We start from the raw sequence: 88,020 nt of genomic DNA, 5'->3' as shown, positions 1-88,020 counted from the left end.
TTTGTCATGCAGTCAAGGGTGGCGATTATAGCAACCTAATCTTATCTTTGAAAAAATAAGCAACCTCATGAGCTCTTACAAGCATATTTTTTGAGCGTTATTTTTTCATAGCAAACTTTACACTATCCTTTCAACTTTTATCTCTAATATATTTTTTGTATTTTCATTAACTTTAAAAAGTTCGCTTACTCTATATCCTACAACCCATCCAATTTCATTGTCAAAACATATAATAGGAATATGTTGTCTTTGATCTTTAGTTATCTTTTCATCCATAAAGAAATCTTTTAATTTCTTATTTCCTTTCATACCTAAAGGTACAAATTTATCTCCTTCTCTTCTATGTCTTATAATTATTTCATTGCCAACTTTATCATAGTCAAAGTACTTAGTTAATCTGCTACTTTTAAAATCTACATTTTCTTTAGAATCAACAATTCTAGTTATTACTCGTAATCTGTATTCTTTTATGTCATTAACTCCTTTATGTATAAAATATGATTTATTCTCCTCAACCTTACTTTTTTGTGATTTCTTCAATATGTGTATATCACCATATTTATTAGATACTATAATATTATTTGCAAGATCAATATCTTTTCCTGTTGATTTGGATTGAACATCAATTATGTCATAAATGTGAACTTTCTCAAAGTTATTTAATGTTCCAGTTATTGTGTATAGGGCTTTTCTTATTATTCTAGTAATTATGGCTTCATTTTCTAAAAATGCCTCCTTTGATATTATAACCTTTTCTGTCTGTATATCACAATATCTTTTAAACTTTTCTTTAGCAACTATTTCTAAATACTCATTATCTATTTTTATGGTATCAGACAATCTATTAAGAACCTTCACGATATCTTTGTTAAAATTTTCTTGAATATATGGTATTAACTGTAATCTTACCCTATTTCTAGAATATATAGTTTCTAAATTGGTTTTATCTATCCTAGGTTTAATATTTTGTATATCACAGTATTCCTCAATTTCCTGTCTTGTTGTATTTATTAAAGGTCTTACAAACACATCATCTCTAACTGCCTTTATTCCCATCAAACCTTCTAATCCTGTTCCCCTCATAATTCTCATTAGTATCGTTTCTGCTTGATCATTAGCATTATGAGCTATAGCTATTTTTTGTGCATTTAATTCCTTTTTTACGTTATTAAAAAAATCGTACCTGGCCTTTCTTCCTGCACTTTCACATGAAATATTTTCTTTTTCCATCATTTTATTTATATCTACTGACCTACTTCTAAATTCTATATTTAAATCTTCACAAAATTTCCTTACATACTCCTCATCTTTATCAGCCTCATCTCCCCTCAAACAATGATTTACATGAGCTGCACACAATTGTATATTAAGCTGATTTCTTAAGGAATATAATATATGCAGTAAACATATAGAATCTGGTCCACCAGATACTGCAACTATTACTTTATCACCTTCATTAAACATTCTATACTTATTTATAGTTTTTAAAACTGTATTTATCAAATTTATCACTTCCCCCCAAATTTTGTTTTTATAGATAATATAATACTTAACTTTTATCTTTAAATCAAATAATCAATTTAAATTTTCAATGGCTTAAGTTTAAAATATATTATTCTAAACTTAAGCCATCAAAAATTTAATTTATTTAATATAGACTATATACCTTTTCTACAATTACTGTCATATCATCTTTTATCTTTCCTTTGCTTAATTTTTTTGCATTATTTATAATTTCTTCGCACAACTGTTTAGGATCATTAGCTTTATTCTCCTTTAAAAAGTCTAATATCCACTCGTATTTACCCGCCTCTTGACTTTCATAATCCAGCACTCCATCACTTAACATAATAATGACATCTCCATTTTCAACTTTTTTTCTAGTTATATCTATATCAGGTTTATCTAGTACACCAATTGGTAAAGTTTTAGACTTAACAACATCAACATCTTCTCCTCTTTTTATAAAGCTAGCTACAGCTCCAACTTTCATAAAGTCAACTTCTCCCTTGTACAAATCTATGCTATTCAAATCTAAAGTTGAAAACTTTTCTTCCTCTGAAAATTTCATGGTCATTATAGAATTTATTGCATTTATAGCCGTTATCTTATTAAATCCTGCCTTGGAAAACCTTTCTATGAGCTCAACAGCAGCATTACTTTCCTTCCCAGCTTGTGGACCAAAACCCATTCCATCACTTATAACAGTTAAATAAGTTCCATCAGATAATTTTTGAAAACTACAACTATCTCCACTATATTTCTCTCCATCTTTACAGCACTTACTAGAATAAGCTGCTACATGGTACTTAGGAGTTTCCTCAAAAGTAACACTGCAAACTTTCAATTCAGTATTTAAGTTGCACCCATCATCGCTAACACACATACATTTTCCTGTCACTTCATTTATTAATGGCAATATATTTTTTATACAAATTTGTTTTCCTCCACAAGCATTCATAGACAATTTTGCTAATAACCTATTGTTTTTATTAGTATAACAAAATATATCTCTATAATGTATATTGTTTTTGTTTAAAACTCTTCTTATAGTATTTTCAGTTTCAGTATTAAACTTTATATTGTAATTAAATTCATGCACAATTTCTGACACTGAATCTCCTACACTTTCTATTTGACCTGATAACAATTCTCTACACTCACTTAATCTATTCTTCCACATTTCATTAATTATATAATTATTAACAATTTCTTCAGTGTTTTTTATAACAGCAGATCTTTTTATACACTTTCTTTCTATTTCATATGGAATTTGCTTCTTATTATCCTGATAACTTTGTATTAATTCGCTAAAAGCGTTATAGGTATAAAAATTTTCCCTCTTCCAGCACATTGACTGCATAGAACATGTACTACATACACGATCTGCAAGATTCTCTATTAATGCTGTACTTTTATTTTTCATTAATAATTTATCATTGTACACTAGCTTTTCTAAAATTTCTGACATACCAAACAATACTTCTGAAAAATTTTCTAATTTATTCACTAACAATGCTTTAATCTTTTCTGCATAATTTTCTTTAAAGTACTCCTGCTTTTTCTGCCAATCCAATTCTAATTCAATTTTTTTGAAAATTTTTCCAGGTATCATGAAAAAAAATATAGAACTTATAATTACCTCTATTAATTTAAATTGAACTCCTATATCAGAATACATTTTTAACACGGCAAAGGCTACAAGATACGCCAAACCGCTCATCCATTTGCCCGTTTCTCTAAATATGCCAGATATTAAACCACACACCCCGTATACTCCTACAAAAGCTATCATATTACTAGATGTTACGCCTATTATAGTTCCCATAGCCACTCCTGACGCTGCTCCTGCTGAGCTTCCTTTTGTATATCCTACTATAAGAATAAATGCTAAAGCAATAACATTTCTTATAGATATTTCTCTTATACTAGTACCCCAGGTACCTGCTACCACTAAAGATACAGTAACTGACATACTTATTATTTCTTCACTGCTATATAAATGTCTTGTTTTATATTGTTTAAAGCATATTATCGAATAATTAATAATAAAATATAATGGGAATATAGCACTCACTTCAAAAAATGAAATCATAAATGACATACCTGCTGTTATTTTAAGTATTAATAACTTATAGAAAGCAAACTCTACAAACAAAGTAAAGAACATCAATATTAATTTCTTTCTTTGATCTATCCTTCTTAATATGTAACTAATAGCTATAAGAGTTGCTGTAGTTATAATATATACAGGCAAACTCTTTATATTGTTATAAAGGGAAACATACCCTAGAACGGTTCCAATCCCTGATACTAATATAACCTTATCTTCTTCGCAAGTAATAACTGCAATGAGGAAAGCTATACCAAATGGAGCCATAAGATTTATCATAATTACCCTGCTTGTTAAAAATGCTGCTATAAAATAACTAATAAATTTAACTACCAAGGGCAAACTTTTAAACCTTCTCTTTTTTAATTCATCCTTTGAATCTTTAACTCTTTTATACGGAAAAAGTTCAACTCCGTACTGCATTTATACCACCCACCTTATAAATTACTGCTTTTATTATAGCAAAGTGCGCTGGAAATAAATGTCATAAACTGATATGCCCATTTATTTTTTTTAGGACATTTAATCCTAAGTTTTTTTAAAAAAATTTTCTTTAGACAGTTATAGATAAATTTTGAAGAAATAAGTTGAATTTTCTTTCAGATGCCTTATAATAAGTTTTTCAAAAAACTAAAAAGCCTGTGGTATAAACCACAGGTTCTGGTAGCGGAAATAGGACTTGAACCTACGACACTTCGGGTATGAACCGAATGCTCTAGCCAGCTGAGCTATTCCGCCTTATTATTTAATTTGGTTGCGGAGGTAGGACTTGAACCTACGACCTTCGGGTTATGAGCCCGACGAGCTACCAACTGCTCCACCCCGCGATGTTTGGTGCTGAAGACCGGAATCGAACCGGTACGGGTTTTAAAGCCCGCAGGATTTTAAGTCCTGTGCGTCTGCCAGTTCCGCCACTCCAGCATTTAAAAATTTATATGGTAGCGGAAATAGGACTTGAACCTACGACACTTCGGGTATGAACCGAATGCTCTAGCCAGCTGAGCTATTCCGCCTTATTATTTAATTTGGTTGCGGAGGTAGGACTTGAACCTACGACCTTCGGGTTATGAGCCCGACGAGCTACCAACTGCTCCACCCCGCGATGTTTTGGTGCTGAAGACCGGAATCGAACCGGTACGGGTTTTAAAGCCCGCAGGATTTTAAGTCCTGTGCGTCTGCCAGTTCCGCCACTCCAGCATTTTTATCAGTCATTTGACTGCCTTATAACCTGACAACATAACTTATTATATACGATATATTTATTGTTGTCAACTGTTTTATATATTTTTTTATTTTTAAATTATTTAACATAAAAGAGGCTAATTTCTAGCCTCTTTATATTCAAAATAAATTATTAATTGGATGGTTTTCTATATCCTCTACCTTTTGAATCTTGATGTTTCTTTAGATCTTGAAATCTTTCTTCACTATCCTTTAAAAACTTAGATAGCCTATCTTCAAAACCTCCTTGTGCATTTCTAGTTTTTTCTTTGTTCCAATCAATTTCTACCGGTTTTACACTTTTTTTCTCTGGTATAGCCTGCTTAATGGATAAACTTATCTTCCCATTTTCATCAACTGAAATTACTTTAACTTTTACTTTGTCTTTTTCCTTTAAGTAATCCCTTATATTTTTCACATAAGTATCTGATACCTCAGATATGTGAACTAAGCCGGTTTTCCCATCGATTTCTACAAAAGCTCCAAAACTAGTAATGTTAACTACTGTACCCTCTAGTATGCTTCCTGCCTTTAAGGTCATATTAAAAAGACTCCTCCTTAATAAAAATAATGTTATATAGTAAATTTTAAATTTGAAACTAAACTTTTAGTTCTTTGTGTTTATTACAGGGATTTCGCCTGGTTTAATAAGACCTAATCTTTCTCTTGCCAGCTTTTCTATATACATATCTGACTTAGACATCTTAACCTCATCCTGTAATTTCTTATTTTTATCTTTAACCTTTTGCTCTTCTAAATTTTTTTGTGATATTTGATCTTTTATTTTATGCATAGTTATTTGCTGATTTATAAAAATACAACATGCATAAAAAATTATAAACAATAAGACTACATTTTTAAATTTAAACTTTTTTTTCATAATTATCACCATTTCCACTTTAGAAATGTATTTCAAAAAAACATTATACTTATATTCTAATTTGATTTTGAACTTTCTTCAAGTTATTTTTTATAATTTCTTTTATTTTTTGTTCTAATAGTATAAATTATTAATACAAAAGGGTAAAATATTATATTTTTTAACACTCTAAATGCTTTTCTAATATTCTTGATTAACTTATATTGAAAACTTATAAACATATTACTAAATATTCTCATATATAAGTATGTACCTAAACTTATCCATGCATACACATATACACCTACATACAAACAATCTATAAAAAGCAAAAATATAAATACCACCATAGCGGCAAAAATCCAAAATAAAATATCTTCTACAAAAGTTAATATTTTATTGACATTATTAAATCCTCTTATTATTCTATATAAATCAAATAATATTCCTATTATAATTCCTGCAATAAAACTAAATATAATACATCTTAACTGTTCTGTTATTGATAAAATCATCTTTCCCTACTTAAACAATCTTGATATTAATCTTTCTTTTTGCTTTTTAACTTGATTATTTGTATATATGCATGAATTTATCATTCCAATTATAACAACATCCCCATTTTGAACGTCCAATTTATTCATTTTAAGACTTTGTCCTTTAATATTAAGTGTACCTAGATTAGTATTTAATACTATTTGTTCTTCATTAAAGCTTATAACTTCTACAACTCCACTTAACAAAAGTTTTTTTCTATTTTCAATATGCATTATACTTTTCTTATCTTCTAGCACCTTTACTTCCTTTTTCTCCATAACATCCCCTCCACTTATATTTAAATATATGCATATACTTAAGGGGATATTACTAAGTAAAATGGTATTTTATATGTCTCCTGTTTATTCTTTGTCCTCTTCTCCTGATATAATTTCATACATTTCCTGTGCATTTACTTTTGTAACATGCTCTGCAATATTTACGATTTTAGCTTTAAGAGACTTGTTAGCATACTGTATCTCTATAACATCTCCTTCTTTAACTTCTGTGCTAGGTTTTGCTACTTTATCATTTATGCTTACTCTTCCACCCTCACAAACTTCTTTTGCTATTGTTCTTCTTTTTATTATTCTTGAAACCTTAAGATATTTGTCTAATCTCATTTTTATTCTCCTTTTTAAAACAAAAAACCCAGATTTACACCCAGGTTTTTTTAATGCTACTTGTTTACTTTATCTTTAAATTCTTTACCAGCTTTAAATACTGGAACTGTTGATTCTGGTATTGTTATTTCTTCTTTAGTTCTTGGATTTCTTCCTATTCTTGCAGCTCTTTTTCTTGTTTCAAATGTTCCAAATCCAACAAGCTGAACTTTGTCACCATTTTCAAGTGTTTCTTCAACACTTTCTATGAACCCCTTTAATACTACTTCTACATCCTTCTTTGTTAGCTTTGACTTTTCTGCTATACTTGCAATTAATTCTGACTTATTCACCTTTTTTACCTCCTTAATATTGAGTATGCTTTAGTTGCATATTAGCATATTCTTCATTGATTTGAAAAATCCTCTTTTTTTGTCGTTTTTGCATAAAAAACTTTAATTGTTTACTTTTGATTGTTCCCAAAGTTCGTTCATTTGATCTAATGTCAAATTTATCATATCGACATTTTTTAACTTTGCTTTTTCTTCTATATATGCAAAACGCTTGATAAATTTCTCTATAGTATAATTTAATGCAAATTCGGGGTCAATGTCAAGGAATCTAGCAATATTTACAGAAGCAAATATTAAATCTCCTATTTCTTCTACTATTTTTACCCTTTCTTTACCTTTATATACATTCTTTACTTCGTAATATTCTTCTAAAACTTTATCCATTGCATCTTCTACCTTATCCCAATCAAATCCAACCTTAGCTGCCTTTTTTTGAACTTTTTCAGCTCTCATCAATGCTGGTAAATTTTTAGGAACATGTTTTAACTCTTCTGTATAACTATCAAACCCTTGCTCCTTTTTCTTTATTTTATCCCAATTTACTAAAACTCCCTCAGATGTATTTACTTCCACATCACCAAATACGTGTGGATGTCTATCAATCATTTTTTTGCAAATACCTTCTACAACATCATTTATATTAAAAAATCCTTCTTCTTTACCTATTTGTGAGTGAAAAACTATTTGAAGTAATACGTCTCCTAACTCTTCAACAAGTTTATCATCATCCTTTTCATCTATAGCCTCTAATACTTCATAGCACTCTTCTATAAGACACCTTTTTATACTTTCATGGCTTTGTTCTTGATCCCAAGGGCATCCATTCTCTGATCTTAATATGCTCATTATATCTAGTAAATCATTAAAATCCTTTTTTATCTCTAAATTCTTAGGAATGTATAGCGAAGTTAAATAATCTATATCTTCTTGCCTATCTATCTCATATAATGGCATCTTTCTAATACTCTCTAAATTTTTAATTCCTGCTGCTCTTACAAAATACACCTCAGTATCATCAGGATAGTACTGCATTAATGCCAACTTAACTTCAGAAACTATAAATTTATCATATACTTGAGTTATTATAGTTCCTACTCTTTTATCTAAAACTTGAGCTTTAATATCAAAAGCATCTATTACCTTCATTCCTTCTATAGGATCAATTTTTAAACTTTCCATAAGAACATCTATAAAACTTACAGCAGTAAAAATTTCTGTTTCTATCCCTTTTTCCTTACAAAGTTCTATTAATAAGTTCACAGATTTTTCGGCTACTAATGGATGACCTGGTACAGCATATACAATATCTCCGTATTCCTGTTCTTTACTAATTAAATCATCCGCTATAGACTTATATACCTGTTCAAAGTTTTGCCCTTGTTCATATTTATGATCATAAGTTTCAAATTTTATACTATTTTTCTTTAAAAATTCTACTGTAGGGTGTTTTTCTGTTCTTAAATAAATTTTATCAGAATTTTTTAACACATCTAAAGTCCCTATAGTAATGGCCTCTTTAGCCCCAGGTCCTAGACCAACTATTTTTATCATTTACACTATCCCACCTCTATCTTCTAAAGAATCTATTTTTAATATAGTCATATTTAAATACTTTAAATACAAATATAAGTATGCTATATATAATAATAGCTGAAAATATAGCTATTAGACACGCTATTCTACTGCTCATGCTATAATTATAGACATTCATATAAATAATTACAACAATTATTATCATTATAATAGAAGCAAATGCAGGTTTTATCATGGTATCAAACCACCTTATATTGACTCGTAGTTTTCTTTTAAGTAATACCATATTTAGTCCAGAAGCTATTACATATCCACATATGCTTCCAAGTACAGCTCCATAGATATTAATACCAGGTATAGAAACCATTTGCATAGTGATTACTGTTTTTATCACACATCCAATAGCTAAATTAACTATAGGCATAACATATTGGCCTACTCCTTGAAGGATAGCTGTTGAAGTTTGGGCAAGAATTATAAATGGAATGGATATAGCCGAATACTGTAGTATCTTAAAACCTGCAGATTGTCCAGGAAATATTAAATCTAAAATAGGATAAGCTAAATTGTACAATCCTAAAAAAGATGGTAATGCCATAACCATAGAAAGCTTAATCGCTAAATCTACCTTACTTACAACTTCATGCCTCCTATTTAACACATGTGCCTCTGCAATTATAGGCATTAAAGATGCACATAATGCTGCCGAAAGGGTTAATGGAACATTAATCATAATAAATGCTTTTCCTGTAAGTTGTCCATATAATATAGTTGCTTGCTTATAACTAAATCCTGCTTGTAACAATTTCTGAGGAACTACTGCAGAATCTATAAGACTCATTATACTACTAACTGCCGCTCCCAAAGAAACTGGTATAGCTATGTATAATAACTTATTCATAATATCTATATTATCTCGTACTACATTAACCTTAAATTCTTTTCTTACTTTTATATATTTTATTAATAAATATCCTCCACCAAATAATCCTCCTGCAGCTGCACCAAGTGCTGCACCTCCAGCTGAATATTCTATGCCTCTTGGTAAAAGCACATAAGCAAGTCCAACACCAACTATAACCCTTCCCACCTGTTCTATTATCTGCGAAATTGCAGTATAATTCATATTCTGCAATCCTTGAAAAAATCCTCTAAACGCACTCATTACTGATATAAATATAGGTGCAAACGCAATAGCTACCAATGAATAATATGATTTTTCATCCCACTTTAAAAATGCTATAATTGGTCTTGAAAAAATAAGCAATATTCCTGTAAAACCAGCACCTAAAATAAACATAAGCATCATTGCCTTTTTTAAAACTTGCATTACCCCTTCATGATCATTTACAGCATTTCTTTCTGATACCATTTTGGATACTGCCACTGGTATACCTGATGCTGCAGCAATAAAAAACATATATAATGGAAAAGACATTTGATAATATCCTACTCCTTCATCCCCTATAAGCATTTGTAATGGCCATCTGAAGAACAGCCCTAGAAACTTAGCCACAATCCCTGCAACTCCCAAGACAAATGTTCCTTTAATAAGTGATTGTTTTTTCATAAAAATACCCCCGATTGTTCTTTTTAACAGCAAATTTTTCTAAATAATAATACTTTACATGTTTATAATTATTTAAATTTTAAGGGTATTATTACTCTAATTAAATGAATATTTTTTATATTTGTGTCAATAATCATCTATGAAGCAAAAAACAAATAAATAATGGCAGCATAAGCTGCCATTATTTATTGTTCCATTTGCTTTCCTATAAAAGATGATGCAGTCTCAGCCAATTTAGTTTCAACGTCTGCGAATTTTTTTCCTTCATCTTTTGATACTATAATTACGGCACCAATTGCATCACCTTCTGCTATTATTGGCGAAATTACTTGTGCTGAGTACTTTCCTTCAACTTCCTCATCATCATATAAAGGTACTGGTTTTTCTTTATCACTTGCAAAATTTACACTTTTTCTATCTTCTATTATTTTTTCAAGCTCATCGCTTATTTTCTTTTCCAAATATTCCTTCTTTGTTGCGCCACTTATAGATATTATGCTATCCTTATCACATATAATGACTATATTTCCTATAGCCTGCTGCAATGATTCTGTATAACCCTTAGAGAAATCACTTAATTCTCCAATAGGGGAGTATTTCTTAAGTATAACTCCTCCTTCTCTATCTGTAAAAATTTCTAAAGGATCTCCTTCTCTTATTCTAAGAGTTCTTCTTATTTCCTTTGGTATAACTACTCTACCTAAATCGTCTATACGTCTAACAATACCTGTTGCTTTCATTGCTTGTTACCTCCTAAAATCTAATTTAAATATAACTTGTATTAATATTATTTTTCTAAATATGAAATTTTATACACAATTGTTATTTAAATTAGATTTTACTCATAAAAAAACCACAGCATTTAAAAAATACTGTGGTTTTTTATTATATAAGATTTTTTTCATTTTTAGTTGTTTTAGCGCTCTTTTTCCATTCATTAACTTTATCTTGGTATTTCTTTTGTTTTTGTTCAGTTTCAAGCTGTGTTTTTATTTGAGCCTTTACTGCATCAAGCTTTTTAACAGGATATTCTTCTTTATCTATACATTTTATTATATGGTATCCAAATTGACTCTTAACTGGAGCTGATATAGCTCCTTTTTTCAATGCTATAGCACCTGCCATAAATGCAGCATCAAATCCTGAATCCACATAATTTACATATCCTAAATCTCCACCTTTATCCTTTGTAGCTGTATCTGTTGAAACTTCCTTTGCAACCTTACCAAAATCTTCACCCTTATCTAATCTAGCTTTTACTTTTTTAGCTTCGTCCTCAGTTTTTACTAATATGTGAGCTGTATGTATTCTGTTAGCCTTTTCTGTATATTTATATGGGTTAGCCTTATAATATTCTTGAATGCTTTTATCATCAACTTTAACATCTTTTGTTACATTGTCACTAACATTTTTACTTATCGCTTGATTTCTCATTTGAGTATAATACATATCTTTTAAAGCTTTTTCAGTAATATTTTGTTGTTTTAAAGCTGCTTGAAATTTAGCTTCATCTCCTCCAAAACTTTGCTTCTTCATATTATTAAGCTGTGTATCAACTTCAGTTTTTAATTTTGAATCATCTGGAAGCACCTTTAATTCTTTAGCTTTTTGCTCAATAATCTTTTCTTCTATCATAGTATCAAGTACTTGTGCCTTTTGTTCTTTTAATACACTCTTTGCATCATCATTTTTTTCGTAGTCAGCACCATATTGTTGTTTAATCTGAGCCACAACTCCCATTAAATTAGGATTACTATCTAATTCACCTCTAGTGATTTTTTCTCCATTTACTGTTGCAACAACACTTTTTTGTATAGCTTCTGGTGTTTTAGCTATCATATTACAACCAACTGTTGAAAAAGCAAAAGCAGATATTAGAACTGCACTTACTAATTTTTTTACATTTTTCACAACCTATTCCTCCATTCATCTTAATGCTTTTTAGCAATACAAATTAATTTTAACACAAAAACTATTTTACTACAAAATTATTTTTTATGGGATATATTAAGCATATATTCCATGATTTCTTTTATATTATAAACTAAATTTTCCCTTTTTACATCCTTGATTTTATAACCAAATCCTGGTTTATCTGATAATTTTATACTCACACTTCTGTTATAATCCTTTAGAAGTCCTCTAAATACATTTTCATCAATTCTATCTTTACTTTCAAACTTAAATGCAACCTCATCCCTTCTTTCCTTTACTTCTTCAACACCTAATTTTTTTCCTATGCTTCTTATATAAGCTATATTCATAAGATTATATATAGACGGCGGAATACTTGAAAATCTATCCTGTAATTCCTGTTCAATATCCTGCATATCTTCATAGCAATCAATAGCTGCAATCTTTTTATATACTTCTATTTTCTGTACTTCATCTTTGATGTAGTTTGTTGGAATATATGCATCTATTCTTAATTCTACAGTTGTTTCTACCGGTTCTTTATCTATATCACCTCTTACAAGCTTTATAGTATCCTCTAACATCCTACAATATAAATCATATCCTATAGCAGCCATATGGCCATGTTGAGATGATCCCATCATGTTCCCTGCACCTCTTATTTCAAGGTCTTTTAAAGCTATTTTAAATCCTGAACCTAACTCTGTAAAATCTTTTATAGCTTTAAGTCTTTTTTCAGCTACTTCAGTTAAAACTTTATCTTTCCTATAAGTAAGATAGCAGTAAGCCATTCTATTCGTTCTTCCAACTCTTCCCCTTAACTGATACAACTGCGATAATCCCATTTTATCTGAATCATATATTATCATAGTATTTACATTTTGAATATCCATTCCAGTTTCTATTATTGTTGTAGCTACTAAAACATCATACTCATTTTTCATAAAATCTACTATAATATTTTCTAATTCTCTTTCCTGCATTTGTCCATGAGCAACAGCTATCCTTGCTTCTGGAACTAATTTAGCCACATAAGAAGCCATTTCTTTAATATTTTCAACTCTATTATATACAAAATAAACCTGACCACCTCTATTTAGCTCTCTCATTATAGCATCTCTTATTAACTGATCATTATATTCTATTACATAGGTCTGTACTGGATATCTTTCTTCTGGTGGCGTCTCAATTACACTTATATCCCTTACTCCTACTAATGACATATGCAACGTTCTAGGTATAGGTGTAGCACTTAAAGTCAATACATCTATATTTTTCTTCATTTTTTTTATCTTTTCCTTATGCGTAACTCCAAATCTCTGCTCTTCATCTATTATTAATAACCCTAAATCTTTAAACTGTATGTCTTTCTGAATAATTCTATGGGTTCCTATAAGTATATCTATTTCTCCAGATTTTAAAGCCTTCATAGTAACCTTTTGTTGTGCCGCAGTTCTAAACCTACTTACCATATCTATTTTTACAGGGAAATCAGAAAATCTTTGTACAAAGTTATTATAATGCTGCTGAGCAAGTATGGTAGTTGGCACTAAAAAGGCAACCTGTTTTCCATCCATTACAGCTTTAAAAGCTGCCCTTACAGCAACTTCTGTTTTTCCATAACCTACATCACCACACAATAGTCTGTCCATAGGCTTATCTGATTCCATATCTACTTTTATATCTTCTATTGATGTAATTTGATCTGGTGTTTCTTCATAAGGGAATTCTTCCTCAAACTGCTTCTGCCAGACGGTATCTTTTGAATACTTATATCCTTTTAATGTAGATCTCACTGCATAAAGTTTTACCAAATCTTCAGCTATTTCTTCTATAGATTTTTTAACTTTTCTTTTAGCTTTTGCCCACTCTGTACTTCCAAGTTTATTTATTTTAGGTGATTTTCCTTCTGTTCCTATATATTTTTGCACCATATCTAACTGTTCTACAGGTACATATAATTTATCATCTGAATCATAGCTTAACTCAAGGTAATCCTTTTTATGACCTTGAAGGTCTAGCTGCTTTATTCCCTTATATACTCCTATTCCATGATTCGCATGAACTACATAATCCCCAGGCTTAAGCTCTGCAAAACTTTTAATTTTATTTATTCCCTTTTTAGGCACTTTACTAGCAGATTTCCTCTTTGCTTCTCCAAAAACCTCTTTATCTGAAATAACGCATACCTTTAATTCTGGATATTCAAAACCATTCAGCTGACTTCCAAATGTTATAACCACTTCTCCTGGTTGAATATCACGTATTACATCTTTATAGGAACTTTCTATACCATTATCTCTTAAAGTATCTACCAGCCTTTCTCCCCTTGGTCTAGTTCCTGAAAGAATAACTATTTTAATACCTTTACTCTTTTTATCTTTTATATCCTGTATAAGCAGATCTATTTGTCCATGGTAATTATGTAATGTTATCTGCGAAAAATTGATTATAGACTTTGGAGCTAAAACTTTAGTTGATTTAGCTATAGCATCTATTGTCATAACACCTTGTTCTTCTAATTCCTCAATGACCTGTGCCTTATTTAACAAAAGTTCACTTTGCTTAGGCAAAATATTTCCCCTTTGTAAGAAACTTTTATAATTCTCCTCAAATTCAAAATAGACACTATCTAATTTTCCTATACATCTCTGCAAATCATCTAAAACTATAAAATATCCTTCTGAATAATCTAAAAACGAAGAAGTTTTATCATAAAAATATGGCAAAAAACTATCAATAGTTTCAAAATTCCATCTTTCCCTTAAGGATTCTAGATTTCTTCTAACCTCCTGTTGAACATTTTCCAAAGCTTCGCTGTCCTTCTTTTTCTCGAGTTTGTGACATACAGCCTTTAGATCATTTTCCATACCTTTAATTCCGTTTTTTATACTTTCATCATTCAAAATCATTTCCTTAGCTGGAAAAATTTCAATACTCGTTACTTTTTCAAGGCTCCTTTGAGATTCTAAATTAAAACTTCTAATAGAGTCTACTTCATCACCAAAAAGTTCTATTCTATAAGGTTCTCCGGATATAGGTGAGTATATATCTATTATTCCACCTCTTATAGAAAATTGACCTTTACTATCTATAATTTCTACTCTTTCATAGCCACACTGTATTAGCTTTTCATTTAAATTTTCTATATCTAAAATATCCTTTACAGAAACATTAAGTGTATAGTTTCTATAAAGGTTTACAGGGATATATCTGGACGCTAAAGCTTCTACACAAGTAACTATTATCTTTTTTCCTTCCCTAAGCATTTCCCTAATTACTTTCAGTCTTTCCCATCTAAGATCTCCTGATATGGCATAAATATTATAAAATACTACTTCTTTAGTGGGAAAATAATAAACATTAGGAATATATAAAGATAAATCTTCATACAGCCTTTTCGCCTCTACATCGCTATGTGTAAGTATTAAAAAAGGCTTGTCTAGCTCTTCATACACCCCATCTATTAAATACCCCCTCGCTGATTCAGAAAGCCCAAATGTACCTATTGGAAACTTACCTTTTTCTATACTACTAATTATACTTTTAAATTCCCTACTATTTTTAAGAGGTTTTAAAAGCCCATCTAATCTCATTTTAACAACCACCCTATAAAATCCAAAAATTTTAGTCAAATCTAGGCATAATTACTTACACCTTAAAACCATTAAATTTATTCATAGCCTCCACTATTCCATACCTTATCATATATTCTACCGCATCTGCACTTGCATCAAAAACCTTACTAATTTTTTCTCTATCTTCAAGATTAAATTTACCTAAAACATGAGATACTAATTCTGACTTAGGCTGTCCTACTCCCACTTTAATTCTTGGGAATACATCAGTGCCTAAATTAGCTATGATACTTTTTATGCCATTGTGCCCTCCAGCACTTCCCTTTTCTCTTATTCTAAGTCTGCCTACTTCCAAACTTATATCATCATATAAAATTATTATTTTTTCATTGCTTATTTTGTAAAAATTTACTATCTCTCTTATACTTTCACCACTTAAGTTCATATATGTGCTTGGTTTTAATAAAATAACTTTTTCCGAAGCTATATTTCCTTCTCCATATACTCCTTTAAATTTTTCCCTGTTTATAGATATATTATACTTACTGCTTACTAAATCTATAACATCAAACCCTACATTATGCCTAGTATGTTCGTATTGCTTTCCTATATTTCCTAAGCCAACTATTAAAAACATTATTTCACTCCTAACTATTTTGCCGTGTCAATGATTCACTAAAGTATATATTATACTAAAAGGCATAAATAATAAAGAGACTAAATGTCTCTTTATTTATTTTTTTCTTTCTCATCAGAAAGAACTATATTTACTTCTATAGTCTTGCCATTTCTCCAAACTTTACACACTATTGAATCTCCAATTTTATGTTTATCTAAAACATCAGATAAATCTTCAAATCGCAAGATCTTTTTATTATCTAGTTCTATTATAACATCTGTAGGTTTTATTCCTGCTGCTGCTGCACCACTCTCTGGCACAACTTCATTAATATATACGCCTTGAACTTTATTCTCTTGTAACACCACACTTTGACCATATATTCCTAAAAATGGTCTTGAAACTTTTCCATAGTTCATAAGCGATTTTATAATATCTTTTGCTTCATTTATAGATATTGCAAACCCCATACCCTCTGCATTTTGGTCTGCTCCTAGTTTTAAGCTATTTATACCTATAACTTCGCCTACATCATTACAAAGTGGGCCTCCACTATTTCCTGGACTTATAGCTGCATCAGTTTGCAAAACTTTATATACAGCCCCATTATATTGTATTTTCCTATTTAAAGCACTTACTATACCAGCTGTAACAGATCCTGAAAATTCTTCTCCTAAAGGATTCCCTATAGCAACAGCTGTATCTCCAACTTTTACTTTAGATGAATCACCAAACTTTGCCGTAGGTAAATTTTGAGCTTCCACCTTTATAATAGCTAAATCTGATCTGCTATCTGCTTTTACTAATTTTGCAGGTAAAACTTTTCCGCTTGAAAACTTAACAGTAATTTTAGCAGCGCTTTCCACCACATGATTATTCGTTACTATATACCCATTAGGATCAAATATAATTCCTGAGCCACTTCCTACATCATGCAATCCAAAATATCCTTCAGCTTTATTACTTATACCTACCACTGTAGGTCCTACTATTTCAGCTACCTTAGTTATAGAATTTTTAGATGTATCTGCAATTTTAGTTTGATTATTCTGATTTTTAGGTTCAATTAAAGATTGATTTAACTGGGTATAACCTTTATTAGAATACTTCTTATTTGATATATATGCTCCCGATATTCCTCCAGAAACTGCAGCTATTAATATAAAACTAACTCCTTTAACTAAGCTTTTTAGTCTAGTCTTTTTCCTATTATTACTAAACTTTATTCCACCTGTGTTAGCTTCTACACTTTCCCATTTCACATCTTTAATTTTGTTATCATCCATAAAATTGCACCTCGTAATAATATATATTTAATCCATTATGTATATGTTAGTAAATATTTTTTACATAACTATGAACAAAATGTTATTATTTTTTAAATCCTTTTTAATGTAAAGGTAAATGTAACTCCTTGAGATTCCTTACTTTCTGCCCATATATCTTCTCCTAATTGTGTAAGTATACATCTTACTATAGGAAGGCCTAGTCCTGTGCTTACTTTAGATGTTCTAGATTTATCTTCTTTATAAAATCTATCCCATATGCGTTTTAATCCTTCTTCAGATATTCCTGGTCCATCATTAAATATTGATACTATAACTTTTTCTCCTTTTGTCTTTGTGCTTATTTTTATATTTCCGCCTTCATTTACATACTTTATTGCATTATCTGTTAGATTGGTTACTACTTGAGTTATCCTATCTCTATCACCAACTACTAAAAGTTTATCATCCTGCATAAGTACATCTACTGTAACTTTCTTTTCTTTTACCTTTGTTTCAAATTTTATCACGCACAGCCTTATAATTTCATTTATGTCAATTTCCTCAATTCTGAGTTTAAATTGACCAGCTTCAATAGATGATAGGTCTAACAAATCATTTACAAGTCTTGTAAGCCTTTGAATTTCTTCATAAGTTATAGATAGATAATAATTTTCCTTTTCTTTTGGGATAACTCCATCTAAAATCCCTCCTATAAAACCCTTAATAGATGTTATTGGCGATCTTATTTCGTGCGATACATTTGAAATAAATTCTCTTCTGTTTTTCTCTACTTTTTCTAATGAATCTGCCATAGAGTTAAATGATTTTGCTAAAACGCCTATTTCGTCTTTAGAATTTATCTTAACTCTCCTATCAACCTCTCCCTTGGATATTTTATCTGCTACATAATTAATTTGTGCAAGAGGATTTATTATTATTTTTCGTGAAATATAATATATTACAACACAAGAAACTATTATAGCAAATATAGCTGAAATCCATATTATTTCGTAAACTCTTTTTAATGCTCCACTTATTTCGTTTATAGACGAATGCATTATTATTGCACCCTTAAACATTTCATTATGAAAAATAGGAATTTCTATAGTATGCACTGGGATATTAATTAACTTACCATACTTTCCTCTTTTCTCTACTACATTATTCTCTCTTAATTGTTCCAAATCGTTTGTTAAAACTTGTTTGCCAAGTATATCCTTATGTGCACTATCAGAAACAGCATAAACAATTCCATAATTATCTGTTAACCATATATTTGCAGATAAATACTTACCAACATAAGCTAAAGTCTCATTAAATTTGTCAGAAGTTATTCTTTCATCTAAATATTGTACAGCTGCAGTAGCTATAAGCTGAGAATCTGACATAAGCTGACTTTTTCTCTGATCAAAATAATATTCTTCAAACCAATATGATAAAAATGCAGCTGTCATAATGAAACTAAGTGAAATTATTACTATAAATGTAGCTACAAGCTTGGAAACTAAACCTTTCTTCACTTTACTTCACCTCAAACTTATAGCCTACACCCCACACTGTTTCTATCTGCCAGTTAGGTCCTCCCTGTAATTTTTCTCTAAGTCTCTTTACATGCACGTCTACCGTTCTCGAATCTCCCGGATAATCATATCCCCAAACTTCACATAAAAGTTGCTCTCTTGTAAATACCCTATTTTTATTATTTGCCAAATAATATACTAATTCAAATTCTTTAGGAGGCATTTTGATTTCCTGACCTTTATAAACTACGGTATAAGAATTTATATCTATTGTTAATTGTTCAAAATTCAACACTTCTTTATTTTCATTGTCTACATTATACCTTCTTAAAACAGCTTTAACTCTAGCTAACAATTCTTTAGGTTCAAAAGGTTTCACTATATAATCATCTGCTCCAAGTTCTAGTCCAAGTACTTTATCAAAAGTTTCTCCTTTAGCAGTTAACATGATAACAGGCGTCTCATATTCTTTCCTTATCCACTTTAAAACATCTATACCATCAATATGAGGCAACATTATATCTAATAAAACTAAATCTGGTTTATATTCTAAAAAAACTTCCTGTGCTTCTCTTCCATCATGACAAACTTCAGTATTATATCCTGAATTTTCAACATACATTTTTATTACTTCACATATATTTTCATCATCGTCTACAATTAATATCTTTCCTATAGAACCTTCCATTACACTATCTCCTTTATTTAATTAAACTTGATATTTTCAACTAGTCATAACTTTTTAATGCTTACATACTAAAACTTCTAAAATTCAGTACGCTTACTATTAAATTTACCATACATTTTATAAGTAGTACTAGTACATATATAAAAAGTTACAAATAATTTACTATATTAAAAAGCATGCAAAATTTAATTCTGCATGCTTTTGTAACTAACAATTAATCTTCAAATAGCTTACTTACTGATATATCCTCATATATTCTCTTTATAGCTTCTGCAAATACAGGTGCAACTGATAAAATCTTAAACTTATCTAGCATTTTATCCTTTGATAAGTCTATAGTATTTAACATTACTAACTCTTTTATAGCAGATTCTTTTATTCTATCTATAGCAGGACCTGATAAAACAGCATGTGTACAACAAGCATACACTTCTTTTGCTCCTAACTTAACTAAAGCATTTGCTCCGTTAGTTATAGTTCCTGCAGTATCTATCATATCATCTACTAATATTACTGTTTTATCCTTTATATCACCAATAACATTCATTATCTCTGATACATTAGCCTTTGGCCTTCTTTTATCTATTATAGCTATTGGTGCATGTAGCTTATCAGCAAATTTTCTAGCTCTTGTTACACTTCCAAGGTCTGGTGAAACTACAACTATATCATCTCTGTCTGCAAATCCTTTTTGTATAAAATATTTTGCAAGGATAGGTGCTCCCAATAAGTGATCTAATGGTATATTGAAATATCCTTGAATCTGAGATGCATGTAAATCCATAGTTAGCACTCTATCAGCCCCTGCAGCAGTTAAAATATCTGCCACTAATTTTGCTGTAATTGGATCTCTTGCTTTTGCTTTTCTATCCTGTCTTGCATAACCATAATAAGGCACTACTGCGGTTATTCTTCCTGCAGATGCTCTTTTAAATGCATCTATCATAATTAAAAGTTCCATTAAATTGCTATTCACTGGATTATTAGTTGATTGCACTACGAATACGTCGGTTCCTCTTACTGTCTCGTTAATATCTACTGATATTTCACCATCACTAAATGTTGAAACGTTTGATTTTCCAACAGATAATCCTAATATATTAGCAATATCTTCAGCTAATTCAGGATGAGAAGTACCTGTAAAAATTTTAATGTTCTTACCATGGGTTATCATTGTATAATCCTCCTAAAATTTTATTTCTTTAATCCTTTTTTCTCTACCCAACCTTCTATGTTCTTCTGTCTGGCTCTTGCAACCGCTAAAGCTCCTTCAGGAACTTCCTTTGTTATGGTAGATCCTGCTGCTATATATGAGTTATCTTTAACTGTAACTGGAGAAACCAAATTTGTATTACATCCTATAAATGCATTATCTCCAATTATAGTTTTATACTTAGCTGTTCCGTCATAGTTAACTACAACAGTTCCACATCCAAAATTACATCCACTGCCAACTTCCGCATCTCCAATATAAGTTAAGTGTGAAACCTTTGTATTATCACCTATAGTAGATTTTTTAATTTCAACAAAATCTCCTATTCTTGCTGACTTACCTATAACGGTTAAAGGTCTTATATAAGCAAATGGTCCGACTGTAGTATTCTCACCAATCTTACTATCTAATATTACAGAGCTTTGAATCGTAACCCCTTTTTCTATAGTACTATCTTCTATTCTTGAATTTGGATATAATGTACATTCTTCTTTTATAACTGTGTTGCCATGTAAAACATTACCAGGGTATATCACTGTATCATTTCCTATTTGTACATCCTTACCTATGTATGTATTATCTGGGTCAATTAAAGTAACTCCATTTTCCATATGTTTTTTATTTATTCTTCTTCTCATAACTTTTTCTGCATCTGCAAGCTGTATTCTAGAGTTAACTCCCATAGTTTCTTCAAATGGTACAGGAAGTGCGCCTATCTTTTCTCCCTGATTCTTTAAAATTCCAATAACATCCGTTAAATAATATTCTCCTTGAGCATTATTGCTATTTAACTTTTTGATGCTTTTAAGTAGTGCTTGTATATCAAAGCAATACATAGCTGAATTTATTTCATTGATTTTAAGTTCTTCTTCACTACAATCTTTATGTTCTACTATCTTAGAAACATCATTATTTTTTTCTCTTACTATTCTTCCATATCCAGTAGGAACATCTACTATAGATGTTAATATAGTAGCTTTATAGTTTCCACTTTCATGAAAATCAACTAACTTCTTAACAGTATCTTCTGTAATTAAAGGAGCGTCTCCAGTAAATATAGCTACTGTTCCGTTCTTTCCTTCCAAAAATTCCTTAGCACACATTACTGCATGACCAGTACCTAATTGTTTATCCTGAAAAGAATAAAGCACATTTCTTTCTGAAGTAGTTTCCTTTACTTTATCCGCACCTTTTCCAACTACTACGTTTACTTCATTTATGTCTGAATTTCTCATAACATCAATTACCATATTTACCATTTCAGTTCCACATATCTTGTGAATAACCTTCGGAAGGGAAGATTTCATTCTTTTTCCTTCTCCAGCCGCTAATATTATAGCACATTTATACATTTTAACACCTCTTTATGGTTATAAAATTACATTTTTCTACCTTATAGTTATAAAACACCCTCTAATATTATATTTTATATAAAATTTATTTTCAACCTTATACACAATTTTTATATAGAATTTGCAATAATAAAAAGGAGTATCTCTACTCCTTTTTACTATTCTTCTACTTTTTCCGCAGAAACAATCTCTTCATTTTTCACTTTTTCATACTCATCTAAAATTGATTTCTGTATTTTTTCTCTTGTTTGAGTGTTGATTGGATGAGCAATGTCTTTAAATTCTCCATCAGGAGTTTTTCTGCTTGGCATTGCTATGAAAAGCCCATTTTGACCTTCTATAACCTTTATATCATGAACAACAAATTCATTATCAAAGGTTACGGAAACAATAGCTTTCATTTTACCTTCAGCAGCAATTTTTCTTACTCTAACGTCTGTAATTTGCATATAAAATCCACCTCCAAGATGCTTATTTATATAGTATTCTCTATAACTTATAATTTTCCTTCTTATTTTTTGAAAAATCAATAAATTTTTTCAAATTTCTATTTAAACATTTTAGAAGGAAATAACAGCGATTCTCCCTTTTCATCACTTCCCTCAAAATCCACTATAGATACATAATCATGAATTAACTTTTTAGGAGTCTCTACATTGTCTATTAATACTCCAATTCCTAAAAGCTCACTATCAAATTCCTTAAGTAAGTCAATTATCCCCATGGCAGTACCTCCCGCCTTCATGAAATCATCTATAAATATACACCTACTTCCTTTTTTCATTGCTTTTTTGGACAGCGACATATTTTGTATTCTGCCACTTGAACCTGAAACATAGTTTATACTTAAGGTAGAACCTTCTGTAAGTTTTGTTTCCCTTCTAACTACAACCAACTGTACCCCCAGCATTTTTGCAACTTCATAAGCTAATGGTATACCTTTAGTTTCAACTGTAACAACATGGTCTATACACTTATCATTAAAGGCTGACGCAAGTATTATAGCTGCTGTGTGTATTATTTGTGGATTGAACATTATGTCTGTTACATATAAAAAATTCCCTGGTATTATTCTTTCTCTATTTTTCAAAATAATACATAGTTTTTCAGCAAATCCCTTACTTTTTTCATAGGATAAACCACATACGTATTTCACTCCTCCTGCTGCACCAGATATAGTCTCTATTCTTCCCATAGAAAGTTTGCTTAAAGTATCCTTAACAACAACTAAATCCTCACTTACTGTGGATTTAGCTGCATTGAACATTTCTGTAAAATGATTTAAATTTATTATTTTATTAGGATTTTCTATTAATACTTTAGTTATCGCTGCTACTCTTTGATTCCTACTGAACTTTTCCATTTTATCACCTATCTATATAAATTTTACGAATATTTTTTTCAAAACATATTCCAATATTCATATTTTATTCTAAAAGTTATACTTAATCAATAGTATTATTGCTATATTTAGTTACATATCACTTAAATTTTGGACCTATTTATATTCAAATATAAGCTGTTACTTATTATTCCATGTATTCAATAATCATGCAAGTATCTAATATTCTATTTATTATTACATTAAAATAAAATTTAGTAATTGTATTTTTTCTTCTCATTTTTGTATATAATTAATAAATGAAACTATTATTTAAGGAGTTGATTATATTGTCATTCGATTTTCTAAAAGACAAGAATAAAAAAATATATTTTATAGGTATAGGTGGAATAAGCATGAGCGGCTTAGCCGAAATACTTTTAGAAAGAAATTTCAAAGTATTTGGTTCCGATATAAAGCCATCATTGATAACAGATAAATTATCCTCAAATGGTGCTAAAATTAATATAGGACAGGTTAAAGAGAATATAACAAAAGATATAGACCTAATAGTGTATACCGCTGCTATATCTAAAGATAATCTTGAACTTGTACGTGCACACGAATTAAATATTCCATTAATGACTAGAGCTGAATTCTTAGGTCATATAATGAAAGGACATAAATATAATGTAGCTATCGCTGGAACTCATGGTAAAACTACTACTACTTCAATGGTATCTCATATATTCTTAAATGCTAATTTGGACCCTACTATTCTCGTTGGCGGAGAATTAGACGCTATAGGTGGAAATGTACGCCCTGGTAACAGTGAATACTTTTTAACTGAAGCTTGTGAATACAAAGGATCTTTTCTTAAGTTCTTTCCTTATATAGGTGTAATTTTAAATATAGATGCAGATCATTTAGATTTTTATAAAGACATAGATGACATACAAAATGCATTTGTAAACTTTGCAAAATTAATTCCTAAAAACGGTTATTTAATATGTTATAAAGAAGATCCAAGAATGGATAAAGTAATTTCTGAGTGTAATTGCAATGTATTAACTTATGGATTCAATGACGGAAATGTATTAGCTAAGAATATAAAATTTGATGAAAAAGGTTGTGCTTCTTTTGACGTTTATGCTGCTGGTGAAATACTAACCTCCATAAAGTTAAATGTTCCTGGTAAACATAATATTCTTAATGCTCTTGCAAGCATATGTGTATCATTAAGTCTTGATGTTTCAAAAGATTTTATATGTAATGGACTAGAAAGCTTTAAAGGAACTCATAGACGATTTGAAATTAAAGGAATTAAGAATGGAGTTACAGTTATAGATGATTATGCTCATCATCCAACAGAAATAAAAGCTACTTTAAGTGCTGCAAAGAATTATCCACACAAAAAAGTTTTTTGTGTATTTCAACCACATACTTATTCAAGAACATTAAACTTATTTAAAGAATTTACTCAGGCTTTCAATGATGCTGATGAATTAATTTTAGCAGATATCTATGCTGCTCGAGAAAAAGATGCAGGCGTAGTAAGTTCTTCTATGCTGGCAAATGAAATTAGCAAAACAAATTTAAAATGTTCTAACTTTCACAGTTTTGAAGAAATAGTTTCTTATTTAAATCAAAATGTGAAAAATGGTGATATTCTCTTAACTGTTGGTGCCGGCGATGTATTTAAAATAGGTGAAATGTATCTTAAATAACTTTTATTAAGGAACTCGTTTCCATTTTTCCTAGAGGAATAAACGATCATATCAAAATCATAGATTTTGTATGACTACTTATGTGTAAAAATCCTTCAACATGGTAATAATACACTTATAACCTGTTGGAGGTGTTTTTATATGAAAAATTTTTTAATATCAGCTTTAGTAGATATTATTTTTATTTTTGCTTCTTATTTTATATTTAGAAAAATAATAAGTGGACCTATAAGACATAGATTATATGAAAAACTTTTTAGTTCTTTTGCTAAATTTGTTATATATATCTTTGTCACAACAGTAATTTTAACTTCAATTGTTGCTTGGATATTCTACAGAACACGTTTTGTATCTTATTTAAATGTAATAGCACCTGCTTTAGTTTCAATATTAATAGGCTTCTTCATGTCCTTAGTCCCAACAAGAGGAAAAGGAGACGATAAACATAAAATTTAATAATTACTTCTCTGATTAAAATTATTATAATATTATCCAAAGAGTTATTTATTGAATCTGTAAGGAGCTGTTAGTATGAAAGCGAAATATAGTAATTTATTTAAAGACATAGTAAATTCTTATTATGATGGTACTTTTGAAAAAGAAATAGAAAAAGTGCTGTCAAAAGATAACTTAAGCAAAAATGATCTTTGTAAGGTAATTTCTTCCCTTTGCGGAACAAATATAACTTATAGTCCTAATTTTATTAATGAATTAAAAAAAGCTATTTCATCTTATGAAATAAATCATAAAGTAGTTAATAAAATTAGGCATTGTTCTATGGACTGTGTGAATTCATCTGGAGAAACAGTTTGTCAAGCCTCATGTCCTTTTAATGCTATTTTAATAGATAAAGAGAATAAAACCACTTATATAGATAATGATAGATGTACAGATTGTGGTTTTTGCGTAGAAGCTTGTCCAACTGGAAGTATACTAGATAAAGTAGAATTCATACCTTTAGTAGACTTATTGAAAAGTGAATTACCAGTCGTTGCAGCAGTAGCTCCTGCTATTTCTGGTCAATTTGGAGATACTGTTACCATAAATCAACTAAGATCTGCCTTCAAAAAAATAGGGTTTACAGACATGGTTGAAGTTGCATTTTTCGCTGATATGCTCACCTTAAAGGAATCTATAGAATTTGATCACTATGTTAAGAGTGAAACAGATTTGATGATAACTTCTTGCTGCTGTCCTATGTGGGTAGGTATGCTTAAAAAAATTTATGATAACTTGGTAAAATACGTTTCCCCTTCTATTTCACCTATGATAGCTGCTGGAAGAGTCATGAAAACATTAAATTCTAATTGTAAGGTTGTATTTATAGGTCCCTGCATAGCAAAAAAAGCTGAGGCAAAAGATAAAGATTTAATCGGTGATATAGATTTTGTACTTACATTTGCAGAAGTAAAAGACATTTTTGATTCATTAAATATAGATCCTTCAAAAATGAAAGAAGATTTATCATCTGAATATGCCTCAAAAGGTGGAAGGCTTTATGCACGCACAGGTGGAGTTTCCATAGCTGTAGCAGATGCCATTGAAAGATTATTTCCTGAAAAATATAAATTATTTAAAGCTGCTCAAGCTAATGGTATAAAAGAATGTAAAGATATACTTTCTAAAGCCCAATGTGGAGAAATCGATGCTAATTTTATAGAGGGTATGGGATGTATTGGTGGCTGCGTTGGTGGACCTAAAGCTATTATTTCTACAGAAAAAGGAAGGGAAAGTGTAAATTCCTTTGCTGAAAATTCTTCTATAAAAGTTGCTGTAGATAGTCCTTGTATGAAGGATATTCTAAAAAAAATAAAAATTGACTCTATTGAAGATTTTAAAGACGAAAATAGAATAAAAATATTTAGGAGAAATTTCTAGACTAACCTAGTATTTGGTAACATGGATTAATTTCATATTAAAATATGATTTTAATCTTTTTTTATGCCATAGCGCTTTTATTATGTTCTATGCTATACTAAAGTACGAGGTGATTTTATGCTAAAAAACATTAAAGGTGCAATTTTTGATATGGATGGTACTCTTATTGATTCCATGTGGGTTTGGAGTAAAATTGATGAAGAATACTTATCTAAAAGAAATTTACCTTTACCTGAAAATTTGAAAGAAGATATTGAGCATATGAGTTTTTCGGAAATTGCTTGTTATTTTAAAAATAAATTTAATCTTCCAGATTCTATAAAAGAAATACAAGATGAATGGAATAGTATGGCATTATCCCATTATGTTAATGATGTTACTTTAAAACCTGGAGCAAGGGAGTTTTTGTTGCTATTAAAGTCAAAAAATGTGAAAATTGCTCTAGCTACAAGCAATTGTACTCTTCTTATAGAAGCAGTTCTTAAAAAAAATAATATTTATAATTTATTTGATTCCATAAGTACTACTGATGAAGTTCAAAGAGGTAAAGACTTTCCTGATATATATCTATTAGCTGCGCAAAAACTTAATTTAAAACCTGAAAATTGCGTAGTATTCGAAGATATACTTCCTGCTGTGAAAGGTGCTAAAAGTGCTGGTATGACAGTAGTTGGTGTGCACGACCTTTATTCAGAATATCAAAGAAAAGACATAATTAACTTTTCAGACATTTTTATTTGTGGATATGATGAACTAACTGAAGTTGTCTAAGATTAAAGGTTAATACATAATTAACCTTTAATTTTATGTGTTTATTTATATTTATTTTATCTTTAGCATAAAGTTAAGGATAAACTTATTCTTTTCTTCTATTATATCGACTATACCATTATATTTTTTTACAGTAGCTTCTATATTAGAAATTCCTATACCATGATTAAATTTATCTGATTTTATAGTACTGATTTTATCTTGAACATATTGAATTCTATCCACAGTTGTATTTGAAATCTCAATTATTAAATATATATTCCTAGTATAAGATTTTATGCATATCTTTTTATCAATATCACTGTTTACAATTCTCTTACAAGCCTCAATTGAATTATCTAATGCATTACTTAAAACAACACATAAATCTACAGGTTCTATTAAAGTTTTTTTAGGCATCATAAAATCACAGATAAACTTTATTCCTTCAACTTTTGCTATATTATACTTTTGGTTTATGACCGCATCTGATATAGGATTTCCTGTTTTTATTTTAAAATCAAGTTTACTTATAGTTTGCCCAATATTGTCAATGTATCTTTTTATTTCTTCTATATTATTGTTAATAGCTAAAATTTTTAAGCAGCTAAGATGATTATTCATATCATGCATTACACTTCTTATTCCTTTGTAAAGTCCTTCAACATTTTTACTATGGTTACACTGTAAATTAAACTGCTGCTGCATAAGCATATTTTTTTGCATCTCTTCCTTTCCCTGAAGCATTTTTTGAAATATATACACTGTAATTAATATTGATATCATAAGTGCAAAACTTACAAAAGGTAAAATACAATAAATTCCAGGAAACAAATAAGCCAAATAATATTCTTTATTGTTAATTTTAACTACTTGAATAATATAAAAAATAGTTGCTAAACTATAAATGGATAAACTGGGAATTAATAAGCATAAACCTTCATATAAATTGATTTTTTTGCCATTTAAGTTTAATAAATTACAAATAATCTTTAAAAATATAAATAATAAAATAATTTTCGTAAAATCACTAAATATAATATTAAATGAACTAATAATCATATGTTCATTTAAAGACATGCTTTCACTATGTGTCATAGGAAGCACTTTAAAATCAACTATTAAAAAAGCTGTACTAATAAGCACTTGTATTGCATTCTCAACAATAACTGCATAAAGTTTAGTGGTAAAACTTCCTTTACATAAAAAACATATTATAGATAACCAAATTAAATTATTTACTATTTTGCTTAATGTTTCAGATTGAAATTTCGAAATATAAAAGCTAATGATTGTAAAAAACAATGCACATATAATAAATTTCTCAGCTCTTGTTTTAAATCCTAGAAACCTTTTATAAAAGTAATATTCTACTGCATACAGAAAGGGTAAACTTAACCATTGTGATAAAAATTCTATACTTTTAAATATTTGTTGTTTATCCATATTTATTGCCCTTCATTTTTTAAATAGTACATAAATGCTTTAGAAAAATCATTTAATTTGTATTTAGAAACATATATTTTATCTAAATTTTTTAAGGTTATAAAAGTATTATCATAACTATAAACATACATTAAATTAACAATGTAACTTTTATGACATCTAAAAAAGTTATCCTTGCAAAGTTCCTGCTCCATATCATAAAGCTTATAATAATATTCAATAACGTCATAAGTGGTATGTATTTTTAACTTTCTTTTTTCTGATTCTATATACATTATATCCTTTAAAAAAATCTTAGTTTTTTGACTAATAGTTTTAGCAATAATAAATTTATCTTTCTTGTCAATTTCCTCCAAAGCCGAATACAGAACTTTTCTTAATTTTTCTTCATTAACAGGTTTTAAAATATAATTAAAAGCTCTTACATCAAAAGCTTCAAAAACATAGTCCTTAATACCTGATATAAATACAATAATGGCTTTCTCATTTATGGATCTAATCTTCTTTGCAGCGTCTATACCTGTAATTTTATTCATAAGTATATCTAAAAAATATATATCAAAATCTAAAATTGATGACATTAATTGTTCACCATTTACAAACTGAACTATTTCATGCTGCTTTTTTGCTAAACTTAAATACTTTTCTATTATATTAACTATTCCTTGTCTTTGATTGCTTTCATCCTCACAAATAGCTATTTTCAACATTAAACCACCCCATATACAATTATAACATGCATTAAACCTGTGGATACACTTTCCACAGGTTTAAATAGACATATGCATACGGTGATTTTTAAGCTATATTATTAATCTTTTCACCATTACTTATAGACTTATCTTTAACATTATCCACATAACGTTTAATGTTTTCTTCAATTTTCTGTTGTTCTATAGATAACTTACTTTTATCTTCTGAACTTGAGTTGCTAGTTTTGTGGTTCGGTTCTCCATTTATATCAATAATAGTGTCAGAATTTTTAGCTTTTATATTTCTTTTAGTTTCATTATTTATGTCTTTAAGACTTTCACTTATCTTTTCATCTACATTATTAATACTTTCTTCCATCTTAGCTAAATTTTTTTTACTTGTAACAGGATCAATATGTCTAAACTTCACATCAAATTCTATGTCAGCTTTTAACTCTCTTATATTACCTTTAATATTATTTCTTATATGTGACAAGTTTTTAAAGTTATTGAATCCTACAGAAACATTTAAAAGGCCATCTAAGGATGCTGTCTTTTTTGAATTACTTTCAGAATTGTTGTTTGATACTTCCCCTTTAGACTTTTTATTTTTACTTTTATCTTCACCAAGGGCTTTACGTTTATCTTCTAATTGAAGTTTGCTAATTTGATTATCAAGTTCTTGAATTTGTTTATCAATATCTGCGGTTTTTTGTTTTATAGAAACCGCATCCTCCCCATTTTTTAATCCCTCTGCTACAATAGTATTTTTGTTATCCTCTAACTGTGATTTTTGTTCCATTAGGATTTCTAAAGGACTCTTTTTCTTTGTTTTCCCACTTTGAACTCCATTTTTCATGCTTTTGGAAACGTTTCTTCTTTCCCCATCATCTTTTACATTTTTATCCTTGCTATTAGATAAACTTCTTATTTGTGATGTATTTTGCTGTGATGAAAAACCTACTCTCATAATATCACTCCCTCACTATAATTTTATCCGCTGGCTACCATACGTAAATCATCCATCCTTCTTAGGTGAAAAATAACAATTGATACATCCCTGGATAAATTCTTCTAAAAATCATTTGATAAAAATATTATATTTTACTTCACTTGTTTATATCGTAATGTATTTTACTAATTTTATTAAATTGTATTAACAGGTAATCAAAATGTAATAAATAGATTTTTTTAATAAGGATTTGTATAAATTTATTAAAGTCATGAATATATTACTAGTATATAAATTTTAAAAGGAGTTTTTTCATGTTGTTTTTACTATTTGTACTTGCTGCAGGTGGAATTTTATTTATGCTGTATCACTTTACCAATGAAATATCTAATCAACGAAAGCAAATCCTATTACTAAAACAACAAAATAATAATTTAATAAAAAAAATAGAACTCAATAAAGTTTCAGGTACAGCTGTTGAATATATAAAACCTAATTTTACTGAAGCTTTTATTACAAACACTTGCAATTTGTATATTCATCCAATTGATAATTCGATAATACTTAACTCAATACCTAAAAACACTAATATAAAAATATTATGCAGTGCAAAAATTGAAGATAAACTATGGTACGAAATTTCTATTATAGATAATAGAAATGTTAATACTAAAGGATGGGTAAAAAGTGAGTTTATTAATCCCAATAATAAATAAAGTAGAGTAATGTATAAAATGAGAAAAGGATTAACCACAAGATTAATCCTTTTCTCATTTTATACAATTTATTCTATTTCCTATACAATTTTAGTTGTCCAACAAAACTACATATGATATGTATTTTTATTACTTATAGGATATGCTTATAATTTTTTGTGAAATTTTTCTTTAATTTCAAAAGAGCTTCCATATCATTTAAAAATTGAAAAAGCATTGCTCTGTTTTCAAATTCCTCTCTAGTTTTAGGAAGTTCTTGAACCTTAAAAATATTTATAACTTCATTTAATTCATTTAAAAGTTCTTCAGCTGTATTGTATTCTCCGAAGTCTAACGCAACTTTTTCTGTAAATGCTGCAACAATTTCAGTCTGTTCAAAAGTCATATAAAATTTAGTAAAATGGCTTCTCATATATTTTAATATTTCATATTGTAAAGTTCTCATTTCCATATATTGAACATAATATTTCACATCATTAATTATATAATTATTTAGATGTGTATATGCTCTATTTGTGCCACATTTTAGTATTTTTTCTAATTCATTAAATAGCTTTTCTTCTATATCAATTGATTGATTTCTCAAACTTTCTGCCATTTGAAATAAAATTTTACGCATACATTCTTCGATATTTTGTTGAGTTTCTTTGATTTCATTTTCTATTTTAGGCATATAAATATTAAGAATTATACCAATTCCTGCCCCAACGGCCATAAGTAAAAGTTCATTCTTTATCCAAAACATAGATATTGATTTCACAGCTAATAAGTGCGTAACTAAAACTGAACTCACAACAATTCCATCTGTAATTTTTAAAATAACTGTAAGTGGAATAAAAATAACTAAATATACTCCAAAAGTAAAAGGGTTAAATCCAAAAATCAAAAATAATATACTTGAAATTAGCAAAGCTAAAATGGTAGATTCAATCCTTTGGAAGGCTAACTTTATTGATGTTTTTTTAGTATTTTGAATACTTAAAATGGTTATAATTCCAGCAGCTGCAGCATATCTTAATCCTAAATACTCCGCAATAACAATAGCAAGTGATGCACCTATTGCTGTTTTTAATATTCTTAATCCAACAAATCTCTTCATATAATCATCCACCCTTCATAAATATCTATCTTATATAAGTGTTCAAAGTAATTATTTTCATTTGGGATAATGATTTTGAGAAAAATTGCTAATAATAAAATAAGTTGCATGAGTACTGACAAAGTTTATCAATAATCTTCATGCTATATTTAGCAATTTTCTCTTAAATTATATCATAAATATAACTTCAGCAAATTGAATACAAAAAAGCAATAATACTAATAACAATATTATTGCTTTCCACTCTTAATATTAAGTTCATTTGCAATGCTATAGTAAATATTGTTTGTTATTAAACAATTTTAGTTGTCCATTCTTCACAATTCCAAACATCAGTAACTACATCTTTATAAAAATCTGGTTCATGGCATACTAAGAGAATACTTCCTTTATATTCTTTCAGTGCTCTTTTTAATTCATCTTTTGCATCTACATCTAAGTGATTTGTGGGTTCGTCTAATATTAATATATTAGTTTCTCTATTTATCATTTTGCACAATCTTACTTTGGCTTGTTCTCCTCCACTTAAAACTAATATTTTACTCTCTATATGCTTAGTAGTAAGACCACATTTAGCTAAAGCTGCTCTTACTTCATATTGACTAAATGAAGGAAATTCCCTCCATAATTCTTCTATACAAGTATTATAATTTGCTTCTTTACTCTCCTGTTCAAAATATCCTATATATTGATAATCTCCTAATTGAGCTTTACCTGATAAAGGCTTTATTTGACCTAATAAACTTTTTAATAAAGTACTCTTTCCTAAACCATTAGCCCCCACTAAAGCAATTTTATCTCCTCTTTCCATCCTTAAATTTAAAGGCTTTGAAAGAGGCGTATCATATCCTATTACTAAATCCGTAGTTTCAAATATAACCTTTCCAGAAGCTCTAGCTACTTTAAAGTTAAACTCAGGTTTTACTTTTTCTTTAGCAATTTCTATTCTATCTATTTTATCTAACTGCTTCTGCCTTGCCCTAGCCATACCAGTAGTGGCTACCCTTGCCTTATTTCTAGCCACAAAATCCTCAAGTCTAGCTATCTCCTTTTGCTGTCTTTCATAGGCTGCTTCCAACTGTTTTTTATTAGCCTCATGAACTCTCATAAAATTGTCATAATCCCCTACATATCTTGTAAGCTGCCTATTTTCCATATGATATATTAAATTTATAACACTATTTAAAAAAGGAATATCATGTGATATAAGAATAAAAGCATTTTCATAATTTTTTAAATATATTTTTAACCATTCTATATGTTGTTCATCTAAATAGTTAGTAGGCTCATCTAAAAGTAATATATCTGGATTTTCAAGCAGTAACTTAGCAAGTAACACTTTTGTTCTTTGTCCTCCACTTAAATCTGATACATCCTTATCTAATCCTACATCCCTAAGTCCAAGTCCTCCTGCAACCTCTTCAACTTTTACATCTATAACATAAAAACCGTTATTATCAAGTAGGTCCTGGATAGTACCCATTTGATCTAAAAGTTTTTCCAATTCCTCTGGTGATGCTTCTGCCATTTTATCTGTTATTTCTATCATTTCCTTTTCAAGATCAAAAAGATAATCGAATGCTTGTTTCAGTACATCTCTTATAGTTTGTCCCTTTTGTAATTGCGCATGTTGATCCATATATCCAACTCTAACTCTATTAGACCACTCGATTTTACCGTCATCTGGCATGAGTTTTCCTGTTACTATATTCATAAACGTTGACTTACCTTCTCCATTAGCTCCTATAAGTCCTACATGCTCTCCCTTTAATAATCTAAATGAGACATCTTCAAATATGGCTCTGTCTCCAAAACCATGACTTAAATTTTTAACTGTTAATATACTCATTTTTCATCTCCTCAAATCTTTCGTATTTAAACATATAGAAATAGTTTAATTTATACATATACATTATGTCAAAAGATTTTTAGTTACATTTTTGTATATTATTAATTTTTCAGTTGTGGTATACTACATAATGAACAAAATCAGGGAGGTAAATATTAATGTCTTGTAAATTTTATTTATATAAAGGCATGGGTAGAAAAGCTGAAAATGGACACCCATGGATATATACTACAGAAATAGAAGGCTACGATGGTACTTATGAAAATGGTGATATTGTAGAAGTGTACAATTTTAAGGAACATTTTATAGGTAAAGGTTATATAAATGATGTATCAAAAATTACAATAAGAATTATGACTAGGGATATAAATGAAGAAATAGATAAGGAATTTTTCAGAAAAAGACTTCATAATGCTTGGGAGTATAGAAAAAAGGTTATAGATACTTCAAGCTGCAGATTTTTATTTGGTGAAGCTGATTTTATACCCGGCCTTATAATAGATAAATATGAAGATTATTATGTTATTCAATCATTAGCTCTTGGAATTGACAAATACAAATCTATTGTAGTTGAAATACTTAAAGAAGACTTTGGTGCAAAAGGTGTTTATGAAAGAAGTGATGCAAAGGTTCGCGGACTTGAAGGCATGGAACAAACAAAAGGCTTCCTAACAGAACCTTTTGATACTACATTTGAGATTGTTGAAAATGGTGTTAAATATCATGTTGATATCGAAAATGGACAAAAAACAGGTTTCTTTTTAGATCAAAAAGAAAACCGACATGCTATACATAAAATATGTAAAGATGCAGATGTTTTAGATTGTTTTACTCATACTGGATCATTTGCACTAAATGCAGGTATTGCTGGTGCTAAAAGTGTACTCGGAATTGACATATCACAACTTGCAATAGATGACGCTCGTAAGAATGCTGAACTTAATGGATTATCTGATACAGTTAAATTTGAATGTCACAATGCTTTTGATGTTCTCCACGAATGGGCAGCCGAAGGCAGAAAATATGATGTAGTAATTCTTGATCCTCCCGCTTTTACAAAATCTAGATCAACTATAAAAAGTGCTGTTAGAGGATATAAAGAAATTAACTTAAGAGGAATTAAAATGGTGAAATCAGGGGGATTCCTTATTACTTGTTCCTGCTCTCATTTTATGGATCCAGAGCTTTTTAAAAAGACAATTTCTGATGCTGCAAAAGATGCAAGAAGAATGTTAAGACAAGTTGAATTTAGAACTCAAGCCTCCGATCATCCTATTCTTTGGAATTCAGATGAATCTTATTATTTAAAATTTTATATATTCCAGGTTGTATAAAAATAATGCGGCACAAGTAACCGAAGAAACGTTAAGCTGTACAACTGGAGTTACTAGTTTTGATTTTAACTTTTATGTAGAGATATATAATAAGTGTTTCATCACATTAGCTAAATTGTTTTTTTATTATTCTTAGCAAGAAGTTCATTAAAGCCTTAGAACTTTAGCCTTGTTTGAGGAAACTGAGTTTGGCAAAATTCTTAGGTTTTCATAAACTTTGAGCTTAGAATAATTAAAAACATTTAGCAGTGATGAAACACTTATTATATATCACGTAGTAACAGTTAAAATCAAAACTACCACTGTACTTTAATATCTAGTTGCGTCGCAATATGCTCATCGTGTGAAACAGTAGCCTCTCTTAAACTATAGTTTTCTCTTTGTACAATTTATCATAAACCTTTATAATTCCATCTCTATATTCTGGTACAATATCTATTATATCTTTAGTACAACAATATTTTAAATCTTCTTCTAACTTCAATTCTTTAATTCTTTTATAATGACTAGCATAGTGTATGAAACTCATTATATCCTGGTTTTCAGTATAAATATAGTGAGAAGTTTTTGCTATATCTGTAAGTTCTACATTTGTTGCATTTTTTAATAAACAATCTATAATATATCCTGAACATATAAAATCATCTATGGAAAACTGTCCATAAGTTCCTGCATTTACTATCTGGACATCATTATCCAATTCTAAAAGCTTATTTGCTACTGCTTTAGCATTTATTAATGACCCTATCAAAATATTTTTAGCCCCTATACTTCCTTTAATAGCTCTTGTCCCATTACTCGTAGTCATAACTAAAGTTTTATTTTCAACTAAATCTTCTTTATATTCTAAAGGAGAATTAGCACAATCAAAACCTTTTATTTTAAGTGCTTTTCTTTCTCCACCAAGTATATATTTATCTCTATTTGTACTACTTATTTTTAAAGCTTCTTCTATAGTAAGAACAGGTACCACACTCAAACATCCATTATTCATTGCTGTTGTTATTACTGAAGTTGCCCTAAGCATGTCTATAACCACTACAGACTTTTCCTGCACTTTGTCCTTTTTTATATCATCTGCAGAAATTATTAAATCAATTTTCATTTAAATTCCCCCATTAACTTTTATTTTCTTTAATTAATAAAAAAATTACCCACACAATTTAAACTATATCATGTAGGTAAAAAAATCAATGATTTAAAAAGATAAATTTATCTTTTTTATTATATTTATAATCTTATTTACATATTATCTAATGGAACTATCTTATTAGTTTTCGCTTCTATTTTATACGCACTTTTTGTATTAGTATTTACTAGAAAATTATACTTTAATGATTGATTTTCCTTATCATATAACTCAATGCTATAGTAATATATTCCTTCATTTACTTCAATATATTTTATATTCGAGATTCCATAATCTCCATCATTCTTTACTTTTGACTTTATTATACTTAATGCCTTAGACTCACTTGATATATCCGTTAAATCATCATTTAATCCAATTATATTCACCTTTTTTACATTCTTAGAGCATATAAGATTAACACAATCAAAGTTATGCTCTGACTTTGGATATTCCAATACTACAGGATTACCATTCAAAGCTGCAAGAGCTGAACTTGATAGTATATCTAAAAAATTATGTTCATAAACATAAAAAATATTATCAAAATTAACTTTGTCTGAAAAAGCTTTTAATATATCCATCTGATGATTACCATTAATACTAGATAGCTCTATTCGTTTAACATTAGAAAATTTGCTAATTACAGCATCGCTAAACAAATCTTTTTCACCTACTACATATGCTACAGGAACATTTTTACCTGATATAAACTTTTCTACTTGAGATGATGCATAATCACTTCCCATAAGTAATACTGGCATTTGTAATTTTGCAGCTATAGGTGCTAATGTGCCTATATCATCTGTAGCTGCACAATTAACTAGTATTACTCCATTACTAGTTCCTATCTCATTTGCTATCTCTACAGAATTTTGAAACATATCCATTCCATTAATTCTCTTTGCTGTTATATTTATATTATGTAATTGACTCTCTATTGAAGAACTTACTGAACTTCCTATTATAAATACTTTTTTAACCTTTAACTTTTTAAGTTCACTTTCTACCCTTGAATCTATACCTGACTCACTTGATAAAAGAATTGGTGCATTATATTTTTTAGCTAAAACTGTGGCACATAAGTTATCATTACGTATTAATGCACCATTAACTATTACTGCATAATCTGAACTTTTCCACCCCTGATCTGCGATTTTACAACAAGTTTCATACCTGTCACTTCCATATAATCCTTCTACCTTCAGTTCATCTGCCTTAACAACTCCACTCATAAATATAAAAGTGCACATAACCACAAAAATGAAACTTAAAACTTTTTTGTTCATTAAATACAACTCCCTTATTATATAAATATTTACCATGTATTATATAATTTCTATATTAATACATATAATTCCTCTAAATTAAATAAGTCACTCATATTTGAACCAAAACAACGTTAAAATTTAAAACATAATTAAAGAGCATTAAATCTTATACATAAGAATTTAATGCTCTTTATTGCACTTCAATGGTTTATTGAACTTTATTATTTCTATTTTTAATTCAACATTGGCACCCTTGATATATTTCTCTTTCCTCTAACGTTTTATCTATAGCATTTAATACTTCCCATTTTTTTAAACTCCACATAGGGCCTATAATCAAATCTCTTGGTGCATCACCTGTAAGTCTATGAATAACTATATTAGGCCGTGTACTAGCTATAGCAGAACATATTATATCTATATATTCTTCATATTCTAAAAACCTAAGTTCACCCCTATCGTAAAAATCTACAAGAGGTGTATTTTTCATAAGATGCAAAAGGTGATATTTAACACCTTGTATATCTTTTGAACTCACATAATTCACTGTTTCTAACATATCTTTTTTGGTTTCTCCTGGCAAACCAAATATAATATGAGTTACCACATCAATATTTCTTTTTCGCAAATTTCTAACAGCATCCTCAAATACATTAAGTTTATATCCTCTATTTATTTTTGCCGCAGTATTTTCATTAGAAGTCTGAAGTCCCAATTCCACCCAGGTATAAATTTTTTTATTAAACTCTTCCAAAAGTTCTAAAACTTCCTCATTAAGACAATCAGGTCTTGTAGCTATAGCTAATCCTACTACATCTTCTTCATTTATTGCTTCATTATACTTTTCTCTTAATACTTCTATAGGTGCATATGTATTAGTATAAGCCTGAAAATAAGCTATATACTTTCCATTCTTCCATTTTTTGCTCATAACTTGCTTTATATCTTCAAATTGATGTTTTATAGAAAAACATCTATTTCCAGCAAAATCTCCAGAACCTCTTTCACTACAAAATACACATCCACCAGTACTTACTTTTCCATCTCTATTGGGACAGGAAAAACCTGCATCTATTGATATTTTAAACACCTTGCAATTAAATTTATTCCTTAAAAAATAATTTAAACTATTATATCTTTTATCTGCCCACTGCATATTTTTCTCCATAACTGTTTTTTATTTAATTATATCACATTTTCTTTGCTTTAAAATCTTTTAAACTCAATTGCCATTTACCTATTACATTTGAAGCTGATTTGTCTCCTTCTGTTTTAGGCATAACATCAAAATTTAAATTTTCCTTATCATATGAAGAAAAAATTACATTTACTTTATCTAATGGATACTTTTCTTCAAATTTAAAAGGTATTATATCTCCACCATCTACTTTATAAACTCTTATACACTTACCTGATGATGGTTTTACATATTGCACTGTTATAAACTTTTCTGATGGAGAAAAGTTTATAACTTCAACCTTACAATCTTTTAATATGTCAATTGATGTAATTTCCTTTCCTACAGGCTTTTCTCTTCCCTTAGTAGTGCCACCTCCTTCATTTGTTTTTCCAGCACCATCGCCTTTTTCACCTTGATCCTTATTCTCTCCACCCTGCACTTCCAAGCTCTCATCTATTTTTATAAGTCCAATAAAAACGTCTTTATCATAAGTTGATACAGCTAAACTTTCTCCACTATACCCCAAATTTACCATTCCAAACTTGCTTTTAGGTACTTTTATCTTATCTGTATTACTTTTATCATCTCTAGGAAATGCGTAAGTAGGAAGACCATCCATATCTACAACCAAACTTGTATTTACATTATTTTTATTTTTTGATCTTATTTGACCACCTTCCGCAAATACTTCTTTTTGCACTGTATTATTTGTTTCTTTGATTTTATAGTCATTATCTTCTTTTGATATCTTTATAGAGTATTCATCTAAAGAAGCAAAACTATTATTTAAATCCGATCTTGATACCCTAACTTTAAATAATCCAGATTTACCTACTTCATTAATTTCGGATATGTTGTACCCTAATATTTTCAAATTTTTATTTTCCTGTGGCAAAGAACTTTTTAAAAGATCTTTAGAATAAAGTTTTTTACTATTTTCCAAATCATCTTTTATTAAATATTTCATATAAGTGTCTGTAACATTGCCTGCTGCTTTTATATCAAAATTACTATTACTCTCTGTTTTTTCTGTTTTTTTATTCTTCATACAACCAATTGACGAACTTGAAATAACTACAAGCATAATTACTATTAAAACCTTACCAATATTCTTTATACATTTTTTTATCATTTTTTCTCCTCCTCGCCTCTTATAAGATATTGGTTCATTTTTAGTTTCTCCTTAAAATAAGAATTTAATTTATAAATCATTATTTTTAAAATTTACTTATATACTATTATAGTTAGATTTTTCATTTACATAAGATAATATTTCTTTAGTAACCCTTTAATAATTGGAAGGAGGATTTAAATAATTTATGAAAAATTTACTTTTAGTGTTACAAATAAGTGCTGTTTTTATAGGCACTATTGTTGGTGCAGGTCTAGCTTCTGGGCAAGAAATAAGCCAGTTCTTTACATCCTATGGTTATAAAAGCTTTATTGGTATTTTAATATGTTGTTTCATTTACATAATGATGAGCTGTATAGTTATAAATTTAAGTCTTAAATATAACCTAACTTCCTACGATGGACTTATATCCTTAGTTAGCCCAGGTCTTTTAGGACAAGTTACAAACTTACTTACAACCATATTTCTTATAAGTACTTCAGCTGTAATTTTAGCTGGCAGTGGTTCATTGCTGCATCAATATTTTTCTATATCTAAATGGGTAGGAATAATAATAATGATAGTAATATCAATTCTTGTTCTTTTTAGAGGTACTAAAGGACTAATTGAAATAAACTCATTTATAGTACCTTCTTTAATTATTGTCATAGTAACAATATTTATTTTATATGTATCTTTTTATAAGGACATCAATGCTTCTTATTTAAAAAATATTTCTGCTTATAAACATAGTTGGCTTTTATCTTCACTTATATATGGTGGCTTCAATATTTTATGCTGCTCTGGAGTATTAGTTCCACTAAGTACTGAAATAAAAAACAAAAAAGTTTTAATATGTGGTATTACTTTGGGTTCCATAGGTCTTACCGTATTATCATTTTTAATTAATGCTCTATTAATTTTAAATGTACCTTACATTTTTAAATATGAGATTCCATTGTTATATATAGCTAACAGGTTTGGAAATGTAATTCAGTTCATGCTGCTATGCATAATTTGGCTGGAAATGTTTTCTACAGAGGTCTCTAACATTTATAGCGTAAGTAGAAACCTTCAAGAGTTATTTAACATCTCTTACAAAAAAGCTATTATTTTAATAATCATTATATCAATACCTATATCACAAATTGGATTTTCAAAACTTATATCTATTTTATATCCCGCTTTTGCAGTGATAAGCTTTATATTTGCTCTTCAATGTTTATACTTTTATTTTGAAAATAAAGGTAGATCTCTGCATTAACTATACACATATTACAAATTATAAAGTATAATATTTTTCATAGTCATTATTTTTTACTTTAATATAGAGGTGTTAAAATGTTAGAAGTTCTTAAAAGTTGCAAATTATGTCCCAGAAATTGCAACATAAATAGATTAAAAGGGGAGTTAGGTTATTGCAAATCAGGGGAAAATGTAAAAATCGCAAGAGTATCCTTACATAATTGGGAAGAACCTTGCATATCAGGACAAAACGGATCTGGTACTATATTTTTTTCAAATTGTAATTTAAGATGTATATTTTGTCAAAATCATGAAATAAGCTCTGAAAGCATAGGTAAAGAAGTATCTATAAAAAGATTAAGTGAAATCTTTTTAGAACAGCAAGAAAGAGGAGCTCATAATATAAATTTAGTTACTCCAACTCATTATGTTCCCCAAATAATAGAAGCTTTAAAAATAGCTAAAAAAGCAGGGCTTAATATTCCTATCTTATTCAATACTAGTGGTTATGAAAACGTAGAAACAATAAAATCATTGAATGGATATATTGATGTATATCTTCCAGATATCAAATACTTCAACAATAAATATTCAGAAAAATATTCAAATGCTCCAAATTATTTCACCTATGCTTCCAAGGCTGTTGAAGAAATGTTTTCTCAAGTAGGTGAAGTAAAATTTAACAACCAGGGCTTAATAGAAAAAGGGGTTATTATACGACACCTGATGCTGCCTGGACTTTTATTTGATTCAAAAAAAATTATAGACTATATATATAGCACTTTTGGTGATTTGGTTTTCTTAAGCTTAATGAATCAATATGTTCCTATGCATAAGGTAGCTAAATTTCCAGAACTTAATAAGCCTTTAAGTCCTGAACATTATAACAGCATGATAGAGTACTGTTTAAGTTTAGGTATAAAAAATGCATTTATTCAAGAACAAGGTACCTCATCTAAAGATTTTGTTCCAAAATTTGATTTAAGAGGTGTGTAAGTGAGAAAACTGAACTGCACCTTTAATGCAGTTCAGTTTTTAAAGTTTTATTTCAACTCTATCTAATTTAGCTATTATGTTAATTTCTTTTATTTCTACAGTTTCAGTTCTAAAGCTTCCTTTATTACTAATAAGTAAAACTTTGCTGTTATCTAATTTCTTTATTTGTCTTATGACTCTTTCACTGCCATGTTCTACTAAACATATACTATTGTTTTCAATTTCATGTGTACTATGTGCAAAAGCTAAATCTCCTTTTGATATTCTGAAGCCTAGCATATCATCATCTTCTATTTGTAAATAAAATACCTTGTCTTGAGAATATCCATCTATCTTATTATTTATTAAAGGTAATTGTTTAAAAGCTATAGCCTTCTGTAAATTATATTCATATATAGGAACGTTTTTCAATACTGACCCAAATGCTTCATTCCATACATCTTTTACTTTTTCCTTCTTAGGTTCTATAGAATATTTTTTATTTTTTTCTTCTTCATATACCTGTTCTTCAAAAGACATAGTAATATCATTTATATCTTTTCCTAACACTTTAGAAATTTTATCTATTAAATTCTGATTAATTATCTTTCTTCCATTTTCAACTTCATTAACAAAGCTTTCACTTACCCCTAATTTTTTAGATAATTGCTTCTGACTCATTCCTATATCATTTCTTATGCTTTTTATTTTTTCTCCTACTCTACTCATACTATACCCCCGCTTTTATGTGCTATGTTTTTCATGATTTAAACACTCGTTGTATTAAACGCTATAATATTACTTAAAGTTTTTCTGGTTCTGAGTATTCTTCTCCATAAGTTTCTACAGTCATTTCTTCAATAACCTGATCCTCATAAGGTTTATCCCTAAAGTCCCTTTTTGTATTTACTATTTCCTGTGCTACATCCATTCCTTCAGTAACCTTTCCAAATGCAGCATATTGACCATCCAAATGTGGAGCATCACTTGTCATTAAGAAAAATTGGCTTCCTGCTGAATCAGGATGCATAGACCTAGCCATAGATAGTACTCCAACTGTGTGTTTCAAATCATTTTTAAAACCATTATTGGAAAATTCACCTTTTATAGAATATTCTGGGCCTCCAGTTCCATTTCCTAAAGGGCATCCTCCTTGTATCATAAATCCAGGAATAACCCTATGAAATATTAGTCCATTGTAAAAACCTTTCTTTATAAGACTTATAAAATTATTTACAGTATTGGGTGCAATTTCTGGATATAATTCGGCCTTAATTACTCCCCCATTTTTTATTTTAATTGTAACTGATGGATTCATATTCAGCAATCTCCCTTCGTTTTTTCATATATATTATCTATTTGAATTATATCATAATAAATAAATATTATTCATATAAAGAAGTTTATTTAAAAACTATTAATATTACTTTAATAAATCATAACTTAACTTTATAATTTCATCATTATTCAAAGAGTTATATATGTCCACTTTTCCTCCTTCTTTTCTTTCACTAGCTATATTGTATTTAATAAGTTCTCTTTTTAACTGCTTTACAGTTCCTAAACTTCCATCTATAATTGGCACTTCATTATTAAGTAATTTACACAAAACCTTTTTTATGAAAGGATAATGAGTGCATCCAAGAACTATAGCAGCTACTCCCTGCTTTTTTAATGGTTCCATTTTACTTCTTAAATATCCTTCTATTTCTTCTCCTTCTAGTATACCTTTCTCTATTAATTCTACAAGCCCTGGACATGGCATAGGATAGATCTTTGCTTGATTTTCATATTTTTTCATTAAATTATTAAATTTACTTTCTGCCAAAGTCATAGGAGTCGCCATTATAATTATTTGGCCTTCCCTTTTTAACTCTACTGCAGGCTTTAACGCCGGTTCTATACCTATTACTGGCATCATACTACTGTATTTCTTTCTCAAATTTATTATAGCTGCACTAGTTGCTGTATTGCAGGCAATTACTATTGCTTTAACATTTTTACTTATCAAAAAGTCTACTGCTTCAAAAGTCAATTTATTAGCTTCATCTACAGTTTTTATGCCATATGGCGCATTATTAGAATCTCCAAAATAAACAAAATCTTCCCCAGGTAATAATTTCACTGCTTCCCTTAATACACTAATCCCGCCAACTCCAGAATCAAAAAAACCTATTGGTCTATGTTCCACTTTCACTCTACCACCTTCATTATAGTTAGTTATATATGCTTAATTATATAATATAGAATTAAACTATACAAATTGGTAACACTATACGTTAGCATAAAATAAGGGCAAGTGGCACAATTTTTTTTTAAAATTTATACTATATAATTAAGAAACGTTAAAATTTTAAAAATTAGGTATACCTAAAACTATAATGCATAAAAATTTATATAGCTAAAATTTAATGCATAAATATACACTGTTTTTATAATTTTCACTCTCAATAATGTAAAACTGAAATTGTAATAAAAAATATTGCAATGTTTTTTCCAAAACAAAACATTTTAATTGTTTAGTGCAATTTTTTTTTTATGAACTTTCATTTTTGCTATTGACATATGTGAATATTAATTATAAAATTTTGAATATAAAAAAATTTACGTAACGGCATTATTAATATCATTTTCTTAAATCACAGAGTAAAAGAGTAAAAAAAAACTCTTTTTTTATTTTTAGGAGGAAATTATATGATAAAAGATTTAATCTACACCATTTCAAAAGAAAATCATTCAGAAAAAGAACTAAAAGCAATTTTAACTTCTCATCCTGAAATAAAATTTGTGTCTCTTATAGGCATAGACTTATCAGGAAATGATACTGACGAAAAGATACCTATGAAAGTCTTCTTAGAAGATATAGATACCTTCTTAAAGGGAGCAATACAAACTGATGGCTCATCCGTTGTTCTCCCTGGAATAGCAAGCTTAAACAATGCTAAAGTAGATATGCTTGCAGATATTGATGTAAACTGGTATGTTGAATATAACTATGAGCATATAGACTTTGAAACTAATAAACCTATTGGAACTTTAAGAATTCCTTGTTTCTTATATCATGAAAATGTTGCTGTAGATTCTAGGCACATTTTAAAACACTCTATAGAATACTTCAAATCAACTCTTTTAGACTTATTTAAAAAGTATCCAAACTCACTAACACCTTTTGAAATAAAATATGATGACATAGAAGATCTAGTTGCTACTTGTGCTACAGAATTAGAATTTTGGGTTAAAACTCCTAACGATATAGCTGAAGTTGAAGAACTTTCTACCTCACAAGTATTACAAGAACAATATTGGACTAGAACAAAAGGAGTTGTAAGAACATCTCTTGAAGAATCCTTACTTGTTATGGATGCATATGGTTTAGAACCTGAGATGGGCCACAAAGAAGTTGGTGGAGTAAAAGCAAAAATAGATGAATCCGGAAAACTTACTCACATAATGGAGCAACTTGAAATAGATTGGAAATATTCCACTGCAGTGCAGGCTGCAGATAATGAGCTTCTAGTTAAAAGTTTAGTTAAAGAAACTTTTAGGAAAAATGGATTAGATGTTACATTTCTTGCTAAACCTATAGATGGTGTAGCAGGTAGTGGTGAACATACTCATATTGGAATAGCTTTAAAACTTAAAAATGGAAAAAGAATTAACCTATTCTCATCACCAAAAAAACATTTCTTAAGTACTTTTGGATATGCTTCTATAATGGGAATACTTAAAAACTATGAAGTAGTAAACCCATTTGTATCTTCTACTAATGACTCTTTAAGAAGATTAAAACCTGGATTTGAAGCTCCAATTTGTATAGTAACTTCTATAGGTAATTCTGTAGAAATTCCTTCTAGAAATAGAACTGTACTTATAGGCGTTATAAGAGACCTACAGAACCCTTTAGGTACAAGGTTTGAGCTTAGAGCTCCAAACCCACATACAAACACTTACTTAGCTGTGTCTGCACTTTATATGACCATGTTAGATGGTATTAAGTATGCAGTGACTGCTGAAAAAAATGAAGATGATCTTTTAGCAGAACTTTCAAAGAAACCAAAAGATACTACTGATTATTTAGAATCAGGAAGAGCTTATAGAAGTGAAGAAGATGTATTTGAAGACTTTACTGATGAAGAAAGAGAACAATTCTTCGGAAAAGCACCTGCTACAGTATATGAAAATCTTACTGCATTTAACAAATATCCAGATAAGAAAGCAGTTCTTATGCAAGGTAATGTATTAAATGAAAAACTTATAAACAGCTTTGTACTTGGTACTACTAAGAGATGGATTGTTGAAATAAATAATAGAATTATATCAAATTACTCAGATGAAATAAGAGCTTGCAGACCTCTTCACTCCATAGATAAAGCTTTAGATCTTGATGTAGCTAATTGGATGAAAATAAATGAATTAAGATATTATTTAATGAAAGATTCATACTCAAAACAAAGCTTATTTACAAGAATAAAAGTTGCTACAGATTCAAATAACTATAATGAAGTTTCAAACCTTCAAATAGAGCTTGACGAAAAAATCAAAGAATTAAGAGACTTATATTCTAACTACAAGAAAAATCTATTAGATATCTAATAAAAAAACCTACATATTTTTATATGTAGGTTTTTATTATAAAGTTGTACTTCTTACTATTAGCTGAGTTTCAAAATAAACTTGCTTACTTAGTCTTCTTTTATTATTTATTATATCTATAAGAAGCTTACAAGATTCCTTCCCCATCTCATAAATAGGTTGAGCTATTGTCGTTAATTCTGGTTCAATAAATTGTGATATGTGTATATTATCAAAACCAATAATACTTATATCCTGAGGTATCCTAATTCCATTTCTTAGCAACACCTTTATTCCTCCTAAGGCCATTAAGTCATTACTATAAAATATGGCATCTATTTTTTCTTTACTTTCTAATAGTATTTTTGTAGAATCCATTCCACCTTCTATATTGAAAGATCCTTTAAAAATAAGATTTTCATTATATATACCATATTGACTCATAGCACATTTATATCCTTGTAATCTCTGATTTGAAATTTCCAATGTATCAGGACCTTTTACAAATGCTATATTTCTTTTTCCTTTATCATATAAATAATCTATTCCCTGAATAACTCCGCTCTTGTTTAAGCAATATACTCCATAATCTTCTTTATAACTATCTATATATCTATCTACAAGTACAAAAGGTACATTATTATTTCTTAACATTTTAATGCTAGTACAACTTTCTCCTCCTGCTATAAAAATAACTCCATCGACCAATTTACTTATAAGAACCTTTATATACTTCTCTTCTTTTTTTATCTCGTTATCTGTATTACAAAAAATAACATTGTATCCTAAATAGCTTGCACCATCCTCTATAGCTCTTGCAATAGATGCAAAAAATGGATTTGTTATATCCGGCAAAACTATTCCTATAGTATTAGTCTTTTTTGTGCTTAAACTCCTTGCTAAATGATTAGGAATGTAATTCATCTCCTTAGCTAGTGCCATTACCTTACTTTTTGTTTCTTCACTTATATTTCCGTCCCTTTTATTTAAAACCATAGAGACTGTTGCCTTAGATACTCCTGCTTTGTTAGCAATGTCTAACATTGTAACTTTCTTCATAATTACCCCTTCTGAAATCAAATTTGTATCTGATCACAATTGTATTTTATTTAACAAACATTAGTTGATAAAATCCAGGACTTACATCCTGGATTTTTAGTTTTAGTATACTATTTTTTTATAAGTTTTAAATCTACAGGTATTTCTTTTGCAACAGTTTCACCCTTTATAACCTTTACTGCATTTTCAACAGCTAAGCTTCCCATTAAATCCGGTTGTTGTGCAACTGTAGCTGTCATTTCGCCACTTGCAACTGCCTTTTTAGCATCATCAGTACCATCAAATCCTACAATTATAACTTTTTTTCCTTGTAATGCTTTAACTGCACCTAATGCCATCTCATCATTATGAGCAAAAACAGCATCGAACTGTGGTGTAGACTGCATTATGTTTTGCATTACATTCAATCCCTTTTGTCTATCGAAATCTGCTGCTTGACTTGCAACTACTTTGACATTAGCTTTTCCATCAACACCTTCATGGAATCCCTTACCTCTATCTCTTGTAGCTGATGCTCCTGGAACTCCTTGAAGTTCAACTATATTTGCTTTTCCACCTAATTGTTGTAATATGAATTCTGCTGCCATCTTTCCACCTTTAACATTATCCGAGGCTATGTGTGTAACAACTGTTCCACTATTAGCTTTTCTGTCTACAGTTAAAACTGGTATTTTTTTATCATTTGCTGCCTTAATTGAGTTTCCAACTGCATCACTATCTGTAGCATTGATAATTAATGCTGAAACACCTTGTTGTATAAGATCATCTACATTTGATCTTTCTTTTGTTGCATCATTTTGAGAATCAACAACTACTAAGTCATATCCTAATTCTTTTGCCTTTTTAGTTGCTCCATCTTTCATTGTAACAAAGAATGGGTTGTTTAAAGTTGATATTACCATTCCTATTTTCTTTTTACCACCTTGATCAGACGATTGTTGTTGACTGCTTTTTCCACATCCTGTGAGGCCTGCAATTGCAAGCACACCTGTTAACATTAGTGACATCATTTTTAAACGTGTTCTTTTCATAATTAATATTCCTCCCTTGTTTTTATATATAAATATTTTTTTATTTGTTTTTCTTATCAAGCATAACTGCTAGCAATATAACAAGTCCTTTTACTATTGATTGATAAAAAGGAGATACATTCATTAAATTCAAACCATTATTCAATACTCCTATTATCATTGCACCTATTATTGTTCCAGTAAGGGAACCTTCTCCACCTGAAAGACTAGTTCCTCCCAGTACAACTGCTGCAATGGCATCTAATTCAAAACCACTTCCTGCATTAGGTGATGCAGAACCAATTCTGCTGGTTACTACAATAGCACTTAGTGCTGCTGCTGCTCCAGACAAAACATAAACTAATGCTTTAATCTTATCTGTATTTATACCTGATAACCTTGATGAATCTTCATTTCCACCAACAGCATATACATATCTACCATATCTAGTTTGTGTCAATACATACCAAGCTAATACTGCTACAATTACTATTATAACAACTGGCAAAGGTATTCCAAATACAGTTCCATTACCAATAAAAGTAAAACTTGATCCAAGTCCAGATATTGGAGTTCCGTTTGTATAAACATAAGTTACTCCTCTAAATATTGTCATAGTAGCAAGTGTTACTATAAAAGCTTGAATTTTTCCTTTTGCAACTATTATTCCATTAATTAATCCAATTAATCCTCCAATTATTACAGTTAAAACTAAAATCAAAACTATATTAACATTTTTTTGTGCTAAAGTTGCCGCAATAGCACCTGCTATTGCAAGAGTAGATCCAACTGATAAATCTATTCCACCTGTTAATATTACAAAACACATACCTACAGCTATAATTGCATTAACTGAAACCTGAGTAAATACATTTAATATATTTGGAATAGTTAAAAATCTAGGCGTTAGAACTGATATAACTATACATAATATTAATAATCCTATTAAAGATTTGTATTTAAACAGCAAACTTTTAATATCTCTTTCCATTTTTCCCTCTCCTCCTGTATCTAATTAATACTTTAAACTCCAATAGCATACTTCATTATACTTTCTTGAGTTGCTTCCTCTCTCTTCAATTCTCCTGTTACTTTTCCTTCATGCATTACCATTACTCTATCACTAACTCCTAATATTTCTGCCATATCAGAAGAAATCATTATAACAGCTTTGCCCATACTTTTTAGCTTATTTAGTACTTCATAAATTTCTTTTTTTGCACCTACATCTATACCCTTTGTAGGTTCATCAACTATTAATACTTTAGGTGAACGCATTAGCCATTTAGCTAAAATCACTTTTTGTTGATTTCCCCCACTAAGATTTTTAACTAGTTGTTCCTGACTAGGTGTCTTTATGGATAGCTTCTTAATATACTCTTCTACTTCCTTTTTTTCTGACTTTTTATCTATTCTCTTCATTTTGTTTTCATAACTAGTCAGATTAGGAAGTGTCATATTCTGAGCTACAGACATATTTAAAATAAGACCTTCTTGTTTTCTATCCTCTGATAAGTAACATATACCATATTTAATAGCATCTTTAGGTGAATTAATATTTACTTTTTCACCATCTACATATATTTCTCCTGAACCCTTCTTATAATCTCCAAATATAGTTTTGGCAAGCTCAGTTCTTCCTGCTCCCATGAGACCTGAAACCCCTAATATTTCTCCTGATCTAATCTCAAAACTTACATTCTTTACTTTATCCTTCATGGATAGGTTTTCAACTTTAAGTAAAACATTCTCTTTCTCTACTTCTTTATAAGGAAACTGTTCTTCAAGTTTTCTTCCTACCATCATGGTAATTAAATCGTCTTTAGTTACATCTTTAGTTTCAACAGAACCTATATACTTACCATCTCTTAACACTGTTATGGAATCACAAATTTGGAATATTTCATCCATTCTATGAGATATATATATAATTGCTATTCCCTTTTCTTTTAGCTTTCTAATTACTTCAAATAACTTTTGAGTTTCCACATCCGTTAGCGCTGTAGTAGGCTCATCCATAATAATAACACTAGAATTTTTAGTTAATGCCTTTGCAATTTCGATCATTTGCATTTCTCCAAGATTTATATCTTTAACTAGTGTATTAGGATTTATGTTGCATCCAATTTGATCTAAGAAATATTTACTTTTTTCTTTCATCCAAGCTTTATTTATTTTTCTAGTACCACTACTAAACTTTTCATTACCTAAAAATATATTTTGAGCTACTGTTAAATTAGGAAGAACACTAAGTTCTTGATGTATGATAGTTATCCCTAAGCTTTCGGCATGTTTTATTCCCTGTATCTCTATTTCGTCACCATCTACAATGATCTTTCCTTCATCTTTTTTATATACACCACTTACTATTTTCATTAATGTGGACTTTCCAGCTCCATTTTCTCCAAGTAAGGCCAGTACTTTTCCACCGTAAGCTTTTATATGCACATCCTGTAATGCCTTTACTCCTGGAAATGATTTAGATATACCCACCATTTCCAAAATAGGCTTTTTACTTTCCATACTTTATCCTCCTAATACTTTATTAGAATATAACCCCTGATTTTAAAATTATATTTGCATAAGGAGTCTGTTCTCCTGTCCTTATAACCGCCTTGCACTCCTTTAACTTAATTTTAAGCTCTTCATGAGTAATAAATGTTATTTTTGTATCTCCAATTTCACTTTTTATTTCTTCATATAATTTAGGACTAACGTCTACTGTTTCCTTAGCTATTTCAACCTCTTCAATTTGTAGTTCTTGTAATACTACTTTTAGTGTTTGTATAAAAGTAGGTACATCCTTTATAAGTGCTATATCTATTCTTTCTGTTTCTTTTGGAATAGGTAATCCACAATCTCCAATAGCCAAAGTTTCCGTATGCCCCATTTGTGCTATAACACTTGAAATATTAGAATTTAGCATGCCAATTTTTTTCATTTTCTATTCCTCCCCATACACTTCTTTTACCTCTTCCAAATAAGGAAGTGAAGGTTGCGCTCCTGCTCTTTGTACTACGATAGATGAAACTTTATTCGCAAATTTTATAGAATTTTCAATAGAATTAAAATCTACTATATCACTATTTACTAACTTACTTATTAAAGCTCCTATGAAACTATCTCCTGCAGCTGTAGTGTCTATGGCCTTTACTTTATAAGCAGGCACAATACTTAATTTATCTTTATCTACTATAGCAGCACCTTTTTCTCCTAATGTTATTATTACAAATTTTACACCCTTTTCTAAAAATTTGTTTGAAGCTTTTCTTATACTTTCTTCATCCTTTACTTCTATGCTAGTAAGCTCAAAAGCTTCCGTTTCATTTGGTGCTATGATATCTGTAAGTTCTAATAATTCTTCTGGTATATTCTTTGCTGGTGCAGGATTTAAAACTGTAACTACTCCATTTTCTCTTGCTATTTTAAAAGCTTGTATCGTAGCTTCTACTGGTGTTTCAAATTGGGCTACCAATATTTTAGAACTTACTATAACTTGCTTTAAATTTTCAATATAACTTGGATTTATCTCCATGTTAGCTCCTGGAACTACTATAATAGAGTTATTTCCGAGGTCATCCACTGTTATAATAGCCATGCCTGTAGGATTAGTATCACTATAATTTACATTACTTACATCTATATTATCCTTTTTTAAAACTTTCACTAATTCTAAACCGTTTTCATCATTTCCAACACTAGCTACCATACATACATTAGCACCTAACCTTCTTGCTGCTACTGCTTGGTTAGCTCCTTTTCCGCCTGATATCCTTTGAAAACTTTTTGACAGAATAGTTTCTCCTGACTTTACCATCCTATCTACTCTTAAAACTAGGTCCATATTTATACTTCCTAAAATACAAACATTTTGCATTTAATAATCACCTCTTTTTACTTAACCGGTTTAGTTAATCGGTTTATTTGATTTTATATTATTCAAGTTTATATGTCAATAATTTTATGTAAACTTTTTCACTTGTAAATAAAAGAAATAAAAAACTTACACTTGCTATAGCATTTGTGTAAGTTTTTTATTTCTAAAATTCTCTCAATTCAAAAGTTTTTACTACTATATCTTTCTTATTATTTATAGGTTTCCAAAGTTCAATTCTATCTATTACACCCATCTTATAAAAATTTTGTTTTTTATTGCTTTCACAGGATGCTGCATACTCTTTACTGCTCCACTGCCTTGAGGCAAAATTAACATTAGCTAATGATATATGTAAGCCTAAATTATCTATATTCTCCCTAACATCAAATCCATGTAATTTTAAGCTTTCATTTATCTTTCTCGCAAGTCTAATAATATATCCCTTATTTTCTATTTTTAAATTAATAGATTTATATGGATGTTCAAAACATACATCTCCATTTATTTCTACTTTAAACTTTTTATAAGGCTTTAGTATGTCTCCAACTATCTTGCTTAACTTTTCCATATCTGGATCTCCTACAACTTCTAAAGTTATGTGTAAAGCAGGAATATTTCTATATAACTTGTACTTTCTACATATACTTCTTTGTATTTCCTCGATAGAAGAATACGATTCTTTATTAAATAAGGCTACTAAATAATACTTCATACTTTTTCAATCCCCCAAGTTAATCTTAATAAAATATATTAAATAGAAGTTCTAACTATTATTATATCATATGATCATTTTCATAATAAACTTTACAAAATGTGGCTTTGATATTAACCTAAAATAAAAAACATAAAACTAGTTTTTGTCAAAGTCCTATAAAATGTCATACTTAATATGCTAACAAAATAACTTTTCATTATAAATAATGGCATCTACACTTAATAATATAATCTTTTTTATCCTTTTTCAATAAATTACATAAAACATCCTATTCACATTTTTAAAATTAGTGTTAAAATATTATAGAATTATGTTATAATAAACTTTGTGTAGTAATACGAATGTAAGATTTTTTTAATATAAATTATTATTAATATGATAAGGATGGATGCGGGAATGGATAAATTGGTAATTAACGGAGGAAACCCTCTTTTTGGTTCTATAGAAATAAATGGTGCTAAAAACGCTGCTGTAGCAATACTTCCTGCTGCTATACTAGCAAGTAAAAGTGTTTGTAATATAGATAATATACCTAATATTGAAGATGTTCATTGTTTAGAAAGAATACTTGAAAGCTTAGGCTGTAAAATAGAAGTAGGAAAAAACTCAGTTATGATAGATAGTACTACTATAAATAATGTAAATGCTGATACTGAAGATGTAAGAAAGATGAGAGCTTCTTACTATCTTATAGGTGCTCTTTTAGGTAGATTTAAGAAAGCTAAAGTAGAACTACCTGGAGGATGTCCTATTGGTGTTAGGCCTATTGACCAACATATAAAAGGTTTTGAAGCCTTAGGAGCTAAAGTAGATATCACACACGGTTGTGTTGTTGTAGAAGCTGATAGATTAATAGGTACCAACATATTTTTTGATGTAGTTAGTGTAGGTGCTACAATAAATGTTATGCTTGCAGCAACTCTTGCTGAAGGTGTAACTACTTTAGAAAATGTAGCAAAAGAGCCTCACATAGTAGATGTTGCAAACTTCCTAAATAGTATGGGAGCTAATATAAAAGGTGCTGGTACTGACGTAATCAGAGTTGTTGGTGTAAAAGAACTTCAGGGTTGTTCGTACAGCGTAATACCAGATCAAATAGAAGCTGGTACTTATATGATTGCTGCTGCTGCCTGTGGTGGTGAAGTGCGACTAGAAAATGTTATACCAAAACATTTAGAATCTATTTCAGCAAAACTTATAGAAATGGGTGGTGAAATTATTGAAGATGGTGATTGTATTACCGTAAAATCCAATGGTAAGCTTAAGGGCGTAAATATAAAAACTCAGCCTTATCCAGGATTTCCAACAGATGTACAACAACCTATGAGTGCATTATTAACCGTTTCTAAAGGTAGAAGCATTATATCTGAAAGTATTTGGGAAAGTAGATTTAAACATGTGGATGAACTTAAAAAAATGGGCGGAAGCATAAAAGTAGAAGGCAGAACTGCAATTATAGATGGTGTTGATAAACTTACAGGTGCTACTGTTAAAGCAACAGATCTAAGAGCAGGTGCTGCTATGGTTATTGCTGGACTTATTGCTGATGGAACTACAGAAGTCCTAAGCATTGAACATATTGACAGAGGATATCCAAATATTGAGGATAAATTCAAAGCTCTAGGCGCTAATATAAAAAGAGTTAGTTGTTCATAATAGTATTAATTTAAGATAGGAGAATTATTATGATTTTCTGTCCTTTATATAGTGGCAGCAGTGGAAATAGCATATTTGTATCCTCTAATAACACTAAGGTTTTAGTAGATGCAGGACTTCCAGGAAAAAGCATAGAAAAAGCTCTTGAACATATTGGTGAAAATCCTGCTGATATTGATGGTATATTTGTTACCCATGAACATATAGATCATACTAAAGGTGTAGGTGTATTATCTAGAAAGTATAATATACCTATATATGCTAATGCTCCTACATGGGATTCTATGTCAAAAACTATTGGTAAAATAAAAGAATCAAATATAAAGATATTGCAAAATAATTACATAAGTATCAAAGATATGGACATAATTAGTTATAAAATATCTCATGATGCTGCAGCTCCTTCTGGATATTCATTGAGCTGTAAAAATAAAAAAGCTTGTATAGCAACTGATTTAGGATTTTTTTCTGCAGAAATATGTAAAACATTACAAGATGCAGATGTAGTGCTATTAGAAAGCAATCACGATGTACAAATGTTAAAGTTTGGTCCTTATCCTTACAACTTGAAAAGAAGAATTTTAAGTAACATTGGACATCTATCTAATGATGATTGCGGAAAAGCTATTATTAATATATCTAATAATAAATTTAAAAAAATTATTTTAGGCCATTTAAGCAAAACAAATAATTACCCTGAGCTGGCATATCAAACAGTATTAAATATCTTAAATGAAGCTGGAATTGAGCTAAATAAGGATTTAACTGTATCTGTAGCCAAAAGGGATATGCCTAGTAATTATATAGACTTTTAATAAAAAGGTGATGGATATGAAAAAAACTTTTTGTATATTCGTATGCTCCATAACTATATTTTCTACAATAAGCTTAACAGGCTGCAAAAATAAAGATATTGCAAATACTAAAGATAAAGAAAAACAAATTGCTTTATCAAAAGAAAAAGAAAATACTCTAGATATAAACGTATATTTTGGATCTTCTAACAATACTACTGAACTATCTAAAGAAGAACGTGTTATAAAAAAAGATGAGTTATTAGGTGAAGCTATTATTAATGAACTCATAAAAGGACCATCTGTAAAAAGTAACTTGAATTTTGTTTTGCCTAAAGAAACCAAACTTTTAAGCTTTTCAATTAAAGATAATACTGCTTATGTAAACTTTAGTAAAGAAGCAAATGTATCTATGAAGTCATCTAAGGAAGAAGTTTGTTTGAAGAGTATTATATTTTCTTTAAGTGAGATATCTTCAATACAGAAAGTTAAAATTTTAATAGATAATAAAGATACTAATTTGTGGGGAGATAATTTTGATCTATCAAAACCACTTGAAAAAAATACTATACTAAATGCTAAAAAAAAGTAAATTATTAAAAAAGTACTGTAAAAATATTATTGAAAAATATTGTGTTTTTTATTATAATATTTGAAGTAGTACGACTTTTAAGTCAGTAATATATTTTCAAAAGGAGAATAAAACTATGAGTTTGTATAAAAGTTGGACAGATATGGTTGTAGATTTTGTTAAAACTAGAGGTGAAGCTGCTTTCTGGAAAGAATATGGCGCTATTGAAAAAAGTATTTACACAAAAGTTTTAGCTGAACATAATAAAACTATAAGCGGAAGCATTAAGGACTTATCCGATAAGTTTGGAACTTCAACAGTATTTTTCATGGGTTTTCTAGATGGTATAAATGATAGCCTTGTTGAATCTTTCGATCTTAAGAGCTTAGAAGAAGATTCTAATATCGAATTAAAAATTGACTTCGATAAATTATATTTCAATATGTTAGATGCTAAAGCTGATTATCTTTACACTCTTCCTCAATGGGAATCTATATTCTCTAAAGAAAAGAGAAAAGAAATACACAAGGACTGGGCTAACTCTAAGACTGTAATAAATAAGAATAAAGTAGGAAGAAATGATCCATGTCCATGCGGAAGCGGAAAAAAATATAAGCACTGTTGTGGAAAAAACGCTTAATTGTGAATTAAATCCTTACACTTTGGTGTAAGGATTTTTTCTTGTTATTTAAAACTTTTTGATTTATATTAACATATTAATAACAGGGAGACTTTATCATGAATATATTTATAATATGTGTCGGAAAACTTAAAGAAAAATACTTAAAGGATGCTATAGATGAATATTCTAAACGCTTAGGCCGCTATTGTAAACTAGACATAATAGAAGTACCTGATGAAAAAACACCTGATAACGCTTCTAAAAAAGAGGAAATTCAAATAAAAGAAAAGGAAGGGCTAAACATTTTAAAACATATAAAAAGTAATATGTTTGTTACAGCGCTAGATTTGAAAGGTTCCATGCTTTCCTCTGAACAATTAGCAAGCTTTATAAAAGATTCAGCTATTAATGGAAATAGCAACCTATCTTTTATAATTGGTGGTTCTTTAGGTCTTTCAAAACAAGTATTATCAAGAGCAGATTTTAAGCTTTGTTTTTCCAAAATGACTTTTCCTCATCAACTTATGAGGGTAATTTTATTAGAGCAAATATATAGAGGATATAGAATTATTAATGGAGAACCATACCATAAATAAAAGCTCGGGAATCACCCCGAGCTTTTCTAATCCTCATCAATAGGAATATCTTCTAAATTACTCTCTAACGCATCTATGTTGGTCTCTATCTCATTTATAATTGATTTTTTTTCTGCAACGCCTTCATTTTCTGCCAGTCCAAATGTTACAGTACTATTTTTATTTGTTTTAATAAATTCTTTTAACCTATCATCTATTAATTTTTTTACAGTTTCTAAATTATTAAACTCAACAGAATCCTTATATTTTTCATAAAACCTTATAGACTCGCAAATATAATCAGTGGCTATAAAACTTTCATTATGAATTTTTTTACTTTCAAGCAATCTTCTTATATCCATGTTTTTTCTTGAAAATGTAAGAACTAACGATCCAGGTCTTTTTGCCATAATATATCCCCCCTATTATTCCCTAGGTAATATATTTTTTATATGCCACTTTGTATAAACCCTCTACAGTTGACCACTGAGGATCAGCAGTTATAAATGAATTAGGAATCTTATTGGTTATTGCATCAACTAACTTTTGAGTAGTGCCACCTATAAATACAAGTCCATCTAATTCCTCTATACGGAATCCATGTCTATTAATCTCATTACAAGCTTCATCAAAAAAACGTTTCTTACTATTCTCAATAACTTCCTGACTTCCCCTATCTATTTCTCCAAAATTGGATAAATACCCAAGATCAAGTGCTCTCTCTGCTGCATCAAATTTAACTATATTCCCTCTTTTATAGCCAGTTAAATCATCCGCTATATAATTAATGAGTTTTATTGCTCCAAGCTCCTCTACAAAACGATCAGAAGAAGGTGACATACATACACCATCAGTATAAAGAGAAAATGTAAAATTCAATCCTCCAAAATCAACTACTCCCATCTTTTTATTTTTAAATAAGTGAGGAGACAAATAAACTATTCCAGATCCTTCAGCTTTTATCATTATATTCGAAATCTCAAAGCTATAATTTTTATCATCTACATTTATTTCTATAGTGCCATTACCTTTTATAAAATCTTTATATTCTTGTTTAGCTTTTTCAACTTTCAATACACTTATAGGACATGCAAGAACCATATTTATTTTATTATCTTTAGTATTAGGTTCCAAAAATTGAGTAATAGCTGTATACGTACATATTTTATGTATGAACAATGTCTTTGATGTTTCATAACTTTTGGTTTCACCTTGCTCACCTACGATTAACTCCTCACCATTAAATATTACTTTGTATGATTTACCTTCTGCATCTATATAACCATTTTTAAGCTCATATATTTTAGTTCTAATATTTACTTTTTGTATATCAGAAGTTAAACCTTTAGAGTTTCTTCCAATTACTTTAACAGCATATTTTCCAGCATCCAATGCCATTATATATTCGCTCATTTTTTTAATCACTCCCTTAAATCTTGTCTTCGTATCTACATTGTACTCTAAACGCATATGCAAATCAATTACTTTTTATACAATTATTGTAAAAAATATCATTATATAAACATTTTGTAGGTACTCTGTAGATGCTTTATAGATACAAAAACATAAAACATCAACCCATTTTTCCCTTATGGAACAAACTATTAAATTTAATATTTACTGGGTAATACACATCTCCTTTATTAAAAAACTAAGAATATTAATAATTATAAAAATTATATTGTCTTTACATATAATTTTAAGTAATGAAATTTATAAAAAAATTTTCCTTAACACGCAATAAATTCTTTAAAAATGTAAAAGATAACATTGACATATAACTACATAAATATTATAATTTTAAATTGAAATGCATAATAAAAAAAACAATGATAAGACTAGTAGATATAAAACTTATTTCTAGCGAGTTGGCGGTGGTGTAAGGCCAATAATCAAGTTTATATTGAATAACATCTTTGAGTTTCTAACCGAACTCCTTATTGGATAGTAGACTTAGAGGTAACCAATGCCTTACTATTGGTATGTAAAGAATTTTTCTTTACTATTTAAGTGGTCATTTTTTGATAAATTGGGTGGTACCGCGAAATTCAAACCTTTCGTCCCTTTATGGATGTAAGGTTTTTTTATATGTATTTATTTAATTAACAATTAAATTTTATATTTTTAGGAGGAATTTAATTTATGGAAATAACATTAGTAAAGTCACTATACAAAGAAACTGAAAAATTTGCAAATTCATCTGTAAAAGTATCTGGTTGGATAAGAACTTTAAGAGATTCTAAATCATTTGGTTTTATAGAAATAAACGATGGTACATTTTTCAAAAACGTACAGATAGTTTTTGATGAAAGCCTTGAAAATTTCAAAGACATAACAAAACTTCCTATTAGTTCTTCATTATCAGTTGAAGGAACTGTAGTTCTTACACCACAGTCAAAACAGCCTTTTGAAATAAAAGCTACAAAAATAGTTGTAGAAGGAAAATCTTCTTCTGATTATCCACTACAAAAGAAAAGACATTCTCTTGAATACTTAAGAACTATAGCCCATTTAAGACCTAGAAGTAATACTTTTTCAGCAGTATTTAGAGTTCGTTCTGTAGCAGCGTTTGCTGTACACAAATTTTTCCAAGAAAGAGGCTTTGTATATACTAATACCCCATTAATAACAGGAAGTGACTGCGAAGGTGCTGGAGAAATGTTTAAATTAACAACTTTAGATTTAAACAATATTCCAAAGGACGAAAACGGTAATGTAGATTTTTCAAAGGACTTCTTTGGAAAGGAAACAAACCTTACAGTAAGCGGTCAGCTATCTGCTGAAACTTTTGCACTTGCCTTTAGAAATGTTTATACCTTTGGACCAACATTTAGAGCTGAAAATTCAAATACAGCAAGACATGCTGCTGAATTCTGGATGATAGAACCTGAAATGGCTTTTGCTGAATTAAAGGATTATATGGACGTAGCTGAAGACTTAGTTAAATATGTAATAAAATATGTACTTGCAAATGCCCCAGAAGAAATGGAATTCTTTAATTCCTTTGTAGATAAAGGACTATTTGATAGATTAGATAATGTTGCAAATTCAGACTTTGGAAGGATCTCATATACAGAAGCCGTGGATATATTGAAAAAATGCGGTGAAGAATTTCAATATCCAGTAGAATGGGGAATTGATCTTCAAACTGAACATGAAAGATATTTAACTGAAAAAGTATTTAAGAAGCCTATATTTGTAACAGACTATCCAAAGGATATAAAAGCATTTTACATGAGAGCAAATGATGACGGAAAGACTGTTGCTGCTGCTGACTTACTTGTACCAGGCGTTGGTGAAATCGTAGGAGGTAGCCAAAGAGAAGAACGATTAGATATATTAGAAAAAAGAATTGAAGAAATGGGACTTAAAAAAGAAGATTACTGGTGGTATCTTGAATTAAGAAAATATGGAGAAACAAAACATTCAGGTTTTGGCCTTGGATTTGAAAGAATCCTAATGTATGTAACTGGAATGTCTAATATAAGAGATGTAATTCCATTCCCAAGAACAACAGGATCTGCTGAATTTTAATCTATAAAAAGAATGTATGTTTAGTTAAAATAAAATTGACTGAACATGCATTCTTTTTATATAACCATACAAAATATTAAGTTTTTTCAATACTCCATTTGACATAAATAAATTCCATGCCTATAATTAATTTAATCTGATTTAATAGAACTTTCTGTTGCTTTAGATTCTAAAACTTTATATATTTAACCTAATTGCAAAGAGATTTCTAAACAAAAGGGGAACTTATATTAATTTAAATACGGATATCTTTGGTATTTGCCAAAGTTTTTTTATTTTGGAGGTAATAATATGGAAAAAAGAATTGGTGTTGTAGGTATAGTTGTAGAAAACCTTGAAAATGCATCAAAAGTTAATAGTATACTTCATTCCTTTGCAGATATAATCGTTGGAAGAATGGGTATTCCTTATAAAGAGAAAAACTTATCAGTTATATCTTTAATAGTTGATGGTACATCAGATAACATAAGCGCTATGACAGGTAAGTTAGGTAAAATTGAGGGGATAAATGTGAAATCAGCCATAACTAAAAAATAAACATTTTCTTTATCTAAAATGAGGATAACTTGCTAAAAAGTCTAAATTTAAAAATTAATTTTAGGAGGATGATATAATATGCAGGACACACCTAAATCCAATAGACTTCATATTGCTATTTTTGGCAGACGTAATGCAGGAAAATCAAGCCTTATAAATGCTTTAACAGGGCAAAATATAGCTCTTGTATCAAATTTCGCTGGTACAACTACAGATCCTGTTTATAAACCTATGGAACTTTTGCCAATAGGTCCTGTTGTAATCATAGATACTGCCGGTCTTGATGATACTGGTGAACTTGGAGAACTTAGAATAAGAAAAACTAAAAAGGTTATGGATAAAACAGATTTAGCCTTATTGGTTTTTACCAAGGATTGTCCAGATTTATCTTCAGAACTTCAATGGTTTAATAGCTTAAAAGAAGGAAACATACCAATTATAGGCGTTATTAATAAAATAGACTGTTTAGATATGGACATTAAAGATTTACAAAATAAATTTCATATACCTTTTGTAAAAGTAAGTGCTAAAACTAAAGTAAATATAGGAAAATTAAAAGAAGCTATACAAATTAATGCACCTATGGATTTTGAAAAATCCACTATAATTGGAGATTTGGTAAAACCTAAAGACGTTGTTATTCTTGTAGCACCTCAAGACATTCAAGCTCCCAAAGGGAGACTTATACTGCCTCAAGTACAGGTTTTAAGAGATTTACTGGATAATGATACTTTAGCTCTTACAGTAAAAGATACTGAGCTTAATGACATTCTTAAACTATTAAGTAAGAAACCAGATCTTGTTATAACTGATTCCCAAGTATTTAAAAAAGTAAATGAAATACTATCAAATGATATTCCTCTAACTTCTTTCTCTATACTAATGGCTAGATATAAAGGAGATTTAGATATACTTATAAATGGTGCAAAAGCAATTGATAATTTAAAGCCAGGAGACAAAGTATTAATAGCAGAAGCTTGTACTCATCATCCACTAAAAGGGGATATTGGTCGTCAAAAACTTCCTAACTGGCTTGAAACTAAAGCTGGTGGTGATTTAAACATAACAATTAATGCAGGAGTTGACTTTCCCGATGATTTGTCTCAATATAAATTAATACTTCACTGCGGTGCTTGCATGTTTAATAGAAAACAATTTATGAGCAGACTTATAAGGGCCTGTGAGCAGAGTATCCCTATAACTAACTACGGAATAGCAATTGCACATTTAAACGGTATTTTACAACGTGTTACAGAAATATTCCATAAGTAATATTGAGATTTAATATATAATAACCTTAAAGAGAGCTTTTTGCATAACTATGTAAAATCTCTCTTTAATCTTGCTTGAATATTACGCTGAATTATCATTAAAAGTTAAATTTTTTTACAATTTAAAAAAAAATTTCATGTAACCGATTCCAGATTATTTCAATATTTATTAATTTTCGCTAAAATATATAAGTGGGAAGTATTTATCCAAAAATAACTTACGTTATTACGTTTAATTATAAGGATATGGAAAGGCGGCCTTATTATATGAATCTGGAAAAATTATTTCAATTACAAGAAAATTTAAATGGACACATAGAGAAAGAACATAATCTCGAACATACTTCTTTATTATCCGAAAAAATATTAGCACTTCAAGTAGAACTTGCTGAACTTGCTAATGAAACAAAATGTTTTAAATTTTGGAGCTGTAAACCTTCTTCTAATAAAGAAATTGTTTTAGAAGAATTTGCAGATTGTCTCCACTTTATACTAAGTTTAGGCCTAGAAAAAGGCTTTACAACAATACGTATAAAACCTAAGGATATACAGTATGATATAACATCTCAATTTTTAAATCTTTACGTAGATATAAATGACTTTTTTATTTGTTCCTCAAGTGACCATTACATAACTTTATTTGAAGACTTCCTTGCTCTTGGCAAAAGCCTCAATTTCTCAGCAGAAGACATAGAAAATGCTTATTTAACTAAAAATTGTATTAATCATAAACGTCAAAATGAAGGATATTAACTTTAACCTTACTAAGGCCTATAAATCATTATAGGTCTTTTTATTTTAACTTTAATTAATAATATTATTTGATTCTGGTTAAAATATTTATAGGAAGGTGATTTAATGCTAGGTATAATATTTTCAATAGTAGCAGGTGTATGTATGAGCCTTCAAGGTGTTTTTAATACAAGACTTGGAGAAAAAATAGGACTTTGGGAAACAAACGTTATAGTTCAAGGCACAGCTTTTCTTTTAACCATGGTTACTTTATTTCTATTGGGAAATGGTAATTTTAAAAATATAAAATATTGTAACAAAATATATTTATTAGGTGGTCTTCTTGGTGTCATTATTACCTTTACTGTAATGGAAGGTATTGCAACCTTAGGCGCTACTTATTCTATTGCAACAATACTAGTAGCTCAATTAACTGCTGCTGCTCTAATAGATGCTTTTGGAGTTTTTGGTACACATCAGGTCAAATTTCATATTACTAAAATAATTGGAGTTTGTATAATGATCATAGGCATTGTAGTATTTAAATGGAAAGGTTAAATTTAGTAGACTTAAACTAAATATAGGGATATAATGTATAATATGAACTCTACTTTTTATATCCCTATGATATCGTTTTAAAACATTAAATAAGGGATAAATTAAACTAAAATTTATAATGTTAAAGTATACTTCAATAGAGTTTTATTTTACATTATTATATTAACACATCTACTACGGGGGATAACACATATGGACTTTAAACAAATAGAAGCTTTTATAAATGTTGCAAAGTTTAAAAGTTTCTCTAAAGCTGCAAATTCATGTTTTTTATCACAACCTGCTATTAGTTCACATATAGCCAGTTTAGAAAAACAACTTAGAGTACAGCTTTTTGACAGAACTTCAAAAGAAGTGCTTCTGACACCTGCTGGAGATTCATTTTTAAACTACGCTATAGATATTTTAAATGCACGTGATAAAGCTATTTCAAATTTGGCTAAGTTTAATGAAACAGTAAGCGGAAAACTAAAATTAGCTTCCAGTACTACTCCTTGTAATACTATAGTACCCACTTTAATAAAGAAATTTCATTCTTTATATCCTGATGTTTCTTTTAATATAATGGAGAGAAGTTCTACAGAAATAATTGAAAACATTGTTAAGTTTAATTGCGAATTAGGTATTGTTGGCGAATCAGTTAATGATGAAAAAATTAAAAGTTATGAATTAATGAAAGATGACTTAATTGTAATATCATCACCAGAATTTAATTTACCTGATTCTATAAAGATAGAATCACTTTTAAAATATAAATTTGTTTTAAGAGAGGAAGGTTCTGCTACAAGAAAAACTTTTGAAGATGCCCTTCTAAAAAAAGGCTTTTATACATCTGATATAAATGTATACTTTGAAGTTAACAATTTAGATACTTTGCTTCAATTTGTTAAACAAGGCTTAGGTATATCGGTAGTCTCTAGACAAATCTTTAGAGATTATATATCTTATGGCCTTATAAAAGAAACTTTCATAGAAGATCTTTCCCTGAAAAGGTACATTTATTTAATTTTAAGCTCCAAAAGAACCCTTACTCCAACATCCAAAGCTTTCTTTAATTTATGTAAAAATTATTTTAATTTTAATTAATACACGATCTAAGAAATTAATTATTCTTAGTTACACACATTCAATGCTTCTGTCATAATATATATATGGAATTAATTTTTAAGGAGCTTTAAATGTTTTCCATTAAAAGCAAATTAGACACAGATTTAAAAGTTGCTATACGCAATAAATATTATAAAAATTGTAGGGTTATAATACACTGTAAATCTATGCCTGAAACTATTGAAAAAAAAATTAAAACATATAAAGGAAACTTAATACACTCTATTCCTTATATTAATTGTATATGTGCTACTCTTACATCTAATGCTATAGAAAGAATTATAGAGTATCCTCAGGTAGACTATGTTGCCTTTGACAGTTATATGCTGTTATGCGGTAATAATATACTTTCTTCTAATGGCATATCACATCAAAAAAAGTATAAATTAACTGGTAAAAATATATGTATAGGTTTGGTTGACAGTGGTGTTTATCCTCATACTGACCTATTAACTCCTAAAAATAAAATTCAAAAATTCACAGACCTTCTAAATAATTACGATTACCCTTATGATGATAATGGACATGGAACCTTCATAAGCGGTTTAATATGTGGAAGTGGTTATTCCTCAAGAGGAATTTATAAAGGTATAGCTGAAAATAGCTGCTTATACTCTGTAAAAGCTTTTAATAGTTTAGGTAGAGGATATATATCCGATGTGCTATTTGCTATAGCTACCATCATTTTAGATAGGGAAAAATATAATATAAAAGTAATATGCCTTCCATTTGAACTCCTATCAAAGAATTATTTTAAACTTTCTCTATTTCAACAACTTTTTACAATAGCATCTAATCATAATTTAACAGTAGTAGTTCCATCAGGTCATAATGGTAACTTTGAAGGCAGTATTTCAGGTATCGCAACTTTAGATAATTGCATTACAGTAAGTGGTATAGACACTACTAAACATAACATTAAACCCTACAAACATTCATCCAGTGGGCCATTTGCTAAACTAGAAAAACCTGATATATGTGCAGCCGCTGTAGATATATGTTCATTAAATACAAATAAAAGTTATATATCAGAAAGAAATGGTATTAAAATATATCCTCAATCGTTAGAAACCCCTTATACCTGTTATACCGGTACATCTTGTGCTGCAGCTTATATAAGTGGTGTTTGCGCTTTATTATATGAAAGCAATCCTGAGTTAACTTTTAAAGATTTAGTCTCTCTTATAAAAACTTCCTGCAACCTTTTGGATATTCCTAAATGGCTCCAAGGTGCTGGTATGATAGACTTAAATAGATTATTAACCTAAATTATTAATGAATAATTAGAAAATAAGCATATCCAAAGTACAGTTTTAAAACTATACTCTAGATATGCTTCTTACTATTATCAATATCCCCTATTTAAATTAACTAAATTAATTAGCTTCTCATTATGCCTATACCTCTTCAAGTTCTCATATATCAAATTAAACCTTCTAGCATTTCTCACTTCTGATATCCATGAATTATGTGGTGTTATTATAACATTATCTAAATTCCATAAAGGACTATAAATATCTAAAGGTTCCTCTTCTACTACATCTAATGCTGCTCCAGCTAACTTTCCTTGCTGAATACTTTTTATTAATGCTTTTTCATCTATAATGGCCCCTCTTGCTACATTTATTAGATAAGCATCATTTTTCATCATATTTAACCTATCTTCATTAATTAAATTACGTGTTTCACTAGTATATGGAATTGTAATAACTACTATATCACATATGTTTAACATTTCATCAATATCCTTACTAGCAAAACACTGATCAAAATTATCTACAGGCTTTCCACTAGTGTTTAATCCTAATATTTTCACATCAAAGCCTGAAAATCTTTTTGCTGCTTCCCGGGCAATACTACCTGTACCTATAAATCCAATAGTTTTGTTAAAAAGTTCTAGTATTGTAGTATCAATCTTCCACTCTTTGTTTCTTTGATTTTCATAAAGTTTATTGCTATGCTTTAATAATTCCAATGATTTTAAAACTATCCATTCTCCCATAGGAATACTATATCCACCCCTATTATTAGTTACACTAATAGAGGTGTTTACCAAATAATCAATTGGCAACTGATCTATTCCTGCACTAGAAAGTTGAATCCATTTTAACTTTTTCATTTTACTTATATCCAATGTTGTAAATGGATTATAGCAAACTAAAATTTCAGTATCTTCTAAATCACTACTATATCTTGCATCTTTTTCACTAATTATCTTGACCTCATAACCTAATTTTTTGATTTGTTTCATTTTATCTGTACCATAATTATAAGTAAATAAAATCTTACTTTTCATACTTCCACACCCCAATTTTAAAAATAAAGTAGCCTTTTACATTAAAAGCCACTCTAAACAAATAAATTATATTAAATTACTTAATTAAATCAAAATATTACTATATGCATATAAATAATTTTTATACGCATAGGTTACCTTTTGTTACTCAAGATATTTACCCATATTTCTAAATTTATCGTATCTATTATTCAATAGTTCTTCTATAGATTGTTTTTTTAGTATTCCAATCTTTTCTACTAATTCTTCTTTTATAGATGCAGCCATTTTAACTACATCTTTATGTGCTCCTCCTGAAGGTTCTTTTATAACTTTATCTATAATACCATATTCCTTTAAATCTTTAGCTGTTATTTTCATAACTTCTGCCGCTTCTTTAGCACGAGAAGAATCCTTCCACAAAATACTAGCAAAACCTTCTGGAGATAGTACAGAGTACACTGAATTTTCAAGCATCCATACATCATCTGCTACTGCAAAGGCTAACGCGCCACCACTTCCACCTTCTCCTATTACAATTGATATAACAGGAACCTTTAGTTTTGACATTTCTAAAAGATTCTTAGCTATTGCTTCTCCCTGGCCTCTTTCTTCTGCTCCTTTACCGCAATAAGCTCCCTGAGTATCTACCATACATATTATTGGTCTGCCAAACTTTTCTGCCTGCTTCATAAGTCTCAAACCTTTTCTATAGCCTTCAGGATTTGGTGATCCAAAATTTCTTTTTACATTTTCTGCTGTATTTCTTCCTTTTTGATGAGCTATTATAGTTACAGGCATACCATCTAATAATGCTATCCCCCCAACTACTGATGCATCATCTGAAAAACATCTATCTCCGTGAAATTCCACAAAGGAATCAAATATTCGCTCTATATAATCTAGTGCTGTAGGTCTTTCTATCATTCTAGCTAAGGATAGTTTTTCCCAAGCAGTTTTATTATCAAGTTTCTTATTTAAAATTCGCTGTACTTTCCCTAATTTTTCCATAAAACAAGCTTCCTTTCCTTAGAAAATGTAACCTTTTTTAACTATCTATTTTTATCATGAATCGCAAGTATTTTCTTAAGGGTACTTTTTAATTCTTTTCTAGAGACTATACTATCTATAAAACCATGTTCCAATAAAAATTCTGCTCTTTGAAACCCCTCTGGAAGTTTTTGTCTTATAGTTTGTTCTATAACTCTCTTCCCAGCAAATCCAATTAAAGCTCCTGGTTCAGAAAGTATAATATCTCCAAGCATAGCAAAACTAGCTGTTACACCTCCTGTAGTTGGATCTGTAAGTACAGTTATATATAAAAGTCCTGCTTCACCTAACCTTCCAAGTGCTGAGCTTACCTTAGCCATCTGCATAAGTGAAAACATTCCTTCTTGCATTCTAGCCCCACCAGAAGTAGTAAAAATTATTATAGGAAGTTTAAACTCTATTGCCCTTTCTACAGCCCTTGTAATCTTTTCACCAACTACAGAACCCATACTTCCCATCATAAAATGACTATCCATAACACAGATAACTACTTCTTCACCAACAATAGTTCCTTTACCTGTTACTACAGCTTCGTTTAATTCTGTAGCTTCCTGCATTTTTTTTATTTTTTCTTCATATCCTTTAAAATTTAGTGGATTTGCCGAAGTTAAATCTCTATCAAATTCTTCAAATGTATTTTTATCTATTATAAGCTTTATTCTTTCTCTTGCTCCCATTCTAAAATGGTATCCACATTGACCACATACTTGGTTACTATCTTCAAGGTCCTTTTTATATAAAACTTTTCCACAACCTCCGCACTTTACCCACATACCACTGGGAATACTAGGTTTCGCGTCATCATTAACTTCTTCATTAGCTTTTCTTAATGACTGCTGACTTACAGTAATATATTTTGTCTTCTTAAATGGATTATTTAACAAGTTAGTCACCTCCAGTTAGAAGTTCATAGTAAAAAACTTACTATGAACTCTTAACTTTATTCTCAATAAATCTTGTATCGTAGTTTCCCTTTATAAAATCTTCATTATTTATAAGTTCAAACTGAAAATCAATATTTGTTTTAACTCCTTCTATAATAAATTCTCCTAAAGCTCTTCTCATTTTCCACATAGCTTCTTCTCTATCCTTACCATATACAATGAGTTTTGCTATCATGGAATCATAATATGGAGGAATTGTATATCCTGAATATACTGCACTATCAATTCTCACATTAAAGCCACCTGGTAAATATAAACCTTTAATTTTTCCTGGAGATGGCATGAAGTTCCTTGCCGTATCCTCGGCATTTATTCTACACTCTATAGCATGCCCCTTTATCTCTATATCTTCTTGAGAAAAACTCAATGGTTCACCTGCTGCAATTTTAATTTGTTCTTTTATTAAATCTACTCCAGTTACCATTTCTGTTATAGGATGTTCTACCTGTATCCTAGTATTCATTTCCATAAAATAAAAATTTCTATCTTTATCCAGTAAAAATTCTATAGTACCTGCACTATTATAGTTTACTGTTTTTGCTGCTCTAACTGCTGTTTCTCCCATCTTAGCCCTAAGCTCTTCTGTCATTATAGGGCATGGTGCTTCTTCTAATACCTTTTGATTTCTTCTTTGCATGGAACAGTCTCTTTCTCCAAGATACACCACGTTTCCATGATTATCTCCTAGTATTTGAATCTCTACATGTCTTGGTTTTTCTATAAACTTTTCAACATATATAGTTCCATCACCAAATGAGGCTTCTGCTTCGGCCTTAGCATTTTCATAATCTTTTATAAGATCTTTTTCTTCATAGACTACTCTTATGCCTCTTCCTCCACCTCCAGCAGATGCTTTTACCATTACTGGATATCCTATTTCCTTTGCAACCTTTAACAATTGATTTTCATCTTTTATTGCACCTTTAGACCCAGGAACTATAGGTACTTTTGCTTTTATCATAATATCTCTAGCATTAGACTTATTTCCCATATTGTCTATACAGTCCGCATGTGGTCCTATAAATGTAATATTACATTCATCACACATTTTTGCGAACTTACTATTTTCAGACAAGAAGCCAAAGCCTGGATGAATAGCTTCTGCTCCTGTAAGCACCGTAGCACTTATAATATTTTGTATGTTTAAATAGCTGTCCTTTGGTGCAGCAGGACCTATACATACAGCTTCATCTGCCATTTGAGTATGTAGTGCATCTTTATCTGCTTCAGAATAAACTGCTACAGTTTCTATACCCATTTCCCTACAAGCTCTTATAATCCTGACTGCTATTTCTCCTCTATTTGCAATTAATATCTTATTAAACACCTGCATCACCTATCATAAACATTACTTCAGCTTCACAAGCCTTTTTATCATCCACATATGCTGTACCTTTAGCTAAACCTGCAGGTCCTTTAATTTTTATCATTTCTACCTCTAATCTTAAAACATCTCCTGGTACTACTTTTTTTCTAAACTTAGCCTTATTTATTCCTCCAAAATAAGCTATTTTACCTTTGAAATTTTCTTGACTTAGTACTGCCACTGCTCCTGTTTGTGCTAATGCCTCCACAATAAGTACACCAGGCATTACAGGTTCCTGTGGAAAATGTCCCTGGAAAAAATATTCATTCATAGTTACATTTTTATAAGCTACTACCTTTTTTCCTGGTTCCATATATGTTACCTTATCTATTAATAAAAAAGGATATCTATGAGGAATAATTTCTTTTATTTCTTTTATTCCTAAATTAACATTAAATTCTGTATTAATCTCCATTTGTTTTTCCTCCTAATAACTTTTTTAGGATCTACTTAACCTTTATTTTAAACATAGGCTGGCCATACTCAACCATTTCGTTATTGTTTACTAAGATTTCAACTACTTCTCCATCCACTTCACTCTGAATTTCATTCATAAGCTTCATAGCTTCTACAATACAAAGAGCATCTCCCTTTTTAACCTTACTTCCTACTTCTACAAAAACTGGTTTATCTGGGCTTGATGATCTGTAAAAAGTTCCTACTATAGGCGATAAAACTTCCTTAATATTCTCATCTTCCTTTACTGAAGCTTCATCATTTCTATCTTCTTTTACTACTTCAATTTCACCTTTAACTTTTTCATCTAACTTTTTGTCTTCTACATTTGCTTCTATAACTGATTTTTCTTCTTCTACTAATGCAGTGCTAGTACTTTCTACATGCTGTTTTGCAAAATCAGGTTCCCCCTGCTTTCTCATAACTATAGAAATTCCATGCCAGTTAACTTCTAAATAACCTAATTTAGAATTATCCATAGTTTTAACCATTTCCTCAATTGCTTTAAAGTCCATTTTACTCACTCCACTTTTTCAATAATATTACCGCATTATGGCCGCCAAACCCTAATGAGTTAGACATAACATATTTAAGCTCAGCTTTCCTTGCTTTGTTTGGAACATAATCTAGATCACATTCTTCGTCCTTAACTTCATATCCTACTGTAGGAGGTATTATACCTTCCTCTAAAGCTTTAACACTTATTATAGCTTCTATTGCTCCTGCTGCTCCAAGCAAGTGTCCTGTCATAGATTTTGTAGAACTTACAGGCACATTCTTAGCATAATCTCCAAAGACTTTTTTAATTGCTTCTGTTTCAAATTTATCATTTAATTTTGTACTTGTTCCATGGGCATTTATATAAGATATTTCTTCTTTTTCAATTCCTGCTTCTTTTATAGCTAACTCCATAGCTCTTGCAGCACCTTCTCCATCTGGTGCAGGTGATGTCATATGATATGCATCACACGTAAATCCATATCCAACTAATTCAGCATAAATTTTAGCTCCTCTTTTTTGAGCATGTTCTAAAGATTCTAATATTAATATACCAGCACCTTCTCCCATTACAAATCCGTCCCTTTCCTTATCAAAAGGAACAGATGCTCTTTTAGGATCTGTACTCTTAGTTAAAGTAGTTGCTGCAGCAAATCCAGCCATAGATAATGGAGTAATACATGCTTCAGTTCCACCTACTATCATTACATCTGCAAGATCACTTTTAATCATTCCAAAAGCTTCACCAACACAATTTGTTCCTGTAGCACATGCTGTAACTATATTAGAACATGGTCCTTTAGCTCCAAATTTTATAGCTATATTTCCAGCTGCCATATTACTTATAATCATAGGTATAAATAAAGGTGTTATTCTGTTAGGACCCTTTTCCACTAAAACAGAATGCTCTTTTTCTATAGTTCCTATTCCTCCTATACCTGAACCAACAACTACTCCAAGTCTTTCTTTCTCTACACTTTCAAGATCAAGTTTAGAGTCTTTTACTGCTTCCATGGCTGAAACCACAGCAAATTGACAAAATCTATCAAATCTTTTTGACTCTTTTCTATCTAAATACTCACTTGGTTCAAAATCCTTAACTTCTGCTGCAAGCTTTGCTTTATAGTTTTCTGTATCAAAACACTTTATGAAATCTATACCACAAACTCCACCCTTTATATTATTCCAAAATGTATTTGCATCATTTCCAACTGGAGTTATTGCTCCAAGTCCTGTAACTACTACTCTTCTTTTCATAATTAATTCACCAACCTCTATTTTAATTTACATAACCATTCCGCCATCTACATTTATTACGTGACCAGTAATATAATCTGAATATGGTAAAGCTAAAAATGCTACTACATTTGCTACATCCTCAGCGCTGCCAAATCTTTTTAATGGTATAGTATTTAGTGTAGTTTCCTTCACCTTATCAGTTAAAGCATCCGTCATATTAGTTTGAATAAAACCTGGTGCTACAGCATTTACAGTTATATTTCTGGAGGCAAGTTCTCTTGCTACAGATTTAGTCATACCTATTATTCCTGCTTTTGCAGCAGAGTAATTTACTTGACCAGCATTACCTGCTATTCCTACTACAGAAGATATATTTATTATTTTACCACATTTTTGTTTAACCATTATAGGACTTGCATGTCTTATACAGTTAAATACACCTTTTAGGTTTACTTCTATTACTTTATCAAAGTCTTCTTCTTTCATTCTAAGAAGTAATCCATCTTTAGTTATTCCTGCATTATTTACAAGAATATCTATTGAACCAAACACTTCGATAGTTTTCTTCATAAGGTTTTTAGTATCTTCAAAAGAACTAACATCTGCTTGAATTGCTTTCGCTTCAACACCTAATGCTTCTATTTCTTTAACTAAATCTTCTATTGATTTTGAATCACTTCTATAATTAATTACTATATTTGCTCCAAGCTTAGCTAATTTAAGCGCTATAGACTTACCAATTCCTCGACCTGCACCCGTAATTATTGCTGTTTTACCTTTTAAACTTTCCATTAGCTATTCTCCATTCTAACTTTTTAATTTTTCTATAGTACTTTCTAATGATTTCAAATCCTGTACATTTAAAACTGTAACTTTTCTATCTATCTTCTTAACAAATCCACTTAATACTTTTCCTGGTCCAATTTCCACAAAAGTATCTACACCCATATCTATCATTTTTTTTATGCTCTTTTCAAAAAATACTGTACTCATTACTTGCTTTCTTAAATAATCTTTTACCATGTCCTTATTGTCTACAACTTCACCTGTAACGTTCGTTATTACTGGAATTGAAAAATCTTCTACAGATACATTTTTTAATTCTTTCTCTAGCTTTTCTGATGCAGGTTTTAACATAGATGTATGAAAAGGTCCACTTACAGAAAGCATTACAGCTTTTCTAGCACCTGCTTCTTTTAATTTTTCAGAAGCAGCTTCTACTGATTTTACTTCTCCCGCAATTACTATTTGACCCGGACAATTTAAATTGGCTATTTCAACTATCCCTATATCTTTGCAATCACTGCATACCTTTCTTATGCTATCTTCATCTAATCCTATAATAGCAGCCATAGCACCTATACCTTCTGGTACTGCTTCCTGCATATATTTTCCTCTCTTTTTTACTAAAGTTACTGTTTCTTTAAAATCTAAAACACCACTAGCAACAAGTGCTGAATACTCCCCTAAACTTAACCCTGCAGTAACATCTGCCTTTATTCCGTTACTTTCTAGTGCCCTTAAAGCAGCTATACTTGTAGTTAAAATAGCAGGCTGTGTATTTTCTGTTTTATTTAATTCTTCTTCCGGACCTTCAAAACACATACTACTTATAGAAAATCCTAATGCTCCGTTTGCATCATTAAATACATCCTTACAAACATCAAAGTTTTCATATAATTCTTTTCCCATTCCAACATATTGTGCTCCCTGTCCAGAGAATAAAAAAGCTATTTTGCTCATCTTCTCCACCTCTTTTATTCAATTCCAAACATCTTTTTAACTGTTAATATGTGTTCTTCTGCCTCTCTAAACATTTCCTCTATTATTTCTTGGGAACTTTGTCTTTTACATACTAGTCCTGCTATTTGTCCCGCCATTACGGAACCGTTATCTACATCTCCATCTCTTACTGCTTTTGAAAGTGCTCCTCTTCCTAATTCCTCATATTTTTCAAGTGGTGCTCCTTCTTTTTCAAGTAACTGAAATTGTCTTGTAAGTCTATTTCTTAAAACACGAACAGGATGTCCTGTAGGTCTTCCTGTAACCTGTGTATCTATATCCTTTGCACTTAATACTCTTTCTTTATAAGCCTCTGCAACAGTACATTCATTAGCAACTAAGAATCTTGTTCCAACCTGTATTCCGTCAACACCAAGCATAAATGCTGCTGCTACTCCTCTTCCATCACCTATTCCTCCAGCTGCAATTACAGGTATGTTTACAGCATCTACTACCTGTGGTACTAGAGTCATAGTAGTAAGTTCTCCTACATGACCACCTGATTCACATCCTTCTGCAATAACCGCATCTACACCAGCTCTCTCCATTCTTTTAGCTAATGCTACAGATGCAACTACTGGTATAACCTTTATACCATATTCTTTCCACATATCTATATACTTTCCTGGATTTCCTGCTCCAGTAGTTACTACTTTAACGCCTTCTTCGCAAACCATTTTTGCAACTGCCTCTGCAGTTTCTCCAAGTAGCATTATGTTTACTCCAAATGGTTTATCTGTAAGCTTCTTTGCTTTACGTATCTCTTCTCTTACCCAATCTATTGGTGCATTACCTGTAATAATTCCTATTCCTCCTGCATTAGACACTGCTGCTGCTAAAGAACTATCAGCAATCCAGGCCATTCCACCTTGAATAATAGGATACTTTATTCCAACCATTTCCGCAAATTTGGACTTAATCATAGTTTTTCCTCCTAAATTAGTAATTTTTTTATCACATTTTATACACAATCTACGTTCTCTTCAACAAACTTTACAGCTTCAGCTACAGTTGTAATAGCCTCTGCATCTTCTATCTGTAGTCCAAACTGTTCTTCTATTTCTATTATTATTTGAAAAAACTCTAATGAATCCATTTCTAATTCCTTAAAAGATGTATTCATCATAATTTTATTTTGCTCTATTCCTAGTTGTTCCTCTATTATCTTTTTTATTTTCTCAAATACCATTTGACTCTCTCCCAGTTTTAGTACTACCACTGAATGGCTAGACCTCCATGAGTAAGACCTCCACCAAATCCTATAAGTAAAATTTTATCTCCACTCTTCAACAAGTCTTTTTCATTCATTTCATCTAAAGCAATTCCAATAGTAGCTGCAGATGTATTTCCAAACTTGTCTAAATTAACATAGAACTTATCTTCACTTACACCTAATTTTTTTGCTGCAAATTCTATTATTCGGTAATTTGCTTGATGAACAACTATATATTTTATTTCATCCATTGAACAATTTATATTTTGCAAAAGTTCTTCTGTTGATTGTAATATGGTTTTAACTGCAAATTTAAATATTTCTCTGCCGTTCATCTCTATATAACTATTTGTATTAACATCAACATCTTTTTTGTCAACATATGGATTCACCACTGGTACAGCCTTTGAAACTAAATATTGACCCTTGCTACCATCAGATCCACTGCAAATAGACAATATTCCTTCTGTATCTGATTCACTTAATACAGCTGCTGCAGCTCCATCTCCAAATAATACACAAGTACTTCTATCTTCCCAATTTAATATTTTAGAAAGGGTTTCTGCCCCTATAACCAAAGCCTTTTTTATACTTCCTGTTCTTATAAACTGGGTAGCTATGTTAATTCCATAAACAAATCCAGAACAAGCCGCAGATATATCAAAACATGTAGCATTTACTGCCAATATATCTTTTTGAACTAAGCAGGCTGTAGAAGGAATAAAATTATCGGGAGTAGCTGTAGCTACAATAATTAGGTCAATTTCCTCTGGCTTTACATTAGAATTTTCTAAAGCTTTCAACGCTGCTTTAGAAGACATACTCGAAGTATCTTCTCCTTCAGATATTCTTCTCTCTTTTATACCTGTTCTACTGCTTATCCATTCATCACTTGTATCTACAATACAAGACAAATCATCATTAGTTACAATCTTTGGTGGTACATAACTTCCTGTACCTATAATTTGCACCTTATTCATCAATTTTCTCCTTATAGCTAGTTTTTAAATTGTACTTATTTTTGAAAAAAACATTAAGCTTTTCTAAGGATTTAATCAAAATTTCTTCTTCTTCTTCATTAAGTCCTTCTATTGCTTGTTTCACCATATCAGAATGAAATTTCCAGTGAATTCTATAAGCCAATTTTCCCTTCTTATTTAATCTAATAAAAACTATTCTTCTATCCTGTTCACTTCTTTTTCTTTCAACATAACCTTTTCTAACTAAATGACTTATAGCTGTAGTTAACGTACCTAAAGTTATATTTAATTCACCTGCTACTTCTGTCATAGTTCTAGGCTTATACATTCCTATGGCTTCTATAGTATGAATTTCTGTAACAGATAAATCCTTAAAAACACCAGATCGAAGAGCTTTTTGTTCTATTTCTAATATATCATTAAAAGTATCTACTAAGAGTTCATTTAAAACATTTATGCTTCTATTCAATTAAATCACCACTTTAATATTTATATTTATAAAAAGCTCTTAAGTAACTTAGGATATGTTATACTTAAATTTTATTATCCTATAAAGTAATAAATTATCCTTTATAATTTCTTTCAGCTTCTGTTACTAAGTCACTTATTAGCTCTTTTACAGTGACAATTTTATCTATTCTATAAGCATTACTTCCTGTAAAAATTAGTCCTTCTTCTAAATTTCCTTTAACTGCTTGAACTAACGCCCTTGATATACAATAAGGAGTGCTCTTAGGGTTACACTTCTTTAAGCAATTAAAACAGCTTGTAGGTGCTATTCTTCCTTTTTCAACTCGCTTTATAAGTTCATTTCTTATAGCTCTTCCTGGAAGACCTACAGGACTTTGTATAACCTTAATGTCATCCTTTTTTGAATCCACATAGGCTTTTTTAAATTTTTCATCAGCATCACATTCCTCTGTTGCTACAAAACGTGTACCCATCTGAACTCCTTCAGCTCCCAACTCAAGGAACTTAGCAATATCAGCTCCAGTATATACGCCACCGGCTGCTACTACAGGTATATGCTTTCCATACTCCTCTTCAAAAGGTTTTAGCGCTTGTATTACATCTGATACAAGCTCCTCAAGAGATGGTTTGCTTCCTTCCAATAACTGTTCTGGATGAAATCCTAAATGACCTCCTGCTTCAGGTCCTTCAACTACAACCATATCAGGAATTCTATTATATTTTTTACTCCAATGTTTTGCAATAACTGAAGCTGATTTTCCTGAAGAAGCAATAGGTGCTATTTTTACATTACTCCCCTCAACAAGCTTAGGTAATACTAAAGGAAGTCCAGCACCAGATATAATTATGTCTACCTTCTCATCTACACATGCTTTTACCATTTCATCATAATTGTTAATGGCAACCATTATATTTACTCCTATAATACCTTTAGGACTTATTTCCTTTGCCTTTTTTATTTCATCTCTTAAAGCTCTAATATTAGCTTCTTTTGTATTAGTCTTAAAATCTGGTTCTCTATATCCTATCTGAACTGAAGATATTACACCGATGCCACCTTCATTTGCTACTGCTGATGAAAGTTTATAACCGGAAACCCCTACACCCATACCGCCTTGAATAATAGGTACTTCAGCTTTTAATTCACCTATGACTAGTGGTGGTAATTTCATTTAATCGTCTCCTTTAAAATGATTTTTGACTATCAAATATTTTGATAGTCAAAGTATATATTAAAACAAACTAACTGTCAATATTTTTAACATTAAATGGTTTTAATTTAATTAATTGTATGTTGAAAGCAAATAAGCATATCATATCATAATATGCTTACTCTCTTAAAATTAATTATCTTACTTCAAGTATTTTAGTGGATTTTCAGGTTTTCCATTTATTCTAACTTCAAAATGCACATGAGGTCCCGTGCTTCTTCCTGTACTTCCAACTTCACCTATTTTTTCTCCCCTATTTACGTACTCACCAGCCGTTGAACATATATTACTGCAGTGAGCATAAACTGTTTGTATTCCTTGACCATGATCTATTTTTATTACATTACCATATCCATTTTCCCACTCTGTACAATAAACTTTTCCATCCATAGCAGCATAAATAGGTGCTCCCATAGATGCTCCTATATCTATTCCTTGATGAACAGTACCCCATCTTGACCCAAAAGGTGATGTTATGGTTCCTTGAGATGGTATACTCATAAAAGCAGTTCTGCTAAAAGAACCTCTTGAAAGTCTTAAACTATCGTTATTACTTAACAAATCATCTTCTGTATATCTTGAAAATGCTATAATAGGATTTTTAGAATTTATTCCTATCGTACTAATAACTTCTTCTACAGAATTTACCTTTCTTATTTTTATATCTTCATTTACATAAGTTATATAGTTCACAAGTTTTAGTTGATCACTTTTTTCCTTTTCTTTATATGAGTTTTTTACTTTATCCAATACTTGGCGCATTTCTTTTTCATTAGCAAGTACACCAACTTCTCTTCCGTCAGATTTCATTAAAACTGCATTTACTTCTGTGTTACTGTTTTCTATAATGAGCCTATTCACATCTTTAGAACTTTTTAAACATTTATCACTGTCAGTATGCCTTTTTATGAGTTTTACACTATCTTTAAAATTTACCTTTCCAAATCTCTTCTCTGCATCCTTTTTTATAATATCTTCTATATTAAAAAAGTCTTTTTTATCTTTAATACATCCTATTGATTTATTATTTATATATATCTCATAACAATTTGGTCTATTACTATATAAGTGTCTTATTGTCACTGATGAAGTAATAATAATTATTAGTAAGCTTAAATATATTTTGCCTTTTGGGGTTAAATGCAAAATTATCATTCCTTTCTTAGTTATTATTTTCTACACTTACCTATTTATTATTTCCAAAAATGTAAAAAGTATTACAAAATCCAAAAAATTTTTTTCATTGTTATGCAAATTGTATTTTGTTATAATTATTTATTAGAAGAACTTTTTCAAATTAAATCATGTTGAAAGTAGGTTATAATAAATATGAGCACTTTTGTATTTAAAAGTAAAAATTCCAATTATACTCCAGTTAGTAATGTTTTTATAGATAAATTCATGCCAAAAGCCCGAGGAGAATTTGTAAAAGTATATCTTCTAGGGCTAAAATATTGCACATCTGGCGAATTAGGTGTTAGTTCCCAAATAATGTCAAGCACTCTACATCTTCTTGAAACAGATATAGTAAATGCATGGAATTACTGGAATGATGAAAATGTAATTAGAATGATTCCTATAGATAACATGGGAAATTACAATATTGATTTTCTTAATCTTTCTGATTCACCTGATGAGTCTCCGGAAAATGTAAACCTGCTGGAAGAATTAAATAAGAATTCTACAAAAGATATGCTTCAAGATATAGAGAAACTTCTAGGAAGGCCTCTTTCGTCTAAAGAGATGACTATGTATATAGGATGGTTAAAAGATTTTAACTTTTTACCTGAAATCATTCTTCTTCTTATACAATATTGCGCTTCCAAAGGTAAAACAGATTGTAGATACATTGAAAAAATTGCTCTAGCTTGGTTTGATGCTAAAATTAAAAGCATAGACGATGCTCAATCTTTTATAAAAAAGCATGAAGATAAATGGATTAATATAAGAAAAATATTAAACTATTTAGGTATAAAAGATGCTGAAATAATGAAACCACAGGAAGATATGTTAAACAAGTGGATTAATACTTACAAATTTCCTATTGATGTTATCTATAAAGCCTGTGAAATATGTTTTCAACGTATAAATAAAGCTGACTTTAAATATATTGATGGCATACTTACAAGCTGGAATAAAGATAACATTAAAACTTTAGAAGATATAAATAAAAAGGATACGAAAAAAACTTATCGAAAAAATGCTTCAAATTATAAAAACAATAATTCTTCCAACAGTACATTTAATAATTTTGAGCAGAGAAATTACGATTTTGAAGATTTAGAGAAGAAACTGTTAGGATGGGATAAATAATGATCAAAGGATATCAAAGTAATATAATGAAAGTATATGAAAATATACGTAATCATGAAGAAAAGTTACTTAATAAAAGAAGAGAAGAAATACAGCAGAAAATACCACAAATTATGGACATAGAACGTGAAATAGGAAAGCTATGTGTTAGACTTTCAATAGACATTCTTAATAATATAGAAAATAAAGAAGAACGTTTAAAAATGTTAAAAGAAAAAATTACTGATCTTAGAATAAAAAAATCTGAAATTTTAGTAAGCAATAACTATCCCTTAGATTATTTAGATATGCACTATATATGTAATAAATGTAAGGATACAGGATTTATAGGAACACAAAAATGCAGCTGCTATAAACAAAAACTTGTAGATTTGTATTATGAAAACTCGGAATTAAAAAACATACTTGAAAAAAATAACTTCAATAATTTTAATTTTGAACTTTATTCACCACATAAAGTTGATGATGTGCGAAAAAGTCCTAGAAAAAACCTTGAAGATATAGTTTCAAAGTCCTGGAATTTCATAGAAAACTTTTCTTCTACTTCTGAAAACTTATTGTTTTTAGGTAACCCAGGCACTGGAAAAAGCTTTTTATCTTATTGTATTGCTAAAGAACTTCTAGATAGAGGTCATTTAATTGTATACAGAACTGCTGAAACATTAATTCATGACTTAAAAAATATTAGATTTAATAACTCTGATGAACTTGATGATTTGCTTATAAATTGTGATTTACTTATAATCGATGATCTAGGTTCTGAGCAAATAACTGACTTCTCCAAAACTGAACTTTTTAATCTTCTAAATAGAAAACTACTTAAAAATAGGAAAATGCTAATTTCAACTAACTGCGGTTTAGAAGTAATTTTAAAAAATTATTCAGAAAGAATTTCATCAAGACTTCTAGGGGAATTTACATTATGTAAATTCTATGGCGAAGATATAAGAATAGGTCAAAATATAAAAAATAAAAAATAAAAAATATTAAGAGTATAAGCGTCCTCTGAGGCGCCTTTTTTTACACCAAACTCACCTACATTTTCTTACTCATAATATTACCTCAAAATCTGCTAGCTATTTAATTTCAATACATTATGGTATGTTTTTTCTGGAAATGCAGAAAATTGATGTATAGCAAAAAACGTTAAGTATTACTTAATACTTAACGTTTTGGTGCTGGCAGAAGGCTTCGAACCCTCGACCTACTGATTACAAGTCAGTTGCTCTACCAACTGAGCTATGCCAGCTAAATTTATATGGCGACCTAGAAGGGACTCGAACCCTCGACCTTCGGCGTGACAGGCCGACACTCTAACCAACTGAGCCACTAGGCCATAATGTGGTGGGCACAACAGGGCTCGAACCTGTGACCCTCTGCTTGTAAGGCAGATGCTCTCCCAGCTGAGCTATGCGCCCACATTAATGGTGACCCCTAGGAGACTCGAACTCCTGTTACCACCGTGAAAGGGTGGTGTCTTAACCGCTTGACCAAGGGGCCTTATTCATATATTTGTTTGTCATTTGCTATCACTCAGCGACCTGACATAGACTATAATACAAGATATTCTTCAAAGTGTCAACACATTTTCTAAACTTTTTTTTATTTTTTTTTGTATTTTTGTTGTAATCCCTTATATACCAACATTTCACGCTATTTTATTTTTTTTACCTTTTTATTAATAATCCTTAGAACCAATGTGTCCTATATGCTCCATAACTATAAGGGCAGTATCTTCTATTGCTCTTTTTGTAACATCTATTATTTTACAATTAAATCTTCTCATAAGTTTATCCGCAAATTCTAATTCCTGAAGTACCCTTTCGGCATTAGCATATTGTATTTCTTTTGAAAATGCTGAAAATTTGTCTAACCTATGTTTTCTAATTTCAATAAGCTGCATAGGGTCTATAGTAAGCCCTATTATTTTTCTCCTATCTATTTCAAATAATTCTTCTGGAATAGGTACTTCCGGCATTAGCGGTACATTGAGTGCTTTTATTCCCTTATTAGCTAAATACATACATAGTGGGGTTTTCGAAGTTCTAGAAAGTCCTATTAGAACTACATCCGCGTGCTTTATTCCTGCATTATCCTTACTGTCATCATACTGCATAGCAAATTCCATAGCTCTTATCTTCTTATAATATTCAGAATCCATTTCCCAAATAGCTCCCGGCCTATAATTAGGAATTTTATTTAATATCATTGATGCCATACTTATACAAGGGCCTAACACATTTGTTATATGTATTCCTTCCTCTATGCATCTTTGTACAAGAAACTCCCTAACATCTACTAAAACTACAGTAGATATTATCATAATGTTTTTCTTATCTTCCAAATTACTTATAAATTCATTTACATGTTCAAAACTTTTTATATAAGGTACTCTCCTAACCTCCACCTTTTCATCAAATAAACTAGCTGCTGCTTTTGCAACCTGTTCAGCAGTTTCTCCTATAGAATCAGATACAGCATATATTGTTAACATAAATTAGTTCCCCCTTTAAGGATTGTAATTTCCAAGTTCCACAAGTGCACATCCTTCTATAGCTATAATACCTTTATTTTTACATAAACTCAATATATCAATACTACCAGCTCCAGGTTGTATTAGTACTTTATTTATTTTTAAGTTTTCTGCATCTTGTACTATTTTTAATCCAATTGCGGGGTTTATGCACAAATCTACTACACTTATATCAAAAGGTACTTCCTCAAGAGTTTTATAAACTTTACCCGTTGTATCCCTTGGATTAACACCTACTGCATTAAACCCGACATCTTTTAACCTTTCTAATATTTTAAAAGCATACTTTTTTTCATCTAATACATCTCCTACTACTACCCAATTTTTATAATTTAACAATTCATGAGCTATCATAATTTTTCTCCTTTCAACAATTTATAATAATATTATATACAAAATAACTTAAAATATAAAAATTTATATTTTAAAATCTAATATTTAAGGTAAAATAGTATATAGTATCTTTTTAAGGGGAGTTGTTAAAATTGTTTCATGAAATATTAGTAATTGGCGGAGGAGCTTCTGGAATCATGGCTTCCATTGCCTCAAAAGATATAGGAAAAGACATAGGTCTATTAGAAGGTTCTAACAGAATAGGAACTAAAATATTAACTACAGGAAATGGTAGATGTAATATATCTAATAAAAACATTAATTATTCGAGATATCACAGTATGAATTCAGAATTTTATAAGTACGTTTTAGACAAATTTACAGTAGAGGATACTATAAATTTTTTTAACTCTTTAGGTCTTCCTCTTACAGAATTAGACAATGGTAAATTGTATCCATTATCGCTTCAAGCTTCTTCTGTGCTTGATATTCTAAGGATGGCGTTAGAAGATCGAAACATACCTATTTACTTAAATGAAAAGGTAAAAAGCATAAAAAAAACATCTTCATACTTTGAAATAATTTCACAGTCCGGAAATACTTATGAATGCAAAAGGTTAATTTTATGTTGTGGTGGTAAATCTGCCCCTAGCACAGGTTCTGATGGATCTGGATTTCAACTTGCTAAAAGCCTAAACCACAGTATAGTTAACCCTATTCCTGCCCTTGTGCAGCTTAAATTAAAGTATAATTATTTAAAAGCTTTATCTGGAGTAAAATTTAATGGATTTGCAGAAATATATATAGATGATCTTCCCAAAAGAAAAGAGTTTGGTGAAATATTATTTACAGACTATGGCATATCAGGTCCTCCTATTCTTCAAATAAGTAGCATTGCCTCTTATGCGTTATCTACTAAAAAAGAAGTAAAACTGTTTATAGACATGATGCCTAACTTTAACAAAGAGTCTCTTATAGAATTTTTAGAAAATCATTGGGGATTGCTTAGTTATAGAAGTGTTTATGATTCCTTTATAGGAATCATAAATAAAAAAATTATTCCTATACTTTTAAAAGAAGCTTCTGTATCTAATATACATAAATCATGTTGTGAATTAAGTTGGAAGGAAAAGCAGAAAATATTTTCCCTTCTTAAAAGCTGGAGCTTTTTAGTATGCGATACTAATTCTTTTAAAAACTCCCAGGTAACATCTGGTGGTATAAATACGAAAGAAGTAAATCCAAAAACATTAGAATCTAAAATAATAAAAAACTTATTTTTTGCTGGTGAAATACTAGATGTTGATGGAGATTGCGGTGGTTTTAACCTTCAGTGGTGCTGGAGTTCAGGTTTCATAGCTGCTAAAAGTGCTGCTGATTAATAGTCAGCAGCTTATTACTTATTACTCCAAAATGTTTCTACTAAAGCTAATTCTTTATTCTGTTCATCTACTATTTTATGTAGACATGCGAAACTATTTTCCTTATTATCTATTTGTGTTAATACCTTTATTTTATCTCCATAGGTTATTTCTTTCTTATAGGCTATATTTATATATGTAATACTATAATCACTAACTATATCTAATGGTACTGTTTCAACAGCCCAATCTACATACTTTACATTATTTACATGCTTATTTGTATCTATATCACTGTATCTTACATTAAATATTTTTTCACTATCTACCCTTTCCTGTTTTCCTATTTTCTTTATATCTAAAGGTTTATTATCTTCTTTTTCAAGTCCAAAAGCTTCATACATATCCTCTGTTACTGTCATAGCCTTCCTTTTTCGTGTATTTATTAAAAACCATACAGAATTAGCTTCAGCTATAATATTTTCATTTGAATCAAGCACTTTAAAACTCCTATAAGCATAAAATTTTCTAAAAGCCTGAGGTATAGTTTTAACCTTTACTTTTTCTCCATATAGAGGATATTTATAAATATGTATATTCCACTTATAAAGTACCCATCCTATTCCTTTATTGCTCATATAATCTATACCTATACCAATGTCCTCAGATTGTTTAGTACAAGCATCTTGTAAATAATTCATAAGACTTGTTAATAACAGTTTCTTATTACAATCTATTTCATAGTATTGAACCTCATATTCCTTTTCCGCTTCTAACTTCTTCAATTTACATTCCTCCCTTTGTCACATAATAATTCCTTATACAATAAATATTATACTGCAAATTATCGAAAAACCCTATGCAGCGCATAGGGTTTAATTCTTTATAATCATTAAATTATTTAACTTACGTTAATTAACATATTACTTTTTTAATTTATATATCAGTTACTTTTATAGTCTGATCTCTTCTTGGTCCTACTGAAACTATAGATACTTTTGTTCCTGTAAACTCCTCTATTCTTCTAAGATATATCTTTGCATTTTCAGGAATTTCGTCATAAGTTCTAGCATTCTCTATACTTTCATCCCATCCATCAAATTCCTCATATACGGGTTCACATTCAGCTAAATCTTCTAAACTTGCTGGGAAATAATCTATTACTTTACCATTAAGTTTATATCCTGTGCACATTTTGACTTTGTCAAGACCAGCTATAGTGTCTATTTTAGTTACTGCAAAGCTTGTAAGTCCTGAAACTCTAGTGGCAGTTTTAAGTATTACAAGATCAAGCCATCCACATCTTCTAGCTCTTCCTGTAGTTACACCATATTCATGACCTTTTTCTCTTATCCAATCGCCCATTTTATCAAATAATTCTGTTGGAAATGGACCTTTACCAACTCTTGTAGTATAAGCTTTAGCTATACCTACTGCGCTATCTATTAAAGTAGGTCCTATACCAGCACCAATACATACTCCACCAGCAATAGTGCTTGATGATGTAACATATGGATATGTTCCATAGTCTATATCAAGTAATGTACCTTGAGCACCTTCAAATAATACTTTTTTTCCTGATTTAATATTGTTATATACTTCTACTGATGTCTCTTTTACAAAAGGTCTTATTTTTTCAGCATACTCTAAGTATTCAGCACATATATCATCAAAGCTTAATGGTTCTCCA

The 88,020-nt window shown here is 29.7% G+C and carries 85 protein-coding genes, 10 tRNA genes and 1 other annotated feature (1 of these 96 cut by a window edge); of the genes, 24 read left to right on the top strand and 71 right to left on the bottom strand.

All coding sequences use genetic code 11. The annotated features are described in order from the left end of the window. Positions 1-117 precede the first annotated feature (117 nt). From tilS to purR, 27 genes are all read right to left on the bottom strand, one after another. A complete protein-coding gene (tilS, locus tag HBE96_RS05630) occupies positions 118-1,503 on the bottom strand; it encodes a tRNA lysidine(34) synthetase TilS (protein ID WP_169296775.1) in 1,386 nt (461 codons plus the stop codon). 145 nt (positions 1,504-1,648) lie between these two features. Continuing rightward, positions 1,649-4,036, bottom strand: a complete 2,388-nt coding sequence (gene spoIIE, locus HBE96_RS05625) for a stage II sporulation protein E (RefSeq protein ID WP_169296774.1) — start codon at positions 4,034-4,036, stop codon at positions 1,649-1,651. A gap of 238 nt (positions 4,037-4,274) precedes the next feature. Continuing rightward, positions 4,275-4,351, bottom strand: a tRNA-Met gene (locus tag HBE96_RS05620). A 13-nt stretch (positions 4,352-4,364) separates the two neighbouring features. Next, positions 4,365-4,440: transfer RNA gene (locus HBE96_RS05615), tRNA-Met, on the bottom strand. Between the two features lie 5 nt (positions 4,441-4,445). After that, a tRNA-Leu gene (locus HBE96_RS05610) sits at positions 4,446-4,534 on the bottom strand. A 15-nt stretch (positions 4,535-4,549) separates the two neighbouring features. Continuing rightward, positions 4,550-4,626, bottom strand: a tRNA-Met gene (locus tag HBE96_RS05605). Positions 4,627-4,639: 13 nt separating this feature from the next. Then, positions 4,640-4,715 (bottom strand) — tRNA-Met (locus HBE96_RS05600). Positions 4,716-4,721: 6 nt separating this feature from the next. Further along, positions 4,722-4,810 (bottom strand) — tRNA-Leu (locus HBE96_RS05595). A gap of 157 nt (positions 4,811-4,967) precedes the next feature. Beyond that, entirely contained in the window at positions 4,968-5,375 is a 408-nt protein-coding gene (locus tag HBE96_RS05590; protein WP_169296773.1) for a S1 domain-containing RNA-binding protein, read from the bottom strand. Between the two features lie 66 nt (positions 5,376-5,441). Then, a complete protein-coding gene (locus HBE96_RS05585) occupies positions 5,442-5,714 on the bottom strand; it encodes an FtsB family cell division protein (RefSeq protein ID WP_169296772.1) in 273 nt (90 codons plus the stop codon). Positions 5,715-5,797: 83 nt separating this feature from the next. Continuing rightward, complete coding sequence (gene yabQ / locus HBE96_RS05580; protein WP_169296771.1) at positions 5,798-6,208, bottom strand: spore cortex biosynthesis protein YabQ; 411 nt, start codon at positions 6,206-6,208, stop codon at positions 5,798-5,800. A gap of 6 nt (positions 6,209-6,214) precedes the next feature. After that, positions 6,215-6,508 (bottom strand): sporulation protein YabP, encoded by a 294-nt coding sequence (yabP, locus tag HBE96_RS05575; protein ID WP_169296770.1) that lies wholly within the window; start codon positions 6,506-6,508, stop codon positions 6,215-6,217. 84 nt (positions 6,509-6,592) lie between these two features. Beyond that, a complete protein-coding gene (locus tag HBE96_RS05570) occupies positions 6,593-6,853 on the bottom strand; it encodes an RNA-binding S4 domain-containing protein (protein ID WP_169296769.1) in 261 nt (86 codons plus the stop codon). 56 nt (positions 6,854-6,909) lie between these two features. Continuing rightward, the gene (locus HBE96_RS05565) at positions 6,910-7,203 is read right to left on the bottom strand and encodes an HU family DNA-binding protein (protein WP_169296779.1); all 294 of its coding nucleotides are present in this window, start codon (positions 7,201-7,203) and stop codon (positions 6,910-6,912) included. A gap of 84 nt (positions 7,204-7,287) precedes the next feature. Further along, a complete protein-coding gene (gene yabN, locus HBE96_RS05560) occupies positions 7,288-8,736 on the bottom strand; it encodes a bifunctional methyltransferase/pyrophosphohydrolase YabN (protein ID WP_169296768.1) in 1,449 nt (482 codons plus the stop codon). Between the two features lie 16 nt (positions 8,737-8,752). Next, a complete protein-coding gene (locus HBE96_RS05555; RefSeq protein ID WP_169296767.1) occupies positions 8,753-10,288 on the bottom strand; it encodes a putative polysaccharide biosynthesis protein in 1,536 nt (511 codons plus the stop codon). A 185-nt stretch (positions 10,289-10,473) separates the two neighbouring features. Next, on the bottom strand, positions 10,474-11,028 hold the full coding sequence (gene spoVT / locus HBE96_RS05550) for a stage V sporulation protein T (protein ID WP_169296766.1): 555 nt from the start codon (positions 11,026-11,028) through the stop codon (positions 10,474-10,476). Between the two features lie 145 nt (positions 11,029-11,173). After that, positions 11,174-12,199 carry a peptidylprolyl isomerase gene (locus HBE96_RS05545; protein WP_169296765.1) on the bottom strand — a complete coding sequence of 342 codons (1,026 nt, stop codon included), beginning with the start codon at positions 12,197-12,199 and terminating at the stop codon, positions 11,174-11,176. Between the two features lie 77 nt (positions 12,200-12,276). Continuing rightward, positions 12,277-15,798 (bottom strand): transcription-repair coupling factor, encoded by a 3,522-nt coding sequence (mfd, locus tag HBE96_RS05540; protein ID WP_169296764.1) that lies wholly within the window; start codon positions 15,796-15,798, stop codon positions 12,277-12,279. Positions 15,799-15,853: 55 nt separating this feature from the next. Next, positions 15,854-16,417, bottom strand: coding sequence for an aminoacyl-tRNA hydrolase (gene pth / locus HBE96_RS05535; protein WP_169296763.1), 564 nt, complete (start codon positions 16,415-16,417; stop codon positions 15,854-15,856). 92 nt (positions 16,418-16,509) lie between these two features. Further along, complete coding sequence (locus tag HBE96_RS05530; RefSeq protein ID WP_169296762.1) at positions 16,510-17,685, bottom strand: S1C family serine protease; 1,176 nt, start codon at positions 17,683-17,685, stop codon at positions 16,510-16,512. Positions 17,686-17,777: 92 nt separating this feature from the next. Beyond that, entirely contained in the window at positions 17,778-19,187 is a 1,410-nt protein-coding gene (locus HBE96_RS05525) for an ATP-binding protein (protein ID WP_169296761.1), read from the bottom strand. A gap of 1 nt (position 19,188) precedes the next feature. Beyond that, the gene (locus tag HBE96_RS05520; protein ID WP_169296760.1) at positions 19,189-19,875 is read right to left on the bottom strand and encodes a response regulator transcription factor; all 687 of its coding nucleotides are present in this window, start codon (positions 19,873-19,875) and stop codon (positions 19,189-19,191) included. 214 nt (positions 19,876-20,089) lie between these two features. Further along, positions 20,090-21,049, bottom strand: a complete 960-nt coding sequence (locus tag HBE96_RS05515) for a ribose-phosphate diphosphokinase (protein ID WP_169296759.1) — start codon at positions 21,047-21,049, stop codon at positions 20,090-20,092. A 20-nt stretch (positions 21,050-21,069) separates the two neighbouring features. Next, entirely contained in the window at positions 21,070-22,440 is a 1,371-nt protein-coding gene (gene glmU, locus HBE96_RS05510) for a bifunctional UDP-N-acetylglucosamine diphosphorylase/glucosamine-1-phosphate N-acetyltransferase GlmU (RefSeq protein WP_169296758.1), read from the bottom strand. 158 nt (positions 22,441-22,598) lie between these two features. Further along, on the bottom strand, positions 22,599-22,889 hold the full coding sequence (spoVG, locus tag HBE96_RS05505) for a septation regulator SpoVG (RefSeq protein WP_169296757.1): 291 nt from the start codon (positions 22,887-22,889) through the stop codon (positions 22,599-22,601). A gap of 98 nt (positions 22,890-22,987) precedes the next feature. Next, positions 22,988-23,803 carry a pur operon repressor gene (gene purR / locus HBE96_RS05500; protein WP_169296756.1) on the bottom strand — a complete coding sequence of 272 codons (816 nt, stop codon included), beginning with the start codon at positions 23,801-23,803 and terminating at the stop codon, positions 22,988-22,990. A gap of 308 nt (positions 23,804-24,111) precedes the next feature. On the opposite strand from purR, the gene murC reads away from it, so the two are divergent. From murC to HBE96_RS05480, 4 genes are all read left to right on the top strand, one after another. Next, positions 24,112-25,488, top strand: coding sequence for a UDP-N-acetylmuramate--L-alanine ligase (murC, locus tag HBE96_RS05495; RefSeq protein WP_169296755.1), 1,377 nt, complete (start codon positions 24,112-24,114; stop codon positions 25,486-25,488). 141 nt (positions 25,489-25,629) lie between these two features. Further along, positions 25,630-25,944, top strand: a complete 315-nt coding sequence (locus tag HBE96_RS05490) for a hypothetical protein (protein ID WP_169296754.1) — start codon at positions 25,630-25,632, stop codon at positions 25,942-25,944. A gap of 75 nt (positions 25,945-26,019) precedes the next feature. Beyond that, positions 26,020-27,366 carry a [Fe-Fe] hydrogenase large subunit C-terminal domain-containing protein gene (locus tag HBE96_RS05485; RefSeq protein ID WP_169296753.1) on the top strand — a complete coding sequence of 449 codons (1,347 nt, stop codon included), beginning with the start codon at positions 26,020-26,022 and terminating at the stop codon, positions 27,364-27,366. A 117-nt stretch (positions 27,367-27,483) separates the two neighbouring features. Beyond that, entirely contained in the window at positions 27,484-28,137 is a 654-nt protein-coding gene (locus HBE96_RS05480; protein WP_169296752.1) for an HAD family hydrolase, read from the top strand. A 51-nt stretch (positions 28,138-28,188) separates the two neighbouring features. Here the strand turns inward: HBE96_RS05480 and HBE96_RS05475 are convergent, their stop codons facing one another. The 3 genes from HBE96_RS05475 to HBE96_RS05465 form a co-directional block, all read right to left on the bottom strand. Further along, positions 28,189-29,562 carry a sensor histidine kinase gene (locus HBE96_RS05475; protein ID WP_169296751.1) on the bottom strand — a complete coding sequence of 458 codons (1,374 nt, stop codon included), beginning with the start codon at positions 29,560-29,562 and terminating at the stop codon, positions 28,189-28,191. A 2-nt stretch (positions 29,563-29,564) separates the two neighbouring features. Continuing rightward, on the bottom strand, positions 29,565-30,272 hold the full coding sequence (locus tag HBE96_RS05470) for a LytR/AlgR family response regulator transcription factor (protein WP_169296750.1): 708 nt from the start codon (positions 30,270-30,272) through the stop codon (positions 29,565-29,567). Between the two features lie 88 nt (positions 30,273-30,360). Further along, entirely contained in the window at positions 30,361-31,224 is an 864-nt protein-coding gene (locus HBE96_RS05465; protein WP_169296749.1) for a hypothetical protein, read from the bottom strand. 296 nt (positions 31,225-31,520) lie between these two features. Here HBE96_RS05465 and HBE96_RS05460 point away from each other — a divergent pair, with 296 nt between their 5' ends. After that, positions 31,521-31,922 carry a hypothetical protein gene (locus tag HBE96_RS05460; RefSeq protein WP_169296748.1) on the top strand — a complete coding sequence of 134 codons (402 nt, stop codon included), beginning with the start codon at positions 31,521-31,523 and terminating at the stop codon, positions 31,920-31,922. Positions 31,923-32,055: 133 nt separating this feature from the next. Here the strand turns inward: HBE96_RS05460 and HBE96_RS05455 are convergent, their stop codons facing one another. Both HBE96_RS05455 and HBE96_RS05450 read right to left on the bottom strand, forming a co-directional pair. After that, complete coding sequence (locus HBE96_RS05455) at positions 32,056-33,021, bottom strand: aromatic acid exporter family protein (protein ID WP_169296747.1); 966 nt, start codon at positions 33,019-33,021, stop codon at positions 32,056-32,058. A 292-nt stretch (positions 33,022-33,313) separates the two neighbouring features. Next, complete coding sequence (locus HBE96_RS05450) at positions 33,314-34,870, bottom strand: ABC-F family ATP-binding cassette domain-containing protein (RefSeq protein WP_169296746.1); 1,557 nt, start codon at positions 34,868-34,870, stop codon at positions 33,314-33,316. Positions 34,871-35,028: 158 nt separating this feature from the next. On the opposite strand from HBE96_RS05450, the gene HBE96_RS05445 reads away from it, so the two are divergent. Continuing rightward, on the top strand, positions 35,029-36,204 hold the full coding sequence (locus tag HBE96_RS05445; protein ID WP_169296745.1) for a class I SAM-dependent rRNA methyltransferase: 1,176 nt from the start codon (positions 35,029-35,031) through the stop codon (positions 36,202-36,204). A gap of 361 nt (positions 36,205-36,565) precedes the next feature. Here the strand turns inward: HBE96_RS05445 and HBE96_RS05440 are convergent, their stop codons facing one another. From HBE96_RS05440 to HBE96_RS05425, 4 genes are all read right to left on the bottom strand, one after another. After that, complete coding sequence (locus tag HBE96_RS05440) at positions 36,566-37,309, bottom strand: 2-phosphosulfolactate phosphatase family protein (RefSeq protein ID WP_169296744.1); 744 nt, start codon at positions 37,307-37,309, stop codon at positions 36,566-36,568. Between the two features lie 137 nt (positions 37,310-37,446). Beyond that, entirely contained in the window at positions 37,447-38,622 is a 1,176-nt protein-coding gene (locus HBE96_RS05435) for a cell wall-binding repeat-containing protein (protein WP_169296743.1), read from the bottom strand. A 220-nt stretch (positions 38,623-38,842) separates the two neighbouring features. Continuing rightward, a complete protein-coding gene (gene mnmL / locus HBE96_RS05430; RefSeq protein WP_169296778.1) occupies positions 38,843-39,760 on the bottom strand; it encodes a tRNA modification radical SAM protein MnmL/YtqA in 918 nt (305 codons plus the stop codon). Positions 39,761-39,794: 34 nt separating this feature from the next. After that, complete coding sequence (locus tag HBE96_RS05425; RefSeq protein WP_169296742.1) at positions 39,795-40,916, bottom strand: hypothetical protein; 1,122 nt, start codon at positions 40,914-40,916, stop codon at positions 39,795-39,797. A 187-nt stretch (positions 40,917-41,103) separates the two neighbouring features. On the opposite strand from HBE96_RS05425, the gene HBE96_RS05420 reads away from it, so the two are divergent. After that, a complete protein-coding gene (locus tag HBE96_RS05420; RefSeq protein ID WP_169296741.1) occupies positions 41,104-42,159 on the top strand; it encodes a YkvI family membrane protein in 1,056 nt (351 codons plus the stop codon). A 77-nt stretch (positions 42,160-42,236) separates the two neighbouring features. Further along, complete coding sequence (locus HBE96_RS05415; RefSeq protein WP_169296740.1) at positions 42,237-43,136, top strand: radical SAM protein; 900 nt, start codon at positions 42,237-42,239, stop codon at positions 43,134-43,136. Between the two features lie 39 nt (positions 43,137-43,175). Here the strand turns inward: HBE96_RS05415 and HBE96_RS05410 are convergent, their stop codons facing one another. The 3 genes from HBE96_RS05410 to murI all read right to left on the bottom strand — a co-directional run bounded on the left by HBE96_RS05410 (position 43,176) and on the right by murI (position 45,312). Next, positions 43,176-43,844, bottom strand: coding sequence for an XRE family transcriptional regulator (locus HBE96_RS05410; RefSeq protein ID WP_169296739.1), 669 nt, complete (start codon positions 43,842-43,844; stop codon positions 43,176-43,178). Between the two features lie 73 nt (positions 43,845-43,917). Further along, complete coding sequence (locus HBE96_RS05405; RefSeq protein WP_169296738.1) at positions 43,918-44,433, bottom strand: peptidylprolyl isomerase; 516 nt, start codon at positions 44,431-44,433, stop codon at positions 43,918-43,920. A gap of 105 nt (positions 44,434-44,538) precedes the next feature. Beyond that, a complete protein-coding gene (murI, locus tag HBE96_RS05400) occupies positions 44,539-45,312 on the bottom strand; it encodes a glutamate racemase (RefSeq protein ID WP_169296737.1) in 774 nt (257 codons plus the stop codon). A 497-nt stretch (positions 45,313-45,809) separates the two neighbouring features. On the opposite strand from murI, the gene HBE96_RS05395 reads away from it, so the two are divergent. Beyond that, complete coding sequence (locus HBE96_RS05395; RefSeq protein ID WP_169296736.1) at positions 45,810-47,708, top strand: type I glutamate--ammonia ligase; 1,899 nt, start codon at positions 45,810-45,812, stop codon at positions 47,706-47,708. A gap of 36 nt (positions 47,709-47,744) precedes the next feature. Here HBE96_RS05395 and HBE96_RS05390 read toward each other — a convergent pair whose 3' ends face one another. The 7 genes from HBE96_RS05390 to HBE96_RS05360 all read right to left on the bottom strand — a co-directional run bounded on the left by HBE96_RS05390 (position 47,745) and on the right by HBE96_RS05360 (position 54,345). Beyond that, positions 47,745-48,746 carry a LacI family DNA-binding transcriptional regulator gene (locus HBE96_RS05390; RefSeq protein WP_169296735.1) on the bottom strand — a complete coding sequence of 334 codons (1,002 nt, stop codon included), beginning with the start codon at positions 48,744-48,746 and terminating at the stop codon, positions 47,745-47,747. Between the two features lie 110 nt (positions 48,747-48,856). Next, a complete protein-coding gene (gene rbsB, locus HBE96_RS05385) occupies positions 48,857-49,777 on the bottom strand; it encodes a ribose ABC transporter substrate-binding protein RbsB (RefSeq protein WP_169296734.1) in 921 nt (306 codons plus the stop codon). Between the two features lie 40 nt (positions 49,778-49,817). Then, positions 49,818-50,747: an ABC transporter permease subunit gene (locus HBE96_RS05380; protein ID WP_169296733.1), complete on the bottom strand. Its 930-nt coding sequence runs from the start codon at positions 50,745-50,747 to the stop codon at positions 49,818-49,820. Between the two features lie 32 nt (positions 50,748-50,779). Then, positions 50,780-52,279 carry a sugar ABC transporter ATP-binding protein gene (locus HBE96_RS05375; RefSeq protein ID WP_169296732.1) on the bottom strand — a complete coding sequence of 500 codons (1,500 nt, stop codon included), beginning with the start codon at positions 52,277-52,279 and terminating at the stop codon, positions 50,780-50,782. Positions 52,280-52,301: 22 nt separating this feature from the next. Continuing rightward, the gene (gene rbsD, locus HBE96_RS05370; protein ID WP_169296731.1) at positions 52,302-52,697 is read right to left on the bottom strand and encodes a D-ribose pyranase; all 396 of its coding nucleotides are present in this window, start codon (positions 52,695-52,697) and stop codon (positions 52,302-52,304) included. A gap of 3 nt (positions 52,698-52,700) precedes the next feature. Further along, positions 52,701-53,633: a ribokinase gene (gene rbsK / locus HBE96_RS05365; protein ID WP_169296730.1), complete on the bottom strand. Its 933-nt coding sequence runs from the start codon at positions 53,631-53,633 to the stop codon at positions 52,701-52,703. Between the two features lie 163 nt (positions 53,634-53,796). Beyond that, entirely contained in the window at positions 53,797-54,345 is a 549-nt protein-coding gene (locus HBE96_RS05360) for a 2'-5' RNA ligase family protein (RefSeq protein WP_169296729.1), read from the bottom strand. Positions 54,346-54,744: 399 nt separating this feature from the next. Between HBE96_RS05360 and HBE96_RS05355 the strand changes: the two genes are divergently transcribed. The 5 genes from HBE96_RS05355 (at position 54,745) to rlmH (ending at position 58,587) form a co-directional block, all read left to right on the top strand. After that, positions 54,745-56,004 (top strand): UDP-N-acetylglucosamine 1-carboxyvinyltransferase, encoded by a 1,260-nt coding sequence (locus tag HBE96_RS05355; protein WP_169296728.1) that lies wholly within the window; start codon positions 54,745-54,747, stop codon positions 56,002-56,004. Between the two features lie 29 nt (positions 56,005-56,033). Beyond that, positions 56,034-56,819, top strand: a complete 786-nt coding sequence (locus HBE96_RS05350) for an MBL fold metallo-hydrolase (protein ID WP_169296727.1) — start codon at positions 56,034-56,036, stop codon at positions 56,817-56,819. Between the two features lie 16 nt (positions 56,820-56,835). After that, positions 56,836-57,390, top strand: coding sequence for a GerMN domain-containing protein (locus HBE96_RS05345; RefSeq protein ID WP_169296726.1), 555 nt, complete (start codon positions 56,836-56,838; stop codon positions 57,388-57,390). Positions 57,391-57,505: 115 nt separating this feature from the next. Further along, the gene (locus tag HBE96_RS05340; RefSeq protein ID WP_169296725.1) at positions 57,506-58,009 is read left to right on the top strand and encodes an SEC-C metal-binding domain-containing protein; all 504 of its coding nucleotides are present in this window, start codon (positions 57,506-57,508) and stop codon (positions 58,007-58,009) included. 98 nt (positions 58,010-58,107) lie between these two features. Then, on the top strand, positions 58,108-58,587 hold the full coding sequence (gene rlmH, locus HBE96_RS05335; protein ID WP_169296724.1) for a 23S rRNA (pseudouridine(1915)-N(3))-methyltransferase RlmH: 480 nt from the start codon (positions 58,108-58,110) through the stop codon (positions 58,585-58,587). A 26-nt stretch (positions 58,588-58,613) separates the two neighbouring features. Here rlmH and HBE96_RS05330 read toward each other — a convergent pair whose 3' ends face one another. Then, positions 58,614-58,976, bottom strand: coding sequence for a hypothetical protein (locus HBE96_RS05330; protein WP_169296723.1), 363 nt, complete (start codon positions 58,974-58,976; stop codon positions 58,614-58,616). A 22-nt stretch (positions 58,977-58,998) separates the two neighbouring features. Beyond that, on the bottom strand, positions 58,999-59,979 hold the full coding sequence (locus HBE96_RS05325) for a ParM/StbA family protein (RefSeq protein WP_169296722.1): 981 nt from the start codon (positions 59,977-59,979) through the stop codon (positions 58,999-59,001). 407 nt (positions 59,980-60,386) lie between these two features. Continuing rightward, positions 60,387-60,634 (top strand) — a binding site (T-box leader). 74 nt (positions 60,635-60,708) lie between these two features. On the opposite strand from HBE96_RS05325, the gene asnS reads away from it, so the two are divergent. The 7 genes from asnS to HBE96_RS05290 all read left to right on the top strand — a co-directional run bounded on the left by asnS (position 60,709) and on the right by HBE96_RS05290 (position 67,573). Next, entirely contained in the window at positions 60,709-62,100 is a 1,392-nt protein-coding gene (gene asnS, locus HBE96_RS05320; protein ID WP_169296721.1) for an asparagine--tRNA ligase, read from the top strand. Between the two features lie 291 nt (positions 62,101-62,391). Further along, complete coding sequence (locus HBE96_RS05315; protein WP_169296720.1) at positions 62,392-62,637, top strand: TM1266 family iron-only hydrogenase system putative regulator; 246 nt, start codon at positions 62,392-62,394, stop codon at positions 62,635-62,637. A 78-nt stretch (positions 62,638-62,715) separates the two neighbouring features. Beyond that, positions 62,716-63,909: a [FeFe] hydrogenase H-cluster maturation GTPase HydF gene (hydF, locus tag HBE96_RS05310; protein WP_169296719.1), complete on the top strand. Its 1,194-nt coding sequence runs from the start codon at positions 62,716-62,718 to the stop codon at positions 63,907-63,909. A 266-nt stretch (positions 63,910-64,175) separates the two neighbouring features. Further along, on the top strand, positions 64,176-64,661 hold the full coding sequence (locus HBE96_RS05305; protein WP_169296718.1) for a dUTP diphosphatase: 486 nt from the start codon (positions 64,176-64,178) through the stop codon (positions 64,659-64,661). A gap of 105 nt (positions 64,662-64,766) precedes the next feature. After that, positions 64,767-65,198 (top strand): DMT family transporter, encoded by a 432-nt coding sequence (locus tag HBE96_RS05300; RefSeq protein WP_169296717.1) that lies wholly within the window; start codon positions 64,767-64,769, stop codon positions 65,196-65,198. Positions 65,199-65,390: 192 nt separating this feature from the next. Continuing rightward, a complete protein-coding gene (locus tag HBE96_RS05295) occupies positions 65,391-66,284 on the top strand; it encodes a selenium metabolism-associated LysR family transcriptional regulator (protein ID WP_169296716.1) in 894 nt (297 codons plus the stop codon). Positions 66,285-66,376: 92 nt separating this feature from the next. Next, the gene (locus tag HBE96_RS05290) at positions 66,377-67,573 is read left to right on the top strand and encodes a S8 family serine peptidase (protein WP_169296715.1); all 1,197 of its coding nucleotides are present in this window, start codon (positions 66,377-66,379) and stop codon (positions 67,571-67,573) included. A gap of 80 nt (positions 67,574-67,653) precedes the next feature. On the opposite strand, the gene HBE96_RS05285 is transcribed toward HBE96_RS05290, so the two are convergent. The 15 genes from HBE96_RS05285 to HBE96_RS26830 form a co-directional block, all read right to left on the bottom strand. Next, complete coding sequence (locus HBE96_RS05285) at positions 67,654-68,601, bottom strand: phosphoglycerate dehydrogenase (protein ID WP_169296714.1); 948 nt, start codon at positions 68,599-68,601, stop codon at positions 67,654-67,656. A 144-nt stretch (positions 68,602-68,745) separates the two neighbouring features. Then, positions 68,746-69,591, bottom strand: a complete 846-nt coding sequence (locus HBE96_RS05280; protein ID WP_169296713.1) for an acetyl-CoA carboxylase carboxyltransferase subunit alpha — start codon at positions 69,589-69,591, stop codon at positions 68,746-68,748. Positions 69,592-69,632: 41 nt separating this feature from the next. Further along, positions 69,633-70,514: an acetyl-CoA carboxylase, carboxyltransferase subunit beta gene (accD, locus tag HBE96_RS05275; protein WP_169296712.1), complete on the bottom strand. Its 882-nt coding sequence runs from the start codon at positions 70,512-70,514 to the stop codon at positions 69,633-69,635. 40 nt (positions 70,515-70,554) lie between these two features. After that, the gene (locus tag HBE96_RS05270) at positions 70,555-71,901 is read right to left on the bottom strand and encodes an acetyl-CoA carboxylase biotin carboxylase subunit (protein WP_169296711.1); all 1,347 of its coding nucleotides are present in this window, start codon (positions 71,899-71,901) and stop codon (positions 70,555-70,557) included. After that, on the bottom strand, positions 71,894-72,355 hold the full coding sequence (fabZ, locus tag HBE96_RS05265; RefSeq protein WP_169296710.1) for a 3-hydroxyacyl-ACP dehydratase FabZ: 462 nt from the start codon (positions 72,353-72,355) through the stop codon (positions 71,894-71,896). The genes HBE96_RS05270 and fabZ overlap by 8 nt, the downstream gene beginning before the upstream one ends. A 31-nt stretch (positions 72,356-72,386) precedes the next feature. Then, entirely contained in the window at positions 72,387-72,911 is a 525-nt protein-coding gene (gene accB / locus HBE96_RS05260; RefSeq protein WP_169296709.1) for an acetyl-CoA carboxylase biotin carboxyl carrier protein, read from the bottom strand. Between the two features lies 1 nt (position 72,912). Beyond that, positions 72,913-74,151 carry a beta-ketoacyl-ACP synthase II gene (gene fabF / locus HBE96_RS05255; protein ID WP_169296708.1) on the bottom strand — a complete coding sequence of 413 codons (1,239 nt, stop codon included), beginning with the start codon at positions 74,149-74,151 and terminating at the stop codon, positions 72,913-72,915. A gap of 27 nt (positions 74,152-74,178) precedes the next feature. Then, positions 74,179-74,925, bottom strand: a complete 747-nt coding sequence (fabG, locus tag HBE96_RS05250; RefSeq protein WP_169296707.1) for a 3-oxoacyl-[acyl-carrier-protein] reductase — start codon at positions 74,923-74,925, stop codon at positions 74,179-74,181. 15 nt (positions 74,926-74,940) lie between these two features. After that, positions 74,941-75,876 (bottom strand): ACP S-malonyltransferase, encoded by a 936-nt coding sequence (fabD, locus tag HBE96_RS05245; protein WP_169296706.1) that lies wholly within the window; start codon positions 75,874-75,876, stop codon positions 74,941-74,943. Between the two features lie 14 nt (positions 75,877-75,890). Continuing rightward, positions 75,891-76,838 (bottom strand): enoyl-[acyl-carrier-protein] reductase FabK, encoded by a 948-nt coding sequence (gene fabK / locus HBE96_RS05240; protein ID WP_169296705.1) that lies wholly within the window; start codon positions 76,836-76,838, stop codon positions 75,891-75,893. Positions 76,839-76,876: 38 nt separating this feature from the next. Further along, a complete protein-coding gene (locus HBE96_RS05235; protein ID WP_169296704.1) occupies positions 76,877-77,104 on the bottom strand; it encodes an acyl carrier protein in 228 nt (75 codons plus the stop codon). A 23-nt stretch (positions 77,105-77,127) separates the two neighbouring features. After that, the gene (locus HBE96_RS05230; protein ID WP_169296703.1) at positions 77,128-78,108 is read right to left on the bottom strand and encodes a beta-ketoacyl-ACP synthase III; all 981 of its coding nucleotides are present in this window, start codon (positions 78,106-78,108) and stop codon (positions 77,128-77,130) included. Further along, positions 78,101-78,577: a MarR family winged helix-turn-helix transcriptional regulator gene (locus tag HBE96_RS05225; RefSeq protein WP_169296702.1), complete on the bottom strand. Its 477-nt coding sequence runs from the start codon at positions 78,575-78,577 to the stop codon at positions 78,101-78,103. The genes HBE96_RS05230 and HBE96_RS05225 overlap by 8 nt, the downstream gene beginning before the upstream one ends. 94 nt (positions 78,578-78,671) lie before the next feature. After that, on the bottom strand, positions 78,672-79,751 hold the full coding sequence (locus HBE96_RS05220) for an NAD(P)H-dependent flavin oxidoreductase (protein ID WP_169296701.1): 1,080 nt from the start codon (positions 79,749-79,751) through the stop codon (positions 78,672-78,674). A 180-nt stretch (positions 79,752-79,931) separates the two neighbouring features. Further along, complete coding sequence (locus HBE96_RS26830; RefSeq protein WP_169296700.1) at positions 79,932-80,873, bottom strand: peptidoglycan DD-metalloendopeptidase family protein; 942 nt, start codon at positions 80,871-80,873, stop codon at positions 79,932-79,934. Between the two features lie 246 nt (positions 80,874-81,119). On the opposite strand from HBE96_RS26830, the gene HBE96_RS05210 reads away from it, so the two are divergent. Continuing rightward, complete coding sequence (locus tag HBE96_RS05210; protein ID WP_169296699.1) at positions 81,120-82,103, top strand: DnaD domain protein; 984 nt, start codon at positions 81,120-81,122, stop codon at positions 82,101-82,103. Further along, positions 82,103-83,083 carry an ATP-binding protein gene (locus HBE96_RS05205; protein WP_169296698.1) on the top strand — a complete coding sequence of 327 codons (981 nt, stop codon included), beginning with the start codon at positions 82,103-82,105 and terminating at the stop codon, positions 83,081-83,083. Before HBE96_RS05210 ends, HBE96_RS05205 begins: the two co-directional genes overlap by 1 nt. A gap of 193 nt (positions 83,084-83,276) precedes the next feature. Here the strand turns inward: HBE96_RS05205 and HBE96_RS05200 are convergent. From HBE96_RS05200 to HBE96_RS05175, 6 genes are all read right to left on the bottom strand, one after another. Further along, positions 83,277-83,352, bottom strand: a tRNA-Thr gene (locus HBE96_RS05200). A gap of 10 nt (positions 83,353-83,362) precedes the next feature. Continuing rightward, positions 83,363-83,439, bottom strand: a tRNA-Asp gene (locus HBE96_RS05195). Positions 83,440-83,445: 6 nt separating this feature from the next. Then, positions 83,446-83,521, bottom strand: a tRNA-Val gene (locus tag HBE96_RS05190). 7 nt (positions 83,522-83,528) lie between these two features. Further along, positions 83,529-83,603, bottom strand: a tRNA-Glu gene (locus HBE96_RS05185). Between the two features lie 178 nt (positions 83,604-83,781). Then, positions 83,782-84,597, bottom strand: a complete 816-nt coding sequence (locus tag HBE96_RS05180; protein WP_169296697.1) for a pyruvate, water dikinase regulatory protein — start codon at positions 84,595-84,597, stop codon at positions 83,782-83,784. Between the two features lie 15 nt (positions 84,598-84,612). Beyond that, positions 84,613-84,990, bottom strand: a complete 378-nt coding sequence (locus tag HBE96_RS05175; RefSeq protein WP_169296696.1) for a CoA-binding protein — start codon at positions 84,988-84,990, stop codon at positions 84,613-84,615. A gap of 131 nt (positions 84,991-85,121) precedes the next feature. Here HBE96_RS05175 and HBE96_RS05170 point away from each other — a divergent pair, with 131 nt between their 5' ends. Further along, the gene (locus HBE96_RS05170) at positions 85,122-86,351 is read left to right on the top strand and encodes a BaiN/RdsA family NAD(P)/FAD-dependent oxidoreductase (RefSeq protein ID WP_169296695.1); all 1,230 of its coding nucleotides are present in this window, start codon (positions 85,122-85,124) and stop codon (positions 86,349-86,351) included. A 14-nt stretch (positions 86,352-86,365) separates the two neighbouring features. Here HBE96_RS05170 and HBE96_RS05165 read toward each other — a convergent pair whose 3' ends face one another. Beyond that, on the bottom strand, positions 86,366-87,115 hold the full coding sequence (locus tag HBE96_RS05165; RefSeq protein WP_169296694.1) for an acyl-[acyl-carrier-protein] thioesterase: 750 nt from the start codon (positions 87,113-87,115) through the stop codon (positions 86,366-86,368). A 151-nt stretch (positions 87,116-87,266) separates the two neighbouring features. Beyond that, a protein-coding gene (locus tag HBE96_RS05160) for an adenylosuccinate synthase (protein WP_169296693.1) crosses the window boundary here: on the bottom strand, positions 87,267-88,020 show its 3' portion. Its footprint extends 533 nt past the window's final position; the window shows 754 of its 1,287 coding nt (coding positions 534-1,287); the start codon falls outside the window, past its right edge; it ends in the stop codon at positions 87,267-87,269.

Origin of the sequence: Clostridium muellerianum, assembly GCF_012926525.1 — a bacterium.
Classification (GTDB): Bacteria; Bacillota; Clostridia; order Clostridiales; family Clostridiaceae; genus Clostridium_AM; species Clostridium_AM muellerianum.
This window is presented reverse-complemented; position numbering and strand designations above follow the sequence as displayed.

What these genes read in the sequence shown, in the direction of transcription:
- spoIIE (WP_169296774.1), bottom strand. Translation starts at nt 4,036, where the DNA reads ATGCAGTACGGAGTTGAACTTTTTCCGTATAAAAGAGTTAAAGATTCA.
- HBE96_RS05590 (WP_169296773.1), bottom strand. Translation starts at nt 5,375, where the DNA reads ATGACCTTAAAGGCAGGAAGCATACTAGAGGGTACAGTAGTTAACATT.
- HBE96_RS05585 (WP_169296772.1), bottom strand. Translation starts at nt 5,714, where the DNA reads ATGAAAAAAAAGTTTAAATTTAAAAATGTAGTCTTATTGTTTATAATT.
- yabQ (WP_169296771.1), bottom strand. Translation starts at nt 6,208, where the DNA reads ATGATTTTATCAATAACAGAACAGTTAAGATGTATTATATTTAGTTTT.
- yabP (WP_169296770.1), bottom strand. Translation starts at nt 6,508, where the DNA reads ATGGAGAAAAAGGAAGTAAAGGTGCTAGAAGATAAGAAAAGTATAATG.
- HBE96_RS05570 (WP_169296769.1), bottom strand. Translation starts at nt 6,853, where the DNA reads ATGAGATTAGACAAATATCTTAAGGTTTCAAGAATAATAAAAAGAAGA.
- yabN (WP_169296768.1), bottom strand. Translation starts at nt 8,736, where the DNA reads ATGATAAAAATAGTTGGTCTAGGACCTGGGGCTAAAGAGGCCATTACT.
- HBE96_RS05555 (WP_169296767.1), bottom strand. Translation starts at nt 10,288, where the DNA reads ATGAAAAAACAATCACTTATTAAAGGAACATTTGTCTTGGGAGTTGCA.
- spoVT (WP_169296766.1), bottom strand. Translation starts at nt 11,028, where the DNA reads ATGAAAGCAACAGGTATTGTTAGACGTATAGACGATTTAGGTAGAGTA.
- mfd (WP_169296764.1), bottom strand. Translation starts at nt 15,798, where the DNA reads ATGAGATTAGATGGGCTTTTAAAACCTCTTAAAAATAGTAGGGAATTT.
- pth (WP_169296763.1), bottom strand. Translation starts at nt 16,417, where the DNA reads ATGTTTTTAATAGTTGGCTTAGGAAATATAGGAAAGCAATACGAACAT.
- HBE96_RS05530 (WP_169296762.1), bottom strand. Translation starts at nt 17,685, where the DNA reads ATGGATGATAACAAAATTAAAGATGTGAAATGGGAAAGTGTAGAAGCT.
- HBE96_RS05520 (WP_169296760.1), bottom strand. Translation starts at nt 19,875, where the DNA reads ATGGAAGGTTCTATAGGAAAGATATTAATTGTAGACGATGATGAAAAT.
- HBE96_RS05515 (WP_169296759.1), bottom strand. Translation starts at nt 21,049, where the DNA reads ATGATAACCCATGGTAAGAACATTAAAATTTTTACAGGTACTTCTCAT.
- glmU (WP_169296758.1), bottom strand. Translation starts at nt 22,440, where the DNA reads ATGTATAAATGTGCTATAATATTAGCGGCTGGAGAAGGAAAAAGAATG.
- spoVG (WP_169296757.1), bottom strand. Translation starts at nt 22,889, where the DNA reads ATGCAAATTACAGACGTTAGAGTAAGAAAAATTGCTGCTGAAGGTAAA.
- purR (WP_169296756.1), bottom strand. Translation starts at nt 23,803, where the DNA reads ATGGAAAAGTTCAGTAGGAATCAAAGAGTAGCAGCGATAACTAAAGTA.
- HBE96_RS05490 (WP_169296754.1), top strand. Translation starts at nt 25,630, where the DNA reads ATGAAAAATTTTTTAATATCAGCTTTAGTAGATATTATTTTTATTTTT.
- HBE96_RS05485 (WP_169296753.1), top strand. Translation starts at nt 26,020, where the DNA reads ATGAAAGCGAAATATAGTAATTTATTTAAAGACATAGTAAATTCTTAT.
- HBE96_RS05480 (WP_169296752.1), top strand. Translation starts at nt 27,484, where the DNA reads ATGCTAAAAAACATTAAAGGTGCAATTTTTGATATGGATGGTACTCTT.
- HBE96_RS05475 (WP_169296751.1), bottom strand. Translation starts at nt 29,562, where the DNA reads ATGGATAAACAACAAATATTTAAAAGTATAGAATTTTTATCACAATGG.
- HBE96_RS05470 (WP_169296750.1), bottom strand. Translation starts at nt 30,272, where the DNA reads ATGTTGAAAATAGCTATTTGTGAGGATGAAAGCAATCAAAGACAAGGA.
- HBE96_RS05465 (WP_169296749.1), bottom strand. Translation starts at nt 31,224, where the DNA reads ATGAGAGTAGGTTTTTCATCACAGCAAAATACATCACAAATAAGAAGT.
- HBE96_RS05460 (WP_169296748.1), top strand. Translation starts at nt 31,521, where the DNA reads ATGTTGTTTTTACTATTTGTACTTGCTGCAGGTGGAATTTTATTTATG.
- HBE96_RS05455 (WP_169296747.1), bottom strand. Translation starts at nt 33,021, where the DNA reads ATGAAGAGATTTGTTGGATTAAGAATATTAAAAACAGCAATAGGTGCA.
- HBE96_RS05450 (WP_169296746.1), bottom strand. Translation starts at nt 34,870, where the DNA reads ATGAGTATATTAACAGTTAAAAATTTAAGTCATGGTTTTGGAGACAGA.
- HBE96_RS05445 (WP_169296745.1), top strand. Translation starts at nt 35,029, where the DNA reads ATGTCTTGTAAATTTTATTTATATAAAGGCATGGGTAGAAAAGCTGAA.
- HBE96_RS05440 (WP_169296744.1), bottom strand. Translation starts at nt 37,309, where the DNA reads ATGAAAATTGATTTAATAATTTCTGCAGATGATATAAAAAAGGACAAA.
- HBE96_RS05435 (WP_169296743.1), bottom strand. Translation starts at nt 38,622, where the DNA reads ATGAACAAAAAAGTTTTAAGTTTCATTTTTGTGGTTATGTGCACTTTT.
- mnmL (WP_169296778.1), bottom strand. Translation starts at nt 39,760, where the DNA reads ATGCAGTGGGCAGATAAAAGATATAATAGTTTAAATTATTTTTTAAGG.
- HBE96_RS05425 (WP_169296742.1), bottom strand. Translation starts at nt 40,916, where the DNA reads ATGATAAAAAAATGTATAAAGAATATTGGTAAGGTTTTAATAGTAATT.
- HBE96_RS05420 (WP_169296741.1), top strand. Translation starts at nt 41,104, where the DNA reads ATGAAAAATTTACTTTTAGTGTTACAAATAAGTGCTGTTTTTATAGGC.
- HBE96_RS05415 (WP_169296740.1), top strand. Translation starts at nt 42,237, where the DNA reads ATGTTAGAAGTTCTTAAAAGTTGCAAATTATGTCCCAGAAATTGCAAC.
- HBE96_RS05410 (WP_169296739.1), bottom strand. Translation starts at nt 43,844, where the DNA reads ATGAGTAGAGTAGGAGAAAAAATAAAAAGCATAAGAAATGATATAGGA.
- HBE96_RS05405 (WP_169296738.1), bottom strand. Translation starts at nt 44,433, where the DNA reads ATGAATCCATCAGTTACAATTAAAATAAAAAATGGGGGAGTAATTAAG.
- HBE96_RS05395 (WP_169296736.1), top strand. Translation starts at nt 45,810, where the DNA reads ATGATAAAAGATTTAATCTACACCATTTCAAAAGAAAATCATTCAGAA.
- HBE96_RS05390 (WP_169296735.1), bottom strand. Translation starts at nt 48,746, where the DNA reads ATGAAGAAAGTTACAATGTTAGACATTGCTAACAAAGCAGGAGTATCT.
- rbsB (WP_169296734.1), bottom strand. Translation starts at nt 49,777, where the DNA reads ATGAAAAGAACACGTTTAAAAATGATGTCACTAATGTTAACAGGTGTG.
- HBE96_RS05380 (WP_169296733.1), bottom strand. Translation starts at nt 50,747, where the DNA reads ATGGAAAGAGATATTAAAAGTTTGCTGTTTAAATACAAATCTTTAATA.
- HBE96_RS05375 (WP_169296732.1), bottom strand. Translation starts at nt 52,279, where the DNA reads ATGGAAAGTAAAAAGCCTATTTTGGAAATGGTGGGTATATCTAAATCA.
- rbsD (WP_169296731.1), bottom strand. Translation starts at nt 52,697, where the DNA reads ATGAAAAAAATTGGCATGCTAAATTCTAATATTTCAAGTGTTATAGCA.
- rbsK (WP_169296730.1), bottom strand. Translation starts at nt 53,633, where the DNA reads ATGCAAAATGTTTGTATTTTAGGAAGTATAAATATGGACCTAGTTTTA.
- HBE96_RS05360 (WP_169296729.1), bottom strand. Translation starts at nt 54,345, where the DNA reads ATGAAGTATTATTTAGTAGCCTTATTTAATAAAGAATCGTATTCTTCT.
- HBE96_RS05355 (WP_169296728.1), top strand. Translation starts at nt 54,745, where the DNA reads ATGGATAAATTGGTAATTAACGGAGGAAACCCTCTTTTTGGTTCTATA.
- HBE96_RS05350 (WP_169296727.1), top strand. Translation starts at nt 56,034, where the DNA reads ATGATTTTCTGTCCTTTATATAGTGGCAGCAGTGGAAATAGCATATTT.
- HBE96_RS05345 (WP_169296726.1), top strand. Translation starts at nt 56,836, where the DNA reads ATGAAAAAAACTTTTTGTATATTCGTATGCTCCATAACTATATTTTCT.
- HBE96_RS05340 (WP_169296725.1), top strand. Translation starts at nt 57,506, where the DNA reads ATGAGTTTGTATAAAAGTTGGACAGATATGGTTGTAGATTTTGTTAAA.
- rlmH (WP_169296724.1), top strand. Translation starts at nt 58,108, where the DNA reads ATGAATATATTTATAATATGTGTCGGAAAACTTAAAGAAAAATACTTA.
- HBE96_RS05330 (WP_169296723.1), bottom strand. Translation starts at nt 58,976, where the DNA reads ATGGCAAAAAGACCTGGATCGTTAGTTCTTACATTTTCAAGAAAAAAC.
- HBE96_RS05325 (WP_169296722.1), bottom strand. Translation starts at nt 59,979, where the DNA reads ATGAGCGAATATATAATGGCATTGGATGCTGGAAAATATGCTGTTAAA.
- asnS (WP_169296721.1), top strand. Translation starts at nt 60,709, where the DNA reads ATGGAAATAACATTAGTAAAGTCACTATACAAAGAAACTGAAAAATTT.
- HBE96_RS05315 (WP_169296720.1), top strand. Translation starts at nt 62,392, where the DNA reads ATGGAAAAAAGAATTGGTGTTGTAGGTATAGTTGTAGAAAACCTTGAA.
- hydF (WP_169296719.1), top strand. Translation starts at nt 62,716, where the DNA reads ATGCAGGACACACCTAAATCCAATAGACTTCATATTGCTATTTTTGGC.
- HBE96_RS05305 (WP_169296718.1), top strand. Translation starts at nt 64,176, where the DNA reads ATGAATCTGGAAAAATTATTTCAATTACAAGAAAATTTAAATGGACAC.
- HBE96_RS05300 (WP_169296717.1), top strand. Translation starts at nt 64,767, where the DNA reads ATGCTAGGTATAATATTTTCAATAGTAGCAGGTGTATGTATGAGCCTT.
- HBE96_RS05295 (WP_169296716.1), top strand. Translation starts at nt 65,391, where the DNA reads ATGGACTTTAAACAAATAGAAGCTTTTATAAATGTTGCAAAGTTTAAA.
- HBE96_RS05290 (WP_169296715.1), top strand. Translation starts at nt 66,377, where the DNA reads ATGTTTTCCATTAAAAGCAAATTAGACACAGATTTAAAAGTTGCTATA.
- HBE96_RS05285 (WP_169296714.1), bottom strand. Translation starts at nt 68,601, where the DNA reads ATGAAAAGTAAGATTTTATTTACTTATAATTATGGTACAGATAAAATG.
- HBE96_RS05280 (WP_169296713.1), bottom strand. Translation starts at nt 69,591, where the DNA reads ATGGAAAAATTAGGGAAAGTACAGCGAATTTTAAATAAGAAACTTGAT.
- fabZ (WP_169296710.1), bottom strand. Translation starts at nt 72,355, where the DNA reads ATGGAGATTAATACAGAATTTAATGTTAATTTAGGAATAAAAGAAATA.
- accB (WP_169296709.1), bottom strand. Translation starts at nt 72,911, where the DNA reads ATGGACTTTAAAGCAATTGAGGAAATGGTTAAAACTATGGATAATTCT.
- fabF (WP_169296708.1), bottom strand. Translation starts at nt 74,151, where the DNA reads ATGAAAAGAAGAGTAGTAGTTACAGGACTTGGAGCAATAACTCCAGTT.
- fabG (WP_169296707.1), bottom strand. Translation starts at nt 74,925, where the DNA reads ATGGAAAGTTTAAAAGGTAAAACAGCAATAATTACGGGTGCAGGTCGA.
- fabD (WP_169296706.1), bottom strand. Translation starts at nt 75,876, where the DNA reads ATGAGCAAAATAGCTTTTTTATTCTCTGGACAGGGAGCACAATATGTT.
- fabK (WP_169296705.1), bottom strand. Translation starts at nt 76,838, where the DNA reads ATGATTAAGTCCAAATTTGCGGAAATGGTTGGAATAAAGTATCCTATT.
- HBE96_RS05235 (WP_169296704.1), bottom strand. Translation starts at nt 77,104, where the DNA reads ATGGTATTTGAGAAAATAAAAAAGATAATAGAGGAACAACTAGGAATA.
- HBE96_RS05230 (WP_169296703.1), bottom strand. Translation starts at nt 78,108, where the DNA reads ATGAATAAGGTGCAAATTATAGGTACAGGAAGTTATGTACCACCAAAG.
- HBE96_RS05220 (WP_169296701.1), bottom strand. Translation starts at nt 79,751, where the DNA reads ATGAAATTACCACCACTAGTCATAGGTGAATTAAAAGCTGAAGTACCT.
- HBE96_RS05210 (WP_169296699.1), top strand. Translation starts at nt 81,120, where the DNA reads ATGAGCACTTTTGTATTTAAAAGTAAAAATTCCAATTATACTCCAGTT.
- HBE96_RS05205 (WP_169296698.1), top strand. Translation starts at nt 82,103, where the DNA reads ATGATCAAAGGATATCAAAGTAATATAATGAAAGTATATGAAAATATA.
- HBE96_RS05180 (WP_169296697.1), bottom strand. Translation starts at nt 84,597, where the DNA reads ATGTTAACAATATATGCTGTATCTGATTCTATAGGAGAAACTGCTGAA.
- HBE96_RS05175 (WP_169296696.1), bottom strand. Translation starts at nt 84,990, where the DNA reads ATGATAGCTCATGAATTGTTAAATTATAAAAATTGGGTAGTAGTAGGA.